The sequence below is a fragment of the Halorubrum sp. CGM5_25_10-8B genome, assembly GCF_005435095.1.
Taxonomy (GTDB): Archaea; Halobacteriota; Halobacteria; order Halobacteriales; family Haloferacaceae; genus Halorubrum; species Halorubrum ezzemoulense.
The window spans coordinates 1-108,964 of the sequence record NZ_SGTY01000006.1; the positions used below are offsets into that span (position 1 = coordinate 1).

Consider the following 108,964-nt stretch of genomic DNA (forward strand, 5'->3'; position numbering starts at 1 on the left):
GCCCCGCACCTCGCGCCTCCCCAGCCTCGTCAGTCGCCTCCGCTTCGCTCCGGCGACTGACTCCCTCGCGCGGTGCTGTCTCGCGGCCGCCGATGACGGCCGCTCGTCGGCACGCGCCACCGCAGAAGATTTTCGAGGTCTGCGTCGCCTATCGCAGGAACTCGATCGCGGCGCCCTGCCCGAAGCCGACGCAGAGCGTCGCGAGCCCGCGGTCGGCGTCCTGTTTTTGCATCTCGTGGAGCAGCGTCACGGGGAGGCGCGCGCCCGAGGCGCCGAGCGGGTGGCCGATGGCGATGGCCCCGCCGTTGACGTTGTACTGGTCCTCGTCGATGCCGAGCTCGCGCCGCGAGTACTCGCACTGGGAGGCGAACGCTTCGTTGAGTTCGACGAGGTCGTAGTCGTCGATGTCCGTGCCCGCGCGGTCGAGCAGGCTCCGGGTGGCGGGCACCGGGCCGATCCCCATCACGGTGGGGTCGACGCCGGCGACCGCGTTCGTGCCGACCTCGGCGAGCACGTCGAGCCCGTGCTCCTCCGCGAACGCCTTGCTCGTGACGACGGTCAGCGACGCGCCGTCGGAGATCTGCGAGGAGTTCCCCGCGGTGACGCTGCCGTCGCCGGTGAAGGCGGGCGGCAGGTCGGCGAGCTTCTCGGCGGTCGTGTCCGGGCGGATCCCCTCGTCCGCCTCGACGAGCCCGTCGTCCGTCTCGACGGGGACGATCTCGTCGTCGAAGCGGCCCGACTCGGTCGCCTCGGCGGCGCGCTGGTGACTACGGGCGGCGTACTCGTCTTGGGCCTCGCGGCTCACCTCGTACTCCTCGGCGACCTTCTCTGCGGTCATCCCCATCTGGAGCTGGAAGATGTTGTACTGTTCAGACAGCTCCGGGTGGAGGTGTTCGTAGGAGTCGCCGTCCATCGGGACGCGGCTCATGTTCTCGACCCCGCCCGCGATGATACACTCGCGGTTCCCGGCGGCGATCGCGTCCGACGCCGAGATGATCGCCTGCATCGAGGAGGCGCACCAGCGGTTGATCGAGGTGGCGGGCACCGACTCACCCAGCTCCGAGAGGAGGGCGATGACGCGCGCGACGTTGTTGTCCTGCTCGGTGCGCTGCTGTGCGACCCCCCACATCAGGTCGTCGACGTGGTCGCTCGTCAGCCCCGTCTCGTCGAGCGCATGGTCGATGAGCGTCGTCGAGAGGTCCTCGCTGCGGACGTCCTCGTAGACGCCGCCGTCTTTCCCCTGCGGTGTTCGGTAGGCGGCCGCGATCACGGGCGTGGTCTCGTCTGTCATGAACGATCACAAGCCCGACGACGTATTAAAACGCCGTGGAACGAGCGAGAATCGATCCGAAGTTTATCGTTTACGCTCCAGCAGGCTCTCGCCGGTCATCTCATCGGGACGGTCACGCTCCATCAGGTCGAGCAGCGTCGGGGCGATGTCGCACAGCGACCCGCCCTCGCGGACCCGCTTCGCGCCGTCGTCGCCGTCGGGCGTCAGGTAGACGAACGGGACCGGGTTGTACGTGTGGGCGGTGTGGGGGTCGTCCGCGGTACCCATGTCGTCGGCGTTGCCGTGGTCCGCGGTGACGACCGCGTGCGCGCCGGCGTCGGCGATCGCGGAGAGCAGGCGGTCGAGCTGGGCGTCGACGGCCTCGACCGCCTCGACGGCCGCCTCGAAGTCGCCGGTGTGGCCAACCATGTCGGGGTTCGCGTAGTTCAACACAAGCAGGTCGGGGTCGTCCGACGCGATGGTCTCGACGGCCTCGTCGGTCACCTCGGGCGCGGACATCTCCGGCTGCTGATCGTACGTCGGCACGTCCGGGCTCTCGACGATCGTCCGGATCTCGCCCGGGAACTCCACCTCTCGGCCGCCGTTGAGGAAGTAGGTGACGTGAGGGTACTTCTCCGACTCCGCGATCCGGAGCTGCGTGCCGCCGGCGTCCGCGACGACCTCGCCGATCGTGTTCGCGGGGATCTCCGGCGGGAACGCCACCGGGAACTCAAACGTCTCGTCGTACTCGGTCATCGTCGTCATGCGGACCTCGGGCTGGCCGAGGTCGAACTCCCACTCGGGCCGCGTGTCGGTCAGCATCCGGACCAGCTGTCGGGCGCGGTCGGCGCGGAAGTTGAAGAATATCACCGCGTCGCCGTCGGCGAGGGCGGGCTCGTCGGCGACGAGCGTCGGCTCGACAAACTCGTCCGTCTCCCCGCGGGCGTGTGCCTCGCGGGCGGCCGCAACCGCGCTCTCGGCCTCGTTCGGGGCCTCGCGACCGACGATGGCGTCGTACGCCTTCTTCGTCCGCCCCCAGTTCTCGTCGCGGTCCATCGCGTGGTAGCGCCCCGTCACGGTCGCGACGTGACCGGTGCCGCGCTCGTCGGCCTTCGCGGTCACGTCGGCGAGGAACTCGTCGGCGATCTCCGGGGCCGTGTCGCGGCCGTCGGTGAACGCGTGGCTCGTGGCGGGCACGCCCGCGTCGGCCGCGGCGTCGATCAGCGCGAGCAGGTGTTCCACGTCCGAGTGGACGCCGCCGTCGGAGACGAGCCCCATGAAGTGGACGCGGCCGCCGGTCGAGTCCGCGTGGTCGAGCGCGGCCGCGACCGCGTCGTTGTCCGAGAGCGACCCCTCCCCCAGCGCGTCCGTGATCCGGGTGTACGCCTGCTTGACCACCCGCCCCGCGCCGATGTTGAGGTGGCCGACCTCGGAGTTGCCCATCTGTCCCTCCGGGAGCCCAACGCGCCGCCCGTGAACCACGAGGCGGCCGTCGGCCCCGCGCTCCGTCGCCGCGTCGAACGTCGGCGTGTCGGCCGCCTTCACGGCGTCGCGGCGGTCGTGGTCGCCGAGCCCCCAGCCGTCGAGGATAACGAGTGCCGTCTCCATACCGCAGCGTGCCGCCCGGAGGCTAACTACCCTTCGATGGGCGGCATCTCGCTCGCTGCCGCTCGCGTCACGTCCCGGTCGTTCGCTCCGCGTCCCGGGGGTTTACCTCATGTCCCAGCTGTTCACGCCACGTCCCGATCCTCGTCGGCGTGCGAGCGGACCCACAGCTCCCCGATCCGCGAGAGGCTCGTCCGGTAGGACTTCCCGTGCTCCTCGCGTTCGATGTACCCCTTCCCGCCGGGACCGAGCCGGTCGACGTTGTAGATCACCTTCGAGCGGAACGAGTCCGTGTACTCCTCGTTGAGCTCGGCCGCGAGCGTCTCCGCCAGCTCGGAGACGGACTCGAACTCGCCGTGCTCGCCGAGCGTGAACAGCACCAGCTCCTCGAACGGCTTGACGTTCTGGAAGGAGGCGACCGGCAGCTCGATCACGTGGCGGTCGCCGATCCGCTTCGCGCCGATGGTGGTGCCGCGCTCGTCGAACTCCGCGAGGAGGTCCGTGGTGCTCGCGAGCCGATCGGCGACGCGGTCGGGATCGACGTCCGCGAGCGCGTCGGCGTCGCTCCCCTGGTCGAGGTCGCGCAGGAGGTCGCGGGTCGCGCGGAGTTCCTCCGCCAACTCGGTTTCGAGGTACTTCTCGGGGGCGGTGTAGTAGGTGTGGATGCGGTCGCGGTCCGCCTGCCGCTCGACCATTATCGAGTGGGCCGCGGTCGCGAACGCGAAGGAGACGGGCCGGGGCATCGAACAGAGGTTCACCCACACCTCGCGCTCGTCGGACTCGTCGACTCCCTCCTCGCGATCGAGTTCAGCGTTGATCAGGTCGAAGGCGCGCTCGAAGGCGGCGTCGTAGTCGTACACGTCATCCAACTGCTCGCGGACCGTCTCCGCGCCGAGCAGGTTCTGGAAGTCCTGTTCCAGTTTGCGCGCGATGTTGCGCGAGTACTCGACGTTGGCCTCGCTGCCGACCGTCCCCTCCAAGAGGATCACCCGGTCGACGTCGAACTGGTCCCGGATGAGGGGGGCGATCATCCGGTCGTAGTCGAACCCGACGGGCACGACGTGGGTCTGCATACCCTGACCGTGGGTGTGGGATTCATAAAAACCACCAGATCACTCCGCGACGCGAGCGGTCGCGAACGGAGCCGACCTCGCCGCCGGCGCCCGTCTCGCCGCCGGCGAGCTACCCGTCGCTTCCCGTCCGGAACGACAGGTCGAGCGCCGGCGCGGAGTGGGTGAGCCCGCCCATCGAGATCACGTCCACCCCGGTCGCGGCGTAGTCCGGGACGGTCTCGACTGTGATCCCGCCCGACGCTTCGGTCAGCGCGTCTCCGTCCGCGGCGGCCACGCGCTCAGCCGCCGCCGTCGTCTCCGGGGGCGCCATGTTGTCGAGCAGGACGACGTCGGCGCCGGCCGCGGCGGCGCGCGCGGCGGCGTCCGGGCCCTCGACCTCGACCTCGACGCCCGTCGCGAAGGAGGCGCGCTCGCGGAAGCGCTCGATCGCCTCCGTCAGCCCCAGCTCCGCGACGTGGTTGTCCTTGACCATGACCATGTGCGAGAGGTCAAGGCGGTGGGTGTCGCCGCCGGCGGCCGCGACCGCGCGCTTCTCGACCCCGCGGAGTCCGGGCGTGGTCTTGCGGGTCGCCGCGACTCGGACGTCCGGGTCGACCTCGCGGGCGGCCGCGACCGCGGCGAAGGTCCGCGTCGCCACTCCCGAGGCGTGTGCCGCGACGTTCACGGCGACGCGCTCGCCGCGGAGGACCGCCTGTGCCGGTCCCGCGACCCGCAGCAGCGCGTCGCCGGGCTCGACCGCGGTCCCGTCCGCGACGCGCTCGGTCACGGTCGCGTCGAGGTAGTCGAACACGGCGCTCGCGGCGTCGACGCCGGCCGCGACGCCGGACTCTTTCGCGACGAGCCGACCGCTCGTCTCGCCCGGCACGTCGTTCGTCACGTCGTGGTGCCCCACGTCCTCGCGGAGCCAGCGCTCCACGTCGGCGTCGGTGAGCATCAGTCGTCGGCCGCCGGCCCGGGTTCGGCGGGCTCGGCGTCGTCCGCGACGTAGTGCGTCCCGACGCTCTCGTCGTTCGCCAGCGCCTGTCGCGTCACCAACAGCGCCGTCACGGTCGCGTTGCGGAGCTCGTACAGCGAGCGCGAGGTCCGCGTCCGGACGTAGGCGTCGACCTCGCCCTTGAGCCGCCGCAGGACGTCGAGCGCCCGTCGGAGGTCGGCGGGGTCGCGCTCGATCCCGACGTGCTCTCCCATCACTCGGCGGAGTCGGCGGAACTTCTCGCGGGCGAACGCTGACGGGAGGTCGGGGTCGCGGTCCAGTAGGTCCGGGGGCGCGACCCGCTCTGGGTCCGCCGGCGCCCCGTCGGAACCTGCCGCCTCGGCCGCGTCGGCGCCCGCCCGGAGCCCCCAGACGAGCCCTTCGAGGAGGCTCGTGGAGGCGAGCCGGTTCGCGCCGTGGACGCCGGTCCGCGCGCACTCGCCGACGGCGTAGAGCCGGTCGAGGGTCGTCCGCCCGCGGTCGTCGACGGCGACGCCGCCGCAGAGGAAGTGTTCGGCGGGCGCGACGGGGATCCCCTCGTCGGGATCGACGCCGCGGTCGGCGCACTTCTCGGCGAGCCCGGGGAACGCGCCCGCGAAGTCGAGCGCTCCCACGTCGAGGCGAACCTCGCCCGTGGCGTCGCGCTCGGCGGCCACGGCCCGCGAGACCACGTCGCGCGGCGCGAGTTCGGCGTCGTCGTGGTACTCCGGCATGAACCGCTCGCCGTCGCCGTTGCGCAGTAGCGCGCCCTCACCGCGGACCGCCTCGCTGACCAGGAACCCCTCCTCGTTCGGGCCCGCGTCGTACGCCGTCGGGTGGAACTGGACGAACTCCATGTCGGTCACGTCGGCGCCCGCGAGCGCGGCCATCGCGACCCCGTCGCCGGTGGCGCCGCGCGGGTTCGTCGAGCGCGGGAACAGGTCGCCGACTCCGCCGGTCGCGAGCACGGTCGCGTTCGCGTACATCGGGACGCGACCGTCGTCCGACGCCACGACGGCCCCGTGGACCCGCCCCTCGCGCGTGATCAACTCCAGCGCGGTCGCGTCGTCGACGACCTCGACGCCGTCGCGTCCGTCGAGGTGGTTCAACAGCGGGACGTGGACGTACTCGCCCGTCGCCGCGCCCACGTGGAGGATCCGGTCCTCGCTGTGGGCGGCCTCGCGGCCGTAGTCGAACGCGTCGGCGCCCGTCTCGCGGTCGAACTCGACGCCGAGCGTGTCGACGAGCACGTCCCGGACGGCGCCGTCGGCGTTCTCGACGAGCACGTCGACCGCGTCCGGGTCGGCCGTCCCGTCCGAGGCCGCCAGCACGTCGCGCTTGAACCGCTCCGGTCGGTCGCGGGCGACGGCGATCCCGCCCTGCGCCCACCACGACGCGGCGTCCGCGGGGCGCGTGGCCTTCGTCGCCACCGTCACTTCGCGCCCCTCGCGCGCTGCGGCGAGCGCGGCCGTCAGGCCGGCGATCCCCGAGCCGACGACCAGCACGTCTGCGGTCTCGTGGCCCGTCATCTCACACCTCCAGCATGCGGTCGAGCGCGGCGCGCGCGAGCTCCTTCTCCCCGGGCGCGACCTCGACGACGTTGCGCTCGCGTCCGGCGGCCAGCTCTTCGAGCACCCACGCGAGGTAGTTCGGGTCGATCTGGCGCATCGCGTTACAGTCCATACACGCCTCGCCGCACAGCGGGACGACGTTCACCTCCGGGTGCCACCGCTGGAGGTGGCGGGTCAGGTGGACCTCGGTGCCGATCGCCCACGTCTCGCCGGGGTCGGCCTCGGCGACGGTCTCGCGGATCGTCGCGGTGGAGCCGACCACGTCCGCCGCCTCGACGACCTCCCGGCGGCACTCGGGGTGGACGACGACTCGCGCGTCCTCGTGGTCCGCCCGGACCTGCTCGACGTGCGACGGGCTGAACCGTTCGTGAACCTGACAGTAGCCGTCCCAGAGGATCACGTCGTTGTCGACGACCGCCGCCGCGTCGGCGGAGGCGGCGTCCCACGGGTCCCACTCGGCGATCTCCTCTTCGAGCCCGAGCCGGTGGGCGGTGTTCTCCCCCAGGTGCTTGTCGGGGAGGAACAGCACTTTGTCGCCCTCGTCGAGGGCGTACTCGAAGGCGCGGTGGGCGTTCGAGGAGGTACACACCAAGCCGCCGTGCTCGGCGCAGAACGCCTTGAGGTCGGCGTAGCTGTTCATGTAGGTGACCGGTACGACGTCCGCGTCGGTCGCGGCCGTCAGCTCCGCCCAGGCCGCGTCGACCTGGAGCGCCTCGGCCATCCCCGCCATCGGGCACGACGCCTCCATGCTCGGGAGGACGACCGTCTGGTCGTCGTCGGTGATGATGTCGGCGGACTCGGCCATGAACGTGACCCCGCCGAAGACGACGTACTCCGCGTCGGCCGCGGCGGCCTCCTTGCTCAGCTGGTAGGAGTCGCCGACGAAGTCCGCGTGCTCGACGATCTCGCGTCGCTGGTAGTTGTGGCCGAGGATTACCACGTCGTCGCCGAGCGCGTCCAGCGCCCCCTCGATCCGTCGCGTTCGCTCGGCCTCGTCGAAGTCGCGGTATTCAGGCGGAAGCTGTTCGAGATTATCGTACTTGAAGAGACTGAGTTCGGTATCGAACTCAGCGGTTTCCATTGCTGTCATAGTGTATTTTCGTCGCGTACTTTCTCACAGACTCGTATAGTGAAAAGATTTTGTCTTCAATAACCTTGTTCGACTGATTACAAGCTCTTTGAGTTCGTTCAGGTGCGCTATTTTCAAACAGCTCGGGCGGTCTCGCCAGCGATCTCGGGAGCGCGGGCCGGTGACCACTCCCCGGGGGCCGCGAGCCCGACAGACCCCGAGTGCGGTAGGAACTCCCCGCCGCGGGCGATCCGCCGAGCGAGCGCGCCTCGTGATTCCCGGGATTCGCGGCCCTCGGGATTCGCCGCGCGAGTGCCGCCTCCCTTACGGTTATGACGTGTCATACCGTACCACTATGCGGTATGGCGCAAACAGAGGTCAAAGAGGAACTGTACGTCGACCAGTACACGCTCGGCCTCGTCGGGCCCGACCAGGAGTGGGCCGGGACGGTCGCCGACGGCGGCCGGGTGACGACGTACACGCCGCCGGGCTGTTGGGGGCCGATGGTGACGCCGTCGTTCCGCGGCGGCCACGAGGTGACGCGCCCGATCCGCGTCGAGGGCGCCGAGGTCGGCGACGCGGTCGCGATCCACATCCGCGACGTGGAGGTGACGAGCATGGCGACCAGCACGGGCTCGATGGCGGAGCGGGACGAGGCGTTCGGCGACGACCCCTTCGTCGACCACCGCTGTCCCGAGTGCGGGACGACGTGGCCCGACTCCGTCGTCGAGGGCACCGGCGAGGACGCGATCCGCTGCGCGGAGTGCGGCGCCAACGCCTCCTCGTTCGGCTTCGAGTACGGGTACACCGTCGCGTTCGACCACGAGAACGCGGTCGGGATCACCCTCGACAAGGACGGGGCCCACGAGCTCGCGACCGACGCGGAGCGCGTGATGGACATTCCCGAGAACGCCCGCCAACACCCGATCCTGCTGTACGAGCCGGACGGGATGCCCGGAACGCTGGGTCGCCTCCGCCCGTTCATCGGGAACATCGGCACCACGCCGCCGGTCACCATGCCCGACTCGCACAACGCCGGCGACTTCGGGCAGAACCTGATCGGCGCCGACCACGACTACGGCGTCGAGACAGAGGACGACCTCGACCTGCGCACCGACGGCCACATGGACGTGCCCGAGGTCCGCGCGGGCGCCACGCTGATCTGCCCCGTCGTCGTCGACGGCGGCGGGGTCTACGTCGGCGACCTCCACGCGAACCAGGGTGACGGCGAGCTCTCCCTCCATACCACCGACGTGAGCGGGACCGTCACGATGGACGTGGAGGTGATCGAGGACGTCGACCTCGACGGCCCCGTCCTCCTGCCGAACGAGGAGGACCTCCCCTTCATCAGCGCGCCCTACAGCGACGAGGAGATCGAGGCGGGCGACGACCTCGGAGACGAACACGGCGTCGACATCGACACCGACGCCGCCCCGATACAGGTGATCGGCTCGGGCGCGACCGCCAACGACGCCACGCAGAACGCCTTCGACCGCGCCGGGACGCTGCTCGGCATGAGCGAGGGCGAGGTCCGCGCCCGATGTACGTTCACTGGGGGCGTCCAGATCGGCCGGCTGCCGGGCGTCGTCCAGCTCGACATGCTCGTGCCCGCGGACGTGCTGGAGGAGTCCGGCCTCGGCGACGTGACGCGCGAACAGTACGGGCTGTAAGTCGGAGCGTCCGTCGCCGCGGTCGATCGCCTCGCTATTGCTGCCGGCGGACCGACGGCACACACCGGCAGAGCCCCGGTCGCTCGCCGATAGGTTACTGCTGGCCGAGCGGTGACGACTACCGCAATATCCTCCGGCCTCGTGCCCGACGCCTCTCACCGCCGCGCCCGCCCGCGCCCGGCGGTCGTCCGCGACGGCCCCGCCGGGATCCGGCGCGTCGGCCCCTGTGACTCCGCCCTCTCTCGCAGGCGCTCGACGCGCTCGTCGGTCGACGGGTGCGTCGATAGCCAGCGCTCGGCCGCCCCGTCGGTCCGCTTGTGCGTCGAGAACGGGGCGAACGACCACGTCGGATCGGTCGCGCGCTCGATCCGGCGGAGCGCCCGCGCGAGCGCCACCGGGTCGCCGGTCACCTCGGCCGCGCGGTCGTCGGCCGCGAACTCCCGCTTGCGCGACCGCGAGCGAGCGACGAGCGTCGCGAGGACGAATCCGGCGAACAGCGCGCCTGCGAGCGCCCGGTGGAGCCGCGCGAAGGGGCCGGACCGGTCGCCCGGTCGCCCGCGGATCCACGCCGACGCGGCGGCGAGCCCCGACAGCGCGAGCAGCGCCGGGAGGGCCACCACGGTGGCGATCCCGACCAGCGAGCGCCCGATCCCGTCGGCCATCGCGATCGCGAAGCCGTCGTTCCCCTCCAAGTGCGCCAGCTCGTGCGCGAAGATTGCCTCGATCTCGCGGGGGGCGAGCAGCCGGAACAGCGACCGGTCGATCACCAGCGCGCCGCCGTCCGCCCCGCCCCCGACCGCGAACGCGTTCGGCGCGCGGGCGTCGGTGACGTACAGCTTCGGGCGCGCGACGTCCATCCGCGCCGCGAGCGAGTCGACCCGGCGGTGGAGGTCCGGCGCCCGCTCCCGGGGGACGCGGTCCCCCTCCAGGTTCGCGAGGATCTGCGCGGTACCGAGCCGGTAGCTGAGGTACGCCGACCCGAGCGCGGCGGCCGCCAGCAGCGCGAGGAGGACCGGGAGCTCAGGGCGGGCGGCCCAGACCGCGCGCAGCAGGTCGGCGACGAACAGCGCCGCGGTCAGGTAGACGGCGAGCAGGGCGACGCCGACGACCGCCGCGGCCGCGCGGAACGCGAGCCGAGACATGGCCGGAGCTACGCGACGGCGGGGCAAACGCGTTGCGGCCGGGGCGGTCGCGGCGGTCGCCGGCGCCGCGTCGCGACGGCTCGCCGCCCGCGCTCTCGGCGTCCCGACCTCACCCACCCGCCACGCCGGAAGGAAAAGCGGTAATTCCCCGGCGGCGAAACCGGCTGTCATGGACGCACGCGTCCGCGAGCACGCCGAGATAATCGCCGACCACGCCACCGGCATCGAGTCGGGCGACGACGTGGTCATCCAGATGCCCAAGGAGGCCGAGGACCTCGCCGTCGCGCTCCACGAGGTCTGCGGCGACCGCGGGGCGAACCCGATCTACCTCAACTACTCGAAGCGCGCCCAGCGCGCCTTCAAGCGCTCCTCGGAGGAGTTCACCGAGCCGAGTCACCGCCGGGCGCTCTACGAGGAGGCTGACGTGTTCGTCATCGCGCGCGGCGGCGCGAACGCCACCGAGGACGCCGACATCGACCCCGAGACCAACGCCGCGTACAACCGCGCGATGGAGGACGTCAAGCGGACCCGCCTCTCGAAGACGTGGTGTCTCACGCAGTACCCGACCGCGAGCCACGCCCAGCTCGCCGGGATGAGCACCGAGGCGTACGAGAACTTCGTGTGGGACGCCGTCTCGCTCGACTGGGACGAACAGCGCGAGTTCCAGTCGAACATGGTCGAGATCCTGGACGAGGCGGACGAGGTTCGGATCGTGTCCGGCGAGGAGACCGACCTCACGCTCGACGTGTCGGGGAACTCCACGCTCAACGACTACGGCGAGGCGAACCTCCCCGGCGGCGAGGTGTTCACCGCGCCGACGCGCGACGGCGTCGACGGCGAGGTCCACTTCGACCTGCCCCTCTACCGCTACGGCCGCGAGATTGACGGGGTCCGGCTCCGGTTCGAGGACGGCGAGGTCGTCTCCCACTCCGCCGAGCGCAACGAGGATCTCCTCTCCGGCATCCTCGACACCGACGAGGGCTCGCGTCGCCTCGGCGAGCTCGGCATCGGGATGAACCGCCAGATCGACCGGTTCACCTACAACATGCTGTTCGACGAGAAGATGGGCGACACGGTCCACATGGCGGTCGGGTCGGCTTACCCGGAGACGGTCGGCGAGGAGAACGCGGTCAACGAGTCCGCCGAACACGTCGACATGATCGTCGACATGAGCGAGGACTCGGTTATCGAGGTCGACGGCGAGGTCGTCCAGCGGAACGGGACGTTCGTCTTCGAGGACGGGTTCTGAGGCGGCCGGCGTATCGAGCGCCGTCGCCGCGCGCCGCTCACGCCGACTCGGCGGCTCGCTCCGCGCTCCGGCGACCGAACGCCGCGTACGCGACGAGGAGGACGCCGAACAGCCCGACGGTGCCGAGCGCGGCGGGGACCGGGTAGTCAGCGAGCGGCGCGATCTCCCCCTCAGGCGTCCCGAACACGTCGACGACGCCGGTGCCAACCGACAGCGCGAGCACGGCGAGCCACATCGTTCCGACGGCGTACCCGAGCGGGACCAGTCGGTCCGTGCGTGCCGCGTGCGCGACGACCGCGCCGCCGCCGAGGACCGGGAGCGCGACGAGCGGGCCGGTCGGGTCGGGGAGAAGAACGCTCCCGCCGAGCGCGATCGCCGTCCAGTAGACGACGACGGCGACGGCCCTGCGGAGCGGGTCGGGGACGAACATGGCGTGAGCGTTCGGGCGGGTGGCACAAAACGGTCCGGGGCGTCCCGCCGCCCGCGCGTTCCCGCGGACACCGCGGCGACATTTATATCGCGAGGACGCGTACGGACCGGTATGCCCGAGGAAGTCATCTTCGAGTCCGAGAGCCGGCGGAGCCGCGAGGAGATTGCCGCGTACCTGCGGACGGTCGCGGACTCGCTCGACGACGGGAGCGCGATCACGCTCAGACGCGGCGAGGAGTCGACGACGCTGGACCCGCCCGCGAGACCGACCTTCGAGGTGAAGGCGGAGCGCGAGGGGGCCGCGGAAGGGCCGGGCGAGCTGAGCGTCGAGTTCGAGCTGGAGTGGGACGAGAACGGCGGCGAGGAGAGCGCGGACGGTGAGCTAGAGATCGAGTAGTCGGACTGTTCCGGGGTCGGCGACGAGAAGGGCGCGTCTCGTTCGCCCCGGCAGTCCCCCGTTCGCCGTCGACCGCCCGCCGTTCGTATATCGACCGCGTCGCGCGTGTCGCGCTACGGGACTTCGCCGGGGACCTCGACGAACGCGTCGCGTGCGGAGAGGTGATCGAGCGTGTCGTCGACCTCGACGCGGACCGACTCCATCCGGTCGAGGAGCTCCTCGTACTCGTCGGAGTTCGTCGTGCCCGCGGCCTCCAGCGCCGCCTTCTTGGAGGCGAGCGCGAAGAACTCCTGACTGCGCTCGTCGAACGCGGCGCGGTGGAGCAGCACCTCGACGAGCGTGACCAAGTCCTCCTTGGTCACCGGCTTCGTCTTGTAGTCGTCGAACGGCATCTCGACGATGTCGACGTCCGGCTCGACGGCGGTCAGCATCGCCACGCGGGCGTCGTACCCCTCGTCGCGGATCGCGTCTAACACCTCATGGCCCGACATGTCGGGCATCCGTCGGTCTAGGAGGACCACGTCAACCGCGTCGTCCATCGCGTCGAGCGCCTCCTCGCCGCCGGTCGCGATCCGAACGTCGTAGGACGGGTCGAGGTACACCCGATACAGTTCCGCGAGGTCCGGCTCGTCGTCGACCGCGAGGACGGTCGCGTCCGGATCGCCCGTCATTGGCGGGACCTCCCGGTCCGTCCCTCGCGGTTCGCGAGCGCCGGACCGGCGCGTCTACCCGCCGTTCGTGCGTCCATGAGCGGATGTTATCTCACCTCCGTCTAAAACGTTGACTCCCAATTATCGTATTTGATACCGCAGGAGGCTGAGGGCGTTCACCCCCGCTCCGGGGGCCCGGCGGTCGCGCTCGTCTCGCCGATCCAACGGTCTCTCCGTGACCCAAAGGCACATTTACGCCCGCATCCTATTCCGGATAACGAATGTCTCACAGCCCGTCACTCCCCGACCGCCCGCGGTTGGAGCTCGACCCCGAGATGAGCGACGCGGAGCGGCTGGAGGCGATCCGCCAGCACTACCGGCGGATCGTTCAGGTGAACGATGAACTGGAAGATCGGCTCGCCGACGCAGAAGGGCGCCGCGGCGAGCTGAAGGACGACGTCGAGCAGCTGAAACGCGAGAACGAGGTCCTGAAGACCTCCTCGCTGTACATCGCCTCCGTCGAAGAGATCACCGACGACGGCGTCGTGATCAAACAGCACGGCAACAACCAGGAGGTCCTCACGCAGGCCGCGACGCGGCTCGACGAGGACCTCCGTCCCGGCGACCGCGTCGCGATCAACGACTCGTTCGCGGTCCAGCAGGTGCTCGACGACGAGACCGACTCCCGGGCGCAGGCGATGGAGGTCACCGAGTCCCCGGAGGTCGAGTACGCCGACATCGGCGGCATCGACGACCAGATCCGGGAGGTTCGCGAGGCCGTCGAGGACCCCCTCGAGAACCCCGAGCAGTTCGAGACGGTGGGCGTCGAACCCCCGAGCGGCGTCCTGCTTCACGGCCCGCCGGGCACCGGGAAGACGATGCTCGCGAAGGCGGTCGCCAACGAGTCCGACGCGACGTTCATCAAGATGGCCGGCTCCGAGCTCGTCCGGAAGTTCATCGGCGAGGGCGCGCGGCTCGTCCGCGACCTCTTCGAGCTCGCCGCCGAGCGCGAGCCCGCCGTCATCTTCATCGACGAGATCGACGCGGTCGCCGCCAAGCGGACGGACTCGAAGACCTCGGGCGACGCCGAGGTCCAGCGCACGATGATGCAGCTGCTCTCCGAGATGGACGGCTTCGACGACCGCGGCGAGGTCCGGATCATGGCCGCGACCAACCGCTTCGACATGCTCGACGAGGCGATCCTGCGTCCCGGCCGTTTCGACCGCCTCATCGAGGTGCCCGAGCCCGGTCCGGAGGGCCGCGAGCGCATCCTCGAAATCCACACCGCGGACATGAACGTCGCCGACGGCGTCGATCTCGGCGTCGTCGCCCGCGACCTCGACGGGTACAGCGGCGCGGACATCGCCTCGCTGGCGACCGAGGCCGGGATGTTTGCCATTCGCGACGGCCGCACCGAGGTGACGCAGGCGGACTTCGAGCAGGCCCGCGATAAGCTTCAGGACGCGGATACAGAGGACGAGCAGGTCATCAACTACCAGTACTGAGGCGACTGCGACTACGTGATTGAAGTTCGGTTTTTGCGAGGTGCTGTTGTGCCCGTTTCTTCGGCTGAAATTCCAGCGGTTCGTTTATAAATAGTTGACTGTGGATCGGCGGCGACCACCGCCAAAGCCCCAGCCGTGAGGCGGGCGCAGGCGATGTAAGCACCGCAGCGAGTGAGCGGAGCGCAACGAGCGAGGGGCGCAACGAGCGTGCGCCCCGCCTCACGGCTGCCCCTCTGAGTCCCGCCCGCACCGCGCAGCACCGCACCTCACGTCTCCCCAACCTCGTCGCTCGCTGCGCTCGCGACTCCCTCGCGCGTGCTGCTCGCGGCCTACCGGCCGCTCGCAGGCACGCGCCACCGCCTTTTTATGAGTGTGATGCTCTCCGCGCCGGCGGGCGGGTTCGTAACCCCTTACCGCGCTCGCCGCCGATTCGCCGGTAATGAACACCATCCACGTCGCCGGCGGCGTCGGCGTCGCCGACACGGCGATGGCCTCCTACGACGCCGCGCTCGCGGACGCGAACCTCCACAACTACAACCTCGTGGCGGTCTCCTCGGTCGTCCCCGCCGAGGCGACCGTCGAAGCGGTGTCGGAGGCGCCGGATCTGGGTCCCGCTGGAAACCGGCTCACGGTCGTCGAGGCGCGCCGGACGATCGGTCCCGGGGACGAGGTCGACTTCCGCGAGGGCGGTCGCGCGGGCGCCGAGGGCGCCGAGTCGAAGCGGGCGCCCCGCCGACATCCCGACGCGGTCGCGGGGCTGGGCTGGGCGACCGGCCCGGGACCGGGACTCTTCTACGAGGTGACGGGGGAAGATCCCGAGGGCGTCCGCGACCGGATCCACGCGGGGCTCGACGCCGGGGGCGACCTCCGCGACTGGGACCTCCCGGACCGCGAGACGCGCGTCGAGACGGTCGCCGCCGAGCCGGACCGGTACGCGACCGCGGTCGTGGTCGCGGCGTACGGCGAGTCCGAGCCCATCCTGTAGCCGGCACGAGCGGTCCGGCGTCGGGTCGAAACCGCGGTCGCCGCCGCCGACGCCTTTTTGACTCGGCTCCGCATACTTGTCGTGTCTTCGAATGAACGGCAACAACCCGTACGCCGGGGCACCGGGTGTGACGGACGCGGGCTCGCCCGCGGCCGTCGACCTCTCTCCGGACCAGGAACGGCAGCTCCGGCGCGCGGTCGCCGGAATCGTATCGCGCACGGAATCGTATCTGCCCGACAGCTACGCCGTCGGCTCCGAGCTGTCCGTCGGCGCGAACGGTCCGCAGGCGACGGTCGCCGTCAACCCCCCGGCCGGCCACCCCGTCTCGGCCGGCTTCACCCCCGACCCGGAGGACTTGGACGCCGGCATCGCCGAGTCCGACACCGACGAGGTCGCCCGCGGCCTCGCCGCCAGCGCGGCGGTTCAGGTGATGGACGCGGTCGGCGACATCACGCCGACCGCGAAGTGAGCTCCGGCTAACACGCAGTCCGACCGTTCTTACCGGTCCGCGCCGTTCCGCGCTCCGTCGCTTTCTCCCGTGCCCTCCGAGTCGTCGCGCGGGTACACCCGCAGGTCGCCCTCGCCCGGCGGCCTCAACGCGCCCGTGACGCGGCCGTACATGCCGAAGATGTCGTCGTACCCCTCCTCGCTCGCGAGGATCGGGACCAGCCCCGGCTCCTCGACGCGGTGGGTGTACACGTCGTCCTCCGCGAACACGGCGCCCTCCGGGATCGCCTCGAAGTTCGCGAAGTGGACGCGCGGCTCGCCGCCGCCCTTCGGCACCTCCTCGTCGCCTTTCACCACGACCGTCTCCGAGAACGTCGGCGGCTCGTCCGCGATCGCGCCGTGAACGCGGAGGAACGCTCGACACGCCTCGTGGCCGAACTCGACGGCCGCCTCGCTCCCCTGTCGGCCCACCTCGATCGAGACGGTGTGCGGGATCGTGGAGTCGAGCGTCGTCGACCGCAGACCGCTCGCGTCGACGACGTGGTCGACCGGGAGCCCGGTGACGGTGCGGCGGACGGACTCCGTGAGGTCGCTGAAGATGGCGAACGGCGGCGGGGCGCTGTGGGAGGTGTGGAGCGCGAGCACGGCGTCGAACTCCTCCAACTCGGCGGCGAGCCGCGGCGCCAGCGCCCGCTCGTACTCGTCGCTGTCGGCGTCGCCCGGGAAGGCCCGGTTCAGGTCCGCGTCCGTGTAGCGCGTCTCGGCCGCGATCGCCGGTTCGTTGGCGAGTATCAGCCGGACGAGTCCGTCGGACTCCACGCGGTCGTCGTTCGGGTCGAGGGGTGGGAGTTCCTCGGCGAGCCGCTCCACTATCCGGACGCCGGCGGGCTCGTCGCCGTGGATCCCGCCGACGATCGCGACGCGGGCCGACCCCGCCGACCCGCGGTCGATCGTTTGCATACCGTGGGTACGACGCGGTCGGCCAATAAATCGTCGCGATCCGCACGCGGGGATCCTCAGCGGTCGAACCGCTCCGCGATCGCGGCCCGGTACCGGCGCGCCAGCCGCCGCGCGACGAACCGGTCGCGGGGGTCCACGCCGAGGAGTCGGAGCGCGGCCGCGTACGCCGCGAGCCCGATCACGCTCCCCGCGAGGACCGCCGGGAGACCGGTCAGCAGCGCCCGGACCGCGAACATCGCGGCGGCCGCGACGCCGCCGGCCGCGAGCGGAGTGAGGAACGTCCGGTCGAACGGCCACAGCCCCTCGAAGCGGCGGAGGAGGACGACCTGGATCCCGTTCTGGACCGCGATGGCGAGCGACGTGCCGAGCGCGGCGCCGACGAGCCCGTAGCGGACGACGAACGCGTACGTCAGGCCGACGTTGAGGACCGCGAGCAGCCAGTCGAGCGCCATCCGCGCGTACTGGTGGTCCGTCATCATCAGCAGCCAACCGGTCGCGCCGACCGCGCTCCCGACGAAGACGCCGCCGAGGTAGACGACGAGCGGGAGGTACCCGGCGACGTACGCCTCGCCGAACAGGCCGAGTATCTCCCGGCCGTACACCACGAGCGCGGCGAGTATCGGGACGACGGCCGTGACGATCTGCCGCGTGACGGAGCCGTACACCTCGTTGAGCGTCGCCGTCCGGTCGTCCGCGTACAGCTCCGAGGCGACCGGCGGGAGCAGTTGGTTGAAAGATAAGAGCGGGATCCACGCGACCGCGATCACCACGAGGACGACGTTGTACACGCCCGCCGCGGTCGCCGTCAGCAGCGCGCCGACGAGCAGCACGTCGACGCGGTTCTGGAACACCTTCCCGAGGCTGCTCATCGCGACGGGCGCGGCGTGGTCGTAGAAGCGGCGCGCCTCCGCGCGAGCACCGCGGAGCGTCGGGCGAACACCGGTGACGGACGCCGAGAGGGGGACGGCGGCCGCGGCCAGCAGTCCCGTCGCGGCGACGATGGCGCCGGCGACGCCGACGACCGAGTAGCCGAGCGCGAGCGCGCCGACGGCGCCGACCAGCCGGACGCCCGGGCGCAACAGCTTGTTGAACAGGACCTCGCCGCGGGCGGACCCCACCGCGCGGAAGAGCGCGGACGCGACCATCACGACCCCGAGCAGCCCGACGAGGCCGCCGAACGCGCGCATCGTTCCCGTGAACGCCGGCTCGGTGACGGTGCCGGCGTTTATCTCCGGCGCCGCGAGCCAGACGCCGACCGCGATCGCGACCCCGAACCCGATCGTCGTCCCGTACGCGAGACCGGCGACGGCGCCCTGCCGGCCCGCGTCGTCCGCGTACTCCGGGAGGTACCGCTGGATCGCGGGGACGCTGCCGAACGTCACGAGCCGGGAGCAGAGCTGAGCGATCCGCCACGCCAGCGCGTACACGCCGTAGGCGGTCGGGCCGAGCCCGCGGGTCAGCGCGAACTCGGCCGCCGCGATCAGCGCGCGCTGGCCGGCGACCCCGCCGGAGGTGAGCACGGCGCCGTGCGCGATCGTCTCTAACGCCTCGCGCTCGTCGTCGGGGATCTCGCCGCGCTCGCGCTCGTCGTCGGGCTCGGTCGCCGCCGCCTCGCGTTCGCTCTCCACGGTCGTCTCTGCCGATCCGGTCGCAGTCGCGCAAAAAAAGGAACGCGTTTCGCAGCCGGCCCGACCGGACTCGCGGTCCCGCGGCCGCGACCTACCAGCGCTGGTGGACGTGTTCGCGCACGTGTTCGTCGTACACCGCCGCCGCGGCCTCGCGCTCGGCGTCGGAGAGCGCGGCGGCCACGCTCGCGGCCGCGTTCGCCCGGATGTGGTCTGGGGTCGTCGAGCCCGGGATCGCGGTCGAGACGGCGTCGTGGTCGAGGATCCAGCGCAGTGCGAACTCCGAGAGCGGCCGGTCGTCCGGCAGGCGCTCGTCGAGCGCGTCGGCCGCGTCGAGGCCCGCCTCGAAGGGGACGCCGGCGAACGTCTCGCCCACGTCGAAGGCGTCGCCGTCGCGGTTGTAGTTCCGGTGGTCGTCCTCGGGGAACTCGTCGTCGCGGGAGAGCGCGCCCGTCAGCAGCCCCGAGGCGAGGGGCACCCGGCAGATCACGCCCACGTCGCGCGCGGCGGCCTCGTCGAGGAACAGCTCCGCGGGCCGCTGCCGGAACGGGTTGAAGATGATCTGGACGCTCTCGACGCCGGGATACTCGATCGCCTTCAGCCCCTCTTCGACGCGCTCGACGCTGACGCCGTAGGCGTCGATCCGACCTTCGGATTCGAGCGTCGCGAGCGCGTCGAACGTCTCCGGCCGGTAGTACACGTCCGTCGGCGGGCAGTGGAGTTGGACCAAGTCAAGCGTCTCGACGCCGAGGTTCTCCCGCGAGCGGTCGACGAACCGGCGGAGGTTCGCCTCCGTGTACCCGTCGGGCTCGTGGGGGTCGAGTCGGCGACCGGCCTTGGTCGCGACGGTCACGTCGCCGGCCGCGATCTCGTCGGCGAGCGTCTCGCCGAGGATCCGCTCAGAGCGACCGTCGCCGTACACGTCGGCGGTGTCGAAGAAGTCGATCCCGGCGTCGCGCGCAGTCTCGACCGCCGCGACCGCCTCGTCCTCCGTGACCTCGCCCCAGTCGCTCCCGATCTCCCACGCGCCGTAGCCGACCTCGCTGACCTCGCCGACATCGCCGAGTTCGCGGTGGTTCATACTGTCCGCTACTGATCGCGGCGGGGGCAAGGGCGTTCCGGAGGCGGCGAGGCCGCGACGTTCCATTCCACCGCTCACTTTTACCTGGAGTGTGGACGACACGAGTGACATGGCGAAGCTCGGGCTGGTAGTGAACGCGGTCGGTCTCCTGCTCAGCGCGGTCGGCACCCTCCTGCTGTACGCGCACGTGACCGACGAGTACCACTCGCACATTCAGGACATCGGGTCGATCGCGGTCGGCTACCTCGGCGTGATCCTGTTCGGGATGTCGGTGTCGCTCACCGGGATCGCGCTGTTGCTGCGGCGGTCCGCCGACTGAGGCCGCCTCCCTCGTGCGGGAACGGGAGGTGCGCCCGTCCCTGGTCCCACTCGGCGTTCATCACCCGCCAGCGGGGGTTGTCCCGCCACAGCGACAGTTCGTCGCGTTCGGCGAGCCGATGCGCCGTGGACTTGTCGTGGCCGTTCGCCCGGTGGAGGATCTCTCTGAGCTCATGATACAGGATGAACCGGTCGTACCTCGACCACTTCTCGGAGATCCAGACCTCGTTCCTCGGGATGCCTAGGTCGTCGGCCGCTGGCGGGTAGATCAGCTCCCCGTCGAGTTCGACGCGGTAACAGGCGTTGTACTTCGCGATCCTCTCGTGGGAGACGTGTTCGACCGTCCAGCCGTGCTCCCGGATCGCCTCGCGTGGCGACGGCATAACCGGATCGCCCGCCGCGTCTGAAATGAAGATATCGGCGGTTTGCGGGCCCGTCTCACCCCCCGTTCATAACACCGCCGCCAGCGCGTCCATCGTCTCGTCGACGCGCTCGACTCGCGCGTTGTGACCCATGTGGCCGACGCGGAGTACGTCTCCGGCGTCTTCGCCCAGTCCGGTCGCGAGAATCACGTCGTGCTCCTCGCGCAGCCGCTCCTGAAGCGCCTCGGCCCGACCGGGGACCTCGAAGGCGGTCACCGTCGGCGAACTGCGCTCCGGGTCGGGAACCGGCTCCAGTCCCAGCTCCGCGCCGCGCTCGCGGCACCGGGCCGCGGCCGCCTCGTGTCGCTCTCGGACCGCGTCGAGGCCCTCGTCCAGCAGCAGCCCGAGCGCCGCGTCGAGCGCGACGACCTCGGTCGTCAGGTGCGTGTACGGGAACCCGTCGCTCACGTCGCGGAACGGGAGGAAGTTCGCGTACAGCGAGTGCGGGTCCCGCTCCTCCATCGCGGCCCACGCGCGCTCGCTCACCGCGGCGGTCGCGAGCCCGGGCGGCGCGCTGAAGCACTTCTGTGAGGCCCCGAGGCACACGTCGATCCGGTCCGTCGGGACCGAGACGCCGCCGAGCGACGAGACGGCGTCGACGACCGTGAGGACCTCCGCGTCTGCGGCCTCGATCCGGTCGAGCGCCGCCGTAACGTCGTTGAGCGCGCCGGTCGGCGTCTCGCAGTGGACCATCGTCGCGATGTCGAAGTCGGCCTCGTCCCCCGCCAACGCCTCGTCGAGCGCGTCGACCGGGAGCGGCTCGTCGTGGTCGGCGGCGACCAGGGTCGGGGTCCCCCCGTACGACTCCACGAAGTCGGCGAACCCCTCGCCGTAGAGCCCGTTCGACAGACACAGCACCTCTGTGCCGGGCTCGACGAGCGACGCGACCGCCGCCTCCAGCCCGAGGATCCCCTCGCCGCCGAGGGCGACGACATCGCGGGCGTCCCCTCCGGGTGCGTCGGTGTCGACGCCGTAGACCCTCGCGAGCCGGTCGGTGAGCCGGTCGTATATCTCCCGGAACCGCGGGTCTACGTCGGGGTGTATCAGCTCGCGGGACATCGCGTCGCGCACGGGCTCTGGGACCGCGGTCGGCCCCGGCGTCATGAGCATACGTCCCGGTTTGACCGCCCGTATATAAACCGTCCGCGCGAAGCGCGACGGTCGGCGCCGCGGTCGAGCGATCGAGACGGTCGGGCGACGGAAACGGCTGGGCGACATACTCATATATTTCTGTCGCCTGAGTACGATCACAATGATGCTCCCGACCCACGTGCTGGCGGGGATGCTGCTCGCGACCCCGCTGGCGCTCGTGGCGCCGGAGCTGGCGCCGATCGGGTTCGTCGCCGGCTTTCTCGGCGGCCTCACGCCGGATCTGGACATGTACGTCGGTCACCGGCGGACGCTCCACTACCCGGTGTACTACCCGGTGATCGCGGTGCCGGCGCTGCTCGCGGCGGCGCTGGCGCCGTCACCCGTCACCGTCGGCGCCGCGTTCTTCCTCCTCGGGGCGGCGTTCCACAGCGTCACCGACATGTACGGCGGCGGGCTGGAGCTCCGCCCGTGGGAGGGGAACTCCGACAAAGCGGTGTACGACCACCACCGGGATCGGTGGATCCCGCCGCGCCGCGGCGTCCGCTACGACGGCGCGGTGGAGGACCTCGCGCTCTCCGTCGCAATGTCGGTGCCGCTGTACCTCCTGCTCGACGGGCCGCTCCGACGGCTCGTCGTCGCCACGGTGATCGTCGCCGCCGTGTACGCGGTCCTTCGCCGGCGTCTCGCGGACGCCGCCGCAGTGTTCTTCCCGCTGCTGCCGGCGGTGTTGGACCCGTACGTCCCCGAGCGGTACCGGTGACTGCGGCGGGTTCGATCAACGTTATTAGGTTCCCCGCCCCGTTTCATCCGATATCAGCCCGCGCCGGCGACGGCCGTCCCGGCGCGTCCACCCCACCATGCAACAGTACCTCGATCTCGTCGACGACGCGCTCTCGACGGGCACGTACAAGCCGAACCGGACCGGCGTCGACACCATCGCGACGTTCAGCGGGCAGTACACCGTCGACCTCGCGGAGGGGTTCCCCCTCCTGACGACGAAGAAGATGGACGGCTACCGGTGGAACTCGCTCATCCACGAGGTGCTGTGGTACCTCTCCGGTGAGGAGCACATCCGGAACCTCCGCGAGGAGACGAAGATCTGGGACGCGTGGGCCGACGAGGAGGGGAAGCTCGACACCGCATACGGTCGGTTCTGGCGGCGGTACCCCGTCCCGGAGGCGGCGGCCGAACTCCCCGGCGAGACGTGGCCCGACGACGCGGACCGCTGGGTCACCGTGGAGGAGGACGACGACGGGACGCGGCGGCGCACGTTCGACCAGATTCAGTACGTCCTCGACACGCTCGAAGAGAACCCCCACTCCCGCCGGATGGTCGTGAACGCGTGGCACCCGGCGAACGCCGCCGTCTCGACGCTACCGCCCTGCCACTACACCTTCGTGGTGAACGTCCAAGACGGCCGGCTCAACCTCCACCTGACGCAGCGGTCGGGCGACATCGCGCTCGGCGTCCCGTTCAACATCGCGGCGTACGCGCTGCTTGCGAACGCGCTCGCGCAGCGGACCGGCTTCGAGGTCGGAGAGTTCGGCCACACGGTCGTCGACGCGCACGTCTACTGCGGCCGCGGCGAGCGCGGGAAGTGGTACGCGAACAATCTCCGCTACGTCCAGGAGCGGCTCGCGAACGTCGAGAGCAAGGAGGACTACCTCGACGTGAAAAGCTGGGTCGAGCGCACCGCCCCCGACGAGCCGAACGGGCAGGAGGGGTACGACCACGTGCCCGGCCTGCTCGAACAGCTGTCGCGGACGCCCCGCGACCGCCCGCGGATCGAGATCGCGGACAAGCCGCTGGACGAGCTGACCTACGAGGACGTCGAGGTCGTCGACTACGACTCCGCGGACGGTATCTCGTTCGCGGTCGCGGAGTGATGGCGGGCATGGATTCGAACCCGGACCTCGTCCTCGTCGCCGCCGTCGCCGAGAACCGCGTGATCGGCGACGGCGACGCGATGCCGTGGCACTACCCAGCGGACCTGGCACGGTTCAAGCGCCTCACGACCGGCCACCCGGTGATCGTCGGTCGGAAGACGTACGAACGCATCGCCGAGCGCGTCGGCGGCCCGCTCCCCGAGCGGACGAGCGTCGTGTTGACGACCTGCCCCGTCGACGACGGCGACTTCCCCGACGGCGCGGTCGTCGCGCACGACGTCGAGTCGGCGCTCGCGCGGGCGAGAGCGGACGCCGCCGACCGCGGCGTCGACGACGTGTACGTCATCGGCGGCGCGACGGTGTACGAGGCGTACCTCGACCGCGCCGACCGGATGGAGATCACCGAGATCCCCGAGCGCCCCGACGGCGACACGCGGTTTCCGGACTGGGACCGGGAGACGTGGGTCGAGCGCGCCCGCGAGACCGACGACGACCTCGCATTCGTCACCTACGAGCGGCGCGACGCGAAGTGAGCGAGCCGGGGGTAACGCCTCGCTCACTCGATGAACCGCGACTCCACGTCGCCGGTGGGCATCATACACCGGTCCTTCTTCCCGAACCACCGGTATCGGTTGTCGGCGACGAAGTCGTAGACTCGGTCGCGGACCGACTTCGGGACGTAGCGGAACGGCGAGAGCAGCCGGTAGCGGCCGCCGAGCCCCGACGCGATCTCGATGATCGCCGACGACTTCACGTAGCTCTCGCCGTCCTCGATCAGGACGACCGAGTCGAGGTCGTCGCTCGCAAGGTCGTGTTCGGCCAGCAGCGCCTGTCCCACGTCGGACTGGAGCGAGGCGAAGCGGTACTTCCCCTCCGCGTCGCGGGGGACGACGAACTGTACGAACCCGCTACAGAGGTTACAGACGCCGTCGAAGAGGATGACGGCCTCATCGTCGGGGATATCCCCGTCCATCACTCGCGAACCTACGTCGCCGCCGCAGTTCAGGATTGCGGTGGACCCGGAGCCGGGGTTGCGGTGGCGGCGGAGCGGAAGATTGCGGCGAGCGCAGAAGGGGGATACCGGTTGCCGGGTACCCCGGCGGGCGCCGAGGCGGACGCGGTCCGTCCCGCGCACGGAAAACTTATACAGGTCCCTCGGCCTCTCCAACAAGTTGGAGTCCGACATCATGGCTCGAAGTTCCTCCGTCGCGACCGCCCGATCGCGGTTCCGGACCGTCGTGCGACGGCTTTCGGCGGCGCTCGCCGCGCGGTGTTCGGTGGACCTGCGCGCGCTCGCCGCCTTCCGGATCGGCCTCGGTGCGCTGGTGATCGCCGACCTGATCCGGCGGTCGCGCTCGCTGTCCGCCTTCTACACGGACGACGGCGTGCTCCCGCGGAGCGCGCTGTTCGCCGACTACGGGGAGGTGTACTCCGTCCACGCGCTCGTCGGTGAGCCGTGGGCCGTGACCCTGCTGTTCGCGCTCGCGGGCGCGTTCGCCCTCGCGCTGCTCGCCGGCTATCGGACGCGGCTCGCGGCGCTCGCCTCGTGGCTGCTGCTGCTCTCGCTCCACGCCCGGAACCCGATGGTGTTGAACTCGGGCGACAGCCTGCTCCGCATGCTGCTCTTCTGGAGCGTCTTCCTCCCGCTCGGCGCCCGCTGGTCGGTCGACGCCCTCAGGCGGGCAGGCGCGGGGACCGACGCGGACGCCGCCGCTGGCGCGGGCGGCTCCGAGAGAGATCCTGGGGCGGACGACGGCGATGAGTCCGCGACAGCCGGGCCGTCCGGGTCCGCCGTGGCGACCGTCGCCACGATGGCGGTCCTGATACAGGTGCTGTTGATGTACGTGACGAACGGCATCCACAAGCGCGGGAGCGACCTCTGGATGGACGGCGAGGCGGTCGCGTACATCATGCAGGCGGACCACTTCACCTACCTGCTGGGGAACCACCTCGCCGAGTTCACCGGCCTGCTCCGCGGTCTCACGGTCCTGTGGATCGCGCTCCTGTTCGCCTCCCCGCTGCTGATCCTGCTCACGGGGATCCCGCGCGCCGCGATCGCCTCGCTGTTCGTCGGGATGCACCTCGGCATGGCGGTCACGATGCCGATCGGCCTCTTCCCCATCGTCGTCGTCGTCGGCTTCGTGCCGTTCTTCCAGACCCCGGTCTGGGACGCCGCGGAGCGCGCCGTGGATCGGTTCGGCCCGCCGGCGGCCCTCGAACGGTGGCGCGCGCGCCTCGAGTCCGTCGGAGAGTCGCTCGCCTCGCTCGACGCGTCGATACCCCGACCGACGCCGAGCGGCGCCCTCGCCGGCCTCCGCGCGCGAGTCGGACGCGGACGACCGCTCCTCTCGACGGTCGTGCCGTACGTCTTCCTCGTGCTGATCGTCCTCTCGAGCGCCCAGGCGGTCGGCTACGCCGAGACGCCAGACCCGGCCGAAAACGCCCTCGAAACCGTCGAGATGGACCAACACTGGCGGATGTTCGCACCGGATCCCACCCGCACGACCCGGTGGTTCGTGACGGTCGGCACCCTCGCCGACGGGACCGAGCGAGACGTGTTGCGCGACTCGCCCGTGGAGTTCGACCGGCCGCCGCGCGCGGAGGCCACCTACCGGAGCGCGCGCTGGCGGAAGTACCTCGGCAACGTCGCGTCGACGGACAACGAGAACCACCGGTCGTACCTCGCGAACTACCTCTGTGAGGACTGGAACCGGACCCGCGAGACGGCCGTGGAAAACGTCACGATCCACCAGCAGTACGAGCGGACCGACCCCTACAACGGGAGCGTGGTGGCCGCGAACGGGTTCGAGCTGATCGAGTACGACTGCTCGGGCGAGTTCATCCAAGACGAGTGACCGGCCCCGACCGCCGACCGCAACCCCCTTCCCTCGCCCGGCCGCCGTGACGGGTATGCAACCGACGGGACACCTGCGGGGCGACGCGGTCCGCGTGGGCGGGGACGCCCGCCAGCGCTTCTACGACGCCCGGGGGTACGGGCGGCCGCTCGACGGCAACGAGATCGCGCTCTCGCGGGTCGAGGCCGCCCACCTCCTGTTCCGCGGCGACCTCTCCGGGATCGAACTCGGGGGCGACGCGGCGGGCGTGTCGGGCGGCGACCCCGTCGGCTTCGAGCGCTTCTTCGTCGCGAGCGCGGCCGCCGCCGACCGCTTCGCGGTGCGGTTCCTCGTCTACTCCGACCTCCGCGACCGCGGCTTCTACCTCTCGCCCGCCCGCGAGCCGTGGCCCGGGGGGAGCGACGCGCCGGGAGACGCGGTCGACTTCGTCGCCTACGAGCGCGGCGAGACGCCCGACACGGGCAAGGTCAAGTACCCCATTCGGGTCGTCGGCGAGCGGGAGTCCGTCGCGGCCGCGGGGCTCGCGGGCCGCACCCTCGCGGTCGTCGACGAGGAGTCCGACATCACCTACTTCGCGGCCGAGGGCGGCGCGGTCGACGGCGCGACCGACTACGAGCCCCCCGCCGACCTGAGCGGCGTCCTCCTCGCCGACCGCGTCGTCGTCTGGGACGCCCCCGAGGGGTTGTACGAGCGCGGCTTCTACGGCCGCCCGCTCACCGGACGGGCCGCAGACGTCGAGGGCGCGCTCCAGCTCTCCCTCGTCGAGGCCGCGTCGCTGGTCGCGGACGGCCGGCTGGCGCTGTCCACGTCGGTCGGAGACGAGGGGGGTGTTGCCGGCGACGACGCCGCCCGGATCGTTGCCCGCGGCCGCGAGGTGGAGGGGGACCGCTTCGACCGCCGGCTCGCGGTGTACGAGCGCCTCCGCGGTGCCGACGCGGTGCCGAAGACTGGCTTCAAGTTCGGCGCCGACTTCCGGACGTACCTCGACGTGGAGACGGTCGAGGACCTGCCCCACTCCGAACACCTGGTGCGCGTCGTCGAGGCCGACCACCGGTTCTCGCCGCGCGAGCTCTCGCTCGACGTGCGGCTCGCCGGCGGCGTCCGCAAGGAGATGGTGTTCGCGGTGACGTCGGTCGGCGGCGGCGGACGCGGCGCGCGCGCGGCGGACTGGGTCCGCGCCGCCGACGTGGAGTGGGTCTCGGTCGACCGACTGACGCCGTAGCCGACCGGCACCGGAGTTGAGGGATACCGCAGCCGACCATCTCGCGGCCGACCGATCACCGCCCCGTGGCCGACCAGTCACCGCTCCGCGGGCCGTTCACGACACCGTCACAGTGTCGTCGAACAGCGCGGCGAACAGCTTGTTTTCGGCCGCGCGGAGGTGCTGCGTGAACGTCGTCTGCGAGATGTCCATCATCGACGCCATCTCCTCTCCGGTGTGCTCGCTGGGCCACTCGAAGAACCCGGCGAAGTGCGCGGTGCGCGCCGCTTCGCGCTGCCGGTCGGTCAGCTCGGACCGGTCGCGCAGAACACGCTCACCGACCTCTTCGAGGACGTGTCGTGGGGGCAGCTCGACTACCTCGTGGTGGACCTGCCGCCGGGGACGGGCGACGTCCAGTTGACGGTGCTTCAGAACCTCCCCGTGACGGGGACAGTCGTCGTCACGACGCCGCAGTCCGTCGCCGTGGGCGACACCCGTCGAGGCGTTCAGATGTTCGGGGAGTACCGGACGAACGTGTTGGGCGTCGTCGAGAACATGAGCGGGTTCGTCTGCCCGAGCTGCGGGGATAGACACGAGATATTCGGCGAGGACGGGGGGCGGACGCTCGCCGAGTCGGTCGACGTACCGTACCTCAAATCGCTGCCGCTGGACCCGGCCGTCCGCGCGGGAGGCGACGACGGTGAGCCGATCGTCTCCGACGGCGACGGCGAGGCCGCGGCGGCGTTCCGGGACCTGGCGGCCGCGGTCGCGAACAAAGTCGGCGTCCTCCGGCGTCACCACCGACAGCGGGAGAGCGAGGAGGCGGTCTGAGCGGCTCGCGCCGCCGTTCACGCCTCGATATCGAAGGGGATCACGTAGGTCCTGTTGTTCGACCCGAGCGAGAAGACGTACTCGCCCGGCCGGTCGAGCACCGCGTCGCGCCGGTCGGACGCGTCCGACGCGGTCGGGTCGTAGCGGAGCGCCCACGTCCGCGTCTCGTCGGGGGCCAGTTCGATCACGGTCAGGTTGTACGTTCCCGCCGGCGCGTTCGCCGCCGCCCGCCACTCGGGCGCCCCCGAGTCGGCGGCGTTCCGGAAGACGACCCACCGGTCCGGATTGATCGGGACCGGCTCGTCGCCCACGTTCGTGGCGACGACGCGGACGGTCTCCCCGTCCCGATCGAGGGACAGCGAGAGCCCGCCCGTCCGCTGGTCGGGACACACCGGATCGTCGACCCGTTCGCCGTCCGGTCCTATCGCGGGGCAGCCCGGAGCGCCGCCCGACAGGCAGCCGGCGAGGACGACGAGACACGCGACCGCGACGAGGGCGAGTCGAGACATTACCGTCACGACGGTGCGCCGTTTCAAAAGGGGTCTCGGAGGCTACGACGATCGCTTGAGCTACCGGCCGGCCGCGGGCGCCGCGGAGAGAGCAGGAAGCTTTTTCCGGCGGTGACGCGCGTCGACACCCATGGTCGACCCCTCCACGTTCCCCGCCGAGTCGAGCGCGTACGACATCTCAACGGTGGACCTCAGCGACGACCGATACGAGGTCACGCAGTCGCTGGTCCGCAACAAGTACGCCGTCACCGACAGCGCCGGCGATGTCGTCCTGCGCGGGAAACAGAAGATGTTCAAGCTGAAAGAGGAGTTCCCGTTCGTCACGGCCGACGGCGAGGACGCCTTCTCGGTGAAGGCCGGCGGCATCATGGACGTCGCGGGCAACTACGCGATCACCGACGCGGGCACCGGCGAGGAGGTCGTCGTCTTGGACGAGGACCTCTCGCTTCTCGTCGAGAACTGGACGATTCGCGACCCCGACACCGGCGAGGCGCTGGCGACGATCCGGTCGAAAAACAAGGTGCTGTCCGCGCTCCGGCACCTCGTCGGCCCCGCGAACCTGATCCCGAACGAGTACGAGATATTCGACGCCGACGGCGGCCACGTCGGCGACATCGCGGGGCAGTTCTCGATGCGCGACGCCTACACGGTCACTATCGACGACGCGAGCGGCGTGCCGAAGGAGGCGGTGATCGCCGCCGCGTGTATCCTCGACGCCCTAGAGAACAAGTAGCGGCCGCGACCGAGGGGACGGCGCCGGCTACTCCCCGCCCAGCTTCGACTCGCCGACCGCGTCGTGACCGTCGATGACCTCGGTGCCGCCCATGTACGGGCGGAGCGCCTCCGGGACGGTGACGGTGCCGTCGTCGTTCTGGTAGTACTCTAGGATCGCGACGACAATCCGCGGGACCGCGAGCCCCGAGCCGTTCAGGGTGTGGAGGTACTCCGCGGACTCGTGATGCTCCTCGCGGTACTGGATCCCGGCGCGGCGCGCCTGGAAATCCTCGAAGTTGGAGACCGAGGAGACCTCCAGCCAGCGGCCCCCCTGCTCCGGGCCCTCGTCCATGTCGTCCGCGGGTGCCCACACCTCAACGTCGTACTTTTTCGCCTGCGTGAACCCGAGGTCACCGGTACACATCTCCAAGATACGGTACGGCAGTTCGAGGCGGCGGAGCACCTCCTCGGCCTCGTCGACGAGCCCCTCGAAGCGCTCGTCGCTCTCCTCGGGCCGGACGAAGTTCACCATCTCCACCTTGTTGAACTGGTGGACGCGGACGATACCGCGCGTCTCGGTGCCGTGTTCGCCCGCCTCCTGTCGGAAGTTGGGCGTGTACGCCTGGTACTTCAGCGGGAGGTCCTCGCCGAGGAGGATCTCGTCGCGGTGGAGGTTCGTGACCGGCACCTCGGCGGTTGGGAGCAGCCAGAGGTCGTCGTCGTCGTAGTCGTCCTCGTTCGACCCTTCGACGCGGTAGGCGTCCTCGGTGAACTTCGGGAGTTGCCCGGTGCCGCGCATCGACTCGGAGTTGACGGGGATCGGCGGGAACACGTCCTCGTACCCCTGCTCGCGGTGGACGTCGAGCATGAACTGGATCAGGGCGTGTTCGAGGCGCGCGCCGTCGCCCTTCGCGACGTAGAACCCGCCGCCGGCGACCTTCGCGCCGCGCTCGAAGTCGAGGATCTCGAGGTCCTCACCGAGGTCGTAGTGCGGCTCCACGTCGGCGGGGACCTCGCGGTGGTCGTCGAACCCCTCGCGGCGCACCTCGACGTTCTCCGACTCGTCCGCGCCGACCGGCACGGAGTCTTGGGGGATCTGGGGCAGTTCGAGCAGCGACGCCTCCAGTTCGCGCTCCAGTTCGTCGGCGCGCGCCTCGACCTCCTGGAGCTCCGACTTGAGCTCCTGGGAGCGCTCGATCGCCTCCTGGGCCGCCTCCTCCTCGCCGGCGGCTTTCAGCTCGCCGATCGTCGAGGAGACCTCGTTGCGCTCGTGGCGCAGGTCGTCGCCGCGCTGTTTCAGCTTCCGCCACTCCTCGTCGACGTCGAGTATCCGGTCGAGGTCGACGTCGACGCCCTTGTTGTCGAGCGCCTCGCGGACGACCTCGGGGTTCTCCCGGACGAACTGTCGAGACAGCATTTGTCGGGAGTTCCGCGGGGCGACCCAAAACCGTATCGGAGCGTCGTCACCGCGTGACAAGGATTCGGGCCGGAGCGCGGAACCGCGGGCCTCAGGGGATGAACGAGAACGTACCGAACGCCATCAGGAGGGCGAGCGCGGCGACGACGACGCCCATCACGCGCATCATCAGGATCCGCGTGTCGCTCGGTTCGATCCGCCCCGTCGATCCGTCTGGCGAGCGGGTCTGCCAGCTCGTCATCTTTCGCGGGAACGCCGCCATCGCCAGCGCGCCGGCGCTAACGAGGAGGGGGACGGCAACGAAGAACAGCCGGAATGGTGCGGGGAGCATGCGCGGGGGAGTCTCGACGCGAGGCAACAAAGTGTTATGGAATCGGGAGGTCCCGCGGAGTCGGGGCGCCCGGTTCGCGCGTCGCCGTCAGTACCCGCCCGGTAACGCCATCCCGACGGCGAGCGCGGCGAGCGGCACGGCGGCGACGACCGCGTACCAGAGGCCGGCGGCGCCGAGGAGGAGCCACGTCCCGACGCCGTATCCCGTCGGGTCCCAGTCGACCCCGAACCGCGGCAGCCCGGCGACTGCGGCCGCCGGGGCGACGAGGCCGACGAGGACGCCGCCGAGAAGCGCCGTTGAGAGGAACCCCGAACTCCACGCGGGCCCCGCCTCGCCGGCGCGCGCCACCGTGAGGCCGACCCCGACGAGGTACGGGACGGAGAGCCCGACCGCGACCGCAAGGTACGAGGGGAGGACCCGCCCCGCCGGGGGAAGCGCCTCGAACAGCGCCCGGAGGCGCGACGCCGCGAGGAACGGCGCGCACAGTCCCGCGGCGACGAGCCCGGGGAAGCCCAGCAGCGCGAGCGTCCACAGCCAGCCGACGACCGAATCGACGACCGCGGGAGCGAGGGAGGTCGGAACCGACGGAGCGGGGACGGGCGAGACCATGCGCGAGACGAGCCGCCGCGGGCGGCAAACCTCTTGTGGTGACCTGCGAGGCGTCGCCGTCGCGGTCGGCCGGCGGCCGCCCGGAACCACCAGCGTTTATCCCGCTCGCCGCGACCGGCCGACAACGATGCTCATCACGGGCGCGACGCTGGCCGACGGCCGGGTGCGAGACGTGCGTATCGGCGACGACGGACGGATCGACGCGGTCGCCGAGGGGCTCGGCGCCGACGGCGGCGAGCGCGTCCTCGAAGCCCGCGGGAGGCACCTCCTGCCGGGCGCTGTCGATGTCCACGTCCACTTCCGGGAGCCCGGCGGGGGGCACAAGGAGACGTGGACCTCCGGGTCCGAGAGCGCGGCCGCCGGCGGGGTCACGACCGTCGTCGACCAGCCGAACACCTCGCCCCCGACGGTCGACGGCGCGGCGTTCGACGAGAAGGCCGCGCTCGCGGCCGACTCGCTCGTCGACTACGGGATCAACGGCGGCGTGACCCTCGACTGGGACCCCGAGGAGCTGTTCGATCGGCGCCTCTTCGCGCTCGGCGAGGTGTTCCTCGCGGACTCGACCGGCGACATGGGGATCGACGCCGACCTGTTCGCCGACGCGCTCGACGAGGCGAGCGCCCGCGACGTGCCGGTCACGGTCCACGCCGAGGACGCGACGCTGTTCGACGACGGCGCGCTCAACGGCGACCTCGGCGGGGTCGGCACGGCCGCGACCGCCAACGCGTGGTCCGCCTATCGGACGGCCGACGCCGAGGTCGCCGCGGTCGAGCGCGCGCTCGCGACGGCCGCGGAGCGCGACGCCCAGCTCCACGTCGCGCACACCTCGACGCCGGAGGCGGTCGACGCGGTGACGGAGGCCCGCGAGGGCGGGTCGGGAGCCGACGAGGACGGGGGCGACGCCGACACCGCACTGGTCACCTGCGAGGTGACGCCGCACCACCTCTACCTCTCCCGCGAGCGGGCGCGGTCGCTTGGCACGTTCGGGCGGATGAACCCGCCCCTCCGGTCGGAGGAGCGCCGCGAGGCACTGTTCGCCCGGCTCGCCGCGGGCGACGTCGACGTGGTCGCGACCGACCACGCGCCTCACACGGTCGAGGAGAAGCGGCGGGGACTCGTCGACGCGCCGAGCGGCGTGCCGGGCGTGGAGACGCTGTACCCCCTGCTCCTGGAGTCGGCGCGGACGGGCGAACTGTCGCTCGAACGCGTCCGGAACGTGGTCGCCGCGAACCCGGCCGAGATATTTGGCCTCGACCGGAAGGGGCGGGTCGCGGCGGGGCGCGACGCCGACCTCGTCCTCGTCGACATCGCCGACCCCCGCGAGATCGAGGCCGCCGCGCTCCACAGCGCCCCCGCGTGGACCCCATTCGAGGGGCTCCGCGGGGTCTTCCCCGAGGTGACGCTCGTCCGCGGCGAGGTCGTCTACGAACGCGACCCGGCGACGGGGGCGGCGTCGTTCGGCGAGCCCGTCGGGCGGAACGTCAGGGAGTCGTAATCGCGGGGAACCGAAGGGAATCGCGGAGCGCTGTGCGGAAACCGCGCGTCCGGGCGATCGACGGCCGAGACGCCGAAATCGGCCGCGACGACGGATCGGGGGCGGCGGAACGCATATGCCGTTGCTCGCCTTAGCCGGTGTATATCGATGACCACGGGGAGCATTCGCACGGTCGCCTCGGGGCGGGAGCCCGACCCGGACGAGGTCGGCCGGACATGACCGACCCCGGAGAGTCGGGGCCGGTCGGGACGGGTCCCGCGGGGTCGGCCGACGCGGAATCGAGCGACGCCGAGGCCGCGGGAGCGACGACCGGGGCCGGCGCGGGGAGCGGACCGGAGACCCCCGCGGACGTCGCCACGCTCGCGGACCGCATCGTCGAGGAGGTCGAGGACGTGATCGTCGGCAAGCGAGGCGCGGTCGAACACGTCCTCGTCACCGTGCTGGCGCGCGGCCACCTGCTCGTGGAGGACGTGCCGGGCGTCGGGAAAACGACGCTCGCGAAGTCGGTCGCGCGCTCGATCGACGGCTCGTTCAAGCGCGTCCAGTTCACCCCCGACCTCCTTCCCTCCGACGTCACCGGCGTCAACGTGTTCAACCGCCGCACCGACGAGTTCGACTTCCAGCCCGGTCCGGTGTTCGCGAACGTCGTGCTGGGCGACGAGATCAACCGCGCCCCGCCGAAGACGCAGTCGGCGCTCTTGGAGGCGATGGAGGAGAACCAGGTGACGACCGACGGGACCACCCGCGAGCTGCCGGACCCGTTCTGCGTGATCGCGACCCAGAACGACGTGGAGCCGGGACAGACGTACGAGCTTCCGGTCGCGGAGGTCGACCGGTTCACGAAGAAGATCCGGCTCGGCTACCCGGACACCGAGGAGGAGGCCGCGATCCTCGGGCGGCTCACCGGCGACCACCCGGTCGACTCGGTCGAGCCGGTCGCGACGATCGCGGACGTGCGGGCGGCCCGCCGGGTCGTCGGCGAGGTCGAGGCCTCGGAGGCGGTCCGGGAGTACGTGGCCCGGCTCGCGGTGTTCACCCGGCGGAACGCGAAGCTCGGGGCGAGCCCGCGCGGGAGCCTCGCGCTGATCCGCGCGTCGCAGGCCCGCGCCGCGCTCGACGGCCGCGGGTACGTGATCCCGGACGACGTTCAGACCGAGGCGCCGACGGTGCTCTCGCATCGGGTCCGGACCGAGTCGGGCGGGACCGACGGCGCGGACGTCGTCAGCGACGCGCTCGACCGGATTCGCGTGGAGTGACCCGCCCATGACGCCCCCCTCGCGCCGATGACGCCAGCGCTCACCCGACGAGGGCGCGTCGCCGGCGTCGTCGGCCTCGTCGCAGCCGCCAGCGCGTTCGCAGCAGGCGGCCGCGCCTTAGACGCGATCGTGATCCCGGTCGCCATCGCGCTCGCGGCCGGCTACGTCCAAGTGTTGCGGGTCGACGTGCCCGCGGTCCGCCACGTGGCGCCCGCCGACGGATTCGTCGGGGAGACGCGGGAGGTCCGCCTGGAGTTCGGACCCGACGCGGTCGGGGGCGGCGACGCCTCCCCGTCGTTCCTCGCCGACGTGTCTGTCCGGGTAGACGAGGGGCTCGACGGGCCGACGGCGCCGATCCGAGCGTCCGTCGGCACTGAGCCGGTGTCGTACCGCGTGACGTACCGCGAGCGCGGCGAGCGGACCCTCGGACCGATCGACCTCACCGTGACCGACGTGTTCGGCCTCTTCGAGCGCGAACTGGTCGTCGACGAGACCGACGCCGTGACGGTGTACCCGCCCCGCGACCCGATGCCGACGCGGTTCCGGCGGGCGCTGTACGCGGCCGACGCGGTCGACGTGAGCCGGCAACGGGAGGAGTTCGACCGGCTCCGCGAGTACACCCGTGGCGACGCGGTCCGCGACGTCCACTGGGCGACGACCGCCAAGCGAGACGAGATCGTCGTCAAGGAGTTCGCGGCCGAGACCGCGCGGAACCGGGTGACGATCGCGGGCGGGACAGACGTCGGCAGCGGGAAGGAACGACCGGTGTTCGCCGGTATCGACCACGGCGACACCGACCGGGCCGCGAGCGCGGTCGCGGCCGACGAGCTCGCCCGGGCGGCGGTGAGTCTCGCGCTGGCGCTGCTCGACGACGGGGTCCCGGTCGACGTGCGGCTCCCCGGCGGTCGCGTCTCGGCGGCACCGGGCGGCCGCGGTCGACGAGAGGTGCTGGAGCTGGCGGCGGTGACCGGCCCGGGAGCTGTGGCCGACGACGAGGCCGACGTGACGATCGTCGCCGGGGCGGACGGCGCCCGGTTCCGCACGGGCGACCGGGCGGTCTCCTTCGCGGACCTGCGCCGCGAGGCCGAGGAGGAGGGCACGCCGACCGGAGCCCACGGCCCGCGCCGAGCCGAGAGCGCGGCGGACCCCGGGGAGGTGGCGTCGCCGTGAGCCGCGGTTCGTCGCTCCGGGAACCCCGTTCACCGGGCGAGCCGACCGACGGCGACGGGCGGCTCGCCGACCCGGCGGTCGTCGGCGTCGCGGTCGTCACCGCGGCGTACCTCGCCGTGTTCTTCCAAATAACGAACGTCGTCGGCGGGACGGGACGGACCGCCGGCGTCGTCGCGCTCGCCGGCCTCGGCGGCGTCGCGCTGGCGCGGGCCGTCGGCGAGCGGACCGCGCTGTGGCTGGCCGGCCTCCTCCTCGCCGCGGGGCTCGCCGCCTACGTCCTCGCGATCCCCGAGAGCCGGCGAGCGCTGTTCACGGCGCGGAGCGTCGCCTTGGACCTCCTCGCGCTGTCGACCGGGCTCTCCGTGTTGCGGCTGGCGCTCGCGGACGTCTGGGTGCTCGCGGTGGCGCCGGTGCCGACGTTCCTCGTCGGCTACTTCGCCGGGCGCGGGCGACACGTCGCGGCCGCGTCGGTCGCGGGAGGGACGCTCGGCTTCCTCGTGTTGACCGGCGACGCCGAGACGGGAGCCGCGGTCGCCGGGGTCGTCGGCCTGGCGCTCGCCGTCGGCCTCGCGACGCTCTCGACGCCGAGCCGGCGCCGCGGCCACGCGGGGACGTTCGCCGTGGTGGTCGCCGCGATGGTCGTCGCGAGCGCGACCGTCACCGTGATCCCGGCGGGGGCGGCGGCCCCGCTGGGGCTCGACCGCGGGACGACGACGTTAGAGTCGAGCCTGAGCGGCGACGACGAGCTGGACGTCGTCGGATCGACGCGGCTCTCGCCGGAGGTGCGGTACACGATCGAGAGCCCGGTCGAGCGGAACTGGCACACCGGCGCGTACGACACCTACACCGGCGATGGGTGGGTGCGGAGCGGCGAGCGGTCAGCGGTCAACGGCTCGCTGTCGGGCCCGCCGGGCGCGAGCGACCTCGTCGAGACGCGGATCACCTCGGAGGCCGAGTCGACCGCGCTGCCGGCGCCGTGGAAGCCGGTCTCGGCTCTGGGCGGCGGCGCGGTCGAGGTCGACGAGCGGGGGAGCCTCCGGCTCGCGGAGCCGCTCGAACCGGGCGACGGGGCGGTCGTCCGGAGCCGCGTGCTCGACGCAGACCCCGCGGCGCTCCGGAACGCCAGCGACGACTACCCGACGGCCATCGAGGAGCGGTACACGCAGCTGCCCGAGAGCACGCCCGAGCGGGTCGGCGACCGAACAGAGGAGATCGTCGCTGCCGCGGGCGCGGAGTCGCCGTACGAGCAGGCGGCCGCGGTCGAGGCGTACCTCCGCTCGGAGTACGAGTACACGCTGACCGTCGAGGAGCCCGAGGGAGACGTGGCGGACGCGTTCCTCTTCGAGATGGACGCCGGGTACTGCGTGTACTTCGCGACGACGATGGCGGCGATGCTCCGGTCGCAGGGGATCCCGACGCGCTTCGAGACCGGCTACACCCCGGGCCAGCGGGTGGGCGACGACGAGTACGTCGTCCGGGGACAGAACGCCCACGCGTGGGTGTCGATCTACGTGCCGGACCACGGCTGGGTGGCGTTCGACCCGACCCCGTCCGGGCCGCGCGACGAGACGCGGGCGACCCGGCTCGCGGAGGCGCGCGCCGACGGGGCGGAGAACGTCGACACGGACGCGTCCGTCCCGGACCGGACGCCGGACCCCGAACCGAACCAGACCGACGCGGAGACGACCGACGACGCGCCGAGCGGGGGGACGAACGACTCGACGGTCGGGAACGCGAGCGGCGGCGGCGCGGTCGGTCCCACCGACATCGCGCGGCTCGACGGGACCCGGACCGGAACCATTCCGGCGGCGGCCACGCGGTCGGCGAGGGGATCCGAGGCGGACGGGAGCGACGGCGGCCCGCTCGGGTCGCTCCCCGACCCGGAGACCGCGCTCTACTGGCTGCTCGTCGCGGGGCTCGGCGTCGCGGGGGTCCGCCGGACGGGACTCGCGGGACGAGTTCACCGTCGGATCGGTCCGGCGCTCCCGCGGCGGCGGCGCGATCCGAGGGCGGACGCCGAGCGCGCGTTCGGGGACCTCGAACGGCTGTTGGCCGGGCGCTACCGCGAGCGGCGCCCGGGGGAGACGCCGCGGAGCTACGTCGACGCGGTCCGGACGCTCGGCGCGGACGAGCGCGTCGAGACCGTCGCCGCCGCGTACGAGCGCGCCGCGTACGCCGGGTCGGTGACGCGCGCCGAGGCCGACGAGGCCCGGCGGGCCGTGCGCCGGCTCGCGCTCGAACGGCTGCCGCTCGTCGGGCGGTTCGTCCGCTGAACGGGGGGCTTCCCGACACTATTTAATATGGGCATCCTGTAGACTCAGGCTGTAATGTCGGAAGTCTGCTCGACGTGCGGACTGCCCCAGGAACTCTGCGTCTGCGAGGACGTCGCGAAAGAGTCCCAGCAGATCAGCATCCGCATCGACGAGCGCAGGTACGGTAAGGAGGTAACGGTCATCGAAGGATTCGACCCGAAGGACGTGGACCTGAGTTCCCTCTCGTCGGATCTCAAGTCGAAGTTCGCCTGCGGGGGCACCGTCGAAGACGGCGCCATCGAACTCCAGGGGAACCACTCGGGTCGCGTGGAGGACTTCCTCCGCGACAAGGGCTTCAACGTCGCGTGACCGTCACCTGACCGTCCGCCGTCGAGCGTCGGTTCGAACCGCAGTCGGCTCTCGTTTTTACCATGAGTCGCGTCCGGGAGCGACGGCACCGTCGACTCACGCGGCCGGAACGGACCGTCTCAGGCGACTACCGCGGCGCGGCCGACGACGAACGCCACCGCCGCGAGGAAGGTTCCGTACTTAAATCGGCGCTGCGCGGCGGCCGGGTCGGCGAAGCCCTCGTAGGCGGCGTACAGCATGACCGCGTCGGCGACCGCGACGACCGCGAGGTACGCCGCGCCGAGCGTCCCGGAGAGGTACGGTAGCGGGCTGACGGTCACGGCGACGCCGAGCGCGGCCGCGCCGATCCACAGCGCGCGGCGCTCGCCGACCGCGATGGGGAGCGTCGCGAGCCCCTCCTCGCGGTCGCCCGCCACGTCCTCGACGTCTTTGATCACCTCGCGGGTGAACGTCGAGAGACCGGCGAGCGCGGCGAGGACGAGGACCGCGCGCGGGTTCCCGACCGCGGCGCCGCCGAACAGGAACGTCGAGCCGACGAGGTAGGCGACCAGAGCGTTGCCGAGCCCGGGCGTACCCTTGAAGACGCTCGTGTAGGTGACGAGCGCGACGAGGTTCACCGCGGCGATGCCGATCGCGAGGGTCGGGAGTCGGACCGCGAACGCGACCGCGACCGCGAACCAGAGCGCGGCGGTCGCCAGCGCGGTCCGCGGCGAGACGGCGCCGCGGGGGATCGGCCGGCCGGGGCTATTGACGGCGTCGATCTCGCGGTCGAAGTAGTCGTTGATCGCGTTGCCCGCGGCGACCGCGAAGACGGTCGTCGCGGCCGCTAGCGCGGTCGGGAGGGCGGCGCCGCCCGCGCCCGCGACGAACGCGCCGGTGGCCGTGAGCCCCCCGGCGGCGACGCAGTTGCCGAGGCGCGCGAGCTCGACGATACCGCGGAGCGCGTCTCGCACGTCGTCCGCCTACTCCCGCCCGCGAGGAATAAACGGTGTGGGATCGGTCGCGCTGCGCCGCCGGCCCGGCTCGGGTCGTCCAACCGGTCCGCGGGAATCCGCCGAAAAGTAAAACCGGCGCTGCCCGTACCGGCTGTCATGTCCGACGCCGCCGTCAGCGGGGACCGCCGCCTGCGGGTCGACCTCGACGTCGACCTCGTCGACGACAGCGGGTGTCCGATCGTCACCGAAGCCACCGAGGCCGCCGGGGTGGCTGTCAACGCCGTCGGCGAGGAGTGCGTCGTCGACGTGACGACGTCCGACGGCGACGTGCGCCGTGGGACAGGCGAAGTGGGCGAGGATTGCCTCTGTCACGCCTTCTCCCGGCTCGGCTACGCCCCGCACTTCCGGCGCGTCGAGGACGGGACGATCCTCGTGACCGCGTACGTCGACGACCGCGACGCCGTGCGCCGACTGGTCGAGGAGCTCCGCGAGGTCGTCGACCGGGTGCGGCTCGTCCGGCTCGCGGTCGTGGAGGGCCCCGACGCGACCGAGCAGGTCACCTTCGACCTCTCCGCGCTGACGCCGAAACAGCGCCGCGGCCTCGAACTCGCGGTCGTCCGCGGCTACTTCGACGACGACCGCGACGTGCGCCTGAGCGACCTCGCGGACGAGCTCGGGATCAGCAAGTCGGCGCTCTCACAGCGGCTCCGCACCGCGCAGGCGAAGCTGGTGACCGACGTCTTCGACGGCGTCGAAGGGTGAGCGCGGTCCTCTTGAAGAGATACACACGTGAAGCGGGACGCGGAGGTGGCGTCGACGCGTCGGGCCGGGTATGACCGACGACGAGCCGCCGGTTCCCGAACCGGCCCGAGACGACGCCACCGTCGAACTCGTGCGCGACGCCATCGGCGTCGCGCGCGGCGAGGTGCCCGCGGAGCGGTTCTCGACGAAGTACGGCACGGGCAGCGAGTCGGACGGCGGCCCGGAGTGAGGTCCGCCGCCGGACGGCGACTCAGTCGTCCGCGGGCGCGGACCGGTCGGGGCCGTCGATCCGCGCGAGGGCCTCCTCGCCGGCGCGCTCCGACTCCGTGAGATAGCACTTCGGGTCGGGCGCGAACGGGTCGCCGTGCGCGGAGAGCGCCCGGAGCCGCGAGCCGCCGCGACAGATCGACTGGTACGCGCAGTCGGCGCACCGCCCGGAGAGGTGTTCCTCCCGCTCGCGGAGCCCGGAGAGGAGCGGGTTCGACTCGTCGGACCAGATCGCGCCGAACGAGCGGTCACGGACGTTCCCGGGCGAGTACCCCTGCCAGAACTGCGTCAGGTGGACGTTGCCGACGGGGTCGACGTCGGCGACGCGCTCGCCGGTCGGGTCGCCCCCGTTGCGTTCGAGGTACCGGTAGATGAGCCGGGCGCGATCCTCCCCCATCTCGCGGTCGGCGTACTCGACCAGGTGGCCCGCATCGGCGTAGTTGCCGACGAGCAGGGTCTCTATCTCCTCGCCTCGGTCGTGGTACTCGCGGGTGAGGTCACAGAGGTCGGTGACCGCCTTCCGAGTGGCCTCCGGGGAGAGGTCGACGTCGGAGATGTCGGCGCCGCGGCCGCCGTAATCGAGGTGGTAGAAGCAGAAGCGGTCGACGCCCACGTCGGCGAGCAGGTCGACGACGCCCGCGAGGTCGTCGACGTTGTGCTCGGTGATCGTGTACCGCAGTCCGGTCTTGAGCCCCACGTCGAGGCAGGCCTCGATCCCGCGCACGGCGGCGTCGAACGCGCCCTCCTCGCCCCGGATGCGGTCGTTGCGCTCGGGGAGTCCGTCGACCGAGACGCCGGCGTACTTGAGGCCGGCCTCCTTCAGTTCGCGGGCGCGCTCCCGGGTGAGGAGCGTGCCGTTCGTCGAGAGCACCGGCCGGATTCCGCTGTTGTCGGCGTACGCGACCAGCTCGGTGAGGTCCTCGCGGACGAGGGGCTCGCCGCCGGAGAAGAGGAGGACCGGGACGCCGAACTCGGCGAGGTCGTCGACGAGCGCCTTCCCCTCCGCGGTGGAGAGCTCGTTCGGCGCGCCCGCCTCGTCGGCGCCGGCGTAGCAGTGCTCGCAGTAGAGGTTACACCGCTTCGTGGTGTTCCAGACGACGACCGGACGCTGCTGTACCTCCTCGGTGATCTGCGGCTTCTTCGAGCCGTCGGCCGCGTCGTAGCGGAGCCCGTCGCTCTCGGCGTCGAGCCCGCAGAGCAGCTTGCTGACGGATATCATCGCTGGTCCCCCGCGTCGTCGGCGTCGACCGCGTCGGCCGGGGGCGCGCCGCCGCAGGAGACGGTCGGCGTCCCCTCCGTCTCCTCGTAAACGCGCGGTTCGTCGGCGTCCCCGTCGCCATCGTCGCTCTCTCCGGCCTCCGCCCCGTCGTCCGCGAGCGACCCGGCGGAAAACCGGGAAACCTCTGCGGCCGGGCACACCCACACGTCGCGGGCGTACCACGCGAAGAGCTTGCTCGCCTCCTCGTGGGCGGCGTCCGGCGTCGGGGCGGCGACGGTTCCGACGTGGCGGAGCGGGTCCGACTCCGCCTCGCGGACGAACACCTCGAAGCGGCGACCGTCGGCCGACCGCGGCCCGTTCGCGCCCTCGCTTCGGTCCGTCTTCTCGACCATACCCCACCGTACGGACGGTTCCCCGAACGGGGTTTCGCGCGTTCCCACGGCCGCGAAATTCGACCGAACGGGTTCGGGCGAGACGGTAACGCGGAGGGGTCGCCGTCCGAGTCGAGCGACGGCGGCAGACCTGCCGCTCCCGGCTCCGAGAGGATCGAGGACCGCGTACGCCGCGATCCCGTGTGAGAGCGGCCGTTACCGAAGGAGAAACCCGATCAGATGACGCGGTTCTGCAGGTAGTCGAGGTGTTTCGCGTTGTAGACGATCTTGACCTCGTCGGTGGCCGGGCTCCCGATACAGGTGAGCCGGACGTTCTTCTCCTCGACCTCCTCGTCGGAGAGGATCTGCTGCATGTCCATCTCGATGTCACCTTCCTTGACGATGGACGCGCAGTTCGCGCACGCGCCGGCGCGGCACGAGAAGGGCCAGTCGTAGCCCTGCGCCTCGGCCGATTCGAGGATGTATTCGCCCTGGTTCACTTCGAGGGTGCCGTAGTCCTCTTCGTCGAGGCCGGCGTCTGCGGCCTCCTCGAAGAGATTATCGTCGTCCATCGACCAGCCGTGGTCGTCGAGCACTTCGTAGTTGAGGTATTCTACTGTGGGCATCACCTGACGGTTTGGTGCCCACCTCATTAGGCTTTGCTGTTCCCCGTCCGCCGCCGCCGAGACGAGAGCCCGACGACCGAACGAGTTCGCTTCCGCGGCCGAACGAGTTCGGCACGTTCCGTCGCCTCGTCCGGGGATCGGGGCGTCGTCGATCGGCCGGGTTCCTCACCGCCGGCGACCTCCGTCCGATCGCGTGACTGCGCGTTATCGCGACTGATACGAGGTGAGTAACAATAAATAGCGTACGACGCGCAGGACGTACCGATGGAGGAGTCCGTCGTCGCCGACTTCGTGGGCCGCGTTCACGCGGCGAGCCTGTCCGCCGACGAGCCGGCGACCGGTCGCGTCCTGTTGAGCCAGCGACGGCTGGTCCTCGCGACCGACGACGGCAAGGAGACGATCCCCCTCTCGCGGGTGTTCGACGTCGTCGTCGGGAGCGTCCCCGGCGACCTGCGCTCGTTCTTCAACGACAGCGTCACCGTCGCGTACGAGCGCGACGGGTCGCGGCGCTCGGCGCTCGTGGAAGGCGAACCCGACGACATGGACAAGTTCGTCAGGCTGCTGTTCACGTCCCTGTTGCGGAACGTCACCGTGACGGTGCGACACCCAGCGAAGGTCGGCGGCCGCGTCACGGACGCGACCGACCACCGCGCCTCGGTGTCGGTGTCGCCGGGCGAGATACGGTTCAACAACTGTCCGGACCCGTTCACGGTCGACCTCTCTTCGGTGATCGACTACGAGCGGACGGACCGCACCCTCGGCGGGAAGAAGCGCCCCGCGCTGGTCTTCGAACACGTCGTCGACGACCAGACGGTCACGTCGATCACGACCGTGCCGAACGAGCGCGCGCTCAACATCCTCGGCCGGTACATCAAGATCGAGTACGACGAGGCGATGGAGGACTTGGAGTCCTTCGACCCGACCGAAGAGCAGCTGGAGATCCTCGTCTCTATCTACTCCGCGGGCGGCGAGGCGAACATCGCGGACGTCGTCACCGGCGATGTCGCCCAGACGTCGATGATCCTCGACACGCTCCGAGAGGAGGACCTCGTCGCCGACGGCGACAGCGGGACCACGCTCACCCGCAAGGGACAGATGATCGTGAGCTCGTACCTCGAATCCGTCAACGCCTGAGCGCCGCACGCGGAGTTTGGGCCGGACGCGGCGCGCGCTCGGGGGAAGTTTCATAGTCGTGTACCCGTAGGTATCTCTCATGCGAGACAGCAACCACCCCGGCGGCGAGTCGCCGCTCGACGCCGTGGTCCGCGAACGGGGACTCGACGCGCCCGACGGGGCGGGGAAGCCCGATCCGACCGGGGACTCGACGTGTCCGGGCGACGCCGGCGGTTCGGGGCCGCGAGTCGCCCGCGTGCCGGAGAGCCACACCCACGACACGTTCTCTGTCGAGGGGATCGAGACCGACCGCCGCGAGGGGTTACTGGAGACGGTCCTGCGCGACGTCGACGGCGTCAGCGCCGCCTCGGCAACGCGGCGCAACGGGACCGTCGGCGTCCACCACGACCCGTCGCTCTCGCGGGACGCGCTCCGCGGGGAGCTCGAATCCTGCGGCCTCGTCGTCGCGCCCGGCGACGAGGCGTTCGAGTCCCGGCGCGCCTCGCAGTTCGCGTCGGCGCGCGTCGCGGTCGCGACCCTGTTCGGCCTGATGGTCGCGACGCCGTACATCGCGGTGCTGTACCCGACCCGGGTCGAGTGGCTGTTCTACGACCCGGTGACCGTCCAGTACCTTCAGTCGATCCTCGACTCGCAGATGACGACGCACTTCTTCATTAACCTCGGCGCGCTCTCGGGGCTCGCGTTCCTCGTCGCCTGCGGCCCGACGATCCGTCGCGCGGCCGCGGCGGTGCGCGACGGTGAGTTCACCAACGAGGTCGCGTTCGTCGGGGGGGTCGCCGCCCTCTACGGCTACAGCACGCTCACCGCGTTCACCGGGCTGGAGGGCGCGGTCCACTACGACCTGGTCGCGTACGCGGTCGTCGTCGCGACCTTCTGGACGCAGTTCGGCGTCACGGACACCGCGGTCGATCCCGCGTCGCGCGGCGAGTCCGCCGCGGAGCCGGCCGACGCCGACGCGGACGAACCGGTCGCGATGACCGACGGCGGGCGCTGACGCGTCACGGCGGTCGTCACTTTTACTCTCGCGCGCCGGTCCCGCTCTCGACCGTCGCCGGTTCCGCTCGCTGACCCGCCCGCTCGCCTTTTACCGTTCGTGCGTCGCTTCCGGAGAGTCACTCCGCCGCGTCCGCGCCCGCGACGGGCGTCCCGCTCTCGTCGACGGTCATGACGCCGTCGACGGTGACCTCGTCGCCGACGGCGAGGACGTCGCCCCACGATCGCTCCTCGACGACGGTGTTGACCATCAGCCGGAAGTCGTGGTCGAAGCGGTCGCTCGCGGTCCACTCGGGCAGCGTCTCGCGGCGCTTCCGGACGAACCGCTCGCGGAACCCGTCGATCTCGGCCCCCGTGTCCGGGTCGCGAGAGGGGACGACGCAGCGCTGACACGGGTTGACGCCGATCAGCGCCGTGTCGCCGACCGCGACGCGGACGCCCTCCCCGTGGTCGGCGAACAGCCTGTCCTCGAAGAACGCCGGGCAGTCGTCCAACACGACGTTCGGGCGGAGCCGCCGGCGCATCTCCGTCGCGTCCGCCACGTCCTCGAACCACGAGGCGACGGTCGCCAGCGTCGCCCGCGAAACCACCGTCGGCCCGCGCGCGGCGCGGTCGTCGGGGAAGCCGCCCGCGTCGTCTCGCACGAGGTCGACCGCGTACCCGAGGTACTCGCCGACCCAGTCGGCCAGCGCGTCGCCTTCGTCGGGGAGCGCGAAGGTGCGCTCGTCGGCCGGGGCGCGTTCCGTCGCCGGTCGCGAGAGCGTCACGGCCGTCGGCGTGGCGTCGGGCGGGCCGGCAAGTTCGTACTCGGCGCTGAGCCCGTGGATCGCCGGCTCGCTCTTCCCGTTGACGTAGCCGCCGCCACCGCTGACGGAGGCGCGCTCCGGGTCGACGCCGGCCTCGACGAGCGCGTACGTGCGGTCGCCGCGGAGCGCGCCCTCGGGGCCGATCGCGGCGCGGTCGACGGCGACGCCGTCACAGGACTTCAGGGGATACGCGAGGAGTTCGGCGACGCGTGTCATACCGCGAGTTCGACGGGCCGGATAAAAAGCGATCGGCCGACGGGGGCGTCCCCGCCGGACGGTGGTCGCGCGCGACGACGGGTCAGAACAGCCCGGCGATGAACCCGACGCCCATGACGACGAGGACCGCCGCGGAGAACGCGGGCAGGTACGGGGTGTACCGCTCGACGCGCTCCCGAGAGCGGTGGTAGCCGGCGATCAGCAGCAACGTGAGTCCGACGATACCCGCGATGACGGTGAGCGCGTAAGCGCTCATCAGTTCGAGACAGTAGTTCGACCCGGCACAGAGCGCGATGATCTCGAACTCCTCCTCGTGGGCGAACCCGAGGACGAACGCGAACCACGCGATTCCCAGCAGGCCGCGGTCGGCCCCCTCGTCGAAGCCGCCGTGCGAGTGGCCGCCGACGAACGGGAGAAGCCGCTTCAATCGAGCGAGGCGTCCGTCGTCGTCATCGTGGTCGTGGCTGTGGTCGTGGTCGTGGCTGTGGTCGCGATCGTGGCCGTGGGCGTGAGCGTCGTGATCGTCCGACGCCTCAAGAGAGCCGTGAGAGTGCCCGTGGACGTACTCGCGGACGCCGAGCCCGATCAGCAGCGCGCCGGCGACGAGGCTGACCGGCCCACCGATCTGGACGCCGCCGAGCACCGTGATCGGCTCGTTGACCTGCGTGAGATCGAAGTAGCTCTTCGCGTAGAAGAAGACGACGACCATCGCGATGCTGCTCACGAGGTGGCCGAGGCCGATGATGGCGCTCGCCGCGAACCCGTACAGCCACTTGTTGGTCTGGTCGAGGGCGTAGGAGGCGGCGACCGGCCAGCCGTGGCCCGGTTCGACGCCGTGGACCGCGCCGAGGAGGACCGCGCCCGCGAGCGGGCCGAACAGTTCACTTGAGAGCATACGCGGCGCTCCGAGCGGGCGGGGTTTAGCGGTTGTTAGTACCGAACCGGGTGAATCGTCATAACGAACCTCTTGTACTCGCGGGATCCACGACGGCACAATGCGAACGAGCTTCAACGTCCCGGACGACCTCGTCGACGAGTTCGATCGGACGTGGCGGGAGGAGGGGATCGAGAACAGGTCGCGGGCGGTCCGCGAGGCGATGCGCGAGTTCGTGGAGTCGCACTCGCGGCTCGAAGACACGACCGGCGAGGTGGTCGCGCTCGTCGGCTTCGACTACCGCCACCACGAGGTCATCCGGGAGCTCCACGGCGCGCAACACGAGTATCAGGACGTGATCCTCAACACGAGTCACACCCACCAGGGCGAGTGGTGTCTGGAGTCGCTGTTCTGCCGCGGCGACGCCGAGCGCGTCCGACAGCTCACGTACCGGCTCCGCGACTTCGACGCCGTCCGTCGAGTGAAGGTGATGCTGATTCGGGACGGCCCCGACTGACCGGACGAGGTTCCCGAGTGGTAATCGAGGAACGTTCGCCGCGGCGATGTCGTCATCGTCGAGTTCGATCCGACGGAGGGCTCGGAGCAGAGAGGGGCACGGCCCTGCGTAGTCGTCCAGAACGATATCGGGAACGAGAACGACCCGACGACCATCGTCGTTCCGATCACGACATCGCGGGGAGACGAACTGTGTCCCTTCGAGATGCGTATTCCGGTCGCGGAGTCGCCGCTTCGGGAGGATTCGGTCGCGCTCTGTAGTCAAATTCGCACGGTGCCTATCGAACACCGCATTACCAACAGCAGTGGTTCCGTCCCGGAATCTCGAACGAAGGAAGTCGACGAGGCGCTCAGGTATGGCCTCGGCCTGATCGATCCCTAGCGATTCTCTCGCTGTTCGACCTTGTTCAATTCGATCAACAGCCGGAAGATCGCCTTCACGAGGTTCGCGTCCACGTCGAAGCGCTCGGCGTTCTCCCCGGCGCGCTCCATCACGCGCTCCTCCTGCCCCTCGTCGGTGGTCGGGAGGTCGCGCTCCTCCTTCACTGCCGCGACGGTGTCGGCGACGTACGTCCGGCGGGCGATCAGCTCGACTATCTCGCGGTCGATGTCCTCTATCTCGTGTCGCAGTTCGTCGAGGCTCCGGTCCTCCGCGTTGGGTGTGTCGCTCATTGGTAGTAGGGTCAGTGATCTGTCGCGGGCGCTCACTCGACGGTCGCGCCGTCGGCTCTCGTCGTCGTTCGCCGCAGCGTTCCGGGACGGTCGGCCCAGGCGTCGGCGACCGCGTCGAGGTCGGTCTCGGGATCGGCCGGGTCCGCGACGGCGACGACGCTCGGGCCGGTCCCCGACAGCGACACCGCGGTCGCGTGCGGCATCGCCTCGACCGCGGGGTCGGCGTCGAAGCCGAGCGCGGCGGAGAACGCCAGTCCGTTCACCGTCATCGCCTCGCCGTACCGCCCGTCGAGCACGAGGTCGGTGACGAGGTCAGCCATGGGCGCGACGGCCTCGCAGCGCGCCACGTCGGCGTCCGCGCTGTAGGCGCGCTCGGGCGGCGTCCAGACGAGAACGTCCCAGTCGACTGTCTCGCGGGCGCGGAGTTCGTCGGCGTCGTTGTCGGTGACGGTGACGCCGCCGAGCATCGACGCGGTCGCGTCGTCGAACGCGCCGGTGACCGTGACGCCGACCTCGCGGGCCGCTCGCACGCCAAGTCGACAGGCCTCCAGGCGGGTCACGTCGACCGCGGGGTCGTCCGGGTCGTCGCCGACCGCGTCGTCACTTGCGCGGCCGTCGTCGCCGACCGCGTCGCCACTTGCGCGGCCGCCGTCGCCGACCACGAGCCCGAGCGCGTCGCAGGTCGCGAGGACGGTCGCGTTGGCGGCCGCGCTGGAGCTTTTCAGCCCCGCCGCAAGCGGCACGTCGCTGTCGGTCCGGACGGTGCCGCCCTCGCCGTCGCCCCAGCGGTCGGTCGCGAGGCTCACGCAGCGCTCGATCAGGTCGGTGTCGGCGTCGGGGTCCTCGGCGATCTCGCCCGCGACGCCGTCGGCCGCGGGGTCGAGGTCGACCGCCGCGCGCGTCTCGACGTCGATGCCGAAGGCGGCGCCCGTGCCGGTCGCGAGCGCGTTCAACACGGTCCCGGCGCCGAGCGCCGCCGCCCGTCCTTCCATGGGTTCACGGCTCGCGAGCGCGGACAAAGAGGTAGCGATCACGGCGAGTCTCTCTGTCAGGGAGGCCGGGCGCCCCGGTTCCGGGGTATCAGAGCGGTTCCGCGCGCCTGACGGCCGCGTCGACCGCGTACCGCTCGGCGTCGGGTCGAACGGGCGTCCCGTCGGTCTCGAACCGGATCGTCACCTCGAACGACCGCGATCTCGTCCCGCCGAACCGGTTGTCGCGGGGGAAGCGTCGCGTGACGTACGCGAACCCGACCGCCTCGCGCTCGTCTGAGCCCCGCGGGACGGCGTACGCGTCGGCCCGGAACTCGATCGTTCCGTACTCGAACCGCCCCGCGTTCTCGACGGTCAAGCGGGCCCTGACCCGCGTCCAGCCGCCGCCCTGCGTCACGTCGCGGACCGTCGCGTCGGTGACGACGAGCCCTGACCCGTCGGGGTTGACCTCGTCGGGCGTCGCTTCCTCGGCGCCGCCGTCGGACCCGCCTCCGTCGCCGTCGGATCCGGTCTCGTCGCCGTCGGACCCGCCTCCGTCGTTCGCGTCCGAGCCGCCGGTCGTCCCGTTCTCGGTCTGTTGAGGGGTCGAGCCGCCCTCCTCCGAGGTCACCAGACAGCCGGCGAGCAGCCCGGCGACGCCGACCGCGACGACGCCCCGCCGCGACGCTCGCCGGACGGGTCGGTCGGCGTCCCGGCCGTCCGCCCCGTCCGCGGAACGGGTCATCGCATCACCGTCCCGAGGACCCCGGTCGACGCGCCGACGGCCGCGGCGACGAACGCCGTCGCAACCGTCGGCACGAACGCGTCCGCCAGCCCGTGCGCCTGCGCGGCGGCGTCGCCCTGCGAGACGACGATCATGGTGGCCGCGACCAGGCCGTACGCCAGCGCGCCGAGTCCCGTTCCGAGCCCGCATGTCACAGCCGCGGCGGTGACGCCGCGGGCACGGGACCCGACGAGGACGCCGAGGACGCCGGCCAGCGGGACCGCGCCGACGAGGACCGCCGCGGTCACGGCGAGGTACGACTGGGCGACGAACACGGGTCCGAAGCGCGCGGTCTCGCCGGTCGCGGCGGTCGCCAGCGCCGCCTCCGCCCAGCCCGTCGCGGCCGCGCCGACGATGCCGGCGCCGGCGCCGACGAGGGCGAACGCCGCGGCCACGAGGCCGATCTCGTTCGCGTTCACGCGCCGGTCACCCACCCGTGCCGTAGTCGGCCGTGCCAGCCCGTCCGCTCCTCCCACGCGTCGCCGGAGAAGCCGGTGGCGAGTAGGAACTCGCCCGCCCGGACGAGGTAGCCGTACTGGACGCCGGCGTGCTCGTCGAAGCCGTACCGCTCTCCCTCCGCCTCGCGGTGATAGAAGCGGTACCAGGGGGTCGGGCCGCCGTCGTCCCCAATTCCCCCGGCGGCGGCCGTGCCGTTCTCGGTCGCCGAGCCGTTCCCGGTCGCCGAACTGTTCCCGCTGAAGTCGGAACCGGCGAGCGTCGCCTCCGGGTCGATCGGCGCGCGCCCCTCCGTGGCGCCCTCGTCGAGGGCGGTCGAGAGCCGCGCGTCGGCGGTCTCCGCGTCCGGGTACCGCTGGACGTACACCGGGACGCCGTCCAGTTCGCGGGCCCAACCGCGGAACGTCTCTTCGGGCCGATTCCCCGCCGGCGGGCGGCGGGCGAACGAGAAGAACAGCTCCTCGACGCGGTCGGCGGGCCGCGGGATCGGGCCGAGGCGGGCACGCAGTTCGCGCCGGCGATCGGCACTAAGGGCGTCGCCGTAGATGCGCGGGACGCGGTCGCGGTCGATCTCATCTCGGTCGTACGGCCGGTGCGCGAACGTCGAGAAGCCGCGGCTCGCGACGGCGAGTTCGACGAGCGTCCCGGTCGTGACGCGACCCCGCTCGGGATTGTCCGGCGGGAGCGGCGCCAGCAGCCTCCGGAACAGGCGGTTGTGGATCGGGTTCCGCGAGAACTGTTCCTCGACGTAGAGGGAGGTTCCCATGCCCGCCAGCCCGGTGCGCAACCGGTCGAGTTCTTCGAGGGCGCGGTCCACGTCGCCGCGGGGCGCGAACTCGCGTAAGACCTCGACGTGGCGGTCGACTCGGTCGCGGATCCGGGACCCGGGCGAGAAGTGCGGTTCGAGGGCCTCGGCCGCGCGGGACGCCGCGGTCTCCCCCGCGGCGGCGACCGCGTCGACCTGTTCGGTCGCGATCGCCGCCTCCTCGTCGACGGTCGCCCGGACCGACCGGACCGTCGAGACCGCCTCGGCGACAGCGTCGCGGTAGGTCGCGACCGCGTCCGGGTACTCGGTCGCGAACCACACCGCGTCGTCGACGACCTCGCGCGTCGCGTCCGCGAGCGCGGCGTTCGTCACCGGCGGGTCGCCGTCGGCGTCCGCCGGGTCGTCGGAGGGGGGGTCCTCTGGCGGGTCGTCGGCGTCGCCCCCGTCTCCCCCGTCGCCCGGCGCGTCGGCGGCCTCGGGCGCGTCGGGATACTCGACGCCCTCGACGCCGAGGCACCCGGCGGTCCCGACGAGGGCGGCGCCGACGCCTAAGAGCGCCCGTCGCGTCCGTTGCATGACACGCACTCCCCGCGGCAGGAACTTAAATGTGGTACGCCGATTCTCGCTGTTGAGGGCGCGCCCGCAGTCCGGCGGTCCGACCGGCAGCCGAGCGACGCGTTGGGGCCGAGGGCCGAGCGCGTCCCTTTTGAGGCCGGCACCCCGAGCGTCGCGTATGTCCGCGCCATCACGCAGCGACGTGCCGCCGACCTCGATCGGCGTCGACCTCCGCGAGGAGGGCGTCGTCGTCGAGTACCTCGACGGCCGAACGACCCTCTACCGGGGCGCCCCCGACTCCGCCGAGGGGTCGGTCACCGCCGGTCCCGGCAAGGAGACGCACGTGCTCGTCACCGACCCGACGGAGACGGAGGGCGTGATGACGTACGTGAACGATTACAAGACCGACGACGAGATCCTCGAGGAGTCCGGCGTCGGTCGCGTCATCGTCGAGGACGGCGATCGCGACGAGGTGTTCCCCGGCGTGATCGTCGGCCGGGACGGTAAGCGCAACGAGGTCGTCGCCGATCCCGAGGTCGCCGGCGGGCGCGTGTTCGTCTTCGTCGAGGACGGTTGGACCGAGGGGAGCTACGAGATCGTCGAGGGCCCGGAGGACGGGCTCGACGCGCACCGGTGACCCCGACGCCGACGGGACCCTTCTGATGAGCCTCGCGAAACCCTGGCGCGAACTCGACCGCTCGACCGTCGGGAGCGCCCCCGATCGCTACGCACTCTACGAACTCGGCGATGCCGACGGCGACACGGTCGGGTTCGGCACGGGCGTCCTCCGCGACGAGCTGAAGGAGGCGCTCGCGTACGGCGACGCCGCGACGGTTCGGTGGGAGCTCGCCGACTCGCCCGACCACGCCGAGCGGCTGCTCGCGGACCACGTCGAGGAGTGACCCACTCGTCCGGTCCGCTCGTCCCGACCGACCGGGAACGACCGACAGACGAAAGGCCCGCGGCCGCCGAGGAGGCGACATGAGCGACGAGGCCGAGACCGACGGCGGCGACGAGGTGCTCCGCGCCAGCGACATCGGCGGCGAGGGGCCGCCGATCGAGGAGAAGCCGTACAAGATCGTCTTCGAGGCGAACAAGTGCTTCGGGGCGGGGAAGTGTGCCGAGGTCGCGGACAACTGGGTGATGGACGTGGCGAGCGGGATGGCGAAGCCGGAGGCGTACTACATCGGCGAGGAGGACCTAGCCGAGAACGTCAGCGCGGCAGAGGCGTGTCCCGCGAAGAAGGACGCGGGTGTGATCCACGTCGTCGACCGGCGGACCGACGAGGAGATCGCGCCGGACCCGCACGGCGACGGGACGCTCTCGGTCGACTGGTAGGGCCCGGGCTTCCGAAAGGGGTTTCACCGCGCCGCCGGTAGCCGAATCCGCGCGGGGGTGGCTGAGCCTGGCCAAAAGCGGCGGACTTAAGATCCGCTCCTGTAGAGGTTCGAGGGTTCGAATCCCTTCCCCCGCACTCCTGCGGCGAGCACTTCGCGAGCCGCGGGTGGAGACAAGGAACGGTTCGAACTAGGGAGCGGGAGGTGAGCGAGCCGCGACGCGGCGAGCGAACGGGAGCGACTGGAGTTCGAATCCCTTCCCCCGCACTCCTGGGGCGAGCACTTCGCGAGCGGCCCGCGAATTAACTGGCACCGTCCACCTGCTCGGCGAGCAGATCTCCGCTCCCGATTCCGAATGTCGATACTGGTGGGACCCGCGTCACGGCCCGAACGACCGACCTCGGAGGACCGGAAGCGGTCGCCCGAGCCTAAAGCTATCAGATGCGATAATCTCTCCCGCACAGTTTTGTGAGGGCGGTCGGAGCAGGGGACATGGAAGTTCCGCCCACCGTCCGGGAACACGCCGGCGTGCCGTTACTCGTCGGGATCGGCGGGGGGTTGTTCGCGACGCACGTGTGGCACGCGATCGGCGAGGAAGAGAGCGCCGCGACGTTCCTGTTGGGTATCGTCGCTCCCATGCTCTTCGCCGCCGGCGTCGTAGGCGGCGGCGTCTGGCTGTGGAGGCGGGACACGGACGGCGAGTACGCGCTCAGAGTCGGGAGTTGGTCCGCGGTCGGAGCCGCCGTCCTGGCCGTCGGTGGGGTCCTCGTGATACTGTATCAGCAGCAGTACGGCGTGGTGATGGACGAGCAGGCGTTCGTCGTCGTCAACGCCGCGTCGGGCGGAGCCCTCCTCGGATTCATCGTCGGCGTGTACGACATCCGGCAGCGGAGAGCGGAGGAGAGAGCGACCCGACTCACCCGGCAGCTAACCGTCCTCAACCGCGTCCTCCGTCACGACATCCGTACCAACGCCAACGTCATTCAGGGGAACGCGAGTCTCCTGACCGAGGAGTCGGTCGACACCGACGAGAAGGCCGACACGATCCGACAACAGGCGACCGATCTGGTGAAACTGGGGAAACAGGCCCGGAGCGTCGAGCAGATCCTGACCACGGAGGAGGTCGACCGAGAGTCACAGGAGCTCACCCCCACCGTCGAGGCGTGCTGCGAGCGAGTCCGGCGCGACAATCCGTCGGCGGAGATCGACGTCTCGCTGCCGCCGACGGTGCCCGTCGTCGCGCACCGGCTGATCGACTCGGCGCTGGCGAACGTCATCGAGAACGCGGTCGAACACAACGACAAGGAGACGCCGCGCGTCCGCGTCGAGACCGAGCCCGTCTCGCGGAATGGGACCGACTACGTCGAACTGCGAGTCGCCGACAACGGGCCGGGGATCGCCGAGAGCGAGATCGAGGTGTTGAAGCGCGGCTACGAGACGGACCTCGAACACACGAGCGGGCTCGGCCTCTGGCTCGTCAGCTGGATCGTGGCGCGCTCGGGCGGAGAGGTCCGCTTCGAGGAGAACGATCCCGAGGGCAGCGTCGTCTGCCTGCGACTGGCGCGGGCCGACGGCGGCGCGCGGTCCGTCGGGGGATCGGACACCGCCGCGCCCGCCGTGTAGCGGTCGCCGAGAGCCGTCTCTGCGTTCGACGACTGCTCTCGCCGCTCGGTCAGCGGATCGGCGCGCCGCCATCGGGTGCCGGATTCGGAGGGAGTCGCACGCGCGGCCCCGTGCTCGCGACCGCGGCGGGCGACGCCGGCGGCAACGGCGGGGCGGAGTGGGGCGGTCGCGCTAACAGCAGAACATGAACGGGTAGACCAGGGCGACGCGGTCGCCCGCCTCGAGCTCCGTGTCGAATCCGTTCTCGTTCTCGTTGAAGTGGCCGTTCACGAGGATCCGGGCGTACGTCGTCGTCTGCTCGCCGACCGGGTTCTTCGTCCACGTCCCCGGCGGCTCGTCCGGCGCCGGCGCCCAACCGCTGTGAGTCGCGTCCGCCTCGGTCTCCGCGATGAGCGTCTCCTGGAGCTGCGGATACTCCTCGAACAACTCGTCGAGGAACGCCCGGAGCGTGTCGCCCTCGAACGCGTACTCGAACTCGTGCTCGTCGAGCTCCGTGCGGACGTGGCCGGTACACCGGACGGTGACCGTCGTCTCCGCCTCGGTCGCGGCGGTCGGCGCATCCTCCGCGTCCGTGCCGTCCGCCGCTGTCGGGGGCGACTCCGCCAGTTCGCTGGTCTGAGTCATGTGTCGGCGTACGCCGCCGCCTCGGGTAAGACAGAGTGCGAACATGTTCGCCGGGATAGTGCCGACGGGACGCGGGCACCGTCGGCCGTCGCCCTCTGCGCGCGGGTCGAGCCGCCCGCCTCACTCGTCGAGCCGGTCGGAACGCTCCGACCACCCGGTCGCGTCCGTCGCGAGGTCGTGGACCTCCTTCCGGATCCCCGCGTAGTTGTCGACGATGTCCTGCGTGGTGACGATCCCCACCGGCGTCGTCCCGTCGACGACGACGAGCTTCTTGACGCCCTCCGACCGCATCCGCTTCGTCGCCGTCCGGAGCGTCGCGCTCGGTCGGACCGTGACGAGGGGAGCGCTCGCCGCCTTCCGGACCGGAATCGCCGACAGCGGGTCGTCGGTCGCGTAGCCGGCGCGGAGCACGTCGCTCTCCGTCAGGATCCCGGCCGGCGTCCCGTCGTCGGTGACGACGACGCTGCCGACCCGGTTGCGGAGCATCCGCTCCGTGGCGTCTCGGACCGCGGCGTCGGCCCCGCAGGTCACGAGGTCCGTCGTCATCACCTCCTCGACGAGCATACACTGGGGTACCGCGTCGGCGTACTTGTAGGTGTCTTCGCGGGGCGCGGAACCGGGCGCGGCGCGGAACCGGGCCTCGGCCCCGCGCGGCGCGGCCGCCGCCGCTCAGTAGTGCCAGGGGTACTCGCGGAACCGCGGCTCCCGGCCCTCAAGGAACGCGTCGCGGCCCTCTTGGGCCTCCTCTGTCATGTACGCGAGCCGCGTCGCCTCGCCCGCGAACACCTGCTGGCCGACCATCCCGTCGTCGGCCATGTTGAACGCGTACTTCAGCATCCGCATCGCCGTCGGCGACTTCCGAGTCATCTCGTCGGCCCACTCTAGGGCCACCTCTTCCAAGTCTTCGTGCGGGACGACCTCGTTGACCATGCCCATGTCCGCCGCCTCCTCGGCGGAGTAGGTCTTCCCGCGGAAGAACACCTCGCGGGCCTTCTTCTGGCCGATCTGCTTCGCGAGGTAGGCGGAGCCGAACCCGCCGTCGAACGAGCCCACGTCGGGGTCGGTCTGGAGGAACTGCCCGTGCTCCTCGCTGGCGAGCGTCATGTCGCAGACGACGTGGAGCGAATGACCGCCGCCGACCGCCCAGCCGGGGACGACCGCGACGACGGGCTTCGGCATGAACCGGATCAAGCGCTGGACTTCGAGGATGTGGAGCCGCCCCGCCCGCGCCTCGCGGACGAGGTCGTCGTCGTCGTCGCCCGCCTCGTCGTCGTCGCGGTACTCGTAGCCGGAGCCGCCCCGGACGGACTGGTCGCCCCCCGAGCAGAACGCCCAGCCGCCGTCCTTCTCGGACGGGCCGTTGCCGGTGAGGAGGACGCAGCCGACCTCGGCCTGCTTGCGCGCGTGGTCGAGCGCGGCGTACAACTCGTCGACCGTGCCCGGCCGGAATGCGTTGCGGACCGCGGGGCGGTCGAAGGCGATCCGGACCGCGGGGACATCGACGGCGCGGTGATAGGTGATGTCGTCGAACTCGTCGGTGACGGGCTCCCACGCGTCGGGATCGAAGATCTCCGAGACCATGCCGGATCGTACGTCCGGACCGTTGATAAACGGCGTCGGATCGACGGACGGAGAACGCGACCGCGCCCGGACCGGGGTGAAGTGAAGCCGTTCGGCTCAGAACGGTGCGCGCTCGGTGCGCCGCACGGCCGGAAGCGGGAGCCGGCTCCGGAGTCCGAGGGGGACGCGGGAGCCGCGACTCGCCCGTCGGGACCCGTCAGTCGTTCTGCGCGTACGCGCCCTTCGGGTGGCCCTTGTGCTGGAGGTTGCGGTTGTCGCGCTTCCGCGTCGCCGTCGCGGGGATGACCTCGCGGGACGGGTCGATCTCGGACCGCGGCATCCCGGTGTACCCGTGGTCGGGATGCTCGGAGCAGTGTGCCATCGCGTCGTGCGAGCCCTCCCACGGGCCCTCGTCACAGCCGTCCGCCGTACAGACGAACACTATCTCCTCTGACATGCTAACCGTGGCTTCCGGGTCGGTGTACAAAAACCCCGCACCGAAATTATCAGACTTGATTTCGGGCCGTGTCCGAGGCGGACCGACGGCGCGGCGGAGGGTCAGTCTCCCGCGGCGGGCGCGCCGAACAGCTCGACGCTCGTCCCGTCGTGTCGGCAGTCCTCGAGGGCGTGCTTGGCCGCGAATCCGGCCTCATGGGCGGACGGGCCGCGGCCGACGCCGACCTGGAGCTCGATGTCCACGTCGTCCTGTACGTGGGTGACCGCCGACGAGAACGCCGCCTCCGGGAGGTCGGGACAGACGGCCACGACGTTGTCGCCGCCGACGAAGAAGGAGAGGGCGCCGTGCGCCTCGCGGAGGTGGCGCATCAGCGAGCCGTACGCCCGTTCGATGTTGATGAACGTGTCGAACTCGTTGAGCCGGTCGGTGTACTTGCCGGTCGCGTTGACGACGTCGAAGTGCGCGATCTGGAGGTCCGACCGCTCCGTCTCCGAGAGGTACTCGCCCGCGAGCACCTCGGTCCGACTCTCGTCCTGCGCGCTGCCCGCGGTCTGAAGCCGCCGGTTCGCCGCTTCGAGCGCGTCGACCGGGCGCTCGGCGACGGCGGTCCCGAGGCTGATACTGACCGGGTAGCGGTTGCCGATCGACTCTTGGAGGGTCGCGTGGGCCGCGCCGTCGACGCCGTTGGTCACCGCGATCATGTTGTCGAAGCGAGTGAAAAAGACGTAGGCGTCGCGGTGGCCGAGGAACTGGGCCACGTCGGCGAAGAGCCGCGACTGGAGCGTCTGGAGATCCATCTCACGGCGCGGCTCCGGCGTCGTCGTCCACGGCCCGTAGTTGTCGATCTGGACGAGGGTCACCTGAGTCGTCGTCACAGTGAACGTCGGTACGGAACCCGGCCGCTTTACCCTTCCGTTATCCCGAAGGTGGGAACGGTACCGAGTTCGTGATCGGCGCCGCGGCGGCAGCGGTCCGTTCGCGGACGCGAGCGCAACTCCTAGGACCGTGGCGCCCCCACCACGAATATGGATTTCAGCGGCGCCGTCCTCGACGTCGACGGCACGGTCGTGCGGGGCGACGATCCGATTCCGGGCGCCCCCGCTGGGTACCGCCGCCTCCGGGAGGTCGGCGTCGAGACGCTGTTCGTCTCGAACAACCCGACGAAGGCGCCGCGGGCGTACGTCGACCGGCTCGGTGGGGCGGGGTACGACATCGACGCGGACCGCGTCTTCACCGCGGGCAGCGTGACGACGCGGTACCTGCGGGAGCACCACCGCGACGACGACCTGCTCTGTATCGCCGACCCCGGACTGCTCGACCAGTTCGCCGAGGCTGGGCTCTCGACGACCGACGACGTGGACGCCGCCGACGCGCTGGTCGCCTCCATCGACCGCGAGTTCGACTATGAGGACCTCTGTACCGCGCTCTGGGCCCTAGAGCGCGACATCCCCTTCATCGGTACCGACCCAGACGTGGTGATCCCGGCCCCGGAGCGCGACGTGCCCGGCTCCGGCGCCGTGATCAACGCGATCGCCGGCGTCGCGGAGCGCGACCCCGACGCCGTCCTCGGCAAGCCCTCGGACACCGCGATCGAGATGGTGCGCGAGCGGCTCCCCCACCCCGCCAAGGAGTGTCTCGTCGTCGGCGACCGGCTCGACACCGACATCGCGCTCGGCGAGCGCGCCGGGATGACGACCGTCCTCGTCCGGTCGGGCGTCACCGACGACGCCGACCTCGCGGCGTCCGAGATCGAGCCGGACCACGTGCTCGACCACCTCGGTCAGATCGACCGAGTCGTGGGCTGAGGAACCCCGAAGCGGTCGGTACCCGTTCGCCGCGTGGGAAACAGTTATGTGCGGTCGAGCGTACCGTTCTCGCATGAGAGTGGTTGACTCACACGAGGACCGGACCGGAGACGACGAGGAGGACCCCGAGGAGTCCGTCCGCGTGGTGGAGGGACACGCGGTCCAGTTCAACGAGTACCGGTACTGACGGGCGAGCGCGTTCGGGCCTGACGGGCGAGGGAATGCGGTTGTGACGCCTGGATCGGTGTCCGCGCTGTCCAGACGGCCGGCGCCGGCGTCCGCGCGGGCCGCGACCGACCGCCCGACGGCTGTCGGGACCGTTAAGTGGTCGTCGCGGGTAGCCGAGGGTGTGATACCGAGGCTCCGACGCGCGAGTACCTTCGCCGCGGTGGCCGCGATCGCGGTCCTCGCGCCGGCGCTCGACACCGCCGCAGCCGTCCCCTTCTTCGCCGTCGCCGGGGCCGCGTTCTTCGGCGTCCGCGACGGCGAGTGGTTCGAGACGCTCGCGCTGCCGGGCGACCGCGAGGCGGAGCGCCTCTACGGCCTTGTCTCCTTCGCGCTCGCCGGCGCGGGCCTCGCGCTGTTCGCGTCGCTGCCGCGCGCGCCGCTGCCGTACGAGGCGTTCGCGGCCGCGACGCTCGCGGTCGGCGCCGGCCGCCTCGGCCGGACGCTCGTCTCCCGTCGGACCGCGGACGAGTTCCCGCTCGTCGCCGGCTACGTGGTCGCCGGCACGGCCGCCGCCCTCGCCGGACAGATCGCGGTGCGCCTTCAGACCGGGGCGCCGGTCGACGGCGCGACGCTCCCGGTCGCGGTGTTTTTCGCGGCGGCCGCGGCGCTGACGGCCGCGCTCGTCCGCTCGCTGGTGTTCTCGCGGGACGCTCACATCACGACGATCCTCGTCGCGTTCGTGACGTGGGGGTTCATCGCCCTGGATCCGACCGTCGACGCCCCCCTCGTCGTCGCCGGCCTCGCGGTGACCGGCGCGCTCGGGTACGTCTCCTTCGCCATCGGCACCGCCTCGGTTGCGGGGATGCTCACCGGGGTCGTCTCGGCGCTGCTCGCGGTCGTCCTCGGCGGCGTCGGCTGGTTCCTTACCCTCATGTCCTTCTACGCGTTCGGGGGGCTCGCCTCGAAGTACCGGTTCGACGAGAAGGCGGCCCGCGGGGTCGCCCAGGAGAACGAGGGGGCCCGCGGCACCGGGAACGTGCTCGCGAACTCGGCGGTCGCGCTCGCGGCGGTGGTCGGCTACGCGGTCGCGCCGCACCTCGCCGTCCCGGCCGCGCCCTTCGGCTTCGCGTTCGCGGGCGCGACCGCGACCGCGATGGCCGACACGCTCTCCTCGGAGATCGGCGGCCTCTACGACGGCCCGCGGCTGGTGACGACGCTCCGCCGCGTCGAGCCCGGGACCGACGGCGCGATCACCTGGCAGGGCGAACTGGCCGGCCTCGCCGGCGCGCTGCTCGTCGGCGCCCTCGCCGCCGGCGGGTCGCCGCTGATCAGCCCGGTGGTCGCCGGCGGCGTCGCGGCGGGCGGGGCCGTCGTCGCGGCCGGCGTCACCGGGATGACCGTTGACAGCCTCCTCGGCGCCCTGATCGAGGGGGATCGCGTCGGGAACCAGTCGGTGAACTTCCTCGCGACGCTCGCCGGCGCCGTCGTCGCCGTCGCGCTCTGGGCGGTGGTGTGAGATGACGGGCGACGGCGACGGCGCCGGGCGAAAACCCGACGCCTCCGGCGATCCCGACCCACGAGTGCGCCCCGGCCGACCCGCCGACGCCGACCGGATCCGCGGGCTCCAGTCGCACCTCAGGCAGCCGAGCCCGGACCTCCTGGAGTACGGCCTCGCGGTTGGCGCCGCCCGCGTGAGCGTCGCCGAGGGACGCGTCGTCGGCTACCTCCTCCCCGTGGACGCGCCGAACCGCCCGGGGCTCCACGTCGCGGAGCTCGTCGTCGCGCCCGGCTTCCGGCGCGAGGGGCGCGCCCGCGGGCTCCTCGACGCGGCGATCGCGGACGCCGACGGCCCCGTCACGCTCCAGGCCCACCCCGACAACGACGCCGCCCGCTCGCTGTACGAGTCGCTCGGCTTCGAGGTCGTCGACCGCCGACCGGACGCGTACGCCGACGGCGACGCGCTCGTGCTGCGATACGTCTCGTAAGGGGTCGGCGGCGCGCTCGTATGCGGGGACCGCAGGCACAAGGACTATTCGAGCGCCACGCCTCCGGACAGCCATGAGTGACGCCGACGCGGAGACGGGGTCGATCGAGGTCGACTTCGGCGAGGACGGGCTGGTGCCGGCGGTCGCCCAGGACGCCGACTCCGGCGAGGTGTTGATGCTCGCGTACGTCTCGCCGGAGGCGCTGGCGCGCACCCGCGAGACCGGCGAGGCGCACTACTACTCCCGGTCCCGCGAAGAGATCTGGCACAAGGGAGATACCTCGGGCCATACCCAGTCGGTCCGGGAGGTCCGGGTCGACTGCGACGCCGACGCGCTGCTGTACCTCGTCGACCAGGCCGGCGGCGCCTGCCACACCGGCCACCGCTCCTGTTTCCACCGGACGGTCGACGGCGAGAACGTCGGCGAGCGCGTCTTCGACCCGGACGAGGTGTACTGACCGATGTCGGGGGAAACCGCCGGCGCCACGTCGGGAGGCGCCGAGGGCGACGAGGACGACCCCGTCCGCGGGGCCGGCGAGGCGGCCGCGCGGCTCCGGGAGCGCTACGACGAACTCCGCCGGATCGAGTCGCGGATCGACGACCACGGGCGGGACCGGGTCGAGGCGGCGGCCGACGCGTACCGCCACGCGCACCGGATCCTCGACCGATACGAGGAGGACGCGGTCGGGTCGGGCGACTTCGAGTCGTACGTCCGGTTCCGCGGCGAGTTCGGGGACGCGGTCGACGTCGACGACGACCTGCCGGCCGCCGAGGCGTTCGAGGCGGCGGACGAGGCGGTCGACAAGCGGCGCCTCTCCGACGAGGACTTCGCTGCCGCCCGCGAGGCGCTGGAGCCGGCGGGGGAGTTCGTCGACCTCCTGGAGGCGTACGACGACGCGGTCGACGACTACCGGGCGGGCCGGAAAGCGGCCAAAGAGGCCCGCAAGCGGCTGGAGTCGCGGGTGGAGGAGCTCCGTGAGGTCGCCGACATGGCCGACGCGGACCTCGACGCGGACCTCGACCGCCTCCGCCGGCCGATCGATTCGTACGATGAGGCGGTGATGGAGGCGTTCCGTGAGTTCTTCAAGTCGGCGTCCGCCCGCGAGGTGTTCGACTTCCTCGACCGCGCGGACGCGACTCCCTTCGTCGACGTCGACGTGCCGCCGACCGACCTCGCGGAGTACGTCGAGACGCACGCGGCCGGCGAGGAGCCGCCCGCGACGCTGCTGGAGTACGCCGACTACACGAACTCGAAGCTCGACCACTACGTCGACGACCCGGGCGCGCTCCGCACGGCGGTCGCGGTCCACCGGACGTACCTCGAACGGCTCGACGGCGAGCCGCTGACGCTCGACTGGCCGCCGAAGCCGGGCGACGAGCTCGCCTACGAGATCGACGAGCTGGTCCCGCTCGTCGGGCGGATCGCCGACGACGACGTGGTCGCGACCCTGCGCTCGGTCCGCGAGCTCGCGCGGAGCGACGAGTACGGGCGCCTCCGCCGCGCGGCGGAGGTGCGCCACGCGCTCGACGACGGGGACCTCGCCCTGATCGAGCGCGGCGAGGCCGACGAGCGGCTCGCCGAGGCCGAGCGGACGCGCTCGGTCGTCGACGACGTGTTGAGCGAGACGGAGCGGTGAGCGGCGCGGGCGGCGACCGGATCCCCCGCCGTCGAGTGCGGATTTTTAAGCCTCGTCGCGGCGGAGCACGGGTATGACCCGATTCGACGCCGCGACCGAGGACGAGCGGCTGAAGCTGTTCGCCGACGCCGCGGCCGCGCACCGCGCGCGCTCCGGCGACGTGATGACCGTCGACGTCGACCCCGACAGCGACGACACCAACGGCGGCGAGGTCCCGCCGTGGATCCAGCTCGCGGGCACGGAGCTAATTCTCGACTGTACCGACGAGGAGCTGGAGCGGCTGAAGGCCCTGCTCTCGGAGTTCCCGGAGTTCCGCATCGACGAGCTCGTCAGCCCGGAGGAGGCCGAGGGGACGAACGCGGTCGTCACGGCGCGCTCGGACGCGAACCGCGTCGCCGGGTTCGTCGAGCGCGCCTTCCGAGAGGTGTACGAGCTCGACGCCGAGTACCGGGCGTGGGTGACGGCGATCTGACGCGGGCGATCGGCAAAGGCGTCACCGACCGGCCGGGCGTTACTGGCCGACCCGAACGTCACCGACCGCGGGTCACTTCGCGAAGTAGCTCGTGAAGTAGCCCGAGAGGAAAGAGCTGATCGCGACCGCGAGGAGGAGGTCGGTCGTGTCATGGTCGCCGTCGTCGGCCGCGAACCAGGTGACCGCGACGCCGATGCCGAGCGAGATCAGGCCGTTCGCCGTGTCTTCTTTGACTCCCATACCCCCCGTTGGCGGCGGAGCGACAAAACCGATGCGGCGGGTCCGGTCTCGTCCGCACCGCGGCGAGTCGGCGCGGTCGCGCTAGCGCCCTCACCGCCGCTCAGTGGAACCCGCGGTCGACGTCGTCGTCCTCGATCAGGTCGTCGAGCTCGGCGGTGAGCAGCTCCTCGGCCTCCTCGAAGGTGTCGGAGAGTTCGTCGAGCTCGTCGGGCCGTCCGTCGAACTCGTACTCCATCGGGCCGAAGGCGGGGGAGTCGACCGCTTCCATCACGTCCTCAAAGAGGTGGTCCGGGTCGGTCGGCGCCTCGGCGTGGACTCTCAGCGTCTCGGTGAGCCGCGTCGCCATCTCCTCGGCGTGGTCCTCGTCCTCGGGCGCCGTCCGGACCGCGAACCGCCCGTCGCTGTCGGCGTCGGGCAGGAGCGGGTCCAGCCCGTCGTCGACCTTGCGGGCGACCTGCGCTCCGACGCCGCGGAGGTCGCGAGGGTTCTTCGCGTACGTCTTCAGGTGGTAGAGGCCGACGCTCGGGTGACCGAAGTAGAGGTCCTCCCCGAGGCCGCCGCGGCGGGAGCCGGCGACCGCGCGCCAGCCGTCGGGGTCGGTCGAGTCGCTCGCGACATCCGCGAGGATGTCGTCCCAGTCTCGCACGCGCATGTCGGTCGACAGTACGGAAACGCGGGCGCAAGAGCGTGTCGGTGGCGGCGGCGCGCGCCGGAGCGGGTCGTCAGGGCGCGTGGAACGAGGGCGGTCGGCGGGACTACTGGTACGCCTGAATCCCGGTGAGGTCCTCGCCGAGGATCAGGGTGTGGATGTCGTGGGTCCCCTCGTAGGTGTAGACGGTCTCCATGTTCGCCATGTGGCGCATCGGGGAGTAGTCGGCCGTGATCCCGTTGCCGCCGAGCATCTCGCGGGCGATCCGCGACTGGTCGCGCGCCGTCCGCACGTTGTTGCGCTTGGCCATCGAGACGTGCTGTGGCCGCAGCTCCCCCGCCTCCTTGAGGTCGGCGAGCCGGTGGGCGAGCAGCTGCGCGAGCGTGATCTGCGTCGCCATCTCCGCGAGCTTCTCCTGTTGCATCTGGAAGCCGCCGATCGGCTTGCCGAACTGCTCGCGGTCCGCGGCGTACTCCCGGGCGGTCTCGAAGCAGTCCTGCGCGGCGCCGACGGCGCCCCACGCGATGCCGTAGCGGGCCTGTGTCAGACACGACAGCGGTCCCTTCATCCCCTCGACGCCGGGGAGGCGGTTCTCGGCGGGCACGCGGACGTTCTGGAGACTGATCTCGCCCGTGATCGACGCCCGGAGGCTGAGCTTCTCGTCGATCTTGTTCGTCGTGACGCCGTCGCGGTCGGTCTCGACGAGGAACCCGCGGACGGGCGTCCCCTCCTCGCCGTGGTCCTTCGCCCACACGACCGCGACGTCCGCGATCGGGGAGTTCGTGATCCACGTCTTCGAGCCGTTCAGGACGTACTCGTCGCCGTCGGGCTCGGCCATCGTCTCCATCGCGGAGGGGTTCGACCCGTGTTCCGGCTCCGTGAGCCCGAAACAGCCGACCGCATCGCCGGTGCCGAGCCGCGGGAGCCACTCCTCTTTCTGCTCGTCGCTGCCGAACGCGTGGATCGGGTACATCACGAGGGCCCCCTGAACGCTCGCCATCGAGCGGAGTCCGGAGTCGCACGCCTCCAGCTCGCGCATCAGCAGGCCGTACGCAGTCTCGCTGACATCGGGTAAGCCGTACCCGTCGAGGTTCGGCGCGTAAAAGCCCATCTCACCCATTTTCGGGATGAGGTCCGTGGGGAACGTCCCCTCGATCCAGTGGTCGCCCATGTCCGGGACCTCCCCGTCGACGAACGAGCGCGCGGAGTCGACGAGCAGGCGCTCCTCCTCGGACAGGGTCGACTCCATGTCGAAGTAATCCAGCATACCATCGCTATCGAACCCAAGAATAAATAACCATAGTTGTGTCCGCCACCCGACCGGAGCCGCGGGCAGCGGTGGTCAGGGAGAGACGGGCGACCCCGGCGAGAGGCCTATCGGGAACGGTTCGGCACCGGTCACGCGTCCGCGTGGCGCGAGGTAGCCGCACGCGGACGTGGAGCCCGCCCGATCTGCGGGTCTCCCACCCGTAGTTTTGTATCGCGGTTACGAGGGGTCCCTCATGGAGTTTCCCGACCGTTCCGAGGTCGACGGGCTCATCGATCCGCAGCCCCTGCCGGAGTTCGCGCGGGTCCGGTACGAGCCGCGGGCCGAGCGCCTTGACGGGGTCGCGGAGACGGCGCGCAAAGAGCTGGACGAACTCGCGCTCGACGGCCTCGACTCGGGCGCCACCGTGGCCGTCGGGGTCGGCAGCCGCGGGATCGACCGGATCGACGAGGTCGCGGCGGCGGTCGTCGAGCGGATCGCCGAGCGCGGCTTCGAGCCCGTGGTGGTGCCGGCGATGGGGAGCCACGGCGGCGCGACTCCGGAGGGGCAACGAGAGGTGCTGGCGGCGCTCGGAGTCACCGAGGAGCGCGTCGGCGCGCCCATCGACGCGCGGATGGGAGCCGAGCGGCTGGCGACGGCGGGCGTCGGCGACGCCGACCTGCCGGTGTACTTCTCCGAGGCGGCGCTCGCGGCCGACGCCGTCGTCGTGGTGAACCGGGTGAAGGCTCACACCAACTTCACGGGGGAGATCGAGAGCGGGCTGACGAAGATGACGGTCGTCGGGCTCGGTAAGCAGCGCGGGGCGAAGTCGTTCCACTCGACGGCGCTCGCCGAGGGGTACGTCGAGACGCTGACGGCCGCGCTCGACGTGATCGAGGAGGAGACTCCCCTCGTCGGGGGGATCGCGCTCGTCGAGAACTTCGAGGAGGAGATCGGTCACCTGGAGGCCGTCCCGGCGGGGTCGTTCCTCGCCCGGGAACCGGAGCTGTTGGAGCGCGCGAACGACGAGATGCCGACGCTCCCCGTCGACGACGTGGACCTCCTGGTCGTCGACGAGATCGGGAAGGAGATATCAGGGGCGGGGATGGACACGAACGTCATCGGGCGCTACCGCGTCCTCAACGCGTCCGACCCGGAGACGCCCGACGTCGACCTCATCTACGTCCGCGGGCTCACCGAGGCGACGAAGGGGAACGGCAACGGGATCGGGCTCGCGGACCTCACCCGGCGGTCGGCCGTCGACCAACTGGACCTGAAGAAGTCGTACGCGAACGCGCTCACGAGCGGGTCGCTCGCGAAGTCGAAGCTCCCCGTCGTGGCGCCCGACGACGAGTTCGGGCTCCGGACCGCGGCGGCTGCGTTGGGGGCGTACGACCCCGAGACCGCCCGGATCGTCTGGATCCGAAACACGCAGGACCTCGGCGAGTACCGCGTCTCCGACGCCGTGGTCGACGACCTCCCGGAGGGGGCTGACGTGGTCGGCCGCGAGACGGTCGCGTTCGAGGACGGGACGGCGCGGTTCGAGGCGGCGGGCGGCGACGGATCGGGCGCCTGACGCCCAGTACGGCCGCGTCGAGCGTGTCGGTCGCTCCGCCGCTTGCCTGCAAGAAAATGTTTTCACGGCGTACGCGGGATAGGAGAGACATGGACCTACAGATCGACGGGAACGCGGCGCTCGTCACCGCATCGTCCAGCGGGCTCGGCAAGGCATCGGCGAAGGCGCTGGCGCGGGAGGGCGTCGACGTCGTCATCAACGGCCGCGACGAGGAGCGACTGGCGGCCGCGAAAGAGGAGATCGAGGCGGTCGCGACCGGCGAGGTCGTCGCACAGCCGGCCGACCTGACGGACGCCGCCGAGGTCACAGCGCTCGTGGAGGCGACCGTCGACGAGTTCGGCACTGTCGACCACCTCGTGACGAGCGCCGGCGGCCCTCCTTCCGGCTCGTTCCTCGACACCGACGACGAGGACTGGCAGCACGCCTACGACCTGCTCGTGATGAGCGTCGTCCGGCTGGCGCGGGAGTCGTATCCCCACCTCAGGGAGGGCGACGACGGCACCATCGTGAACATCACCTCCCGCAGCGTGAAGGAAGCCATCGACAGCCTCGTGCTGTCGAACGCGGTCCGGATGGGCGTCATCGGGCTGGAGAAGACCCTCTCGAAGGAGTTCGCTCCGGAGGTGCGCGCGAACGCGGTCCTGCCGGGCCCCCACGAGACGAGCCGGATCCGGGACCTCGTCGAGGCCGCCGTCGAGCGGGGCGAGTACGACTCCTACGAGGAGGGGCTCGACGACTGGGCGGGGAACCCCCTCGAACGCATCGGCGACCCGATGGAGCTCGGCAACACGGTCGCGTTCCTCTCGTCGCCGAAGTCCGGCTACGTCAACGGTACCGCGCTCCCGATCGACGGCGGCTCCACCGGAGCGAACCTATGAAGCCGGTTGCGTTCGACGAGGCGGAGACGTACGAGCCGGAGGAGGGCTGGCGGCGCGTGTCGATGGCGGGCAGCGACCGGTTCTCCTTCGAGTGGTTCGAGAAGCCGCCGGGCCACAGCTCGCCGATGCACGACCACGAGAACGAGCAGGTGTGCCTCTGTCTGGAGGGCGAGCTGACCGTCGCGACCGAGGACGACGAGGTGACGCTTCAGAAGAACGACTCCGTCCTCTTAGCGCCCAACGAGCCCCACCGCGTCGAGAACACGGGCGACGAGCTCGCCGTCGGCCTCGACGTGTTCGCGCCCGGACGCTCGTTCGACTTCTGGACCGACCGCGAGGAGTGAGATGAGTGGACCGAGGACGAGATGAAGTACCTCGCGCGCACGGCGACCGGCAACCCCCTGCTCGGCGACGAGACGGGGTACGTCCCGCTCGGCGCCGTCGAGCCCGACCTCGAGACGGTCCGCGACGCGCTCCCCCGAGCTGCCGCGGGGACGCTCGGCAGCGTCGCCAGCGCGACGGCCGACCCCGTCCCGGCGGCCGACCTGTCGTTCGGCGCGCCGCTGGCGTCGTTCGGGAAGCTGTGGGGGATCGGCCTGAACTACGCGGAACACGCCGGCGATCTCGACGAGGAGCGCCCGACGGAGCCGGCGAGCTTCATGAAACCGTCGTCGGCCCTGACCGGGCCGGACGGCCCGATCCGCCTGCCGCCGCGGTCGCAGAGCGAACGGGTGACCGCCGAGGCGGAGCTGGCCGTCGTGATGGGCCGGACGTGCCGGGGCGTCGACGAGGGCGAGGTGAGCGACGTGATCGCCGGCTTTCTGCCCGTGATCGACATGACCGCGGAGGACGTGCTCCAGCAGAACCCCCGGTTCCTCACCCGGGCAAAGAGCTACGACACGTTCCTCGTGCCCGGCGCCGCGATCGCGGTGCTGGAGGGGCCGCTCGACCTCGACGGACTCTCGGTGCGCACCGAGGTCAACGGGGAGGTGCGGGCCGAAAACGAGATCCGTAACATGCTGTTCCCGCCGGCGGAGATCGTCTCGTTCCACGCCGACGCGATGACGCTGGAACCGGGGGACCTGTTCAGCACGGGGACGCCCGGCGCGGCGCCGATCGCCCCCGGCGACGAGGTGCGGGCGGTCGTCGAGTCGATCGGGTCCGTCACCGCGCCGGTGACCCGGTAGGCGAGCGCCGACCCGACGCGGACGCGATCCCGGCTCACCGACAGCGTTTTTCGACGGCGCCGCCGAGCGGGGACGTGAACGTTCGGGGGCCGATCGTCTCCGTCGGGGAGGCGCGGACGGTGTCGACGTCGTACGGCGAGCGCGACCTCCGCGAGGTGCGGGTCCGGCCCGACCGCGGCGCGGGCGACCCGGTCGACGTGACGCTGTGGGGGAAGTGGACAGAGGTCGCCGAACACGCGGAGCCGGGGATGGAACTGCTCGTCACCGACCCCGAGGAGGACGAGTACCGCGGGGAGACGGGGTACGCGACGACCGACGAGTCGTGGGTCGTCCTCGAACCCGACTTCCTCGTCGACGTGACCGGCATCCGGTCGTGGGTCCAGTGCCCGCGGATGTACTACCTGAACAAACTGTCGGGGATCCCGCTCAACTACCCCGTCGTCAAGGGGACCATCGTCCACGAGGTGTTCGGCGACCTGCTCCGCGGGATGGACCTCGACGAGTCGGTCGCGGAGCGCGTGGCCGAGGCGGGCCTCGAACTCGGCCTCCTCGGCTACGAGACCGCGGAGGTGGAAGACGAGGTGCGGCGCAACGCCGCCGCGGTCGAGGGGTGGCTCGCGCAGGGGACGCTCGCCGACGAGGACACGTGGCGCTCGGAGTTCTCCCTCATCTCGCCCACGTTCGGGCTGAAGGGGCGCGCGGACGCGCTCCGGCGCGGCACGCCGGTCGAACTGAAGACGGGGAAGAACACCAAGCGGGAGCCGCGGTTCCACGACAAGGTGCAGGCGGCCTGCTACGCGCTCATGCTCGACGAGCGCGGCGTCGACCCGGACATCGGGACGCTGCTGTACACGAAGAACACGGCCTTGGACCGCAACGAGGAGTCGGGCGACCTCGCGCCGGCCAAGGAGTTCACCGTCGGCCGGGGGTTCCTGGAGTTCGTCGTCCGCGAGCGAAACGCCCTCGCGGCCGCCGAGTGGCGCGCGCTCAACGAGGCCGGCGAGCGCCCCGCGGTGCCAACGGGGTACGAGGCCGACGCGACCTGCAGCTACTGCTTCGAGCAGGACGCCTGTATGGTCGTCTCCGGCCGGCTCGACCAGGAGTCGAAGGCGGGCCAGATCGGGACGCCGGTGCCCGAGGAGGAGCGCGACTACTTCGACCGGTTCTACGTCGCCCTCGAAGAGGAGCGCCGCGAGACTCACGCGGAGTACCGGAAGCTGTGGGAGCAGACGCCCGAAGAGCGCGCGGCCGACGACCGCGCGCTGATCGGCTTGGAGCCGGTCGCGCAGACGGAGATCGACGACGCCCGGTGGGAGCTTCGCGCGAAGAAGCCGGGCGACGCCGTCTCGAAGCTCCGCGAGGGCGACGTGGCGCTCGCGAGCGACGGCGACCCCGTCGCCGGCCACGCGGAACTGGGCCGGATCACAGCCCTCGGGAGCGACGAGGTCGTCGTCGAGACGGACGAGCCGGTGGAGCTGCGGCGGCTCGACGTCTACCCCTCCGAGATCTCCGTCGACCGCTCGCTGACCGCGCTCCACGACGCCGTCCTGAAGGGCGATCCCGACCGCAAGGACGTGATATTCGGCCGGCGGAACCCGTCGTTCCGGGACCCGGCCGAGCGCCCACCGGGCAGCCCCGGAGCCGACGACCCGGACGCGCCCGACGCCTACATCGACAACAACGCGGCGCAGAACGAGGCGGTCGAACTCGCGGTCGACGCCGAGGACTGCGCGCTGATCCACGGCCCGCCGGGGACGGGGAAGACGTACACAATCGCCCGGACGATCCGCGCGCTGGTCGCGGAGGGGAACCGGGTGCTGCTCTCCGCGTTCACGAACCGCGCGGTCGACAACGCGCTGGAGGCGCTCCGCGACCAGGGGTTCGACGACGTGCTTCGAGTGGGAACCGAGACCGGCGTCCGCGAGGACATGCGGGACGTGCGGCTCGTCCAGCGCGGCGAGCCGAACGCGAAGGCCGCCGAGTTGCGGGACGCGCCGGTCGTCGCCGCGACGACGGCGGCCTGCGGTTCCCGCGTCATGCGCGAGTGCGAGTTCGACGTGGCCCTCGTCGACGAGGCCTCCCAGCTCACCGAGCCCGGGACCCACGCCGCCGTCAACCTCGCCGACCGGTTCGTCCTCGTCGGCGACCACGAGCAGCTCCCGCCGGTCGTCCGCGCGGAGAACGACCTCCGGACCTCGCTCTTCCAGCGGCTCATCGAGACGTACCCCGACGCGAGCGTGATGCTCGACCGGCAGTACCGGATGAGCCAGCGGATCCAGGCGTTCGCCTCCGCGGAGTTCTACGACGGCGCGCTCCGCCCCGCGACCCCCGAGGTGGCCGGGCAGACGCTCGCGGACCTCGGCGTCGACCCCGACGCGCTCGCGCCCGACCTGACCGGCGGCGTCGGGTTCGTCGACCCGGACGGCAAGCGCGACGGGAACCGGAACGTCCGCGAGGCGGAGCGCGTCGCCGCGATCGCCGACGCCTACGTCGCCGCCGGCGTCGACCCCGACGACATCGGCGTGATCGCCCCCTTCCGGGCGCAGGTCGCGGAGATCGGCCGCCGGACCGACGTGACGGTCGACACCGTCGACCGCTTCCAAGGCTCCTCGAAAGAGGTGATACTCGTCTCGCTCGTCGCGACCGGCGACCTCGACGGGCCGATATTCGAGGACCACCGGCGGATGAACGTCGCGCTCACCAGGGCGAAAAAGCAGTTGACGCTGGTGGGCGACGCCGACGCCCTCGCCACGGACCCCTTCTACGCCCGGATGCTCAACTGGGCGCGGAGGTGAGGAGCGACCCTACGACTCGTCCGCGTCGGTGACGATCCCCGGCTCCTTGCTCGCGATCACGACGATCCGGTCGGTGAGGTCCTCGATCGTGTTCGCGAGCTCGTCCAACAGGATCGCGAGCTCGCGGTAGACGAGCGGCTCCTCGATCGCGTCGTCGGCGAACGCGGTCTCGATGGCGTCGTTGCGCAGCTCGTCGCACTCGCTCTCAAGGGCGCGGATCGACTCGATCCCCTCGGCGAGCGTCTCGGTGGCGTCGGCGCGCGCGAGCCCCCTGACGAACCCCTCGACGACCTCGGCGAGGACTTCGGTCATCTCGGCGATCCGGGCGGCCATCTCGCGCATGTCGGCGAACGGCTCGACGCCCGCGGCCGGGCGCATCATGGCAACCTCCTGGACGATCCGCTCGGTGTGGTTCGCGACCACGTCCAGCTCGTTGTAGAAGTCGAGCAGCGCGGACTCGTTGAAGTTGATCCGGGTGTTCAGCAGGCCGATGTCGTCCGGCCCGGCGTCGGTGATGAGCCCGGTGAGCCCGCGGACGAGGTCGTCGCACTCGCTCTCGACGGCGGCTATCTCGTCGACCGTGTCGCGGGACGCGCCCTCGCTCGCGTACTCGTCGAGCGCCCGCGGGAGCAGGGCGACGCAGTCGTCGATCCGGTCGAGGTACGCGACTGTTTGGGTCTCGAGCCGTTCCCCGAAGTCGGCGTCGGTGGACATGTGCGAACCCACGCGCGTCGGCGGTAAAGAGGTTCCCTCGCGTGTCGTCGATCGTGAGGGTCAGGCGGTCGCACGCCGCGGATCGGCGGTGCCGCGGACCCGCGTCCTACAGCTCGGCGGCGGCGTCGAGCGCCGCCTCGACCTCCGGGGCGTCGAACCACTCGCGGTCGGTGTACGCGTTCGCGCCGGCCGCGTACAGGTCCGAGACCGCGTCCACGACCGCCGGCGGGAGCGGGTCGGGGTCCGGGTCGCAGAGCTCGCGCCAGTCGTCGATGTCGCGGTCGGCGACCGCGTCCTTCGCCTCGCCGACGGCCGCGACCCAGTCGGGGTCGTTCGCCTTGTACCACTGGCGGACGACCTCCTTCGAGATCCCGCGGCCGCCGTACGAGAACCGGTTCTCGTCGAAAGTGCCGACCACGTCGGCGACCCGGAGTTCGCCGTCGACGTAGAGGCACTCGATCTTGCCGTCCTCGTGGACGAACCCGGTCGCCTCGGCGCGCTCGGTGACGACGCGGTTCACGTCGCGCGCGAGCGATTCGAGGGCGTCGACGGCGGCGGCGCCCGCGATCTCGTCGGCCTCCGCCCGGGTGAGATAGCGGTCCTGCTGCTCGTACTTCGTCGAGAACTCCACGACCGGCTCCGGGAGGTCGACCGGCTCGGCGGGCCAGTCGCCGTCGGCGAGGTCGTCGAGCCCGAGGTCGGCGGGCTCGGCGCGTTTCCGCAGGCTGGACCCGACGGGGACCCGGTTGCGGAAGACGACCTCCAGCGGGACGAGGTAGTTCCCCCCGCCCGCGGCGTGGAATGCCTCGTAGTCGTAGCCGGCGTGGGGCCCCTCGTACGACAGGTCGGGCACCTGCGTCAGCTCGATGGCCATCTCGGTGGGCGGCGCGGTCGCCTCGGCGAGGGGGACGGGGTCGAGCTCGGTCCCGTCGTCCGCGACGGTACCCGGGTCCACGACCCCGCGGTAGTGGGTCGGGACGCCCGCGTCCTCCAGTAGTTCGAAGTTGAACGCGCCCATCGCGCAGAGGCTCGCCCCCTTGTGGGGGATCGCGTCGGGCATCTGTCCCCAGTCGAACACCGAGTAGGCGTCGGTGAAGGCGAACCGGCCTCGGCCGAGTCCGTCGGCGGTCGCCGGCTCGTCGACGCGGAACTCCTTGACGCTCGTCATGACTCACACCGCGACCGCCTCCCACATGAACCTTTCAGTTACGTGCGTACCTCGGACATGTTTTCCGAGGTTTGATCCACACATGTGCGGTATCTCGGTCGCGATGTGGACCGGCGCCCGCGCGCTCGCATCGAAAGCGACACCGGGATCCGCCCCCCAGTCCGGGGCATGAACGATGCGCGCGAGGTCGTCGTCCTCCGGTACGGCCACCGGCCGGGGCGCGACGACCGCATGACGACGCACGTCGGGCTCACGGCGCGGGCGCTCGGGGCCGACCGGGTGATCTTCCCCGACAACGCGGGCCAGTCGGCGGAGACGGTCCGCGACATCACCGGCCGGTTCGGCGGGCCGTTCGCCGTCGAACTGCGCGACGACCAGAAGGCGATCGTCCGGGAGTTCGACGGGGTCGTGGTCCACCTCACGATGTACGGCGAGCGCGTCCAAGACGTGGAGGCGGCCGTCCGGGAGGCGGTCGGGCTCGACGAACCAGAAGCGCCCGAGGAGTCGTCGCCGCCGCGCGACCTCCTCGTCGTCGTCGGCGGCGAGAAGGTGCCGTGGGCGCTGTACGAGCGCGCCGACTTCAACGTGGGCGTGACGAACCAGCCGCACTCGGAGGTCGCGGGGCTCGCCGTCTTCCTCGACCGCCTGTTCGACGGGGCGGAACTCGGCCGCGAGTGGGCCGACGCCGACCGGCGCGTCGTCCCGGAGGCGACCGGGAAGACGGTGATCGACGCGGGGACCGAAACCGACAGCGCCGGGGACGACGAGGCCGGAGACGACAGCCCCGGGAACGACCGAGCGTCCGAGCGCCGCGACTGACCCGGCTACTCTCCCGCGTCGCCGCGCTCGGCGTCTCGCTCGACGACCTCCGGAGTCCCGCTCAGGATGCCGCGGAGCCCCGACATCGGCTCGCCGACGGTGACCCCGTGCTCCGTGATCTTGAACTCGCGGATCGTCCGCTCGAAGTCGCTCGTCCGCTTTTTCAACACGCCGATCGCCTTGCGGAGCTCGCCGCCGACCTCTAGGTGCCGGAGGAAGAGGATGTTGTCGGCGAGGTAGCTGATGTTCTCCATGGTCGCGCGGAACTCCCCCGTGACGTTCCGCGTCTCGTCGATGAAGAGGCCGGTGACGCCCGCGTTCTTGAGATAGCGGCCGAGCGCGTGCATCTGCTGGAGCATCTGCTCTTTCTCGCCGCGCAGGGTCAGCCGATACCCGGAGATGCCGTCGATCATGACGATGTCGGCCCCCTCCTCCTCGACCTCGTCGCGGACCATGCGGGCGAACTCCTGTGGCGACCGCTCTAACGCCTCCACCTCCGTCACCTGAAGCGTCCCCTTCGCCAGCATCTCGTCGACGGGAATGTTGACCGCGCGCGACCGGGCGAGGAACGTCTCCCGGTTCTCCTCGAACAGGTAGATCACGGAGCGTTCCCCGCGGCCCGCGGCCTCCTTCATGAACTGGGTGCTGAGCGTCGTCTTCCCCACGCCGGTCGGGCCGCTCACGATGGTGACGGTGCCGCGCTCGATCCCGCCGTGGAGCAGCTCGTCGACCTCGGGGATCCCCGACGAGACCTGCTCGAACGCCAGCTCCTCGTCCCGCGTGCCGGGCTGGAGCGCGGGAAACACCTCCATTCCCGCGTCGGTGATCCGGTAGGCGTGGTCCCCGCTCTGCGTCGACGACCCCCGGAACTTGGGGACGCTGACCGTCTTGCCGTACGCCCCCGCGTCGAGCCGGACCGTCCCGTCCGTGATGAACTCGAGGTCGTCTGTCGGGAGCGACCGCGTGTTCTGGACGGTGAACAGCACGGTCGCCCCCCTGTCTTTCAGGAACCGCATGAATCCGACCACCTGCTTGCGGAACTGGTAGTCGTCCGAGAGGAGGAACCGGAGCTGCGTCAGCGGGTCGACCACCACACGGTCGGGGTCGACCGCCGTCACGCCCTCGACGATCCGCTCGGTCAGCGGCTCTCGCTCGACCTCCGAGGGCGCGAACACCTCGTACGACTCGTCCTCGACGAACGCGTCCGCGCCCGGGCTCAGGTCGAGGAACTCGATCGAATCGGTGTCGAAGCCGAGCGCGTCAGCGTTCGCCTTCAGGTCGCGGAGGTCCTCTTCGAGGTTGACGAAGAGCGCCGTCTCCCCCTCGTCCACGCCCCGCTGGAGGAAGTGGAACCCCAGAATGGTCTTCCCGCTCCCGGCCTGTCCGCGGACCATGTAGCTCCGCGTGGGGACGAGCCCGCCCGACAGCACTTCGTCGAGGCCGTCGACGCCGGTCGACGCCCGCTCGGATAGCGACGTTGTCATACCGTGGTACTCGCCCCCGACCGTGATATATATGGGGTAGTTCTTAGTGCCTCCCCGACTCAAATACGACGAGATGGATTCGAAGTCGGACGCGGAGTCCGGGGGCGATGACGGCGGCGGGCCCCCAGACCGCCCCGCCGGGGACGACGCCGGCCCCGGTCTCTCCCGGGCCCCCGACGGCGACCGCGCGACGGTCCTCCTCCTGATGGACGCCGACCGCGACCGCGGGCTCCTGTCCGACGCGCTGTCCGACCGGTACGCCGTTCGGACCGCCGAGTCGCCGGACGCGCTGAACGGCGAGTTCGACTGCTGTCTCCTCGACGCCGGCGCCTTCGAGGCCGCCGCGGACGCGATCGACGCTCGACGCGAGCGCGCCGAGCCCGCGTTCCTCCCGTTCGTACTGCTGGTGAGCGAAGGGTCGCGGGCGGGGCTCGGCCACGCCGCGTGGGAGCGCGTCGACGACGTCATCGAACTCCCGGTCGGACGCCGGGCGCTTGTGACGCGCGTCTCGAACTTGATCGAGCGGCGGCGGACGTCGCTCCGGTTCCGGCGGACCGTCGCGGACCTGCGGCGCAAAGAGCGGGCGATGGACGAGGCGCCCGTCGGGATCACCCTCGCGCGGGCGACCGACGGCGACGACAGCCCGCTCGTGTACCACAACCGAGAGTTCGAGGAGCTGACCGGCTACGGCGACGAGATCCTCGGCGAGGACTGTCGGTTCCTTCAGGGCCCCGACACCGGCGAGGAGTCCCGGGCGCGGATACGGCGGGCCCTCGACGAGGACCGACCGGTCGAGGTCGACATCCTCAATTATCGGGCGAACGGCCAGAAGTTCTGGAACCGGCTCTCCATCGCGCCGCTGCGCGACAAGGAGGGGAACGTGACGAGCTACGTCGGATTCCAGGCCGACATCACCGAGCGGAAGATCCGCGAGCGGCGGCTGGAGGTGATGGCCCGAGTGCTCAACCACAACCTCCGGAACAAGATGAACCTCATCGAGGGGTACGCGGACCTCCTCCGCGACGACCCCGACGAGGAGTCGCGGCGTCGGTCGCTGGACGTCATCGCCGAGACGGCCTCGGACCTCACCGGGATCGCGGGCGCCGTCCAGACCGTCGACGAGACGGTCTCACCGCCCGGGCTCGACGCCCCGATCAACCTCCGAGACGAACTGGTCGAGCTCCGAGACCGGCTCCGCAGCCGCTACCCGGACGCGTCGGTGACCATATCGCTACCCGACGACGGACCGATAGAGACGACCGCCGTGGGCCTGCCCGTCGCCGTCTCCGAGGCGGCCGAGAACGCGGTGAAGCACAACGACGCGGCGACGCCGTCGGTCGAGGTGCGCGTCGAGCGCCGTCCGCCGGAGTGGATCGCGATCGAAGTCGAGGACGACGGCCCGGGGATCCCGGACCACGAGACGCAGGTGCTGGAGGCTGGCGAGACCTCGCTGACCCACGCGGACCGGCTCGGCATATGGCTCATGTACTGGGTCGTCGCCAAGGCGGGCGGCGAGTTCGACATCGACACCGACGGTGAGGGGACGACGGTCCGCCTGGAAGTCCCGGTGCGGCCCTGAGTCGGCCGATACACCGAGCCGCTTCCCCTACAGTGTCCGCTTCGAGCGGAGCCGCGCGAGCCGCGTCCGGGCCTCCTGCCGGCTCGTCCCGCGAACCCGCCCCGTCTCGGCGTCGGCCATGGAGACGAAGGAGAGCCGGTCGAGGAGCGGGGGCCAGTCGCCGGCGCCCGCGGCGTCACCGGCGAACGCGACCGCGTTGGCGAGCCCCTCGCGCTCCTCGGTTCCGACCCGGGCGACCAGCGCGTCCGCGGCCCGCCGCCCGCCGGCGACGGAGAGCCGATCGCCGACCGTCGCGGGGACCCACGCCGGGAGGAGCAACAGCCAACACAGGACGCCGGCGGCCGCGTACGCCCACGACGGGATGCGCTCGCGGTCCGGCTCGTACCCGTGGATCCGGTTGACGCGCCGGTCGGCGGCGGTCCGGTCGCCGCGGCGTCCCACGAGCAGCGTCGCGAGCAGCGCCGCGGTCTCGACGGCCGCCAGCGCCGGCAGCGTCGCGGTGGTGAGGAGCGCCCGCCGCGTCCGGAGCCGGACGAGCGCGTGGCGCAACGCCGCGTCGCGGTCCGCCTTCGGCAGGGCGAGCAGCCGCGTGGAGACCACCAGTCGCGCCCCGCGGTAACCGTCCGTGACGGCGACGTTCGCGGCGTCGGCGCGGACCGCGGTCACCGGCGGCGCGTCGACGCCGACCTCGCCCGCGAGGTGTTCGACGCGGTCGGCGACGAAGTCCGCGCGGCGGTCGTCTAGGTCGGCACGGGGGAGCCGCGCGATCCGCCTGTCGACGAGCGCGGGACCGAGGAGCGCGGAGAGCGCGGGGCCGACGACGACGGCCGCGAGCAGCCCGCTCGGCGCGCCGAGCGGGACGGTCCCGAGCCCGCCGGGGCCGAGCAGCGCGGCGAGCGGAACCAGCGGGACCGCCGCCAGCACGACCGGGACCGCGAGGAGCGCCAGGGCGCCGAGCGCGCGTCGCCCCCGTCCGTCGACCGAGTCTGCCATACGGGCGAGTGTGAGTCACGGCGCGTAAAGCTCTGCCGGACCCGCGGGTCCGTCGGGGGCGGCGCAGGGCCCGCTTTTCGGGCGGGTGGGACGCGTCGCGACCGCGCCTTTCGGAGGTTTTAACCGGATTCCACCACCAGTTTCCCGTAATGGCTTTTGAGGATCTACTGAACGACCCCGTCATCCAGAAGTACCTCCACGAGCTGGTGGGACCGACGGGGATGCCGGTCGCGGCCGCGCCGCCCGACGGCGAGGTCACCGACGAGGAGCTGGCCGAGGAGCTCGGCTTGGAGCTCAACGACGTGCGGCGCGCGCTGTTCATCCTGTACGAGAACGACCTGGCGACGTACCGCCGCGTCCGCGACGAGGACTCCGGCTGGCTCACGTACCTGTGGACGTTCCACTACGACAACATCCCGGAGAACCTCCAGGAAGAGATGTACCGACTGCTCGAGGCTCTAGAGGAGCGCGAGGAGTACGAGCGCACCCACGAGTTCTACCTCTGTGAGGTGTGTTCGATCCGCTTCGAGTTCGGCGAGGCGATGGACTTCGGCTTCGAGTGCCCCGAGTGCGGCTCGCCGCTGGAGGCGATGGAGAACGACCGGCTCCGCGAGGCGATGGACCGGCGCATCGAGGAGCTGCGCGACGAGCTCAACGCGGACGTGACCGCCTGATGGTCGTCCTCGCAACCAAGTGCTACGTCGAGGGCGACGCCCGCGACCGCGCGCTCGACGGCATGGACTCGCTCGTCGCCAACGACGTCGGCGAACTCGACGTCGACTGGCAGGTGGGCGTTCGGGACGACGAGTTCGTCCAAGTGGACGTGACCGGGGAGGACGCCCCGGTCGCGCGCAACGTCCTCGGGGAGACGTGGGGCGAGGTCGTCGCCCACGACGGCGGCCTCGAAGCGGGCGAGACGTACGTCGGAACCCTCGAATCGTGGGACGACGTGGGTATCACCCTCGACGCCGGCGTCGACGTGTTCGTCCCCGCCGACGAGCTGGGGCTCGGCGTCGGCTCGCCGGAGCAGGTCGTCGAGCGGTTCGGGCTCGTCCAGCACCTCCCGGTGCGGTTCGTCTACGGCGGCGATCCGGGCGACCCGGACGCGGACCAGAGCCGGCTCGCCGACGCCGAGCGCGACCGGCTGTACGACTGGCAGCGCGGCGACGGCCGGGTGAACGTCAACTCGGCGACCCGCGGCGAGACGCGGGCGACGGTGAACCGCGCGGGCCACGCGCAGGACATCGTCACCGTCGAGCGGTTGGGACTCCTCGAACAGAGCATCGTCTGCGCGGAAGGGACCGACCCGCCGGGACTGCTCGCCGCCATCGGCTCGTACCTCCCGGCCGAGATGCGCTGCGTCGTCTAACCTGATCACACGTGAACAGACGCTTCGCGCTCGCGGTGGCGGCGATCGCTCTCCTCGCGGTCAGCGCCGGCTGTCTCGGCTACGCGACCGGCGGCGGCGAGGTGACGAACGAGACACTCGACGCCGAGCCGCCGCACGGGTACGACTTTGACACGGACCGCGACGCCGCGTTCAACCTCACCACGGACGCCAGGTACACCGTCGTGTACGCGGTCGACGACCGGGAGGAGATCCGGCTGTACCGGCAGACGCCGTACGCCGGCGACCAGCCGCTGGAGTTCGAGGCGTTCCGCTACCGGTACCCCGACGGGGAAGTGATCACGGGCAGCGAGTTCCGGGCCCGCGGCGGCGAGATCGAGCGCACGACCGACGAGACCTGGATCCGCTTCGCCGACGACATGAGCGGCGGGAAGGCGGCCTTCGCCGGTGCCGGGTCCCCGCGACGGTTCAGCATGCGCGCGTACGTCGAGGGGTCGTACGCGGTGACGCTGCCGCCGCAGTTCAGCACGGAGGTGCCGATCGTCGGCCACGTGTCGCCGCGCGATCACGCGGTTGAGACGGTCGGCGACCGCGACCGGATCGTCTGGGAGGAGGTGACGAGCGGCTCGATCGTCGTCCAGTCGTACCGCGAGGGCGACCTCGTGGTGTTCGGCGTCATCCTCGTCATCGGCGCGGTCGCCGCGGTCGCCGGGACGCTCTACTTCCGGCGACAGCTGGAGGCGCTCCGCCAGCGCCGCCGCGACCTCGGACTGGGCGTCTACGAGGACGACGACGACGATGACGGCCTGCTCTAACGGGCGCGACCGGCCGCCGTCGTCGGGGCGTCAGCCCGCGCCGCGGTCCTTTTCTACCACGCGCCGCTTGAGACTGGTATGAACGCCGCCGTCGTCACCGTCGGGGACGAGCTCCTCGTCGGCGACACCGAGAACACGAACGCCACCTGGCTCTGCGACCGCCTCGACGCCCGGGGGGTCGCGGTCCGGCGGGTGACCGTCGTCCCGGACGAGGTCGCCGAGATCGCGCGCGTCGTCAACGAGTACCACGCCGAGTACGACGCGGTGATTGTCACCGGCGGGCTCGGGCCGACGCACGACGACGTGACGATGGAGGCGGTCGCGGCCGCGTTCGGGCGCGGCCTCGAAGCGAACGCGGAGGCGACCGCGTGGCTCGCCGACCGCGGGTACAGCGGCGACGACCTCGCCGCCGAGACGACGCACCTCCCGGCCGACTGCCGACCGCTGCCGAACGAGGCCGGGGTGGCGCCGGGCGCCGTCGTCGAGTCCGTCTACGTCCTTCCGGGAGTCCCGGACGAGATGAAAGCGATGTTCGATCTGGTCGAAGACGAGTTCGCGGGGACGCCGACCCACGTGCTCACGGTCGACGTCGACGAGCCGGAGAGCGATCTGCTCGACCGGTTCGCGTCGCTGCGCGAGCGGTTCGACGTGCGGGTCGGCTCGTATCCGGGCGAGGTCGTGACCGTGAAGATCACGGCCGAGAGCGAGGCGGAGGCCGAGCGCGCGGCGGCGTGGATCCGCGAGCGGACCGACGCGGTCGAGGAGCGGTCCGCCTGAGCGTGTAGGGAGGGCAGACGGTCGGCGGCCGAGGCGGGGCTACCGGTAGAGGTACGCGATCCACACGACGACGAGGGCGAGGCTCGCGAGCAGGATCGCGCCCGCGGTCGCGCTGATCGGCAGCGGCTCCGTCACGGCGGCTTCGAGGATCATATCTCGGCGTTGTTCTGGGGGCGCCTTAAGTATTGATTCTCGGACGAGAGGGGGCAGACCGACGGACGAGCACCGCGGCAGGGGTACGAAAACGGGACCGGGAGACGTGGGCGTGTGGCAGCTACCGCGGGAGGGATCCAGTCCCGATGAGACGAGCAGGTTACCGATGGCGGGCTCGTTCCACCGGCGGTGACAACTACGAGCGGACACGTGTTGAGTGCCGTGTCCCGGTGTTGAGGGCCTTTATGTGCCGGTCCGACCGACGGTTCCGGGCGCCCGCGCGCTCCGACCCGGACGCGTCTCGCTTAAGGGGCCGGCGCGGCGAACTATTTGTCATGCACGTGGGGATCGCGGTGAACCCGGTCGCCGGGATGGGCGGCCGCGTCGGACTGAAGGGGACCGACGGGAAGGTGACCGAGGCGGTCGAGCGCGGCGCGGAGCCGCGGGCGCCGGACCGGGCGCGGCGGATGCTGGAGCGACTGGCCGCGGTGGAACCCGACGCCGCCGTCTCCGTAGCCGCGGACCCAATGGGCGAGTCGGTCGTCCGCGGGGCGGGCTTCGACCCGGCCCGCGTCGTCGACCCGTTCGACGGCGAGCCGCCGGCGTCGACGGCGACGACCGCGGCGCACACCGCGGCGGTCGTCCGGGCGTTCGCGGGGATCGACGGAGGCGGAGGGACCGGGGCTCGGGGCGACGCGACCGCCCCCGCCGACCCCGTCGACCTCGTCCTGTTCGTCGGCGGCGACGGCACCGCGGCGGACGTCGCGGCGGCGCTGGAGGGGACCGACGTGCCGATGCTCGGCGTCCCCGCCGGCGTGAAGGTGTACTCGTCGGTGTTCGCGGTGTCGCCGGAGGACGCCGCCGAGGTCGCCGCCTCGTTCTCGCGGACCGAGCGCCGCGAGGTGATGGACATCGACGAGGACGCCTACCGCGAGGGCGAGGTCCACCCGGAGCTGCGGGGTGTCGCGCACGTGCCGGTCGCCGACGACCTCCAGTCCTCCAAGCAGACGGCGAGCGGGACCGTCGAGTCGCTGGCGGAGGGGGTCGCGGCCGACATCCGCGAGCGCGACGGCGAGGGCGTCGCGTTCGTCCTCGGCCCGGGGTCGACCGTCGGCGCGATCAAGGACGAGCTCGGCTTCGATCCCTCCCCGATCGGCGTCGACGTCTGGCGCGACGGCGAGGTGGTGGTGCGGGATGCCACGGAGGCGGAGATCCTCGGCGCGCTCGGCGAGGAGAACGTGATCGTCGTCTCGCCGATCGGCGGGCAGGGGTTCGTCTTCGGCCGCGGCAACCCGCAGGTATCGCCGGCCGTGATCCGGCGCTGCGACCTCCGGATCGTCGCCTCGCGCGCGAAGCTCGACGACGTGCGCGCGCTCCGCGTCGACACCGACGATCCCGCCCTCGACGAGGAACTGGCGGGGTGGGTTCGCGTCCGCGTCGGGAAGTTCGAGACGCGGATGATGAAGATCGTCTGAACTCCACCCGGAGGGTCGCCGAACGCCGGCCGCGCTCGACTCCGCGGAGACGGACAGCCCTTTGTCGGTGGCTGCGCCGGAGGCCGTATGGAACGCGAGAAGGAACGGATGTTGGCCGGCGAGGCGTACGACCCCTCGGCTCCCGAGCTGGTCGCCGATCGTAAGCGCGCGCGGGACCGCTGTCGCCGGTACAACGCCACCGCGCCGACGGAGGCCGACCGCCGCGACCGCCTGCTCTCCGAGCTGTTCGGAGCCGTCGAGGGCGACGCGACCGTCGTGCCGCCGTTCCGCTGCGACTACGGCTACAACGTCGGGGTCGGCGACGGCTTCTTCGCGAACTACGGCTGCGTCGTCCTAGACGTCGCGCCGGTCGCGTTCGGCAAGAACTGCCTGCTCGGGCCGGGGGTCCACGTGTACACCGCGACGCACCCGATCGACCCCGCGGAGCGCGCCGCGGGCCGCGAGTTCGGCGACCCCGTGACCGTCGGCGACGACGCCTGGATCGGGGGACGGGCGGTGATCACGCCCGGGGTCGAGATCGGGGACGGCGCGGTCGTCGCCGCGGGAGCCGTCGTCGTCGACGACGTGCCGGCGCGGACGGTGGTCGGCGGCAACCCGGCCGAGGAGATCCGAGAAATCGACGACGAGTGACCGTTACGCGGCGTCAGTCCAGCGCGTCGGCCAGCGCCGGCGCGACGCTGACGACGCTACAGCCGCGCTCGACGGTGTCGCTGCCGAGGATCCGGTCGACGCCGGCGGCGCGGAGCTTCGTCACCGCGTTGGCGGCGAGCACCGGGTGGACGCAGGCGGTCAGCACCCGCGCCGCACCGCGGTCGGTGAGGACGGCGACCGACTCGCTCATCGTCGACCCGGTCGCGATGATGTCGTCGACGACGACCACGTCGCGGTCGGCGACGCTCGCGTCGGAGGGCGACACCGCGACGGCACCGGTCTCGCGGTCGCGGTGCTTCTCGAAGTAGTCCGTCTCGCCGGCACCGTACGCGTCGCGGACGGCCGCGGCCACGTCGGTGGCGCCCTCGTCGGGCGCGAGGAAGAGCGGGTCGTCGAGGTCGGCGGGGAGCGGGTCGGCGAGGACGCCGGCCGCGTCGACCGCCTCGACAGGGACGTCGAAGAAGTCGGCGACGGTCGACTCGTGGGGGTTGACGAGGCGGACGCGGTCGGTCCCGGTCGAGATCGCCTTCGCCATCGCGCGGGCGGAGACGGGTTCTCCGTCGCCGAAGGAGTCGTCCTGGCGGGCGTACCCCATATAGGGGACAACGGTGGTCACGTCCGTCGCGCCGGCCTCGCGGACGGCGTCCTGGAGCTGGAGCAGTTCGACCCACGCCTCGTCGGAGTCGGTCGCGGCGACGATCACGGCCTCGTCGGCGTCGAAGTCGGGCACCGCGGCGAGCCCCTCCCCATCCGGGAACCGGTCGTAGGTCGGGGTCGCGAGCGCCCGGCCCGTCTCCGCGGCGAGCGCCGCCGCGAGCTGCTGCGAGCTGGACCCGGGTACGATCATGGGCGACCGTTCCGCGGACTCCGGTAAACCAGTTTCCTTACCGCGCGACGCCGCGCGCCACGCGAGCGCGACCCACACCGCCCCCACAGGGGCGGATATTTACGGGCGCGGCGGGTACGAGCGCCCAATGACTGACACCGAAGCCGGCGCGCGCGTCGGGCTCCCCTGCCCGTCGTGTTCGCCCGCCGAGCCGACCGTCCACGAGGTCCTCAGCCCGGGCGGGCAGGCCACCGTGCGCTGTACCGAGTGCGACCACACCCACAAGACCGAGATCCCCGAGGACGAGACCGTCGCCGTGACGGTCGTCGTCTCGCAGGACGGCGACTCGTTCACCACGACGATGGACGTGCCCGCCGAAGGCGACGTGGGCACCGGCGAGGAGTTCGTCGTCGACACCGACGAGGCGCTGATGCAGGTGCGGATCACGGGGATCGAACTCGGTCCCGAGAACCGCGTCGAGGAAGCGGACATCACGGACGTGGAGACGCTGTGGACCCGCGCGGTCGACAACGTCGCGGTCCCGGTCACGCTCCACCCGAAGGACGGGGACGCGGACCAGACCCGGTCGCTGCGAGTGAACGTCCCCGGCGACTACGAGTTCACCGTCGACGAGACGGTGGAGTTCGGCGAGGAGGAGTTCACCGTCGAGGGGCTCCACATCCGTGAGGACGCGCCCGAGTACCGCCACGAGAAACTCGACCACCCCGGCGACCTCGCCTACGCGAAGGACCTCAAGCGGATCTACGCCCGCGACGAGACGCTCGCCGCGTGGTCGGCCTGGTAGGAGACGATCACCGTACCGTCGGCCCGGTAGGAGGCGATCACCGTACCGTCGGCTCGGCGAGACTGATCGCCGATCGCTGAGTCGCCGACGGCCGCGACTACTCCCCGCGGCGATCCTCATACTAACATAAACAATTATGAAGGATACGCACGTTGCCTGTGACGTGCCACCCGTAGTACACGACTGACGCACGCTCGACGGCGGGGACGACGACCGGTCCCGGCGGTCCGAGCACGCGCGAGGCGACGCCGACCGAACAGCCCACCGACCGATCGGGTCCATCCGCTGACTCGGCCGCAACCGACGCTCCGGACGACCTTCCGACCGCCGCGGAGGCTGTCGCGCAGGCGGCGGAGACGTTCGACCCGTCGGACACCCGGCGGATCGCGAACGGGACCGACCGCTGGAACGAGTACGCCGGGTCGTCGCACTGACGGCGCGGCCGGATCCTTTTATTCAACGGCGCGACTACCGACGAGCGGCCGATGACGAATCACCGCTCCGAGCCGGACTCGGCACCCGGCGACGACGAGCCCTATGAGTGCCGAGGCCAGCCTTTCCATCCGTACAGTTCGACTGGAGACGACCGCGAGTGAACCACGCTCACAGTCGCCGAGAGTGCGGCGCCGCGATGACGACGGGAGTAGCCTGACGACCGACTACGGCGGCGTCGCGTCGTCGACGGCGTCCGCGAATAGTCCGAGGAAGCCGCCGTCGTACTGTTCGTCGGCGTGATCCACGTTCCAGAGTCCCGACTCGCGGATCGCACGGCTCCGGCTGTGTCGCCCGATCCAGTCGGTCCGCCGGGGATCGACCGGCTCCCGATCGAAGTTGCTCAGGAGGGCGATAGAGTTCCGTTCGAGAACGCGCCGGTCGCTATCCGCGCCGGGTTCGTCGTCGAGGGGCACCCAGAGGAACGGCTGTTCGCGGACGAACGCGCTCACGCGCCGTTCGAGGGCGTACTCCTCGTCGCGGACCGCCGCTCGCCCGCGGTCGACGCCCGGCCACCGCTCGTCCCAGTCGGGGTAGTCCTCGCGGAGGCCGTACTTCTCGATGATCGCTTCACCGACGCGCTTGCGATATACGGACGCGCGGTGAGCGCCGCCGTGAGGATGGTTTGAACTTCCGCTACCCGTGCCGTAGTGCTGTTTCAGTCTGTCCCAGAGGGTCGTGCTGCTCCCCGCGGACACCGCGTGCGTCCCCACGCGGGTGACGCGTGACTGGTCGGTCGAAGCGCGCGTTTCGCCCGGGGCGAGGAAGAAGTAGACGCCCCGGTCGGGCCAGTCCATGTACCCGGTACACTCCTTGAGCTTCCGCGGTCCGCCGACCCGGCGCGCGAGGTCGTCGAACAGGTCGTAGAAGCGATCGAGGTCGGCCCGGCGAGTCATCCCTACGGCCCGATCGCCCCGGCGTCGAAAGAGTCTGATCACTCGACCCGGGTGGCTCGGCGCCCGGGGAACAGCGTCGCTCGGCCGCCGAGCGGACGAACCGTTTTCAGGTCGCCGCACGAGTCGACCCCCATGGACCACCGCTGTCCGGACTGTGGCGTCACGATGGAGGAGGTCGAGTTCAGCATGGGCGACGCGTGGAACGCGCACGTCAGGACCGGCGAGAAGCGGTCAGGGCTCCTCGGGAAGCTCGGCATGAACGAGCGCAAGGAGCTGACGACCGTGATGTGTCCGGAGTGCGGGCTTGTGCGTCACTACGCCGAGTTCGAGGAGTGACGCGGGGTCGGCGGGCGCCGCCGCGGACTCGCCCGTTCCGAAGCCGTCATGCCGCTCGCTCGTGAACGGCGGGTATGGACGAGCAATCGACCGACGAGTACACGCGGCTCGTGGCGGAGAACGGGCTCGCCCTCCTGTTCACGAACCGAGTGCGGGCGCGGGTTGTCGCGGCGCTATTTTACGCGTCCGAGCCGCTGCCGGTCGATCGGATCGCCGAGGGCGCGGGCGTCGACCGGACTGTCGTCCACGAGGCGCTCGACGGACTCGAACGGTTCGGAATCCTGGAGATCGATCGGACCGAGGGGCGCGACCCCGACCGATACACGCTCGACGAATCGGACGATCTCACCGAGGCGCTCCGGGCGGTCGCGGAGCTCGCGACCGAGCGTTACCATCAGGAAGAGATAGACATCCCGAGCGACGACGAGTGAGGCCCTGCGGCGCCCCGGACGCGGTTCACTCGATCCGGACGGTCGTCTCGTCGTAGACGCCTTTTCCGGCGGGGTCGTCCACGGCAAGCCCGGCGCCGATCGTGTGTTCCCCGCGGTCGGCGGGCCGCCACTCCGTCTCCGAGACCTGGAAGCTCTGCTGCCACCGCCGGGTGAACCGTCGCCGCTCCCCGCGGTCGAGCGTGAACCGCGCTTCCGACTCCGGGAGCGGTTCGGACACCTGTGACGCGTCGCGGTGCCCGTCGACGTGCCACGTCCACGGGACCGGGGACCGCGTCCGAACGGTTACCGGGACCGGAAGCGGGTTCCGGAGCTCAATCGCCACCGGGATCGGCTCGCCCGCTTCGTACACGGTCGCCGGCGTGTCGACGCTGACGGAGACGGCCCAGCGGTGAAGCCGCGCCGGGAGCAGCCACCGTGTGAGCGTCGCCGCCGGGAGCGTCTTGGCGGCCTGAGGGCGGTGGCGTTCGACGGACTCATTCGGCCGGAACGGGTCGTCGTCGGAGCGGTCGACGCCGTCCCGCCGACGTGAGCGAGGCATGCGTGGAGGTTCCCGCCGGGAGGAATAAGCGTGTCGTCGGGCCGCTCCCGGGCGGGAGGGACGACGGACCGGGGTCAGTCGTCGCCGCTCGCGGCCGAGCCGGGGGCGGTACCGTCGTCGGGCGCCGCCCCCTCGGTCGGCCCGGCTTCGTAAGCCGGGTCGAAGAGGTGACACGCGACGCGCCCCGCGTCGGTCTGGCGGAGCACCGGTTCGTCCGTCGAGCAGGGCGTGTCGAACGTCTCGTCGAGCACCCGCTCGGCGTGCTCGAACTCCTCGTCGGCGACCAGCCGGAGCGCCTCTTGGACCACTTCCTCTGCCTCCGGGTCCGACAGCGTCGATGGGAGGTCGAGCTCCTCGCGGAGCGCCTCCATCAGCGCGCTCTCGCCGGCGTCGAACGTCTCGACGGCGATGTCCTCCTCGCGGGCGCGGTGGCGGAGCGACATGACCGCGCGCCACTCCGCCTGCTCGAACTCGTAGTCCGAGGGCGGGATGACGCGGGGACACCGCGTGTGGAACTTACAGCCGGACGGGGGATCGATCGGGGAGGGAACCGACCCCTCCAGCAGGATCCGGTCGCCCTCCCACAGCGGGTCCGGCTCCGGGATCGCCGACAGCAGCGCCTCGGTGTACGGGTGTTGCGGCGGCGCGAACAGCTCCTCTGGCGTGCCGATCTCGGCCATCTTGCCGAGGTACATGACGGCGATCTCGTCGGCGATGTGCTCGACGACGGAGAGGTCGTGCGCGATGAACAGGTACGCGATCCCAAGCTCGTCTTGGAGGTCCTCCAACAGGTTGAGGATCTGGGCCTGGACCGACACGTCGAGCGCCGAGACGGGCTCGTCGCAGACGATGAAGTCGGGGTCCACGGCGAGCGCGCGGGCGATCCCGATCCGCTGGAGCTGTCCGCCGGAGAACTCGTGCGGGTACCGGTTGGCGTGGCTCGCGTTGAGCCCGACGCGGTCGAGCAGTTCCTTGATCCGGGCGTCGCGGGAGACGCCCCCCTCGATCCCGTGGATGTCGAGCGCCTCTCCGATGATGTCGTTCACCGTCAGCCGCGGGTTGAGGCTCGACTGCGGGTTCTGGAAGATTATCTGCATCTCTTTTCGCAGATCCCGGAGCTCCCTGTCGGAGAACGTCGTGATGTCCTCGCCCTTGAAGTACACCGAGCCGGCGGTCGGCTCGCGGAGCTGGAGGATCGACCGGCCGATGCTGCTCTTCCCGCAGCCGCTCTCGCCGACCAGCCCCAGCGTCTCTCCCGCTTCGATCTCGAAGGAGACCCCGTCGACCGCCTTCACCTTCTTCTGCCGGCCGAGGAGCCGGTCGATGAAGTCGCTCTCGGACTCGTAGTACTTCTCGAGCCCCTCGACGCGGAGGAGCGGCTCGGAGCCGCTCATCGGTCGCTCACCCCCGCTGAGCTCGCCGCGTCGCCCGACCCGACCGGGTCGTCCTCGCCGCGGACGGTCACCTCGTAGTCGAGTTCGCCGGTGAGTTCGCCGGTGTGTGCGAGACACGCGGCGCTCTGCGCGTCGCTGTTGATCGGGTCCGCGGGCTCTCCCGTCTCGACGTCGACGAGCTGGGGCTCCATGCGGGTACACGACTCCTCGGCGTACGGACACCGGGGGTGGAAGTTACAGCCCGGCGGCATCTCGATCAGGTCCGGCATCCGGCCCGGGATCGTCTGGAGCCGGTCGCGCTCGTCGCCGATACGCGGGATGGAGCTCATCAGCCCGACGGTGTACGGGTGTTGCGGGTCGTAGTACACGTCCTCGACCGGCGCCATCTCCACCGGGTGGCCGGCGTACATCACCATGACCCGGTCACAGAACTCGGCGACGACGCCGAGGTCGTGGGTGATGAGCTGGATGGCGGTGTCGAACTCGGTCGCGACCTCCTCCAGCAGTTCGAGGATCTGCGCCTCGATGGTGACGTCGAGCGCGGTGGTCGGCTCGTCGGCGATGATCAGGTCGGGGTCGCACGACAGCGCGATCGCGATCACGACGCGCTGTTGCATCCCGCCGGAGAACTCGTGCGGGTAGTCGCTGTACCGCTCGGCGGCCGAGGGGATCCCGACCGACTCCAGCGTCTCGATGGCGCGCTCGCGCGCCGCTTCCTCGTCGAGCCCGATGTGGTACCGGATCGCCTCCGAGATCTGCTCGCCCACCGTGTACGACGGGTTCAGCGCGGTCCCGGCGTCCTGGAAGATCATCGCGATCTCGTTGCCGCGGAGTTCGCGCATCTCCTCTTCGTCCATCTCCAAGATGTTCTGGCCCTTGAACCGGATCTCGCCGCTCTCGATGACGCCCGGCTCGTCGATGAGGCGCATCAGCGCGAGGCTCGTGACGCTCTTCCCGGCCCCGCTCTCGCCGACGACGCCGAACCGCTCGCCGGCCTCGATCCGGTACGAGAGGTCGTTCGTCGCCTTGACGACCCCGTCGTCGGTGTAGAACCGCACGTTGAGGTCCTCGACTTCGAGCATCGCCATCAGCGGAGCCCCCCGGTGTCGGTGTCGGTCTGGTCGCCCTGCGGGTCGAACGCGTCGCGGACGCCGTCGCCGACGAGGTTGATCGCCATCACGAAGACGAAGATGGCGAGGCCCGGGAACAGCCCGGCCCACCAGCGGCCGCGGGCGATCGCGTCCTGCTCGACGTTGAGCATGACGCCCCACTCCGCGCTCGCCGGGGACAGGCCGAGCCCGATGAACCCGAGCGCCGCGGCGACGAGCACCGTGGTGCCGATGCTGAGCGTCGCCTGAACGATCACCGGCGCCATGGCGTTCGGGAGGATGTGCCGCGCGATGATCGAGCGGTCGCGGGAGCCGAGCGCCTTCGCCGCGGTGACGTACTCGTTCTCCTTCACGCTCAGGATCTCGCCACGGATGATGCGGGCGTACGGGAGCCACCCGACGACGACCAGGGCGAGGATCATCTCCCAGTAGCCGCGACCGAGGACGGCGATGACCGCGATCGCGAGCACGATGAACGGGAACGCGTACAGCAGGTCGACGAGGCGCATGATGATCTCGTCGATCTTGCCGCCGTAGTACCCCGCGATCGAGCCGAGCGGGATCCCGACGAGGAGGGCCATGGCGACGGCGATGAAGCCGATCGAGAGGCTCCAGCGCCCGCCGTACATCACCCGCGAGAGGATGTCGCGGCCGGCCCAGTCGGCGCCGAACAGGTAGAGTCCGGTGGGCGGCCAAGTGAGGAGGTTCTCCAGGGTGGGCTCCCGGTACCCGGTGATCACGTCTTGGTTCGCGGGGTCGGCCGGCGCGAGCGAGAACGGCTGGACCGTCTCTCCGGCCAGCACCGGGAAGCTAGTCGGGAGCTGGATCGGACGGGAGAACACCGCGAGCAGCACCATGAAGACGATTGTGGCCGCACCGAACAGCGCGAGGCGGTTCCGTTTGAACCGCATCCACGCGTACTCGAGGCGACCGCGCCCCTCCTCCGACTGGAGGTCGGGCTGCCACGAGGAGAGCGGGTCCCGGGAGTCGACGCGCTCGACGTCGAAGCCGGAGACCCGTATTCGTCCGCGTTCCGTCGTCCGCTGTGAGGTTTCGCTTGACATTATCTAGTATCGGATTCTGGGATCGAGGTACGCGTAGAGCACGTCGGCGACGAAGTTCGCGAGTATCACGGCGACGCCGATCAGGAGGACGATCGCCTGGATGACCGGGAAGTCGCGGTTACCCACCCGATCGACGAGCAGCCGTCCGATACCCGGATACGAGAAGACGATCTCGACGACGACGGAGCCGCTGATGATGAACGCGACCTGGATCGCCGCCACGGTGACGACGGAGATCAGCGAGTTCCGCAGGACGTGTTTCCGGACGACCGTCCGCTCCGGGAGCCCCTTCGCGCGCGCCGTCCGGACGTAGTCTTTGTCGAGTTCCTCCACCATCGAGGACCGCATCAGTCGCATCAGCAGAGCCGTGGAACCGGTCCCGATGGTGATCGCCGGCAACAGGGTGTACACCAGCATGTCGTAGCTGAGGATCCCCTTACTGGTGGGCGGCAGGATGGGGAACAGGTCGAGCCAGCTCGCGAAGATCAAGAGCAGCAGCAGGCCGAGCAGGAAGTTCGGGATCGCGATCCCGAGCAGCGCGAACACGCGGCTGGCCTGATCGATCTTGGTGTTGCGGTAGTACGCCGCGATCACGCCGGTCGGGATCGCCGTGGCGAGCGTGACGCCGAACGCCATGATCCCCATCACGAGCGTGTACGGGAGCCGCTCCATGATCTCGTTTATCACCGGGTCGCGGGTGATGATCGACCGGCCGAAGTCGCCGGTCGCCGCGCTGGTGACCCAGTCGATGTACTGGATGTACACCGGCTGGTCGAGGCCGTACTCGGCCCGGATCTCCATCTCCGTCTGCGGATCGAGCTCCGTGAACAGCGTGATGAAGTCGATCGGGTCGCCGGGAATGGCGTGGACCATCCCGAAGGTGAGCAGGGATATCCCGAGCAGCAGCGGGATGGTTATCAGGCTGCGTTTAATGACAAATCGTTGGAGACTCATCGGGGTGAATTGAGGGCGCTATCGGATGTTTGAGACCGTTACTCCGCCGGGTACACGATCTCGTCGAGGTGCGGCTTGTACAGCGTGTTGTACCGGTTGCTCGCGTTCGGGTGCGGGCTCCACTGGTCGACAGACTCGACGTTGGCCGGGTTGAGCACGTCGATCACGTCGCCGGTCCACATGTTCGCCATCGGGACCTCCTGCGCGACGAGCTCTTGGATGTCCTGGTAGATCGGGAGTCGCTCCTCGGCGCCGAGGGTCGTCTGCCCCTCGGTGATCAGCGAGTCCATCTCCTCGTTCTCGTAGAGGTTCCAGTTGAATCCGTCGGGGACGTGCTGGCTGGAGTGGAGCAGCTGGTTGATGTGGCCGTCCGGGTCGGAGCCGCCCGTCCAGCCGATGCCGACGACGTCGGTGCTGGCCGCGGCGCCCTCGGGGTCGAGCAGGAACGGGACGAGGTCGTCGAAGGCGCGGACGTCGAGCTCCGCGTTGAAGTACTCGGTCTCGTCCATCGTCTGCTGGATGATCTCCATCCACCGCTCGCGGGTCCGGTTGACGTTGGTGATGAAGGAGACGTCGAACGGCGCCTCGATGCCCTCCTCCTCGAACGCCTCGCCGATGAGCCGGAGGCCCTCCTCCTCGTCCTGGCCGACGTACTCGTCGAGGAGGTTCTGCTCGTGCTCGGGGTCCCAGAACGCTCCGAGACCGGGGCTGATCGGGCCGGCGAGCTCCGTCGCATAGCCGCCGAAGACGGCCTCGATGACGTCGGACTTCGGGAGTAACCGGGTCATCCCGCGGCGGAGCTTCTCGTTGGTGAACGGGCTCTGGTTGACCGGATAGGTGATGAAGTCGAACCCGACAGCGCTGCCGGTGACGACCTCGCCGGTCTGGTTCTCCCACTGGTCGAGCTCGAAGGGCGCCGCGTTGTCGATCATGTCGAGCTCGCCGGCGGCCATCGCCTCCTCCTGCGAGACCTGCTCCGGGATGACCCGGATCGTGACCCGGTCCCACGGCGCCGTGCCGGGGTAGTCGTCGCCGTCGTACCAGTAGTCGTCGTAGGGGACGAGGACGGCTCGGTCCTCGGCCGAGAACTCCTCCAGCTCCCACGGTCCGGTACCGAGGGTCTGCTCGGTGAACGAGTGGTCGTCCTGTTCCGGGCTTTCGCTGATCGCGTCGGTCTTGCTCGTGAGGATCGGGACCGCGGCGAGGTCGTTCAAGAACGGCGCGTGCGGGTCGGTCGAGGTGATTTCGACCTCGTAGTCGCCGAGTATCTCGACGTTCTCGATGAAGGAGACGTCGGCGTCGTTCGTCGTGCCGCTCGTCCGGTTGATGGAGAACTGAACGTCCTCGGCGGTGAACTCGTCGCCGTTATGGAACGTGACCCCCTCGCGGAGCTGGAACCGGAACGTGGTGTCGTCGACCTGCTCGTAGCTGGAGGCGAGTTCGCCCCGGAACTCGGAGTAGTCGAACGTCAGCGCGACCAACCGCTCGTAGGCCATGGTGCCGACGACGGAGTTGGAGGTCGCGTCCGTGATGATCGTCGGGTCGAACGTGCCCGGGTTCGCGGCCGCCGACGCGACGAACTCGTTCGTGCCGTCGCCACCGTCGGACCCGTCGCCGCCGTCGCCGCCGACACAACCTGCGAGGCCGACGACGCTCGCACCGCCCATTGCGGCGAGAACCCGTCGGCGAGTCGCTGCCGATTTCGTCTGTCCGTTGTCAGAGTGAGACATACCAACACGTACACGTCGGTCGTTAAAAACTATTCTATTCAGTACATCAGGTCGTCATCCGTACAGTAATTGACCGATTCGGTGACAATTGGACGTATTGACATGATCGTTCACTATTGTCTGGCGAAGCGCGACCGAGCCCCGCCTTCCGGTGGCAGATCGTTCGGTCGGGAGCGAACAGACCGGATAGATCCGGATCGATGTTTATGTGCCGGGCGACCGGATCGAGAGTATGGATCCGGACTTAGACCGATTCACCTCGCGGCGGTCGACCGTGTACGGCGAGCGCGGCGTGGTGGCGACAAGCCAGCCGCTCGCGAGCCAGGCGGGGATCGAGGTGTTACGCGAGGGGGGCAACGCGTTCGACGCGGCGGTCGCGACCGCCGCCGCGCTCAACGTCGTCGAGCCGACCTCGACCGGGCTCGGCGGCGACGTGTTCGCGCTGTACCGGACCGCCGACGGCGAGGTCGGCGCGATGCGCTCCTGCGGCGGCGCGCCCGCCGACGCGACGATCGAAAGTGTGCGGGCGGCGCTCGCCGAGGACGACGACGCCGACTCCTACTACCCGGACGACGGCGGCTACGCGGTCGACGACGCCGGCGAGGCCGAGATGCCGTTCTACGGGCCGCACGCGGTCACCGTCCCGGGAACGGCCCGCGGCTGGGAGGCGACCGTCGAGAAGCTGGGTCGGCTCACGCTCGCCGACGCGCTCGCGCCGGCGATCCGGTACGCGACCGAGGGGTACCCGGTGTCCGAGGTGATCGCCTCCTACTGGGCGAGCGCCGACGCGCTGTTCACCGACGACCACGCCCGCGAGGCGTTCCTGTTCGACGGCGAGCCGCCGGCCGTCGGCCAGACGGTGACGCTCCCGCGGCTCGGCGAGTCGATGGAGACGATCGCAGAGGAGGGCGCGGACGCCGTCTACGAGGGCGAGATCGCCGAGGCGATCGCCGACGAGGTCCAGTCGCAGGGTGGGTTCATGACCGTCGACGACCTCGCCGAGTTCGAGGTCGAGTGGCCGGAGCCGGTGTCGACGACGTACAACGGCGCCGAGGTGTACGAGCTACCGCCGAACAATCAGGGGCTCATCGCGCTGGAGGCGCTCAACGTCGCCGCCGAACTGGGCGCGGGCGAGCACGACTACGACTCCCCCGAGCGCGTCCACTACTTCGCCGAGGCATTGAAGCGAGCCTTCCACGACGGCCACCGTTACATCACCGACCCGGAGTACGAGGAGATCCCCCCGCTCGCGTCGGCCGACTGGGCCGCCGAGCGCGCCGCCCGCGTCGGCGAGACCGCCTCGCACGACGTCTCCTTCGGGGTGCCGAACGCGAACGCGGAGGACGCCGACACCGTGCTGCTCACGGTCGCCGACGACGCCGGGAACGTCGTCTCCTACATCAACTCGCGGTTCGCCGGCTTCGGCTCCGGGCTCGTCGCGGGCGACACCGGCATCGCGCTCCAGAACCGCGGGGCCTCGTTCTCGCTCGACCCGGACCACCCGAACAGCCTCGAACCAGGCAAGCGCCCCTTCCACACCCTCATCCCTGGCGTGGTCCGGTTCGACGAGGACGACTGGGCGGCGTTCGGCGTGATGGGCGGGTACATGCAGCCGCAGGGCCACGTCCAGGTGATCTCGAATCTGGTCGACTACGATATGCCCCTCCAGCGCGCGCTCGACGAGCCGCGGTGGCGCTACCGCGAGGGCGGCGAACTCGCGCTCGAACCTCACTTCGACGACGACGCCGCAGCCAAACTGGTCCGGAAGGATCACGACGTGCGGACGCTCTCGCCGGTCATGTTCGGCGGCGCGCAGATCGCTCGCAACCGCGACGGGGTCCTCTCGGCCGCCACCGAACCCCGGAAGGACGGGAACGCGCAGGGGTACTGAGCCGACGGGTGGCGGCGAGGTGCGGTCGAGTCCCCGTCGCCACGGCGGCCGATCCCGGTTCGACGGGGCGTCCCGTTCGCGTTCCGTCACGCGCCCCCGACCACCTATCAGCGAGCGGGAACGACCCGCGTTTCCGGTCGCCGCCGGTCCGGCCCGAGACGCACCGTAAGCCTCCCAGACCGCGAGAGGAGCCGTCTGAATCCGGGGAGTTCGCGGGTGTGGTATTTGTGGTCGTGGATACACTTATAATGGCTCGCATGGTATTCGCTCACAGGATGAAGCGAAGAATCCAGCGACGCGACGTACTCAAGGGCGCCGGCGCGGTCGGCATCGCGGGGCTCGCCGGTTGCTCGACGGAGAGCGGCGACGGGTCCGACGGCGGCGACGGGTCTGACGGAGACGACGGCGGCGACGGGATGGACGGGGACGACGGCTCCGACGGGTCCGACGGCGGCGACCAGAGCAGCGTCCCGGACGCCGTGATGGTCGTCGGGTTCCCGCAGTCCGGTATCCAGCTGTTCCGCGACTTCTACTCGGACTTCGCCGACAGCGCGCCCGACCTCGACATCATCGTCCCCGACGGGCTGATCGACAGCGACCTGCCCGGCGAGGTCGACAACGACATGAACAACGTCATCGGCACCGCGCCCTCGGCCGGCGGTCCCGGCGCGGAGTTCTTCACCGAGTCGTATCAGGAGGAGTACGGCGAGGAGCCGGGCGTGTTCACGGCGCAGGCGTACGACGCGATGGCGGTCGAGATCCTCGCGGCGACCGCCGCGGGCGAGAACAGCGGCGAGGCGATCCGCGACCGCGTCCGGACCGTCGCTAATCCCGGCGGCGACGAGTTCGGCCCCGCGGACCTCCCCGAGGCCGTCGAGACGGTCGCCGCCGGCGATCCGGTCCACTACGTGGGCGCGTCCTCGGGCGTCAACTTCGACGTCAACGGCGACATCGCCACCGCCGCGTACGACATCGTCGACTTCCAAGACGGCGAACTCGTCACCCTCGACACCGTCGAGTTCGGCAACGAACTCTCCGAGGAGGACCGGAACGCGACCGCCGCGGACCCGGTCGGCGTCGACTCGTTCACCGCGCGAATCGGCGTGTTGATGCCGGAGACGGGTGACCTCGGTCCGCTCGGCGTCCCGATCCGCGACGGCGCCCTGCTCGCGGCGACGCAGGTCAACGACGCGGGGATCAACGTCGACGTCGAGACCCGAGTTGAGGACACGCAGACGGACCCGCAGGCCGGTATCTCGGGCGCGAACGCCATCGTCAACGCGGGCTACGGCGCCGTCGTGGGCCCGGCGTCGTCGAACGTTAACCTCCAGGTCTCGGACCAGGTGTTCATCCCGAACGGCGTCGTCGGCATCTCGCCGTCCTCGACCGACCCGAACGTGACCGATCTGGAGGACAACGACTACATCTTCCGGACCGCGCCCTCCGACCTGCTTCAGGGGCCCGCGATGGCCGACCTCGCCGTCAGCGACACGGTCGGCGCGGCGAGTTCAGGGACGCTGTACCTCAACGACGCCTACGGCCAGTCGCTGGAGGAGTCGTACGTGAACGCCTTCGAGGAGCGCGACGGGACGATTACCGAGCGCGTCTCGTTCGAGCCGAACCAGGCGACGTACACCAGCCAGTGGTCGAGCGTGCTGAACCAGTAGGAACCTCGACGGAGACCCGTTCCGGTTTTTCGCACGTGAACCGCGCCGGCCGGTTCTGAGAGAGTTGAACCGCAACTGATAGCGTTCAAATCACTCTCGGTAATTTCCTCGCTTCGCTCAGAAAATACACCGGCCGGGACTCCCGCAAATGAAGCGAGCGGGAGTCAGGCCGGGGCACGATCGCAGGAAGTGCACCGGCCGAGATTTGAACTCGGGTTGCAACCATGGCAAGGTTGCGTGATACCACTACACTACCGGTGCGTGCTTCGCACTCGTCTCTTGTTTAGAGACTCACTTAAGTCTTTGAGATCGAGACTGCCGGGCGACGTGGACGGTGCGGTGACGCCGCGGCGGCCACCTCACCGCTCGCGCTGTCGCGCGATCTCGTCGGCGTGGGCGTCATGAAGGTCGGCGAACGCCGCGGCCTCCGCGCGCTCCTGTGCCCCGTCGTCCCGACGGTCGCGGAGCCGGCGCTTGATCGCCGCCAGCGCGTCGGCCTCGCCCGCCGCTATCTCGTCGGCCACCGATCTGGGGTCGTCGACGACGCGCGAGACAAGCCCGGTCCGGAGGGCGGCCTCTGCGTCGAGTACCCGTCCCGAGAGCGCGACGTCGAGCGCCTCCCCCTCGCCCATCACCCGCGGTAGTCGCACCGTTCCGCCCCACGCGCCGAACAGACCGAGGGAGACCCCCGGCTCGGCGAACGTCGCCCGCGGCGTCGCGACGCGCACGTCCGCCGCCAGCGCCAGTTCGACGCCGCCGCCGCGGGCGGGACCGTCGACCCCGCAGACGACGGCCGACGGCGAGTCCTCGATCGCGGCGGCCACGCGCTGGCCCCGCCGCGCGAACGTCTCCGGGTCGTCGAGCGCCGCGACCGCGTCGAGGTCGGCGCCGGCGCAGAAGGCGTCGCCCGCGCCGCGGAGGTACGTCACCGGCGCCCGGGGGCCGGCCGCGGGCGGTTCGAAGGCCTCGCGCAAGGCGGTCAGGTCGGCGGGGCGCAGCGCGTTGCGCGCTTCGGGGCGGTCGAGCGTGACGACGCGCACGTCGCCGTCGGTTCGGGTTCGGATCACGGGACGGAATCCCGTTCGTTTCCAAAGGTCTTTGCCCTTCGCTCGTCTACCGGTTACCAATGGACGATGCCGCGCGAGCGCGTGACGCCGCGCGCGAGGCGCTCGCGGACGTCGAGCCCGAACAGCTCCGCGAGGCCCTCGACGCGCGAATCGGCGAGGCGGCGGTGACCCCCGGCGTGCTGGCGCTGGTCACCGCTCGCGCGCTCGACCCCGACGTCGAGCTCGGCGACGTGACCGATCGCGCCGCCGGCGTACAGCTCATCTACGAGGGGTTGCGGCTCACCCGTACGGTGGCCCGCGAGGAGCCGTGGGTGACCGCGCCGACCGCCGCCGACATCGACGCGGACATGGACATCCTCGCTGCCGACGTGCTCGTCTCCCGCGGCTTCTCGCTCCTGGCGTGTACCGACGCCGCCCGCCCCGCGGTCGACGTGGTGCGCGCGTTCGGCCGCGACCAGACGCTCCGCGACCGCGAGGGGACGGACGCCGAGACGGCGGTCGGGCTCGACCGCAACCTGGAGGTCGACGCGCTGGAACTCGCCGTCGTCGCCGGGACCACGGCGGTCGGCGGCGACCCGCCCGAGGAACTCCTCGCGTACGCCCGCGACCTCGCGGCCGACTGCGACGGCGAGTTCCCGCCCGCGGGCCGGGCGCTACCTGAGACGACCGCCGACCGTATCGCCGATATCTCGGATCGCGCCGTCAGCGCGACCGATCGGTGACCGGATCGGGGACGACGCCGGAACCGGTCCCGATTCCCGGACGTCGCGCCCGCGGATCGAAACCCATAAAGTCGAATCCGGTCAACGACTGAGTGCGTGCCTGGGTAGCTTAGCGGTAAAGCGCGTCCTTGGTAAGGACGAGACCCCGAGTTCAAATCTCGGCCTAGGCTCTTCCTGCGACCTCGCCGCTCATTCGCTACCTTCGGTTACGAACGTCGCCGCCCGCCGGACCAGCGCGTCGTGCGGGTCGACTTCGGATCGCCGCGCGAGCACCTGCTCGAACGCCTCGTCGAGGCCCCGGTCCGTCAGTCGCGCCATCGCCGCCGCGGCGACCGCCGGGCTGCGGGAGGCGCCGGCCGAGCAGTGAACCAGGACGCGCTGTCCGGCCTCGCGCCGCTCCACGACCGTCTCCGCGGCGGCGGCGAACGCCTCGTACTCGTTTCGCGGCCCGTCCGTCATCGGCGTGTCGACGCGAGCGACGGCGCCGGTGTCCGGGTCGTCGTACGTCAGCGTCACGACGGCGTCGACGCCGCGGCGCCGGAGCAGCGACTCGTCTTCGGCGTCCGACATCGTCCCCACGAGGAGCCCGGGGGCGACCTCATCCATTTTTACACACGCCGTTGGCCGGCCGTTCGGACGCGACCGAATTAAACGCACCTCGTTCGCGGCGCGGTTTATCCGACGACCGACGGCGGTCGGGAGCTCGCCGCCCGTACGCGGTTCCTTTATCTCCCGTCGCCGACCGACACGCCACATGGGCAAACACGAGCGCGGCTGGGTCGAGGCCACGGAGAAGCTGACGGCGCAGCTCGCGAACGGCGCGGAGCCGGACGCCGACCTCGAAGAGCGGGGGCGACCCGATCTCGGCGAGGCGCTCGCCGACCGGCTCCGGAGCGACTTCCCCGACCTGACCGCGGTTCGCCACGCCGGCAACTCCTACGACTCGCTGGGCGATCTGATCGTCGAGTCGCCCGACGGGGAGACGTTCGTCGAGGCCAAGTTCGTCGCGAGCGGCGGCACGCGGGCGAACCTCGGGCAGGACACGCTGACGCAGTTCGGGCTCTTCGAGGACGCGACGGCGTGGAGCGACTTCCGCGAGGAGATCGGGTTCCCCGAGGACCGCGAGGCGCTCCTTCGCGAGTTCGACGGCTACCCGGACGACGTCCGCGACTGGTCGTACAAGTCGGCGGTGTACGACCGCGCGAAACACCTCAAGAACGTCCTCGACGTCTCGCGGGGGCAGAACACGGGGTCGCGGGCGGACGAGGTCCTCGCGGACTCGGACGCGACGGAGGGAGAGCGCGAGGCGGCCCGGATCGTCAACGCGATCCTCGACCTCGACCGCGAGGAGAAACTCGCGTACTTCGACCACCTCCGCGAGGCCGAGCAGAACCCGCGCAACGTCGAGACGTTCGCGCACCTGATCGTCTGCGGCTACCACACCGCCGACGCGCTCGAAGCACACTTCGACGACGATCTTGAAGAGATCAAGCGGCTGCTCGAAGCCGACGCCTACCGCCTCTACGAGGTGAACAGGAACAGCGGGACGGTGTCGGTCGAGAACCCCTCGGAACTGCTCGCCGGGTTCGACTGGCGGGACACCCGCGTCGAGATCCCGGAAGACGGGACCTCCGTGAGCGTGGTGACGGGACCGCCGGGCGACCGGCGGCGCGTGCTGAACATCGCGTACAACTGGAAAAACAAGTTCCAAGGGATCCAGACGCCGTCGATGAACGTGTTTGTCCCGGAGGCATGAGCCGGGGCGGTCCCGAGGCGTGAACCCGCGGTCGGCGAGACCCCGGGCCGCCTCGGCGACCCGCATCCTTTTGCGCTCGGACGCTAAGGATCATCCATGTCACGCGGCCGCCGGAAGCCGGACTGGCTGAAGTCGCGCCCGCCGTCCGGGAGTCGGTTCACGGAGATCAAGTCCACCCTCCGCGAGCACGACCTCCACACGGTCTGCGAGGAGGCGAACTGCCCGAACATGGGCGAGTGCTGGTCGGGGAACGACGGCCCGGGCACGGCGACGTTCATGCTGATGGGCGACCGCTGCTCGCGCGGCTGTAACTTCTGCGACGTCGAGACGGGCGGGATGGAGCCGCTCGACCCGGACGAGCCCGCCAACGTCGCGGACGCGGTCGCGGAGATCGGGTTAGACTACGTCGTCCTCACGTCCGTCGACCGCGACGACCTCGCCGACGGCGGGTCGGCGCACTTCGCCGAGACGATCCGGGCGATCAAGCGCCGCGACCCCGAGATCCTCGTCGAGACGCTCATCCCGGACTTCCAGGGCGACCCGGAAGCGATCGATCGCATCATCGACGCCGGGCCGGACGTGATCGCCCACAACGTCGAGACGGTCGAGCGCCTCCAGTGGCCGGTCCGGGACCGCCGCGCGAACTACGAGCAGTCGCTCGCCGTCCTCGATCGGGTCGACAAGAGGTCCGACATCCACACCAAGACGAGCCTCATGCTCGGCGTCGGCGAGTACGACCACGAGGTGTACCGGACGCTCGGCGACCTCCGCGAGGTCGGCGTCGACGTGGTCACCTTCGGCCAGTACCTCCAGCCCTCGCGCTCGCACCTCGACGTGTTCGAGTACGTCCACCCCGACGTCTTCGAGACGTGGCGGCGGGTCGCCGAGGAGGAGTTCGACTTCCTCTACTGCGCGTCGGGCGCGATGGTCCGGTCGTCGTACAAGGCCGGCGAGCTGTTCGTCGAGGCGCTGTTGCGCGAGGGCCGCTCGCCGGAGGCGGCGCGGCGTCGGGCGCGGGCCGCGGGCGGCGACTGAGGCCGCGTTCGGGACGCGGTGGGGGGTGACAGCTGTCAGGCGCTTTCGAGGTATCGATGTTTGTCCGAACAGCGAGTTATTTACCGCTCGGTGACCCACCCTGTGTCAGTGAGACGTACACATGGGAACAACTGACTCGTCGATCGTCGACGCGGCGCGGGCTCGGCCGGGGCTTCTCTTCGTCGTCCTCCTTGCGGGCCTGCTCCTCGTCGACCTCGCAGCGAAGCTCGCGGGTGTCGGCCTCGGCCCGATAGGAGGGTCGCTCTCCGTCGACCGGCTCGGCTCGAACCTCTGGAACGGGGTCGTGATCGGCCTCGTGATCGGGCTCGCGGGGATCGGCCTCTCGATGACGTACAGCATCCTCTCGTTCGCGAACTTCTCGCACGGTGACCTCGTCAGCGTCGGCGCGTTCTCCGGGTGGGGCGTCGCGTTCCTGATCGCCGGCCTCGGCGACATCCCGGTCCGCGCGCTCCTGACGGTCCGCGACGCCGGGAACGCCTCGCCGGGCGACATCGGCGCGCACATCCTCACGACGCCGGGCGCGATCCTCGTCGGACTGGTCGCGGCGTTCGTCGTCACGGCGCTGCTCGCGGTGGCGCTCGACCGCGCGTTCTACAAGCCGATGCGGGATCGCGACGGGATCTCCCTGCTCATCGCCTCTATCGGCGCAGCGCTCATCGTCCGTTACCTGCTCCAGTTCGGGTACGGCTCCGACCGGCGCGGCGTGACCGCCAGCGTCGACGCGTCGAACCTCGCGTTCGACCCGCTCGGGCTCTCGGTGAACGCGCACGAGCTCACCATCCTCGTGGCCGCGGTCGGACTGATGCTCGCGATGCACGGCATGCTCCAGCACACGAAGCTCGGCACCGCGATGCGGGCGATGGCCGACAACAAGGACCTCGCGCTCATCACCGGCATCCCGGCCGAGCGCGTCGTCACCGCCACGTGGATCATCGGCGGCGGGCTCGCGGGGGCGTCCGGCTACCTCTACGTGCTGCTCCGCGGGACGATCCAGTTCGACTTCGGCTGGCTCCTCCTGCTCCTCATCTTCGCGGCCGTGATCCTCGGGGGGATCGGCTCGGTGTACGGCGCCATCGTCGGCGGCCTCGTCATCGGCGTCGTGTTCACCACCTCGACGATCTGGATCCCCTCCGACTTCAACCAGGCCGCCGCGTTCGCCGTGATGATCCTGATGCTGTTGTTGCGCCCAGAGGGACTGTTCGGCGGGGTGACGACCGCATGAGCGACGCCGACGCACCCGGCGGCTCCGCCTCCGGGCCGTCCGCGGGCGGGTCGGAGGCGCCCGAGAGCGCGACGGCGGCGCTGGTCGAGGCCGCCCGCGAGAGCGACCTCGGGCTCGTGGTCGGGACGCTGCTCGCGATCTACGCCGCGGCGACGCTGCTGACGTTCACCGACGGGCTCAACAGCGTCGTCGGACTCCTAGAGACGCTGACGTTCCTCGGGCTCGTCTACGCGCTCACCGCGCTCGCGTTGAACCTCCAGTGGGGGTACACCGGCCTCTTCAACATCGGCGTCGCCGGGTTCATGGCCGTCGGCGTGTACACGATGGGAATGGTCGTCCGTTCGCCGGACCCCGCCTTCGGGCCGCCCGGGCTCGGACTGCCGCTCCCGGTCGGCATCGTCGCCGGAATGGGCATGGCGGCGCTGCTCGGCGGGGTCGCCGCCCTGCCGGCGCTGCGACTCAAGGCCGACTACCTCGCCATCGTGACGCTCGGCCTCTCGGAAATCGTCCGCCTGTCGCTCCAGTCGAGCGCCTTCGACAACTTCCTGCGCGACACGATCGGCGCCGGAACGGGCGGGGGTCGCGGGATGGGGATGCCGGACAACCCGGTCCGCGACCTGTTCCTCGTCGACGGGCAGGCGGGGACGCCGACCGCGTTCGGCGACCTCGTCTTCGGCGTCTTCGGGAGCGATGGCCTCGGCATCTCGCAGCCGATCCTCATCGGGTGGGGGTACATCGCCGTCCTCGCTGCCTTCCTCGTCGGCTTCTACCTCCTGCTCGAACGCCTCGGCCGCTCGCCGTTCGGCCGGACGATGAAGGCGATCCGGGAGGACGAGCTCGTCGCCGACTCGCTCGGCAAGGACGTGAACCTCGTGAAGATCAAGGTGTTCGTCATCGGCTGCGCGCTGATGGGGCTCGCTGGCATCCTCTGGTTCGGCAGCCAGGGCAACGTCTCGCCGACGCCGCAGTTCCGGCCGCTCCTCACCTTCTACGTGTTCATCGCGGTGATAATCGGCGGGTCGGGGTCGAACACCGGCTCCGTCCTCGGCGGGATCGTCTTCGCGGCGGTACTGTTCGAGGGGCCCCGCCGCGTCGGCGGGACGGTCCGGGGACTCATCGACGCGCAGACGCCGCCGTCGTTCGCCGACGCGGTCGCCTCGCTGGACCCGGTGACGTTCCTCGCGTACGCGACCGAGAACGTCGCGCCGCTCCAGTTCGTCTTCCTCGGGCTCGTGCTGGTGTTCATCATCCACCGACGGCCCGAGGGGATCCTCGGCGACCGGATCGAGACGGCCGCGGCCGTCGACCTCTCCGAGCGGCCCGCCGGAGGTGAGAGCGATGAGTAGCGACGCCCCCGACCCGAGCGACTCCGCCGAGACCGACGCGGACGCGCCCAACCCGGGAGACGTCGCCGCCACCGACCCCGTCACCGCGACGACGGACGGAACGATCGGCGAGCCCGAGGCGAACGACAGCGAGGTGGAGGAGGCGGCGAAACACGTCCCGTCGGGGTCTCCCTCGGAGGCACCCCCGCTCCGCGTGGAGGGGTTGGTCAAGCGCTTCGGCGGCGTCACCGCCGTCGACGGCGCCTCCTTCGAGGTCGAGTCCGGCTCGCTGACCGGGCTCATCGGGCCGAACGGCGCAGGCAAGTCAACGACATTCAACTGTATCACCGGCGTCCACGAGCCGACCGGCGGGTCGGTGTACTTCGAGGGCGAGGAGATCACCGGCCTCAAACCGCACCAGATCGCGCGGGAGGGGCTGGTCCGGACGTTCCAGATCGCCCGCGAGCTCTCCGAGATGACCGTCTTGGAGAACCTCATGCTCGCGCCGCAGGGGCAGCTCGGCGAGTCCGCGATCCGCGCGGTGACGCCCGGGCTCCGCGGCGCCGTCGTCGAGGAGGAGACCGCGCTCCGCGAGCGGGCGTGGGAGACGCTGGAGTTCTTCGAGATCGATCACCTCGCGCACGAACACGCGGGGAACCTCTCCGGCGGACAGCGGAAGCTGCTGGAGATGGCCCGGGCGCTGATGACCGACCCCGAGATGGTGCTGCTCGACGAGCCGCTCGCCGGGGTCAACCCGACCTTAGAGGAGAAGCTCCTCGACCGGATCCACGACCTGCGCGCGGACGGCTACACCTTCCTACTCGTCGAGCACGACATGGACATCATCATGGAGAACTGCGAACGCGTCATCGTCATGCATCAGGGCAGCGTGCTCGCCGAGGGGACCGGCGACGAGATACGGAACGACGAGCGGGTCATCGAGGCGTACCTGGGTGAGGAGCTATGACGGCCGACGCAGCGGCGGACGACGCGGAGACGACAGCCGCCGAGACGGAAGCGAGCGAAGCCGGTGATTCGGACGCGACTGCCACCGCCGGCACCGACCACGCGATCGACGGCGACGCGATCCTTCGCCTGCGCGACCTCGACGCCGGGTACGGCGACCTCCAGATCCTCTCCGACGTGGTCCTTGACGTGGCCGACGGGGAGTACGTGACCGTCGTCGGGCCGAACGGCGCCGGGAAGTCGACGGTGATGAAGACCGTCTTCGGGCTCACGACCCACATGGGCGGGACCGTCGAGTTCGAGGGGGAGCCGATCCACGGGCTGGCGCCCGAACAGATCATCCGCGAGGGGGTCGGCTTCGTCCCGCAGAACGACAACGTCTTTCCCGGACTCAGCGTCCGCGAGAACCTCGAAATGGGCGCGTACATCCTCGACGAGGTGCCTGAAGACCAGATCGAGACGATCTACGACCGCTTCCCGATCCTCAGGGAGCGCAGCGAGCAGAAGGCCGGAACCCTCTCCGGCGGGCAACGGCAGATGGTCGCGATGGGGCGAGCGCTCATGCTCGACCCCGACCTCCTGCTGCTCGACGAGCCCTCGGCCGGCCTCGCCCCGGACCTCGTCTCCGACATGTTCGACCGGATCGACAGGATCAACGATGGGGGGACGGCGGTGCTGATGGTCGAGCAGAACGCGAAAGAGGCGCTGCGCCGCTGCGACCGCGGGTACGTGCTGGTGAACGGCGAGAACCGCTACACCGACCGCGGCGACGTACTGCTCGCGGACGAGGGCGTGCGACAGGACTTCCTGGGCGGGTAGCCGTCCGCCGCGTCGCACTCGTGTCAGGGGTCGGCGGCGACCCAAGGGCAGGGGGCCGGTGCCGACGCGGACGGACCCCGTCCGTTTAACAGCGCGTGCGTCGTCTGTTCTCGTATATGGTCGAAGCTCTTCTTCTCGTCGGCGTCGCGGTGGCGGCGTTCGTCGGATACAACATCGGCGGGGCGACGACGGGACCGGCGTTCGGGCCGGCGGTCGGCGCGGACGTGCTATCGAAGGCCGGCGCGGCGGGGCTGATGTCGGTGTTCTTCTTCGTCGGGGCGGGGACACTGGGCCAGCGCGTCGTCACGACGCTCGGCGAGGACCTCGTCACCGGGGCGAACGTGTTTACGCTGGAGACGAGTATCATCGTCCTCTTTTTCATCGGCGGCGCGCTGTTCGTCGGCAACTTCGCCGGCGTCCCGGCGTCGACGTCGATGACGGCGGTCGGCTCCATCGCCGGGCTCGGGATCGCGACGAACACCCTCGACTGGGCGGTGATGGGCGAGATCGCGATCTGGTGGCTCGTCGCGCCGATCATCGGGTTCTGGGTCTCGGGCGTCGTCGGCCGCTACTTCTACTCGGCGATCGACCGCTGGGTGGCGATCGAAAGCACGGAGGGTGCGCTGTTCGAGTTCGACCGGTCGGGGCCGATACCGCGCCCGACCCTCGGCCCGAACACGACCCGACGCGAGCTGACGGGAGGAGTCGTCGTCATCGCGATCGGCTGCCTGATGGCGTTCTCCTCGGGCACCTCGAACATCGCGAACGCCATCGCGCCGCTGGTCGCGCTGGACGGCGTGGAGATGACGCCGATGATCCTCCTCGGCAGCGCCGCCGTCGCGGTCGGCGCGTTCACCATCGCCCGACGGACGCTCGACACGCTCGGTAACGACATCACCGACCTCCCGCTGACGGCCGCCATCGTCGTCGCGGTCGTCTCCTCCGGGATCGTGATCAGCCTCTCCGCGGTCGGCATTCCGGCGTCGTTCGTCATCATCGCGACCATGTCGATCGTCGGGCTCGGCTGGGGGCGCGCGACCCGCACGGTGACCGTCCGACAGGGGATCAAAGGCGAGAAGGAACCGACGGTCTCCGTCGGGGCGCTGACGGCCGACGAGATGCCGGCGATCGGGGAGGGCGACGCGAGCGACATCCCCTCGGCGTCGGACCTGTTCAACCCGGGAACGAGCGCGCGCGTCGTGCTGATGCAGAACGTCGTGCCGATCCTCTCGACGGTGGGCGCGCTGGTGACGTTCACCGCGCTCTTCGCGTTCGTCTGGTAGCGGAACTCGACGGCCGCGGTCCGAGCGCGTCAGCGGCCGAACCGGCGCTGTCGGTCCTGGAAGTCCAAGACCGCGCGGAGATACTCCCGCCTGCGGAAGTCGCGCCAGTTCACGTCGGTGAAGTAGAGCTCGGCGTACACGGACTGCCAGATTGCGAAGTCGGAGAGCCGCTCGGCGCCCGTCTTGATGACCAAGTCGGGCTCTTCGGGGAATAGCAGCCGCTCCGAGACGTCGGCCTCGTCGATGGCGTCCGGCGTGATCTCGCCGGCCGCGACGTCGTTCGCCAGTTCGCGGACGGCGCCGGCGAACTCCGCCTTACCGCCGAGGCCAACCAGTATCCGGACCGGCGCGTCGGTGTCGCCCGCGGCGGAGTCGCCGCCGAGGTCGCTTCCCGCTTCCCCCGGCGCGTCGGCGTCTGGGCCGCGGACCACCGTCTCCGCGGGGACATCGAGCCGGCGGAGCTCGCGGACCAGCGTCGGAGCCACGGCCCCGTCGAGGACGGAGACGGAGACAGTGACGCGCTCCGCACCGTACTCGAACGCCCAGCCGATGGCCGACGACAGCGTGTCGAACGCGCCGTCGGCGAGGAGGTCCCGCTCCGTGAGGACGAGGGCGACGTGCGCCGGCGGCTCGGCGTCGTGGAGACGGTGGCGCGTCGCGAGATACGTGTCGTAGAGACCCACGTCAGGGGGATCCGGTCGCGCGTATAAATGGTTTCCCGACGACGAGGGGTTTAATTCGCTGACGCCCCTATCGGAGTCGATGGCAGACGCCTACCGCGGGGTGTTCGGCGCGATCCCGTACGCGTTCCGCGCGACCGAGTCCTGGATGATGCGGGCGTACGCCGCGCTCGGCGCGCTGGCGGCCGGGTTCGTCGCGCTCGTCGTCACTCTCGCCTTGGTCGTCTGGATGGGCGAGACCGTGTCGGCGCAAGGGGGGACGTTCCTGTTCTCGCGGTCGCTGTTCGTGGTCGCCGGGCTCGGCGCCGTCGGCCCGCTGCTCGCGCCGATACTGTTCGTCGCCCGGCGCCAC

At 70.8% G+C, this 108,964-nt stretch carries 114 protein-coding genes, 3 tRNA genes and 3 pseudogenes (1 of these 120 cut by a window edge); 64 read left to right on the forward strand and 56 right to left on the reverse strand.

The window, feature by feature from the left end; genetic code table 11:
- Positions 1-148: 148 nt before the first annotated feature.
- From EXE51_RS06695 to nadA, 6 genes are all read right to left on the reverse strand, one after another.
- Positions 149-1,291 carry a thiolase family protein gene (locus EXE51_RS06695; RefSeq protein ID WP_094592711.1) on the reverse strand — a complete coding sequence of 381 codons (1,143 nt, stop codon included), beginning with the start codon at positions 1,289-1,291 and terminating at the stop codon, positions 149-151.
- A 63-nt stretch (positions 1,292-1,354) separates the two neighbouring features.
- Complete coding sequence (gene gpmI / locus EXE51_RS06700; protein WP_137692304.1) at positions 1,355-2,878, reverse strand: 2,3-bisphosphoglycerate-independent phosphoglycerate mutase; 1,524 nt, start codon at positions 2,876-2,878, stop codon at positions 1,355-1,357.
- A gap of 122 nt (positions 2,879-3,000) precedes the next feature.
- A complete protein-coding gene (locus EXE51_RS06705) occupies positions 3,001-3,948 on the reverse strand; it encodes a DUF6293 family protein (RefSeq protein ID WP_137692305.1) in 948 nt (315 codons plus the stop codon).
- Between the two features lie 109 nt (positions 3,949-4,057).
- Entirely contained in the window at positions 4,058-4,882 is an 825-nt protein-coding gene (nadC, locus tag EXE51_RS06710; RefSeq protein WP_137692306.1) for a carboxylating nicotinate-nucleotide diphosphorylase, read from the reverse strand.
- Positions 4,882-6,429, reverse strand: coding sequence for an L-aspartate oxidase (locus tag EXE51_RS06715; RefSeq protein WP_137692307.1), 1,548 nt, complete (start codon positions 6,427-6,429; stop codon positions 4,882-4,884). Before EXE51_RS06715 ends, nadC begins: the two co-directional genes overlap by 1 nt.
- 1 nt (position 6,430) lies before the next feature.
- Positions 6,431-7,561 (reverse strand): quinolinate synthase NadA, encoded by a 1,131-nt coding sequence (nadA, locus tag EXE51_RS06720; protein WP_137692308.1) that lies wholly within the window; start codon positions 7,559-7,561, stop codon positions 6,431-6,433.
- 341 nt (positions 7,562-7,902) lie between these two features.
- On the opposite strand from nadA, the gene EXE51_RS06725 reads away from it, so the two are divergent.
- Positions 7,903-9,210, forward strand: coding sequence for an acetamidase/formamidase family protein (locus tag EXE51_RS06725; RefSeq protein ID WP_086220271.1), 1,308 nt, complete (start codon positions 7,903-7,905; stop codon positions 9,208-9,210).
- Between the two features lie 155 nt (positions 9,211-9,365).
- Here EXE51_RS06725 and EXE51_RS06730 read toward each other — a convergent pair whose 3' ends face one another.
- Positions 9,366-10,352, reverse strand: a complete 987-nt coding sequence (locus tag EXE51_RS06730) for a M48 family metallopeptidase (protein WP_086216595.1) — start codon at positions 10,350-10,352, stop codon at positions 9,366-9,368.
- Positions 10,353-10,521: 169 nt separating this feature from the next.
- On the opposite strand from EXE51_RS06730, the gene EXE51_RS06735 reads away from it, so the two are divergent.
- Positions 10,522-11,601 (forward strand): aminopeptidase, encoded by a 1,080-nt coding sequence (locus tag EXE51_RS06735; protein WP_049931574.1) that lies wholly within the window; start codon positions 10,522-10,524, stop codon positions 11,599-11,601.
- Between the two features lie 37 nt (positions 11,602-11,638).
- Here EXE51_RS06735 and EXE51_RS06740 read toward each other — a convergent pair whose 3' ends face one another.
- Complete coding sequence (locus EXE51_RS06740) at positions 11,639-12,031, reverse strand: hypothetical protein (protein WP_086220268.1); 393 nt, start codon at positions 12,029-12,031, stop codon at positions 11,639-11,641.
- Positions 12,032-12,142: 111 nt separating this feature from the next.
- Between EXE51_RS06740 and EXE51_RS06745 the strand changes: the two genes are divergently transcribed.
- The gene (locus EXE51_RS06745) at positions 12,143-12,427 is read left to right on the forward strand and encodes an amphi-Trp domain-containing protein (protein ID WP_049931576.1); all 285 of its coding nucleotides are present in this window, start codon (positions 12,143-12,145) and stop codon (positions 12,425-12,427) included.
- Positions 12,428-12,540: 113 nt separating this feature from the next.
- Here EXE51_RS06745 and EXE51_RS06750 read toward each other — a convergent pair whose 3' ends face one another.
- Positions 12,541-13,098: a response regulator gene (locus EXE51_RS06750; protein ID WP_049931577.1), complete on the reverse strand. Its 558-nt coding sequence runs from the start codon at positions 13,096-13,098 to the stop codon at positions 12,541-12,543.
- Between the two features lie 260 nt (positions 13,099-13,358).
- On the opposite strand from EXE51_RS06750, the gene EXE51_RS06755 reads away from it, so the two are divergent.
- From EXE51_RS06755 to EXE51_RS06765, 3 genes are all read left to right on the forward strand, one after another.
- Entirely contained in the window at positions 13,359-14,582 is a 1,224-nt protein-coding gene (locus EXE51_RS06755; RefSeq protein ID WP_049931578.1) for a proteasome-activating nucleotidase, read from the forward strand.
- A gap of 439 nt (positions 14,583-15,021) precedes the next feature.
- The gene (locus EXE51_RS06760; RefSeq protein WP_049931579.1) at positions 15,022-15,567 is read left to right on the forward strand and encodes a pyruvoyl-dependent arginine decarboxylase; all 546 of its coding nucleotides are present in this window, start codon (positions 15,022-15,024) and stop codon (positions 15,565-15,567) included.
- 91 nt (positions 15,568-15,658) lie between these two features.
- A complete protein-coding gene (locus EXE51_RS06765) occupies positions 15,659-16,036 on the forward strand; it encodes a DUF5811 family protein (protein WP_006628157.1) in 378 nt (125 codons plus the stop codon).
- A 29-nt stretch (positions 16,037-16,065) separates the two neighbouring features.
- Here the strand turns inward: EXE51_RS06765 and EXE51_RS06770 are convergent, their stop codons facing one another.
- From EXE51_RS06770 to EXE51_RS06780, 3 genes are all read right to left on the reverse strand, one after another.
- On the reverse strand, positions 16,066-16,974 hold the full coding sequence (locus EXE51_RS06770; RefSeq protein ID WP_049931580.1) for a succinylglutamate desuccinylase/aspartoacylase family protein: 909 nt from the start codon (positions 16,972-16,974) through the stop codon (positions 16,066-16,068).
- A gap of 56 nt (positions 16,975-17,030) precedes the next feature.
- Positions 17,031-18,602: a lipopolysaccharide biosynthesis protein gene (locus EXE51_RS06775; RefSeq protein ID WP_094519844.1), complete on the reverse strand. Its 1,572-nt coding sequence runs from the start codon at positions 18,600-18,602 to the stop codon at positions 17,031-17,033.
- A gap of 91 nt (positions 18,603-18,693) precedes the next feature.
- The gene (locus EXE51_RS06780; RefSeq protein ID WP_094495547.1) at positions 18,694-19,680 is read right to left on the reverse strand and encodes an aldo/keto reductase; all 987 of its coding nucleotides are present in this window, start codon (positions 19,678-19,680) and stop codon (positions 18,694-18,696) included.
- Between the two features lie 91 nt (positions 19,681-19,771).
- On the opposite strand from EXE51_RS06780, the gene EXE51_RS06785 reads away from it, so the two are divergent.
- Positions 19,772-19,999, forward strand: coding sequence for a hypothetical protein (locus tag EXE51_RS06785; protein WP_233125152.1), 228 nt, complete (start codon positions 19,772-19,774; stop codon positions 19,997-19,999).
- On the opposite strand, the gene EXE51_RS06790 is transcribed toward EXE51_RS06785, so the two are convergent.
- The gene (locus EXE51_RS06790) at positions 19,959-20,381 is read right to left on the reverse strand and encodes a hypothetical protein (protein ID WP_049931583.1); all 423 of its coding nucleotides are present in this window, start codon (positions 20,379-20,381) and stop codon (positions 19,959-19,961) included. The two genes, EXE51_RS06785 and EXE51_RS06790, sit on opposite strands and share 41 nt — an antisense overlap.
- A gap of 66 nt (positions 20,382-20,447) precedes the next feature.
- Positions 20,448-21,530, reverse strand: a complete 1,083-nt coding sequence (locus EXE51_RS06795; RefSeq protein WP_086215408.1) for an alanine--glyoxylate aminotransferase family protein — start codon at positions 21,528-21,530, stop codon at positions 20,448-20,450.
- 145 nt (positions 21,531-21,675) lie between these two features.
- Here EXE51_RS06795 and EXE51_RS06800 point away from each other — a divergent pair, with 145 nt between their 5' ends.
- The 3 genes from EXE51_RS06800 to EXE51_RS06810 all read left to right on the forward strand — a co-directional run bounded on the left by EXE51_RS06800 (position 21,676) and on the right by EXE51_RS06810 (position 23,931).
- Positions 21,676-22,272 (forward strand): metal-dependent hydrolase, encoded by a 597-nt coding sequence (locus EXE51_RS06800; protein ID WP_176450665.1) that lies wholly within the window; start codon positions 21,676-21,678, stop codon positions 22,270-22,272.
- Positions 22,273-22,369: 97 nt separating this feature from the next.
- Complete coding sequence (gene thyA, locus EXE51_RS06805) at positions 22,370-23,398, forward strand: thymidylate synthase (RefSeq protein WP_049931586.1); 1,029 nt, start codon at positions 22,370-22,372, stop codon at positions 23,396-23,398.
- Positions 23,398-23,931 carry a dihydrofolate reductase gene (locus EXE51_RS06810; protein WP_137692309.1) on the forward strand — a complete coding sequence of 178 codons (534 nt, stop codon included), beginning with the start codon at positions 23,398-23,400 and terminating at the stop codon, positions 23,929-23,931. The genes thyA and EXE51_RS06810 overlap by 1 nt, the downstream gene beginning before the upstream one ends.
- Before the next feature lie 23 nt (positions 23,932-23,954).
- Here the strand turns inward: EXE51_RS06810 and EXE51_RS06815 are convergent, their stop codons facing one another.
- Entirely contained in the window at positions 23,955-24,371 is a 417-nt protein-coding gene (locus EXE51_RS06815) for a thiol-disulfide oxidoreductase DCC family protein (protein ID WP_086215411.1), read from the reverse strand.
- 214 nt (positions 24,372-24,585) lie between these two features.
- Here EXE51_RS06815 and EXE51_RS06820 point away from each other — a divergent pair, with 214 nt between their 5' ends.
- Together EXE51_RS06820 and endA are read left to right on the forward strand one after the other, a co-directional pair.
- Complete coding sequence (locus EXE51_RS06820) at positions 24,586-26,253, forward strand: HTTM domain-containing protein (protein ID WP_137692310.1); 1,668 nt, start codon at positions 24,586-24,588, stop codon at positions 26,251-26,253.
- 55 nt (positions 26,254-26,308) lie between these two features.
- A complete protein-coding gene (gene endA, locus EXE51_RS06825) occupies positions 26,309-27,475 on the forward strand; it encodes a tRNA-intron lyase (protein ID WP_049931589.1) in 1,167 nt (388 codons plus the stop codon).
- A 96-nt stretch (positions 27,476-27,571) separates the two neighbouring features.
- Here the strand turns inward: endA and EXE51_RS17920 are convergent, their stop codons facing one another.
- Together EXE51_RS17920 and EXE51_RS17925 are read right to left on the reverse strand one after the other, a co-directional pair.
- Positions 27,572-27,667, reverse strand: coding sequence for a helix-turn-helix domain-containing protein (locus EXE51_RS17920; RefSeq protein ID WP_241990601.1), 96 nt, complete (start codon positions 27,665-27,667; stop codon positions 27,572-27,574).
- Positions 27,668-27,823, reverse strand: a pseudogene (locus EXE51_RS17925) (helix-turn-helix domain-containing protein); the annotation flags it as partial.
- Here EXE51_RS17925 and EXE51_RS06835 point away from each other — a divergent pair.
- Positions 27,752-28,285: pseudogene (locus EXE51_RS06835) on the forward strand (P-loop NTPase); the annotation flags it as partial. The pseudogenes EXE51_RS17925 and EXE51_RS06835 overlap by 72 nt on opposite strands.
- Before the next feature lie 17 nt (positions 28,286-28,302).
- On the opposite strand, the gene EXE51_RS06840 reads toward EXE51_RS06835, so the two are convergent.
- A complete protein-coding gene (locus EXE51_RS06840; protein ID WP_049931590.1) occupies positions 28,303-28,794 on the reverse strand; it encodes a hypothetical protein in 492 nt (163 codons plus the stop codon).
- 130 nt (positions 28,795-28,924) lie between these two features.
- On the opposite strand from EXE51_RS06840, the gene EXE51_RS06845 reads away from it, so the two are divergent.
- Complete coding sequence (locus EXE51_RS06845) at positions 28,925-29,527, forward strand: LURP-one-related/scramblase family protein (protein ID WP_137692311.1); 603 nt, start codon at positions 28,925-28,927, stop codon at positions 29,525-29,527.
- 27 nt (positions 29,528-29,554) lie between these two features.
- On the opposite strand, the gene serS is transcribed toward EXE51_RS06845, so the two are convergent.
- From serS to EXE51_RS06860, 3 genes are all read right to left on the reverse strand, one after another.
- Positions 29,555-30,925, reverse strand: a complete 1,371-nt coding sequence (gene serS / locus EXE51_RS06850; protein ID WP_089308137.1) for a serine--tRNA ligase — start codon at positions 30,923-30,925, stop codon at positions 29,555-29,557.
- A gap of 91 nt (positions 30,926-31,016) precedes the next feature.
- On the reverse strand, positions 31,017-31,256 hold the full coding sequence (locus tag EXE51_RS06855; protein WP_049931593.1) for a hypothetical protein: 240 nt from the start codon (positions 31,254-31,256) through the stop codon (positions 31,017-31,019).
- A gap of 87 nt (positions 31,257-31,343) precedes the next feature.
- Complete coding sequence (locus EXE51_RS06860; RefSeq protein WP_089308138.1) at positions 31,344-31,865, reverse strand: hypothetical protein; 522 nt, start codon at positions 31,863-31,865, stop codon at positions 31,344-31,346.
- A 127-nt stretch (positions 31,866-31,992) separates the two neighbouring features.
- Between EXE51_RS06860 and EXE51_RS06865 the strand changes: the two genes are divergently transcribed.
- From EXE51_RS06865 to yciH, 5 genes are all read left to right on the forward strand, one after another.
- Positions 31,993-33,360 carry a dihydroorotase gene (locus EXE51_RS06865; protein WP_137692312.1) on the forward strand — a complete coding sequence of 456 codons (1,368 nt, stop codon included), beginning with the start codon at positions 31,993-31,995 and terminating at the stop codon, positions 33,358-33,360.
- Positions 33,361-33,575: 215 nt separating this feature from the next.
- On the forward strand, positions 33,576-34,616 hold the full coding sequence (locus tag EXE51_RS06870; RefSeq protein ID WP_086215419.1) for a MoxR family ATPase: 1,041 nt from the start codon (positions 33,576-33,578) through the stop codon (positions 34,614-34,616).
- 27 nt (positions 34,617-34,643) lie between these two features.
- Positions 34,644-35,786, forward strand: a complete 1,143-nt coding sequence (locus EXE51_RS06875) for a DUF58 domain-containing protein (RefSeq protein WP_086215420.1) — start codon at positions 34,644-34,646, stop codon at positions 35,784-35,786.
- Entirely contained in the window at positions 35,783-38,059 is a 2,277-nt protein-coding gene (locus EXE51_RS06880; RefSeq protein WP_137692313.1) for a transglutaminase domain-containing protein, read from the forward strand. The genes EXE51_RS06875 and EXE51_RS06880 overlap by 4 nt, the downstream gene beginning before the upstream one ends.
- A gap of 54 nt (positions 38,060-38,113) precedes the next feature.
- A complete protein-coding gene (gene yciH, locus EXE51_RS06885) occupies positions 38,114-38,407 on the forward strand; it encodes a stress response translation initiation inhibitor YciH (RefSeq protein ID WP_004596695.1) in 294 nt (97 codons plus the stop codon).
- Positions 38,408-38,526: 119 nt separating this feature from the next.
- Here yciH and EXE51_RS06890 read toward each other — a convergent pair whose 3' ends face one another.
- Positions 38,527-39,360 carry a geranylgeranylglycerol-phosphate geranylgeranyltransferase gene (locus tag EXE51_RS06890; RefSeq protein WP_049931599.1) on the reverse strand — a complete coding sequence of 278 codons (834 nt, stop codon included), beginning with the start codon at positions 39,358-39,360 and terminating at the stop codon, positions 38,527-38,529.
- 138 nt (positions 39,361-39,498) lie between these two features.
- On the opposite strand from EXE51_RS06890, the gene EXE51_RS06895 reads away from it, so the two are divergent.
- Both EXE51_RS06895 and EXE51_RS17525 read left to right on the forward strand, forming a co-directional pair.
- Positions 39,499-40,104: a helix-turn-helix domain-containing protein gene (locus EXE51_RS06895; protein ID WP_137692314.1), complete on the forward strand. Its 606-nt coding sequence runs from the start codon at positions 39,499-39,501 to the stop codon at positions 40,102-40,104.
- A gap of 70 nt (positions 40,105-40,174) precedes the next feature.
- Positions 40,175-40,333, forward strand: coding sequence for a hypothetical protein (locus EXE51_RS17525; RefSeq protein WP_158413884.1), 159 nt, complete (start codon positions 40,175-40,177; stop codon positions 40,331-40,333).
- A 21-nt stretch (positions 40,334-40,354) separates the two neighbouring features.
- Here EXE51_RS17525 and EXE51_RS06900 read toward each other — a convergent pair whose 3' ends face one another.
- The 3 genes from EXE51_RS06900 to fer all read right to left on the reverse strand — a co-directional run bounded on the left by EXE51_RS06900 (position 40,355) and on the right by fer (position 42,587).
- Positions 40,355-41,590, reverse strand: coding sequence for a TIGR04347 family pseudo-SAM/SPASM protein (locus EXE51_RS06900; RefSeq protein ID WP_137690818.1), 1,236 nt, complete (start codon positions 41,588-41,590; stop codon positions 40,355-40,357).
- Positions 41,587-41,982 carry an Htur_1727 family rSAM-partnered candidate RiPP gene (locus EXE51_RS06905; RefSeq protein ID WP_086215424.1) on the reverse strand — a complete coding sequence of 132 codons (396 nt, stop codon included), beginning with the start codon at positions 41,980-41,982 and terminating at the stop codon, positions 41,587-41,589. Before EXE51_RS06905 ends, EXE51_RS06900 begins: the two co-directional genes overlap by 4 nt.
- Positions 41,983-42,197: 215 nt before the next feature.
- Positions 42,198-42,587: a ferredoxin Fer gene (gene fer, locus EXE51_RS06910; RefSeq protein ID WP_049931604.1), complete on the reverse strand. Its 390-nt coding sequence runs from the start codon at positions 42,585-42,587 to the stop codon at positions 42,198-42,200.
- Between the two features lie 264 nt (positions 42,588-42,851).
- Here fer and EXE51_RS06915 point away from each other — a divergent pair, with 264 nt between their 5' ends.
- Both EXE51_RS06915 and EXE51_RS06920 read left to right on the forward strand, forming a co-directional pair.
- Positions 42,852-43,721: a CheF family chemotaxis protein gene (locus EXE51_RS06915; RefSeq protein WP_049931605.1), complete on the forward strand. Its 870-nt coding sequence runs from the start codon at positions 42,852-42,854 to the stop codon at positions 43,719-43,721.
- Positions 43,722-43,800: 79 nt separating this feature from the next.
- Entirely contained in the window at positions 43,801-44,715 is a 915-nt protein-coding gene (locus EXE51_RS06920; RefSeq protein ID WP_049931606.1) for a hypothetical protein, read from the forward strand.
- Positions 44,716-44,833: 118 nt separating this feature from the next.
- Here EXE51_RS06920 and EXE51_RS06925 read toward each other — a convergent pair whose 3' ends face one another.
- Both EXE51_RS06925 and EXE51_RS06930 read right to left on the reverse strand, forming a co-directional pair.
- Positions 44,834-45,736 (reverse strand): MOSC domain-containing protein, encoded by a 903-nt coding sequence (locus EXE51_RS06925; protein ID WP_137692315.1) that lies wholly within the window; start codon positions 45,734-45,736, stop codon positions 44,834-44,836.
- An 82-nt stretch (positions 45,737-45,818) separates the two neighbouring features.
- Positions 45,819-46,631, reverse strand: a complete 813-nt coding sequence (locus tag EXE51_RS06930; protein WP_049931608.1) for a hypothetical protein — start codon at positions 46,629-46,631, stop codon at positions 45,819-45,821.
- Between the two features lie 100 nt (positions 46,632-46,731).
- Here EXE51_RS06930 and EXE51_RS06935 point away from each other — a divergent pair, with 100 nt between their 5' ends.
- Positions 46,732-47,127 carry a CopG family ribbon-helix-helix protein gene (locus tag EXE51_RS06935; RefSeq protein WP_049931609.1) on the forward strand — a complete coding sequence of 132 codons (396 nt, stop codon included), beginning with the start codon at positions 46,732-46,734 and terminating at the stop codon, positions 47,125-47,127.
- Positions 47,128-47,157: 30 nt separating this feature from the next.
- Positions 47,158-47,508 (forward strand): annotated as a pseudogene (locus EXE51_RS06940) (type II toxin-antitoxin system PemK/MazF family toxin); the annotation flags it as partial.
- Here the strand turns inward: EXE51_RS06940 and EXE51_RS06945 are convergent.
- The 5 genes from EXE51_RS06945 to EXE51_RS06965 form a co-directional block, all read right to left on the reverse strand.
- Positions 47,505-47,798, reverse strand: a complete 294-nt coding sequence (locus EXE51_RS06945) for a chorismate mutase (RefSeq protein WP_049931610.1) — start codon at positions 47,796-47,798, stop codon at positions 47,505-47,507. The pseudogene EXE51_RS06940 and the gene EXE51_RS06945 overlap by 4 nt on opposite strands.
- Before the next feature lie 32 nt (positions 47,799-47,830).
- Entirely contained in the window at positions 47,831-48,790 is a 960-nt protein-coding gene (locus EXE51_RS06950; protein ID WP_137692316.1) for a shikimate kinase, read from the reverse strand.
- A gap of 88 nt (positions 48,791-48,878) precedes the next feature.
- Positions 48,879-49,511 (reverse strand): hypothetical protein, encoded by a 633-nt coding sequence (locus EXE51_RS06955; RefSeq protein ID WP_137692317.1) that lies wholly within the window; start codon positions 49,509-49,511, stop codon positions 48,879-48,881.
- Positions 49,508-49,969, reverse strand: a complete 462-nt coding sequence (locus EXE51_RS06960; RefSeq protein ID WP_137692318.1) for a hypothetical protein — start codon at positions 49,967-49,969, stop codon at positions 49,508-49,510. Before EXE51_RS06960 ends, EXE51_RS06955 begins: the two co-directional genes overlap by 4 nt.
- Positions 49,966-51,348 (reverse strand): hypothetical protein, encoded by a 1,383-nt coding sequence (locus EXE51_RS06965; RefSeq protein ID WP_049931615.1) that lies wholly within the window; start codon positions 51,346-51,348, stop codon positions 49,966-49,968. The genes EXE51_RS06960 and EXE51_RS06965 overlap by 4 nt, the downstream gene beginning before the upstream one ends.
- Before the next feature lie 157 nt (positions 51,349-51,505).
- Between EXE51_RS06965 and EXE51_RS06970 the strand changes: the two genes are divergently transcribed.
- From EXE51_RS06970 to EXE51_RS06990, 5 genes are all read left to right on the forward strand, one after another.
- Entirely contained in the window at positions 51,506-51,964 is a 459-nt protein-coding gene (locus tag EXE51_RS06970) for a DUF5796 family protein (RefSeq protein WP_049931616.1), read from the forward strand.
- Positions 51,965-51,989: 25 nt separating this feature from the next.
- Positions 51,990-52,229, forward strand: coding sequence for a hypothetical protein (locus EXE51_RS06975; protein ID WP_049931617.1), 240 nt, complete (start codon positions 51,990-51,992; stop codon positions 52,227-52,229).
- 79 nt (positions 52,230-52,308) lie between these two features.
- Positions 52,309-52,665: a ferredoxin gene (locus EXE51_RS06980; RefSeq protein WP_086215433.1), complete on the forward strand. Its 357-nt coding sequence runs from the start codon at positions 52,309-52,311 to the stop codon at positions 52,663-52,665.
- A gap of 51 nt (positions 52,666-52,716) precedes the next feature.
- Positions 52,717-52,801: transfer RNA gene (locus EXE51_RS06985), tRNA-Leu, on the forward strand.
- Positions 52,802-53,156: 355 nt separating this feature from the next.
- Positions 53,157-54,287 carry an ATP-binding protein gene (locus EXE51_RS06990; RefSeq protein ID WP_089308154.1) on the forward strand — a complete coding sequence of 377 codons (1,131 nt, stop codon included), beginning with the start codon at positions 53,157-53,159 and terminating at the stop codon, positions 54,285-54,287.
- Positions 54,288-54,458: 171 nt separating this feature from the next.
- Here EXE51_RS06990 and EXE51_RS06995 read toward each other — a convergent pair whose 3' ends face one another.
- The 5 genes from EXE51_RS06995 to EXE51_RS07015 all read right to left on the reverse strand — a co-directional run bounded on the left by EXE51_RS06995 (position 54,459) and on the right by EXE51_RS07015 (position 57,803).
- The gene (locus tag EXE51_RS06995; RefSeq protein WP_137692319.1) at positions 54,459-54,911 is read right to left on the reverse strand and encodes a MoaD/ThiS family protein; all 453 of its coding nucleotides are present in this window, start codon (positions 54,909-54,911) and stop codon (positions 54,459-54,461) included.
- A 120-nt stretch (positions 54,912-55,031) separates the two neighbouring features.
- Positions 55,032-55,475 carry a CBS domain-containing protein gene (locus EXE51_RS07000; protein ID WP_137692320.1) on the reverse strand — a complete coding sequence of 148 codons (444 nt, stop codon included), beginning with the start codon at positions 55,473-55,475 and terminating at the stop codon, positions 55,032-55,034.
- Between the two features lie 105 nt (positions 55,476-55,580).
- Positions 55,581-56,492, reverse strand: a complete 912-nt coding sequence (locus EXE51_RS07005) for a 1,4-dihydroxy-2-naphthoyl-CoA synthase (protein WP_049931623.1) — start codon at positions 56,490-56,492, stop codon at positions 55,581-55,583.
- A gap of 196 nt (positions 56,493-56,688) precedes the next feature.
- Positions 56,689-56,928, reverse strand: a complete 240-nt coding sequence (locus EXE51_RS07010; RefSeq protein ID WP_049931624.1) for a hypothetical protein — start codon at positions 56,926-56,928, stop codon at positions 56,689-56,691.
- A 101-nt stretch (positions 56,929-57,029) separates the two neighbouring features.
- On the reverse strand, positions 57,030-57,803 hold the full coding sequence (locus EXE51_RS07015) for a GTP cyclohydrolase III (protein ID WP_049931625.1): 774 nt from the start codon (positions 57,801-57,803) through the stop codon (positions 57,030-57,032).
- Positions 57,804-57,953: 150 nt separating this feature from the next.
- Here EXE51_RS07015 and EXE51_RS07020 point away from each other — a divergent pair, with 150 nt between their 5' ends.
- The 6 genes from EXE51_RS07020 (at position 57,954) to EXE51_RS07045 (ending at position 62,994) form a co-directional block, all read left to right on the forward strand.
- A complete protein-coding gene (locus tag EXE51_RS07020) occupies positions 57,954-58,733 on the forward strand; it encodes an HAD-IIA family hydrolase (protein ID WP_049931626.1) in 780 nt (259 codons plus the stop codon).
- 349 nt (positions 58,734-59,082) lie between these two features.
- The gene (locus EXE51_RS07025) at positions 59,083-60,417 is read left to right on the forward strand and encodes a DUF92 domain-containing protein (protein ID WP_089308157.1); all 1,335 of its coding nucleotides are present in this window, start codon (positions 59,083-59,085) and stop codon (positions 60,415-60,417) included.
- Position 60,418: 1 nt separating this feature from the next.
- A complete protein-coding gene (locus EXE51_RS07030) occupies positions 60,419-60,886 on the forward strand; it encodes an N-acetyltransferase (protein ID WP_049931629.1) in 468 nt (155 codons plus the stop codon).
- A 73-nt stretch (positions 60,887-60,959) separates the two neighbouring features.
- Entirely contained in the window at positions 60,960-61,343 is a 384-nt protein-coding gene (hisI, locus tag EXE51_RS07035) for a phosphoribosyl-AMP cyclohydrolase (protein ID WP_049931630.1), read from the forward strand.
- Between the two features lie 3 nt (positions 61,344-61,346).
- Positions 61,347-62,522 (forward strand): hypothetical protein, encoded by a 1,176-nt coding sequence (locus tag EXE51_RS07040; RefSeq protein ID WP_094593352.1) that lies wholly within the window; start codon positions 61,347-61,349, stop codon positions 62,520-62,522.
- 73 nt (positions 62,523-62,595) lie between these two features.
- Positions 62,596-62,994, forward strand: a complete 399-nt coding sequence (locus EXE51_RS07045; protein WP_086215441.1) for a hypothetical protein — start codon at positions 62,596-62,598, stop codon at positions 62,992-62,994.
- Between the two features lie 72 nt (positions 62,995-63,066).
- Here the strand turns inward: EXE51_RS07045 and EXE51_RS17720 are convergent, their stop codons facing one another.
- The 3 genes from EXE51_RS17720 to EXE51_RS07055 form a co-directional block, all read right to left on the reverse strand.
- Positions 63,067-63,234, reverse strand: coding sequence for a hypothetical protein (locus EXE51_RS17720; protein ID WP_167373073.1), 168 nt, complete (start codon positions 63,232-63,234; stop codon positions 63,067-63,069).
- A gap of 100 nt (positions 63,235-63,334) precedes the next feature.
- Positions 63,335-63,886, reverse strand: coding sequence for a hypothetical protein (locus tag EXE51_RS07050; protein WP_049931633.1), 552 nt, complete (start codon positions 63,884-63,886; stop codon positions 63,335-63,337).
- Positions 63,887-63,989: 103 nt separating this feature from the next.
- Entirely contained in the window at positions 63,990-65,150 is a 1,161-nt protein-coding gene (locus EXE51_RS07055) for an acyl-CoA dehydrogenase family protein (protein WP_086215442.1), read from the reverse strand.
- Between the two features lie 235 nt (positions 65,151-65,385).
- On the opposite strand from EXE51_RS07055, the gene EXE51_RS07060 reads away from it, so the two are divergent.
- From EXE51_RS07060 to EXE51_RS07080, 5 genes are all read left to right on the forward strand, one after another.
- Positions 65,386-66,705 (forward strand): DUF362 domain-containing protein, encoded by a 1,320-nt coding sequence (locus tag EXE51_RS07060; protein ID WP_137692321.1) that lies wholly within the window; start codon positions 65,386-65,388, stop codon positions 66,703-66,705.
- Between the two features lie 89 nt (positions 66,706-66,794).
- Positions 66,795-67,583: an SDR family oxidoreductase gene (locus EXE51_RS07065; protein WP_137692322.1), complete on the forward strand. Its 789-nt coding sequence runs from the start codon at positions 66,795-66,797 to the stop codon at positions 67,581-67,583.
- Entirely contained in the window at positions 67,580-67,927 is a 348-nt protein-coding gene (locus tag EXE51_RS07070; RefSeq protein WP_089308162.1) for a cupin domain-containing protein, read from the forward strand. The genes EXE51_RS07065 and EXE51_RS07070 overlap by 4 nt, the downstream gene beginning before the upstream one ends.
- A 21-nt stretch (positions 67,928-67,948) precedes the next feature.
- The gene (locus EXE51_RS07075; RefSeq protein WP_094553438.1) at positions 67,949-68,770 is read left to right on the forward strand and encodes a fumarylacetoacetate hydrolase family protein; all 822 of its coding nucleotides are present in this window, start codon (positions 67,949-67,951) and stop codon (positions 68,768-68,770) included.
- A 74-nt stretch (positions 68,771-68,844) separates the two neighbouring features.
- Entirely contained in the window at positions 68,845-71,565 is a 2,721-nt protein-coding gene (locus EXE51_RS07080; RefSeq protein ID WP_137692323.1) for an AAA domain-containing protein, read from the forward strand.
- 9 nt (positions 71,566-71,574) lie between these two features.
- Here EXE51_RS07080 and EXE51_RS07085 read toward each other — a convergent pair whose 3' ends face one another.
- Both EXE51_RS07085 and EXE51_RS07090 read right to left on the reverse strand, forming a co-directional pair.
- Complete coding sequence (locus EXE51_RS07085) at positions 71,575-72,279, reverse strand: DUF47 domain-containing protein (RefSeq protein WP_089308165.1); 705 nt, start codon at positions 72,277-72,279, stop codon at positions 71,575-71,577.
- Positions 72,280-72,385: 106 nt separating this feature from the next.
- A complete protein-coding gene (locus tag EXE51_RS07090) occupies positions 72,386-73,447 on the reverse strand; it encodes a phosphoribosylaminoimidazolesuccinocarboxamide synthase (RefSeq protein WP_137692324.1) in 1,062 nt (353 codons plus the stop codon).
- A gap of 168 nt (positions 73,448-73,615) precedes the next feature.
- Here EXE51_RS07090 and EXE51_RS07095 point away from each other — a divergent pair, with 168 nt between their 5' ends.
- Positions 73,616-74,266 carry a tRNA (cytidine(56)-2'-O)-methyltransferase gene (locus tag EXE51_RS07095; RefSeq protein WP_137692325.1) on the forward strand — a complete coding sequence of 217 codons (651 nt, stop codon included), beginning with the start codon at positions 73,616-73,618 and terminating at the stop codon, positions 74,264-74,266.
- A 5-nt stretch (positions 74,267-74,271) separates the two neighbouring features.
- Here EXE51_RS07095 and EXE51_RS07100 read toward each other — a convergent pair whose 3' ends face one another.
- A complete protein-coding gene (locus EXE51_RS07100) occupies positions 74,272-75,750 on the reverse strand; it encodes an ATPase domain-containing protein (RefSeq protein ID WP_086215450.1) in 1,479 nt (492 codons plus the stop codon).
- Between the two features lie 73 nt (positions 75,751-75,823).
- On the opposite strand from EXE51_RS07100, the gene EXE51_RS07105 reads away from it, so the two are divergent.
- Entirely contained in the window at positions 75,824-77,329 is a 1,506-nt protein-coding gene (locus EXE51_RS07105; RefSeq protein ID WP_137692326.1) for a PAS domain-containing protein, read from the forward strand.
- 27 nt (positions 77,330-77,356) lie between these two features.
- Here EXE51_RS07105 and EXE51_RS07110 read toward each other — a convergent pair whose 3' ends face one another.
- Entirely contained in the window at positions 77,357-78,322 is a 966-nt protein-coding gene (locus EXE51_RS07110; protein ID WP_137692327.1) for a hypothetical protein, read from the reverse strand.
- A 149-nt stretch (positions 78,323-78,471) separates the two neighbouring features.
- Between EXE51_RS07110 and EXE51_RS07115 the strand changes: the two genes are divergently transcribed.
- The 6 genes from EXE51_RS07115 to EXE51_RS07140 all read left to right on the forward strand — a co-directional run bounded on the left by EXE51_RS07115 (position 78,472) and on the right by EXE51_RS07140 (position 83,541).
- Positions 78,472-78,996, forward strand: a complete 525-nt coding sequence (locus EXE51_RS07115) for a transcription factor (RefSeq protein ID WP_049931644.1) — start codon at positions 78,472-78,474, stop codon at positions 78,994-78,996.
- Positions 78,996-79,691: a DUF2110 family protein gene (locus EXE51_RS07120; RefSeq protein WP_049931645.1), complete on the forward strand. Its 696-nt coding sequence runs from the start codon at positions 78,996-78,998 to the stop codon at positions 79,689-79,691. Before EXE51_RS07115 ends, EXE51_RS07120 begins: the two co-directional genes overlap by 1 nt.
- Positions 79,692-79,702: 11 nt before the next feature.
- Positions 79,703-80,485 (forward strand): DUF5803 family protein, encoded by a 783-nt coding sequence (locus EXE51_RS07125; protein WP_137692328.1) that lies wholly within the window; start codon positions 79,703-79,705, stop codon positions 80,483-80,485.
- Positions 80,486-80,563: 78 nt separating this feature from the next.
- The gene (locus EXE51_RS07130; protein ID WP_089308168.1) at positions 80,564-81,262 is read left to right on the forward strand and encodes a molybdopterin-binding protein; all 699 of its coding nucleotides are present in this window, start codon (positions 80,564-80,566) and stop codon (positions 81,260-81,262) included.
- A gap of 488 nt (positions 81,263-81,750) precedes the next feature.
- Complete coding sequence (locus EXE51_RS07135; protein ID WP_137692329.1) at positions 81,751-82,890, forward strand: ATP-NAD kinase family protein; 1,140 nt, start codon at positions 81,751-81,753, stop codon at positions 82,888-82,890.
- An 87-nt stretch (positions 82,891-82,977) separates the two neighbouring features.
- A complete protein-coding gene (locus EXE51_RS07140) occupies positions 82,978-83,541 on the forward strand; it encodes a maltose acetyltransferase domain-containing protein (protein WP_137692330.1) in 564 nt (187 codons plus the stop codon).
- Positions 83,542-83,554: 13 nt separating this feature from the next.
- Here the strand turns inward: EXE51_RS07140 and prs are convergent, their stop codons facing one another.
- Positions 83,555-84,409, reverse strand: coding sequence for a ribose-phosphate diphosphokinase (gene prs, locus EXE51_RS07145; protein WP_049931651.1), 855 nt, complete (start codon positions 84,407-84,409; stop codon positions 83,555-83,557).
- Positions 84,410-84,536: 127 nt separating this feature from the next.
- Between prs and EXE51_RS07150 the strand changes: the two genes are divergently transcribed.
- A complete protein-coding gene (locus tag EXE51_RS07150; RefSeq protein ID WP_089308170.1) occupies positions 84,537-85,193 on the forward strand; it encodes an HVO_0476 family zinc finger protein in 657 nt (218 codons plus the stop codon).
- Between the two features lie 659 nt (positions 85,194-85,852).
- On the opposite strand, the gene EXE51_RS07155 is transcribed toward EXE51_RS07150, so the two are convergent.
- Positions 85,853-86,581, reverse strand: a complete 729-nt coding sequence (locus EXE51_RS07155) for a hypothetical protein (protein WP_137692331.1) — start codon at positions 86,579-86,581, stop codon at positions 85,853-85,855.
- A gap of 132 nt (positions 86,582-86,713) precedes the next feature.
- On the opposite strand from EXE51_RS07155, the gene EXE51_RS07160 reads away from it, so the two are divergent.
- The gene (locus EXE51_RS07160) at positions 86,714-86,917 is read left to right on the forward strand and encodes a hypothetical protein (RefSeq protein WP_049931656.1); all 204 of its coding nucleotides are present in this window, start codon (positions 86,714-86,716) and stop codon (positions 86,915-86,917) included.
- Positions 86,918-86,991: 74 nt separating this feature from the next.
- On the forward strand, positions 86,992-87,348 hold the full coding sequence (locus tag EXE51_RS07165) for a GntR family transcriptional regulator (protein ID WP_086219299.1): 357 nt from the start codon (positions 86,992-86,994) through the stop codon (positions 87,346-87,348).
- A 25-nt stretch (positions 87,349-87,373) separates the two neighbouring features.
- Here the strand turns inward: EXE51_RS07165 and EXE51_RS07170 are convergent, their stop codons facing one another.
- The 6 genes from EXE51_RS07170 to EXE51_RS07195 all read right to left on the reverse strand — a co-directional run bounded on the left by EXE51_RS07170 (position 87,374) and on the right by EXE51_RS07195 (position 94,158).
- Positions 87,374-87,907, reverse strand: a complete 534-nt coding sequence (locus EXE51_RS07170) for a hypothetical protein (RefSeq protein WP_137692332.1) — start codon at positions 87,905-87,907, stop codon at positions 87,374-87,376.
- A 74-nt stretch (positions 87,908-87,981) separates the two neighbouring features.
- Positions 87,982-89,301 (reverse strand): ABC transporter ATP-binding protein, encoded by a 1,320-nt coding sequence (locus tag EXE51_RS07175; RefSeq protein ID WP_089308171.1) that lies wholly within the window; start codon positions 89,299-89,301, stop codon positions 87,982-87,984.
- Positions 89,298-90,389, reverse strand: a complete 1,092-nt coding sequence (locus EXE51_RS07180) for an ABC transporter ATP-binding protein (protein WP_049931659.1) — start codon at positions 90,387-90,389, stop codon at positions 89,298-89,300. Before EXE51_RS07180 ends, EXE51_RS07175 begins: the two co-directional genes overlap by 4 nt.
- On the reverse strand, positions 90,389-91,474 hold the full coding sequence (locus EXE51_RS07185; RefSeq protein WP_049931660.1) for an ABC transporter permease: 1,086 nt from the start codon (positions 91,472-91,474) through the stop codon (positions 90,389-90,391). Before EXE51_RS07185 ends, EXE51_RS07180 begins: the two co-directional genes overlap by 1 nt.
- A 3-nt stretch (positions 91,475-91,477) precedes the next feature.
- Entirely contained in the window at positions 91,478-92,428 is a 951-nt protein-coding gene (locus tag EXE51_RS07190; RefSeq protein ID WP_049931661.1) for an ABC transporter permease, read from the reverse strand.
- A gap of 38 nt (positions 92,429-92,466) precedes the next feature.
- Positions 92,467-94,158, reverse strand: coding sequence for an ABC transporter substrate-binding protein (locus EXE51_RS07195; RefSeq protein ID WP_089308172.1), 1,692 nt, complete (start codon positions 94,156-94,158; stop codon positions 92,467-92,469).
- Positions 94,159-94,390: 232 nt separating this feature from the next.
- Between EXE51_RS07195 and EXE51_RS07200 the strand changes: the two genes are divergently transcribed.
- Both EXE51_RS07200 and EXE51_RS07205 read left to right on the forward strand, forming a co-directional pair.
- Positions 94,391-96,049: a gamma-glutamyltransferase family protein gene (locus tag EXE51_RS07200; RefSeq protein WP_089308173.1), complete on the forward strand. Its 1,659-nt coding sequence runs from the start codon at positions 94,391-94,393 to the stop codon at positions 96,047-96,049.
- Positions 96,050-96,324: 275 nt separating this feature from the next.
- A complete protein-coding gene (locus EXE51_RS07205) occupies positions 96,325-97,716 on the forward strand; it encodes an ABC transporter substrate-binding protein (protein ID WP_137692333.1) in 1,392 nt (463 codons plus the stop codon).
- A 190-nt stretch (positions 97,717-97,906) separates the two neighbouring features.
- On the opposite strand, the gene EXE51_RS07210 is transcribed toward EXE51_RS07205, so the two are convergent.
- Both EXE51_RS07210 and EXE51_RS07215 read right to left on the reverse strand, forming a co-directional pair.
- Positions 97,907-97,977 (reverse strand) — tRNA-Gly (locus tag EXE51_RS07210).
- A 98-nt stretch (positions 97,978-98,075) separates the two neighbouring features.
- Complete coding sequence (locus EXE51_RS07215; RefSeq protein WP_089308175.1) at positions 98,076-98,783, reverse strand: enoyl-CoA hydratase/isomerase family protein; 708 nt, start codon at positions 98,781-98,783, stop codon at positions 98,076-98,078.
- A gap of 59 nt (positions 98,784-98,842) precedes the next feature.
- Here EXE51_RS07215 and EXE51_RS07220 point away from each other — a divergent pair, with 59 nt between their 5' ends.
- Complete coding sequence (locus tag EXE51_RS07220; protein ID WP_049931667.1) at positions 98,843-99,505, forward strand: hypothetical protein; 663 nt, start codon at positions 98,843-98,845, stop codon at positions 99,503-99,505.
- Between the two features lie 98 nt (positions 99,506-99,603).
- Positions 99,604-99,675 (forward strand) — tRNA-Thr (locus tag EXE51_RS07225).
- A 19-nt stretch (positions 99,676-99,694) separates the two neighbouring features.
- Here EXE51_RS07225 and EXE51_RS07230 read toward each other — a convergent pair.
- Positions 99,695-100,111, reverse strand: a complete 417-nt coding sequence (locus EXE51_RS07230; RefSeq protein ID WP_137692334.1) for a dual specificity protein phosphatase — start codon at positions 100,109-100,111, stop codon at positions 99,695-99,697.
- A 148-nt stretch (positions 100,112-100,259) separates the two neighbouring features.
- Between EXE51_RS07230 and EXE51_RS07235 the strand changes: the two genes are divergently transcribed.
- The 7 genes from EXE51_RS07235 (at position 100,260) to EXE51_RS07265 (ending at position 107,932) form a co-directional block, all read left to right on the forward strand.
- Complete coding sequence (locus EXE51_RS07235; protein ID WP_094593341.1) at positions 100,260-101,261, forward strand: hypothetical protein; 1,002 nt, start codon at positions 100,260-100,262, stop codon at positions 101,259-101,261.
- A 96-nt stretch (positions 101,262-101,357) separates the two neighbouring features.
- The gene (lipA, locus tag EXE51_RS07240) at positions 101,358-102,296 is read left to right on the forward strand and encodes a lipoyl synthase (protein ID WP_086219366.1); all 939 of its coding nucleotides are present in this window, start codon (positions 101,358-101,360) and stop codon (positions 102,294-102,296) included.
- Between the two features lie 121 nt (positions 102,297-102,417).
- Complete coding sequence (locus EXE51_RS07245; protein ID WP_049931671.1) at positions 102,418-103,539, forward strand: branched-chain amino acid ABC transporter permease; 1,122 nt, start codon at positions 102,418-102,420, stop codon at positions 103,537-103,539.
- Positions 103,536-104,885, forward strand: coding sequence for a branched-chain amino acid ABC transporter permease (locus tag EXE51_RS07250; RefSeq protein WP_049931673.1), 1,350 nt, complete (start codon positions 103,536-103,538; stop codon positions 104,883-104,885). The genes EXE51_RS07245 and EXE51_RS07250 overlap by 4 nt, the downstream gene beginning before the upstream one ends.
- Positions 104,878-105,831, forward strand: a complete 954-nt coding sequence (locus tag EXE51_RS07255; RefSeq protein ID WP_086219363.1) for an ABC transporter ATP-binding protein — start codon at positions 104,878-104,880, stop codon at positions 105,829-105,831. Before EXE51_RS07250 ends, EXE51_RS07255 begins: the two co-directional genes overlap by 8 nt.
- Positions 105,828-106,649, forward strand: coding sequence for an ABC transporter ATP-binding protein (locus tag EXE51_RS07260; RefSeq protein WP_176455110.1), 822 nt, complete (start codon positions 105,828-105,830; stop codon positions 106,647-106,649). Before EXE51_RS07255 ends, EXE51_RS07260 begins: the two co-directional genes overlap by 4 nt.
- A 116-nt stretch (positions 106,650-106,765) precedes the next feature.
- A complete protein-coding gene (locus EXE51_RS07265; protein WP_137692335.1) occupies positions 106,766-107,932 on the forward strand; it encodes an inorganic phosphate transporter in 1,167 nt (388 codons plus the stop codon).
- 29 nt (positions 107,933-107,961) lie between these two features.
- On the opposite strand, the gene EXE51_RS07270 is transcribed toward EXE51_RS07265, so the two are convergent.
- Complete coding sequence (locus tag EXE51_RS07270) at positions 107,962-108,615, reverse strand: undecaprenyl diphosphate synthase family protein (RefSeq protein WP_137692336.1); 654 nt, start codon at positions 108,613-108,615, stop codon at positions 107,962-107,964.
- Between the two features lie 79 nt (positions 108,616-108,694).
- Here EXE51_RS07270 and EXE51_RS07275 point away from each other — a divergent pair, with 79 nt between their 5' ends.
- On the forward strand, positions 108,695-108,964 hold the start of the coding sequence (locus EXE51_RS07275; protein ID WP_137692337.1) for a hypothetical protein. Its footprint extends 294 nt past the window's final position; 270 of the gene's 564 nt are visible here — the first part of the coding sequence; its start codon is at positions 108,695-108,697; the stop codon falls past the right edge of the window.

Coding starts and splice junctions, on each gene's coding strand:
- EXE51_RS06695 (WP_094592711.1), bottom strand. CDS start 1,291: ATGACAGACGAGACCACGCCCGTGATCGCGGCCGCCTACCGAACACCG.
- gpmI (WP_137692304.1), bottom strand. CDS start 2,878: ATGGAGACGGCACTCGTTATCCTCGACGGCTGGGGGCTCGGCGACCAC.
- EXE51_RS06705 (WP_137692305.1), bottom strand. CDS start 3,948: ATGCAGACCCACGTCGTGCCCGTCGGGTTCGACTACGACCGGATGATC.
- nadC (WP_137692306.1), bottom strand. CDS start 4,882: ATGCTCACCGACGCCGACGTGGAGCGCTGGCTCCGCGAGGACGTGGGG.
- EXE51_RS06715 (WP_137692307.1), bottom strand. CDS start 6,429: ATGACGGGCCACGAGACCGCAGACGTGCTGGTCGTCGGCTCGGGGATC.
- nadA (WP_137692308.1), bottom strand. CDS start 7,561: ATGACAGCAATGGAAACCGCTGAGTTCGATACCGAACTCAGTCTCTTC.
- EXE51_RS06725 (WP_086220271.1), top strand. CDS start 7,903: ATGGCGCAAACAGAGGTCAAAGAGGAACTGTACGTCGACCAGTACACG.
- EXE51_RS06730 (WP_086216595.1), bottom strand. CDS start 10,352: ATGTCTCGGCTCGCGTTCCGCGCGGCCGCGGCGGTCGTCGGCGTCGCC.
- EXE51_RS06735 (WP_049931574.1), top strand. CDS start 10,522: ATGGACGCACGCGTCCGCGAGCACGCCGAGATAATCGCCGACCACGCC.
- EXE51_RS06740 (WP_086220268.1), bottom strand. CDS start 12,031: ATGTTCGTCCCCGACCCGCTCCGCAGGGCCGTCGCCGTCGTCGTCTAC.
- EXE51_RS06745 (WP_049931576.1), top strand. CDS start 12,143: ATGCCCGAGGAAGTCATCTTCGAGTCCGAGAGCCGGCGGAGCCGCGAG.
- EXE51_RS06750 (WP_049931577.1), bottom strand. CDS start 13,098: ATGACGGGCGATCCGGACGCGACCGTCCTCGCGGTCGACGACGAGCCG.
- EXE51_RS06755 (WP_049931578.1), top strand. CDS start 13,359: ATGTCTCACAGCCCGTCACTCCCCGACCGCCCGCGGTTGGAGCTCGAC.
- EXE51_RS06760 (WP_049931579.1), top strand. CDS start 15,022: ATGAACACCATCCACGTCGCCGGCGGCGTCGGCGTCGCCGACACGGCG.
- EXE51_RS06765 (WP_006628157.1), top strand. CDS start 15,659: ATGAACGGCAACAACCCGTACGCCGGGGCACCGGGTGTGACGGACGCG.
- EXE51_RS06770 (WP_049931580.1), bottom strand. CDS start 16,974: ATGCAAACGATCGACCGCGGGTCGGCGGGGTCGGCCCGCGTCGCGATC.
- EXE51_RS06780 (WP_094495547.1), bottom strand. CDS start 19,680: ATGAACCACCGCGAACTCGGCGATGTCGGCGAGGTCAGCGAGGTCGGC.
- EXE51_RS06790 (WP_049931583.1), bottom strand. CDS start 20,381: ATGCCGTCGCCACGCGAGGCGATCCGGGAGCACGGCTGGACGGTCGAA.
- EXE51_RS06795 (WP_086215408.1), bottom strand. CDS start 21,530: ATGCTCATGACGCCGGGGCCGACCGCGGTCCCAGAGCCCGTGCGCGAC.
- EXE51_RS06800 (WP_176450665.1), top strand. CDS start 21,676: ATGCTCCCGACCCACGTGCTGGCGGGGATGCTGCTCGCGACCCCGCTG.
- thyA (WP_049931586.1), top strand. CDS start 22,370: ATGCAACAGTACCTCGATCTCGTCGACGACGCGCTCTCGACGGGCACG.
- EXE51_RS06810 (WP_137692309.1), top strand. CDS start 23,398: ATGGCGGGCATGGATTCGAACCCGGACCTCGTCCTCGTCGCCGCCGTC.
- EXE51_RS06815 (WP_086215411.1), bottom strand. CDS start 24,371: ATGGACGGGGATATCCCCGACGATGAGGCCGTCATCCTCTTCGACGGC.
- EXE51_RS06820 (WP_137692310.1), top strand. CDS start 24,586: ATGGCTCGAAGTTCCTCCGTCGCGACCGCCCGATCGCGGTTCCGGACC.
- endA (WP_049931589.1), top strand. CDS start 26,309: ATGCAACCGACGGGACACCTGCGGGGCGACGCGGTCCGCGTGGGCGGG.
- EXE51_RS17920 (WP_241990601.1), bottom strand. CDS start 27,667: ATGGACATCTCGCAGACGACGTTCACGCAGCACCTCCGCGCGGCCGAA.
- EXE51_RS06840 (WP_049931590.1), bottom strand. CDS start 28,794: ATGTCTCGACTCGCCCTCGTCGCGGTCGCGTGTCTCGTCGTCCTCGCC.
- EXE51_RS06845 (WP_137692311.1), top strand. CDS start 28,925: ATGGTCGACCCCTCCACGTTCCCCGCCGAGTCGAGCGCGTACGACATC.
- serS (WP_089308137.1), bottom strand. CDS start 30,925: ATGCTGTCTCGACAGTTCGTCCGGGAGAACCCCGAGGTCGTCCGCGAG.
- EXE51_RS06855 (WP_049931593.1), bottom strand. CDS start 31,256: ATGCTCCCCGCACCATTCCGGCTGTTCTTCGTTGCCGTCCCCCTCCTC.
- EXE51_RS06860 (WP_089308138.1), bottom strand. CDS start 31,865: ATGGTCTCGCCCGTCCCCGCTCCGTCGGTTCCGACCTCCCTCGCTCCC.
- EXE51_RS06865 (WP_137692312.1), top strand. CDS start 31,993: ATGCTCATCACGGGCGCGACGCTGGCCGACGGCCGGGTGCGAGACGTG.
- EXE51_RS06870 (WP_086215419.1), top strand. CDS start 33,576: ATGACCGACCCCGGAGAGTCGGGGCCGGTCGGGACGGGTCCCGCGGGG.
- EXE51_RS06875 (WP_086215420.1), top strand. CDS start 34,644: ATGACGCCAGCGCTCACCCGACGAGGGCGCGTCGCCGGCGTCGTCGGC.
- yciH (WP_004596695.1), top strand. CDS start 38,114: ATGTCGGAAGTCTGCTCGACGTGCGGACTGCCCCAGGAACTCTGCGTC.
- EXE51_RS06895 (WP_137692314.1), top strand. CDS start 39,499: ATGTCCGACGCCGCCGTCAGCGGGGACCGCCGCCTGCGGGTCGACCTC.
- EXE51_RS17525 (WP_158413884.1), top strand. CDS start 40,175: ATGACCGACGACGAGCCGCCGGTTCCCGAACCGGCCCGAGACGACGCC.
- EXE51_RS06900 (WP_137690818.1), bottom strand. CDS start 41,590: ATGATATCCGTCAGCAAGCTGCTCTGCGGGCTCGACGCCGAGAGCGAC.
- EXE51_RS06905 (WP_086215424.1), bottom strand. CDS start 41,982: ATGGTCGAGAAGACGGACCGAAGCGAGGGCGCGAACGGGCCGCGGTCG.
- fer (WP_049931604.1), bottom strand. CDS start 42,587: ATGCCCACAGTAGAATACCTCAACTACGAAGTGCTCGACGACCACGGC.
- EXE51_RS06915 (WP_049931605.1), top strand. CDS start 42,852: ATGGAGGAGTCCGTCGTCGCCGACTTCGTGGGCCGCGTTCACGCGGCG.
- EXE51_RS06920 (WP_049931606.1), top strand. CDS start 43,801: ATGCGAGACAGCAACCACCCCGGCGGCGAGTCGCCGCTCGACGCCGTG.
- EXE51_RS06925 (WP_137692315.1), bottom strand. CDS start 45,736: ATGACACGCGTCGCCGAACTCCTCGCGTATCCCCTGAAGTCCTGTGAC.
- EXE51_RS06930 (WP_049931608.1), bottom strand. CDS start 46,631: ATGCTCTCAAGTGAACTGTTCGGCCCGCTCGCGGGCGCGGTCCTCCTC.
- EXE51_RS06935 (WP_049931609.1), top strand. CDS start 46,732: ATGCGAACGAGCTTCAACGTCCCGGACGACCTCGTCGACGAGTTCGAT.
- EXE51_RS06945 (WP_049931610.1), bottom strand. CDS start 47,798: ATGAGCGACACACCCAACGCGGAGGACCGGAGCCTCGACGAACTGCGA.
- EXE51_RS06950 (WP_137692316.1), bottom strand. CDS start 48,790: ATGGAAGGACGGGCGGCGGCGCTCGGCGCCGGGACCGTGTTGAACGCG.
- EXE51_RS06955 (WP_137692317.1), bottom strand. CDS start 49,511: ATGACCCGTTCCGCGGACGGGGCGGACGGCCGGGACGCCGACCGACCC.
- EXE51_RS06965 (WP_049931615.1), bottom strand. CDS start 51,348: ATGCAACGGACGCGACGGGCGCTCTTAGGCGTCGGCGCCGCCCTCGTC.
- EXE51_RS06970 (WP_049931616.1), top strand. CDS start 51,506: ATGTCCGCGCCATCACGCAGCGACGTGCCGCCGACCTCGATCGGCGTC.
- EXE51_RS06975 (WP_049931617.1), top strand. CDS start 51,990: ATGAGCCTCGCGAAACCCTGGCGCGAACTCGACCGCTCGACCGTCGGG.
- EXE51_RS06980 (WP_086215433.1), top strand. CDS start 52,309: ATGAGCGACGAGGCCGAGACCGACGGCGGCGACGAGGTGCTCCGCGCC.
- EXE51_RS06990 (WP_089308154.1), top strand. CDS start 53,157: ATGGAAGTTCCGCCCACCGTCCGGGAACACGCCGGCGTGCCGTTACTC.
- EXE51_RS06995 (WP_137692319.1), bottom strand. CDS start 54,911: ATGACTCAGACCAGCGAACTGGCGGAGTCGCCCCCGACAGCGGCGGAC.
- EXE51_RS07000 (WP_137692320.1), bottom strand. CDS start 55,475: ATGCTCGTCGAGGAGGTGATGACGACGGACCTCGTGACCTGCGGGGCC.
- EXE51_RS07005 (WP_049931623.1), bottom strand. CDS start 56,492: ATGGTCTCGGAGATCTTCGATCCCGACGCGTGGGAGCCCGTCACCGAC.
- EXE51_RS07010 (WP_049931624.1), bottom strand. CDS start 56,928: ATGTCAGAGGAGATAGTGTTCGTCTGTACGGCGGACGGCTGTGACGAG.
- EXE51_RS07020 (WP_049931626.1), top strand. CDS start 57,954: ATGGATTTCAGCGGCGCCGTCCTCGACGTCGACGGCACGGTCGTGCGG.
- EXE51_RS07030 (WP_049931629.1), top strand. CDS start 60,419: ATGACGGGCGACGGCGACGGCGCCGGGCGAAAACCCGACGCCTCCGGC.
- hisI (WP_049931630.1), top strand. CDS start 60,960: ATGAGTGACGCCGACGCGGAGACGGGGTCGATCGAGGTCGACTTCGGC.
- EXE51_RS07040 (WP_094593352.1), top strand. CDS start 61,347: ATGTCGGGGGAAACCGCCGGCGCCACGTCGGGAGGCGCCGAGGGCGAC.
- EXE51_RS07045 (WP_086215441.1), top strand. CDS start 62,596: ATGACCCGATTCGACGCCGCGACCGAGGACGAGCGGCTGAAGCTGTTC.
- EXE51_RS17720 (WP_167373073.1), bottom strand. CDS start 63,234: ATGGGAGTCAAAGAAGACACGGCGAACGGCCTGATCTCGCTCGGCATC.
- EXE51_RS07050 (WP_049931633.1), bottom strand. CDS start 63,886: ATGCGCGTGCGAGACTGGGACGACATCCTCGCGGATGTCGCGAGCGAC.
- EXE51_RS07055 (WP_086215442.1), bottom strand. CDS start 65,150: ATGCTGGATTACTTCGACATGGAGTCGACCCTGTCCGAGGAGGAGCGC.
- EXE51_RS07060 (WP_137692321.1), top strand. CDS start 65,386: ATGGAGTTTCCCGACCGTTCCGAGGTCGACGGGCTCATCGATCCGCAG.
- EXE51_RS07065 (WP_137692322.1), top strand. CDS start 66,795: ATGGACCTACAGATCGACGGGAACGCGGCGCTCGTCACCGCATCGTCC.
- EXE51_RS07070 (WP_089308162.1), top strand. CDS start 67,580: ATGAAGCCGGTTGCGTTCGACGAGGCGGAGACGTACGAGCCGGAGGAG.
- EXE51_RS07075 (WP_094553438.1), top strand. CDS start 67,949: ATGAAGTACCTCGCGCGCACGGCGACCGGCAACCCCCTGCTCGGCGAC.
- EXE51_RS07085 (WP_089308165.1), bottom strand. CDS start 72,279: ATGTCCACCGACGCCGACTTCGGGGAACGGCTCGAGACCCAAACAGTC.
- EXE51_RS07090 (WP_137692324.1), bottom strand. CDS start 73,447: ATGACGAGCGTCAAGGAGTTCCGCGTCGACGAGCCGGCGACCGCCGAC.
- EXE51_RS07095 (WP_137692325.1), top strand. CDS start 73,616: ATGAACGATGCGCGCGAGGTCGTCGTCCTCCGGTACGGCCACCGGCCG.
- EXE51_RS07100 (WP_086215450.1), bottom strand. CDS start 75,750: ATGACAACGTCGCTATCCGAGCGGGCGTCGACCGGCGTCGACGGCCTC.
- EXE51_RS07105 (WP_137692326.1), top strand. CDS start 75,824: ATGGATTCGAAGTCGGACGCGGAGTCCGGGGGCGATGACGGCGGCGGG.
- EXE51_RS07110 (WP_137692327.1), bottom strand. CDS start 78,322: ATGGCAGACTCGGTCGACGGACGGGGGCGACGCGCGCTCGGCGCCCTG.
- EXE51_RS07115 (WP_049931644.1), top strand. CDS start 78,472: ATGGCTTTTGAGGATCTACTGAACGACCCCGTCATCCAGAAGTACCTC.
- EXE51_RS07120 (WP_049931645.1), top strand. CDS start 78,996: ATGGTCGTCCTCGCAACCAAGTGCTACGTCGAGGGCGACGCCCGCGAC.
- EXE51_RS07130 (WP_089308168.1), top strand. CDS start 80,564: ATGAACGCCGCCGTCGTCACCGTCGGGGACGAGCTCCTCGTCGGCGAC.
- EXE51_RS07135 (WP_137692329.1), top strand. CDS start 81,751: ATGCACGTGGGGATCGCGGTGAACCCGGTCGCCGGGATGGGCGGCCGC.
- EXE51_RS07140 (WP_137692330.1), top strand. CDS start 82,978: ATGGAACGCGAGAAGGAACGGATGTTGGCCGGCGAGGCGTACGACCCC.
- prs (WP_049931651.1), bottom strand. CDS start 84,409: ATGATCGTACCCGGGTCCAGCTCGCAGCAGCTCGCGGCGGCGCTCGCC.
- EXE51_RS07150 (WP_089308170.1), top strand. CDS start 84,537: ATGACTGACACCGAAGCCGGCGCGCGCGTCGGGCTCCCCTGCCCGTCG.
- EXE51_RS07155 (WP_137692331.1), bottom strand. CDS start 86,581: ATGACTCGCCGGGCCGACCTCGATCGCTTCTACGACCTGTTCGACGAC.
- EXE51_RS07160 (WP_049931656.1), top strand. CDS start 86,714: ATGGACCACCGCTGTCCGGACTGTGGCGTCACGATGGAGGAGGTCGAG.
- EXE51_RS07165 (WP_086219299.1), top strand. CDS start 86,992: ATGGACGAGCAATCGACCGACGAGTACACGCGGCTCGTGGCGGAGAAC.
- EXE51_RS07170 (WP_137692332.1), bottom strand. CDS start 87,907: ATGCCTCGCTCACGTCGGCGGGACGGCGTCGACCGCTCCGACGACGAC.
- EXE51_RS07175 (WP_089308171.1), bottom strand. CDS start 89,301: ATGAGCGGCTCCGAGCCGCTCCTCCGCGTCGAGGGGCTCGAGAAGTAC.
- EXE51_RS07180 (WP_049931659.1), bottom strand. CDS start 90,389: ATGGCGATGCTCGAAGTCGAGGACCTCAACGTGCGGTTCTACACCGAC.
- EXE51_RS07185 (WP_049931660.1), bottom strand. CDS start 91,474: ATGTCAAGCGAAACCTCACAGCGGACGACGGAACGCGGACGAATACGG.
- EXE51_RS07190 (WP_049931661.1), bottom strand. CDS start 92,428: ATGAGTCTCCAACGATTTGTCATTAAACGCAGCCTGATAACCATCCCG.
- EXE51_RS07195 (WP_089308172.1), bottom strand. CDS start 94,158: ATGTCTCACTCTGACAACGGACAGACGAAATCGGCAGCGACTCGCCGA.
- EXE51_RS07200 (WP_089308173.1), top strand. CDS start 94,391: ATGGATCCGGACTTAGACCGATTCACCTCGCGGCGGTCGACCGTGTAC.
- EXE51_RS07205 (WP_137692333.1), top strand. CDS start 96,325: ATGAAGCGAAGAATCCAGCGACGCGACGTACTCAAGGGCGCCGGCGCG.
- EXE51_RS07220 (WP_049931667.1), top strand. CDS start 98,843: ATGGACGATGCCGCGCGAGCGCGTGACGCCGCGCGCGAGGCGCTCGCG.
- EXE51_RS07230 (WP_137692334.1), bottom strand. CDS start 100,111: ATGGATGAGGTCGCCCCCGGGCTCCTCGTGGGGACGATGTCGGACGCC.
- EXE51_RS07235 (WP_094593341.1), top strand. CDS start 100,260: ATGGGCAAACACGAGCGCGGCTGGGTCGAGGCCACGGAGAAGCTGACG.
- lipA (WP_086219366.1), top strand. CDS start 101,358: ATGTCACGCGGCCGCCGGAAGCCGGACTGGCTGAAGTCGCGCCCGCCG.
- EXE51_RS07245 (WP_049931671.1), top strand. CDS start 102,418: ATGGGAACAACTGACTCGTCGATCGTCGACGCGGCGCGGGCTCGGCCG.
- EXE51_RS07250 (WP_049931673.1), top strand. CDS start 103,536: ATGAGCGACGCCGACGCACCCGGCGGCTCCGCCTCCGGGCCGTCCGCG.
- EXE51_RS07255 (WP_086219363.1), top strand. CDS start 104,878: ATGAGTAGCGACGCCCCCGACCCGAGCGACTCCGCCGAGACCGACGCG.
- EXE51_RS07260 (WP_176455110.1), top strand. CDS start 105,828: ATGACGGCCGACGCAGCGGCGGACGACGCGGAGACGACAGCCGCCGAG.
- EXE51_RS07265 (WP_137692335.1), top strand. CDS start 106,766: ATGGTCGAAGCTCTTCTTCTCGTCGGCGTCGCGGTGGCGGCGTTCGTC.